This window comes from Campylobacter sp. RM12640 (genome assembly GCF_020137595.1).
In the GTDB taxonomy this organism is placed as follows: domain Bacteria; phylum Campylobacterota; class Campylobacteria; order Campylobacterales; family Campylobacteraceae; genus Campylobacter_E.
The window spans coordinates 1-115,343 of the sequence record NZ_JACGAU010000002.1; the positions used below are offsets into that span (position 1 = coordinate 1).

The 115,343-nt window shown below is 27.3% G+C and carries 104 protein-coding genes, 1 tRNA gene and 1 pseudogene (1 of these 106 running past the window's edge); 49 read left to right on the forward strand and 57 right to left on the reverse strand.

Features of this window, described 5'->3' with window-relative positions; genetic code table 11:
- From AVBRAN12640_RS00840 to AVBRAN12640_RS00855, 4 genes are all read right to left on the reverse strand, one after another.
- The coding region (locus tag AVBRAN12640_RS00840; RefSeq protein WP_336612944.1) for a hypothetical protein at positions 1 to 391 on the reverse strand (391 nt) is incomplete at its 3' end.
- Between the two features lie 203 nt (positions 392 to 594).
- Positions 595 to 1,449, reverse strand: a complete 855-nt coding sequence (locus AVBRAN12640_RS00845) for a hypothetical protein (protein WP_336608715.1) — start codon at positions 1,447 to 1,449, stop codon at positions 595 to 597.
- A 349-nt stretch (positions 1,450 to 1,798) separates the two neighbouring features.
- Positions 1,799 to 3,727, reverse strand: coding sequence for an ABC transporter permease (locus AVBRAN12640_RS00850; protein WP_336608716.1), 1,929 nt, complete (start codon positions 3,725 to 3,727; stop codon positions 1,799 to 1,801).
- Positions 3,702 to 4,814: an efflux RND transporter periplasmic adaptor subunit gene (locus tag AVBRAN12640_RS00855; protein ID WP_239802718.1), complete on the reverse strand. Its 1,113-nt coding sequence runs from the start codon at positions 4,812 to 4,814 to the stop codon at positions 3,702 to 3,704. Before AVBRAN12640_RS00855 ends, AVBRAN12640_RS00850 begins: the two co-directional genes overlap by 26 nt.
- A 70-nt stretch (positions 4,815 to 4,884) precedes the next feature.
- Here AVBRAN12640_RS00855 and fliL point away from each other — a divergent pair, with 70 nt between their 5' ends.
- From fliL to AVBRAN12640_RS00880, 5 genes are read left to right on the forward strand one after another with little or no spacing between them, the layout of a single operon-like run.
- Positions 4,885 to 5,403, forward strand: a complete 519-nt coding sequence (fliL, locus tag AVBRAN12640_RS00860) for a flagellar basal body-associated protein FliL (RefSeq protein WP_214116740.1) — start codon at positions 4,885 to 4,887, stop codon at positions 5,401 to 5,403.
- Complete coding sequence (gene acpS, locus AVBRAN12640_RS00865; RefSeq protein WP_214116738.1) at positions 5,403 to 5,753, forward strand: holo-ACP synthase; 351 nt, start codon at positions 5,403 to 5,405, stop codon at positions 5,751 to 5,753. The genes fliL and acpS overlap by 1 nt, the downstream gene beginning before the upstream one ends.
- Before the next feature lies 1 nt (position 5,754).
- On the forward strand, positions 5,755 to 7,029 hold the full coding sequence (locus tag AVBRAN12640_RS00870) for an MFS transporter (protein ID WP_250325857.1): 1,275 nt from the start codon (positions 5,755 to 5,757) through the stop codon (positions 7,027 to 7,029).
- Positions 7,017 to 7,568 (forward strand): CheB methylesterase domain-containing protein, encoded by a 552-nt coding sequence (locus tag AVBRAN12640_RS00875; RefSeq protein WP_214116734.1) that lies wholly within the window; start codon positions 7,017 to 7,019, stop codon positions 7,566 to 7,568. Before AVBRAN12640_RS00870 ends, AVBRAN12640_RS00875 begins: the two co-directional genes overlap by 13 nt.
- A 5-nt stretch (positions 7,569 to 7,573) precedes the next feature.
- Positions 7,574 to 8,407, forward strand: coding sequence for a CheR family methyltransferase (locus tag AVBRAN12640_RS00880; protein ID WP_214116732.1), 834 nt, complete (start codon positions 7,574 to 7,576; stop codon positions 8,405 to 8,407).
- A 19-nt stretch (positions 8,408 to 8,426) separates the two neighbouring features.
- Here the strand turns inward: AVBRAN12640_RS00880 and AVBRAN12640_RS00885 are convergent, their stop codons facing one another.
- Together AVBRAN12640_RS00885 and mnmG are read right to left on the reverse strand one after the other, a co-directional pair.
- A complete protein-coding gene (locus AVBRAN12640_RS00885) occupies positions 8,427 to 10,457 on the reverse strand; it encodes a CHASE2 domain-containing protein (protein WP_336608717.1) in 2,031 nt (676 codons plus the stop codon).
- The gene (gene mnmG, locus AVBRAN12640_RS00890; protein ID WP_214116728.1) at positions 10,454 to 12,310 is read right to left on the reverse strand and encodes a tRNA uridine-5-carboxymethylaminomethyl(34) synthesis enzyme MnmG; all 1,857 of its coding nucleotides are present in this window, start codon (positions 12,308 to 12,310) and stop codon (positions 10,454 to 10,456) included. The genes AVBRAN12640_RS00885 and mnmG overlap by 4 nt, the downstream gene beginning before the upstream one ends.
- Positions 12,311 to 12,359: 49 nt before the next feature.
- Here mnmG and AVBRAN12640_RS00895 point away from each other — a divergent pair, with 49 nt between their 5' ends.
- Both AVBRAN12640_RS00895 and AVBRAN12640_RS00900 read left to right on the forward strand, forming a co-directional pair.
- A complete protein-coding gene (locus tag AVBRAN12640_RS00895) occupies positions 12,360 to 12,971 on the forward strand; it encodes a riboflavin synthase (protein WP_214116726.1) in 612 nt (203 codons plus the stop codon).
- Positions 12,972 to 12,979: 8 nt separating this feature from the next.
- A complete protein-coding gene (locus AVBRAN12640_RS00900) occupies positions 12,980 to 13,168 on the forward strand; it encodes a hypothetical protein (RefSeq protein ID WP_214120047.1) in 189 nt (62 codons plus the stop codon).
- 35 nt (positions 13,169 to 13,203) lie between these two features.
- Here the strand turns inward: AVBRAN12640_RS00900 and AVBRAN12640_RS00905 are convergent, their stop codons facing one another.
- From AVBRAN12640_RS00905 to selA, 3 genes are all read right to left on the reverse strand, one after another.
- Positions 13,204 to 14,211 carry a sensor histidine kinase gene (locus AVBRAN12640_RS00905; protein ID WP_336608718.1) on the reverse strand — a complete coding sequence of 336 codons (1,008 nt, stop codon included), beginning with the start codon at positions 14,209 to 14,211 and terminating at the stop codon, positions 13,204 to 13,206.
- Between the two features lie 175 nt (positions 14,212 to 14,386).
- A complete protein-coding gene (gene bcp / locus AVBRAN12640_RS00910) occupies positions 14,387 to 14,824 on the reverse strand; it encodes a thioredoxin-dependent thiol peroxidase (protein WP_214116710.1) in 438 nt (145 codons plus the stop codon).
- A gap of 2 nt (positions 14,825 to 14,826) precedes the next feature.
- Positions 14,827 to 16,113 carry an L-seryl-tRNA(Sec) selenium transferase gene (gene selA, locus AVBRAN12640_RS00915; RefSeq protein WP_336608719.1) on the reverse strand — a complete coding sequence of 429 codons (1,287 nt, stop codon included), beginning with the start codon at positions 16,111 to 16,113 and terminating at the stop codon, positions 14,827 to 14,829.
- A gap of 48 nt (positions 16,114 to 16,161) precedes the next feature.
- Between selA and AVBRAN12640_RS00920 the strand changes: the two genes are divergently transcribed.
- The 3 genes from AVBRAN12640_RS00920 to AVBRAN12640_RS00930 are packed head-to-tail and all read left to right on the forward strand — an operon-like array spanning position 16,162 to position 18,922.
- Entirely contained in the window at positions 16,162 to 17,772 is a 1,611-nt protein-coding gene (locus tag AVBRAN12640_RS00920; RefSeq protein WP_336608720.1) for a 4Fe-4S binding protein, read from the forward strand.
- A 1-nt stretch (position 17,773) separates the two neighbouring features.
- Positions 17,774 to 18,457: a hypothetical protein gene (locus AVBRAN12640_RS00925; RefSeq protein WP_336608721.1), complete on the forward strand. Its 684-nt coding sequence runs from the start codon at positions 17,774 to 17,776 to the stop codon at positions 18,455 to 18,457.
- An 18-nt stretch (positions 18,458 to 18,475) separates the two neighbouring features.
- The gene (locus AVBRAN12640_RS00930) at positions 18,476 to 18,922 is read left to right on the forward strand and encodes a low molecular weight protein-tyrosine-phosphatase (RefSeq protein ID WP_214120053.1); all 447 of its coding nucleotides are present in this window, start codon (positions 18,476 to 18,478) and stop codon (positions 18,920 to 18,922) included.
- A 14-nt stretch (positions 18,923 to 18,936) separates the two neighbouring features.
- Here AVBRAN12640_RS00930 and AVBRAN12640_RS00935 read toward each other — a convergent pair whose 3' ends face one another.
- From AVBRAN12640_RS00935 to trpS, 3 genes are read right to left on the reverse strand one after another with little or no spacing between them, the layout of a single operon-like run.
- Positions 18,937 to 21,189, reverse strand: a complete 2,253-nt coding sequence (locus tag AVBRAN12640_RS00935; protein ID WP_214120054.1) for a tetratricopeptide repeat protein — start codon at positions 21,187 to 21,189, stop codon at positions 18,937 to 18,939.
- 8 nt (positions 21,190 to 21,197) lie between these two features.
- Positions 21,198 to 22,445: a serine--tRNA ligase gene (serS, locus tag AVBRAN12640_RS00940; RefSeq protein ID WP_214149743.1), complete on the reverse strand. Its 1,248-nt coding sequence runs from the start codon at positions 22,443 to 22,445 to the stop codon at positions 21,198 to 21,200.
- A gap of 9 nt (positions 22,446 to 22,454) precedes the next feature.
- Positions 22,455 to 23,423 carry a tryptophan--tRNA ligase gene (gene trpS, locus AVBRAN12640_RS00945; RefSeq protein ID WP_214116695.1) on the reverse strand — a complete coding sequence of 323 codons (969 nt, stop codon included), beginning with the start codon at positions 23,421 to 23,423 and terminating at the stop codon, positions 22,455 to 22,457.
- Positions 23,424 to 23,498: 75 nt separating this feature from the next.
- Between trpS and AVBRAN12640_RS00950 the strand changes: the two genes are divergently transcribed.
- From AVBRAN12640_RS00950 to AVBRAN12640_RS01010, 13 genes are all read left to right on the forward strand, one after another.
- Positions 23,499 to 24,428, forward strand: a complete 930-nt coding sequence (locus AVBRAN12640_RS00950) for an NAD(P)-binding domain-containing protein (RefSeq protein WP_214116693.1) — start codon at positions 23,499 to 23,501, stop codon at positions 24,426 to 24,428.
- A 2-nt stretch (positions 24,429 to 24,430) separates the two neighbouring features.
- Positions 24,431 to 26,569 carry a hypothetical protein gene (locus AVBRAN12640_RS00955; RefSeq protein ID WP_336608722.1) on the forward strand — a complete coding sequence of 713 codons (2,139 nt, stop codon included), beginning with the start codon at positions 24,431 to 24,433 and terminating at the stop codon, positions 26,567 to 26,569.
- The gene (locus tag AVBRAN12640_RS00960) at positions 26,566 to 27,249 is read left to right on the forward strand and encodes a tRNA1(Val) (adenine(37)-N6)-methyltransferase (RefSeq protein ID WP_214120057.1); all 684 of its coding nucleotides are present in this window, start codon (positions 26,566 to 26,568) and stop codon (positions 27,247 to 27,249) included. Before AVBRAN12640_RS00955 ends, AVBRAN12640_RS00960 begins: the two co-directional genes overlap by 4 nt.
- Entirely contained in the window at positions 27,236 to 27,601 is a 366-nt protein-coding gene (locus tag AVBRAN12640_RS00965; protein WP_214116687.1) for a YkgJ family cysteine cluster protein, read from the forward strand. The genes AVBRAN12640_RS00960 and AVBRAN12640_RS00965 overlap by 14 nt, the downstream gene beginning before the upstream one ends.
- On the forward strand, positions 27,583 to 28,965 hold the full coding sequence (locus AVBRAN12640_RS00970; RefSeq protein WP_239802726.1) for a hypothetical protein: 1,383 nt from the start codon (positions 27,583 to 27,585) through the stop codon (positions 28,963 to 28,965). The genes AVBRAN12640_RS00965 and AVBRAN12640_RS00970 overlap by 19 nt, the downstream gene beginning before the upstream one ends.
- Positions 28,953 to 29,423, forward strand: coding sequence for a hypothetical protein (locus AVBRAN12640_RS00975; RefSeq protein WP_214116683.1), 471 nt, complete (start codon positions 28,953 to 28,955; stop codon positions 29,421 to 29,423). Before AVBRAN12640_RS00970 ends, AVBRAN12640_RS00975 begins: the two co-directional genes overlap by 13 nt.
- On the forward strand, positions 29,395 to 29,865 hold the full coding sequence (locus AVBRAN12640_RS00980) for an HIT family protein (protein WP_239802728.1): 471 nt from the start codon (positions 29,395 to 29,397) through the stop codon (positions 29,863 to 29,865). The genes AVBRAN12640_RS00975 and AVBRAN12640_RS00980 overlap by 29 nt, the downstream gene beginning before the upstream one ends.
- Positions 29,852 to 30,832: a tRNA 2-selenouridine(34) synthase MnmH gene (gene mnmH, locus AVBRAN12640_RS00985; protein WP_336608723.1), complete on the forward strand. Its 981-nt coding sequence runs from the start codon at positions 29,852 to 29,854 to the stop codon at positions 30,830 to 30,832. The genes AVBRAN12640_RS00980 and mnmH overlap by 14 nt, the downstream gene beginning before the upstream one ends.
- 22 nt (positions 30,833 to 30,854) lie before the next feature.
- Positions 30,855 to 32,096: a DUF262 domain-containing protein gene (locus AVBRAN12640_RS00990; RefSeq protein ID WP_336608724.1), complete on the forward strand. Its 1,242-nt coding sequence runs from the start codon at positions 30,855 to 30,857 to the stop codon at positions 32,094 to 32,096.
- Positions 32,086 to 33,597, forward strand: a complete 1,512-nt coding sequence (locus tag AVBRAN12640_RS00995) for a DUF262 domain-containing protein (RefSeq protein ID WP_336608725.1) — start codon at positions 32,086 to 32,088, stop codon at positions 33,595 to 33,597. The genes AVBRAN12640_RS00990 and AVBRAN12640_RS00995 overlap by 11 nt, the downstream gene beginning before the upstream one ends.
- Positions 33,598 to 33,705: 108 nt before the next feature.
- Positions 33,706 to 37,887 carry a DNA polymerase III subunit alpha gene (gene dnaE / locus AVBRAN12640_RS01000; protein ID WP_442862251.1) on the forward strand — a complete coding sequence of 1,394 codons (4,182 nt, stop codon included), beginning with the start codon at positions 33,706 to 33,708 and terminating at the stop codon, positions 37,885 to 37,887.
- A 503-nt stretch (positions 37,888 to 38,390) separates the two neighbouring features.
- A complete protein-coding gene (locus AVBRAN12640_RS01005; protein ID WP_214120032.1) occupies positions 38,391 to 39,158 on the forward strand; it encodes a tetratricopeptide repeat protein in 768 nt (255 codons plus the stop codon).
- A gap of 409 nt (positions 39,159 to 39,567) precedes the next feature.
- Entirely contained in the window at positions 39,568 to 40,536 is a 969-nt protein-coding gene (locus AVBRAN12640_RS01010; RefSeq protein ID WP_336608726.1) for an NADP-dependent oxidoreductase, read from the forward strand.
- A gap of 67 nt (positions 40,537 to 40,603) precedes the next feature.
- Here the strand turns inward: AVBRAN12640_RS01010 and AVBRAN12640_RS01015 are convergent, their stop codons facing one another.
- From AVBRAN12640_RS01015 to AVBRAN12640_RS01085, 15 genes are all read right to left on the reverse strand, one after another.
- Positions 40,604 to 40,816: a hypothetical protein gene (locus AVBRAN12640_RS01015; protein ID WP_214116664.1), complete on the reverse strand. Its 213-nt coding sequence runs from the start codon at positions 40,814 to 40,816 to the stop codon at positions 40,604 to 40,606.
- Positions 40,806 to 41,828, reverse strand: a complete 1,023-nt coding sequence (locus AVBRAN12640_RS01020) for a DHH family phosphoesterase (RefSeq protein ID WP_214116662.1) — start codon at positions 41,826 to 41,828, stop codon at positions 40,806 to 40,808. The genes AVBRAN12640_RS01015 and AVBRAN12640_RS01020 overlap by 11 nt, the downstream gene beginning before the upstream one ends.
- A gap of 11 nt (positions 41,829 to 41,839) precedes the next feature.
- The gene (gene flhA / locus AVBRAN12640_RS01025; RefSeq protein WP_214116660.1) at positions 41,840 to 44,017 is read right to left on the reverse strand and encodes a flagellar biosynthesis protein FlhA; all 2,178 of its coding nucleotides are present in this window, start codon (positions 44,015 to 44,017) and stop codon (positions 41,840 to 41,842) included.
- Entirely contained in the window at positions 44,017 to 44,415 is a 399-nt protein-coding gene (locus AVBRAN12640_RS01030; RefSeq protein ID WP_214116657.1) for an Rrf2 family transcriptional regulator, read from the reverse strand. The genes flhA and AVBRAN12640_RS01030 overlap by 1 nt, the downstream gene beginning before the upstream one ends.
- Before the next feature lie 158 nt (positions 44,416 to 44,573).
- Complete coding sequence (gene carB / locus AVBRAN12640_RS01035) at positions 44,574 to 47,738, reverse strand: carbamoyl-phosphate synthase large subunit (RefSeq protein WP_214116655.1); 3,165 nt, start codon at positions 47,736 to 47,738, stop codon at positions 44,574 to 44,576.
- Position 47,739: 1 nt separating this feature from the next.
- A complete protein-coding gene (locus tag AVBRAN12640_RS01040) occupies positions 47,740 to 49,002 on the reverse strand; it encodes a dihydroorotase (RefSeq protein ID WP_214149730.1) in 1,263 nt (420 codons plus the stop codon).
- 1 nt (position 49,003) lies between these two features.
- A complete protein-coding gene (locus AVBRAN12640_RS01045; protein WP_214120028.1) occupies positions 49,004 to 49,879 on the reverse strand; it encodes an aspartate carbamoyltransferase catalytic subunit in 876 nt (291 codons plus the stop codon).
- A 178-nt stretch (positions 49,880 to 50,057) separates the two neighbouring features.
- The gene (locus AVBRAN12640_RS01050; RefSeq protein WP_214116649.1) at positions 50,058 to 52,136 is read right to left on the reverse strand and encodes an RNA degradosome polyphosphate kinase; all 2,079 of its coding nucleotides are present in this window, start codon (positions 52,134 to 52,136) and stop codon (positions 50,058 to 50,060) included.
- 9 nt (positions 52,137 to 52,145) lie between these two features.
- On the reverse strand, positions 52,146 to 53,150 hold the full coding sequence (gene mnmA, locus AVBRAN12640_RS01055; RefSeq protein WP_336608475.1) for a tRNA 2-thiouridine(34) synthase MnmA: 1,005 nt from the start codon (positions 53,148 to 53,150) through the stop codon (positions 52,146 to 52,148).
- The gene (mqnF, locus tag AVBRAN12640_RS01060) at positions 53,147 to 54,328 is read right to left on the reverse strand and encodes an aminofutalosine deaminase family hydrolase (protein WP_336607912.1); all 1,182 of its coding nucleotides are present in this window, start codon (positions 54,326 to 54,328) and stop codon (positions 53,147 to 53,149) included. Before mqnF ends, mnmA begins: the two co-directional genes overlap by 4 nt.
- A gap of 130 nt (positions 54,329 to 54,458) precedes the next feature.
- Positions 54,459 to 55,121 (reverse strand): Type 1 glutamine amidotransferase-like domain-containing protein, encoded by a 663-nt coding sequence (locus AVBRAN12640_RS01065; RefSeq protein ID WP_214116644.1) that lies wholly within the window; start codon positions 55,119 to 55,121, stop codon positions 54,459 to 54,461.
- A 12-nt stretch (positions 55,122 to 55,133) separates the two neighbouring features.
- A complete protein-coding gene (locus AVBRAN12640_RS01070) occupies positions 55,134 to 56,420 on the reverse strand; it encodes a porin family protein (RefSeq protein WP_336608476.1) in 1,287 nt (428 codons plus the stop codon).
- Complete coding sequence (locus AVBRAN12640_RS01075) at positions 56,417 to 57,310, reverse strand: FecR family protein (RefSeq protein WP_239802741.1); 894 nt, start codon at positions 57,308 to 57,310, stop codon at positions 56,417 to 56,419. The genes AVBRAN12640_RS01070 and AVBRAN12640_RS01075 overlap by 4 nt, the downstream gene beginning before the upstream one ends.
- 14 nt (positions 57,311 to 57,324) lie before the next feature.
- The gene (locus AVBRAN12640_RS01080) at positions 57,325 to 57,891 is read right to left on the reverse strand and encodes a FecR family protein (protein ID WP_214116637.1); all 567 of its coding nucleotides are present in this window, start codon (positions 57,889 to 57,891) and stop codon (positions 57,325 to 57,327) included.
- A 169-nt stretch (positions 57,892 to 58,060) separates the two neighbouring features.
- Positions 58,061 to 61,588: an autotransporter outer membrane beta-barrel domain-containing protein gene (locus tag AVBRAN12640_RS01085; protein ID WP_336608477.1), complete on the reverse strand. Its 3,528-nt coding sequence runs from the start codon at positions 61,586 to 61,588 to the stop codon at positions 58,061 to 58,063.
- Between the two features lie 90 nt (positions 61,589 to 61,678).
- Here AVBRAN12640_RS01085 and lpxB point away from each other — a divergent pair, with 90 nt between their 5' ends.
- The 12 genes from lpxB to AVBRAN12640_RS01145 all read left to right on the forward strand — a co-directional run bounded on the left by lpxB (position 61,679) and on the right by AVBRAN12640_RS01145 (position 73,047).
- Positions 61,679 to 62,734, forward strand: coding sequence for a lipid-A-disaccharide synthase (lpxB, locus tag AVBRAN12640_RS01090; RefSeq protein ID WP_336608478.1), 1,056 nt, complete (start codon positions 61,679 to 61,681; stop codon positions 62,732 to 62,734).
- A 4-nt stretch (positions 62,735 to 62,738) separates the two neighbouring features.
- Positions 62,739 to 63,218 carry a transcription elongation factor GreA gene (gene greA / locus AVBRAN12640_RS01095; protein ID WP_239802743.1) on the forward strand — a complete coding sequence of 160 codons (480 nt, stop codon included), beginning with the start codon at positions 62,739 to 62,741 and terminating at the stop codon, positions 63,216 to 63,218.
- On the forward strand, positions 63,218 to 63,946 hold the full coding sequence (locus AVBRAN12640_RS01100) for a UDP-2,3-diacylglucosamine diphosphatase (protein ID WP_336608479.1): 729 nt from the start codon (positions 63,218 to 63,220) through the stop codon (positions 63,944 to 63,946). The genes greA and AVBRAN12640_RS01100 overlap by 1 nt, the downstream gene beginning before the upstream one ends.
- A gap of 2 nt (positions 63,947 to 63,948) precedes the next feature.
- A complete protein-coding gene (locus tag AVBRAN12640_RS01105; protein WP_214120312.1) occupies positions 63,949 to 64,893 on the forward strand; it encodes a chemotaxis protein in 945 nt (314 codons plus the stop codon).
- Between the two features lie 11 nt (positions 64,894 to 64,904).
- On the forward strand, positions 64,905 to 67,277 hold the full coding sequence (locus AVBRAN12640_RS01110) for a chemotaxis protein CheW (RefSeq protein WP_214150503.1): 2,373 nt from the start codon (positions 64,905 to 64,907) through the stop codon (positions 67,275 to 67,277).
- A gap of 4 nt (positions 67,278 to 67,281) precedes the next feature.
- The gene (locus AVBRAN12640_RS01115) at positions 67,282 to 67,782 is read left to right on the forward strand and encodes a chemotaxis protein CheW (RefSeq protein WP_214116625.1); all 501 of its coding nucleotides are present in this window, start codon (positions 67,282 to 67,284) and stop codon (positions 67,780 to 67,782) included.
- Complete coding sequence (locus tag AVBRAN12640_RS01120) at positions 67,782 to 68,747, forward strand: transaldolase (protein WP_336608480.1); 966 nt, start codon at positions 67,782 to 67,784, stop codon at positions 68,745 to 68,747. The genes AVBRAN12640_RS01115 and AVBRAN12640_RS01120 overlap by 1 nt, the downstream gene beginning before the upstream one ends.
- Before the next feature lie 9 nt (positions 68,748 to 68,756).
- Positions 68,757 to 69,941 carry a type IV pilus twitching motility protein PilT gene (locus AVBRAN12640_RS01125; protein WP_214116621.1) on the forward strand — a complete coding sequence of 395 codons (1,185 nt, stop codon included), beginning with the start codon at positions 68,757 to 68,759 and terminating at the stop codon, positions 69,939 to 69,941.
- A gap of 59 nt (positions 69,942 to 70,000) precedes the next feature.
- Entirely contained in the window at positions 70,001 to 70,537 is a 537-nt protein-coding gene (locus AVBRAN12640_RS01130; protein WP_336608481.1) for a 50S ribosomal protein L25/general stress protein Ctc, read from the forward strand.
- On the forward strand, positions 70,534 to 71,070 hold the full coding sequence (gene pth / locus AVBRAN12640_RS01135) for an aminoacyl-tRNA hydrolase (protein WP_336608482.1): 537 nt from the start codon (positions 70,534 to 70,536) through the stop codon (positions 71,068 to 71,070). The genes AVBRAN12640_RS01130 and pth overlap by 4 nt, the downstream gene beginning before the upstream one ends.
- A 535-nt stretch (positions 71,071 to 71,605) precedes the next feature.
- Entirely contained in the window at positions 71,606 to 72,589 is a 984-nt protein-coding gene (locus AVBRAN12640_RS01140; RefSeq protein ID WP_336606890.1) for a DUF2156 domain-containing protein, read from the forward strand.
- Positions 72,586 to 73,047: a GNAT family N-acetyltransferase gene (locus AVBRAN12640_RS01145; RefSeq protein WP_336608483.1), complete on the forward strand. Its 462-nt coding sequence runs from the start codon at positions 72,586 to 72,588 to the stop codon at positions 73,045 to 73,047. Before AVBRAN12640_RS01140 ends, AVBRAN12640_RS01145 begins: the two co-directional genes overlap by 4 nt.
- Here the strand turns inward: AVBRAN12640_RS01145 and AVBRAN12640_RS01150 are convergent.
- The 5 genes from AVBRAN12640_RS01150 to AVBRAN12640_RS01170 all read right to left on the reverse strand — a co-directional run bounded on the left by AVBRAN12640_RS01150 (position 73,037) and on the right by AVBRAN12640_RS01170 (position 78,012).
- Positions 73,037 to 74,266, reverse strand: a complete 1,230-nt coding sequence (locus AVBRAN12640_RS01150) for a glutamate-5-semialdehyde dehydrogenase (RefSeq protein ID WP_336608484.1) — start codon at positions 74,264 to 74,266, stop codon at positions 73,037 to 73,039. The genes AVBRAN12640_RS01145 and AVBRAN12640_RS01150 overlap by 11 nt on opposite strands.
- Before the next feature lie 2 nt (positions 74,267 to 74,268).
- Positions 74,269 to 75,069 carry a glutamate 5-kinase gene (gene proB, locus AVBRAN12640_RS01155; protein ID WP_214116606.1) on the reverse strand — a complete coding sequence of 267 codons (801 nt, stop codon included), beginning with the start codon at positions 75,067 to 75,069 and terminating at the stop codon, positions 74,269 to 74,271.
- A 129-nt stretch (positions 75,070 to 75,198) separates the two neighbouring features.
- A complete protein-coding gene (locus AVBRAN12640_RS01160; RefSeq protein WP_214150424.1) occupies positions 75,199 to 75,855 on the reverse strand; it encodes a LutC/YkgG family protein in 657 nt (218 codons plus the stop codon).
- A complete protein-coding gene (locus AVBRAN12640_RS01165; RefSeq protein ID WP_336608485.1) occupies positions 75,848 to 77,278 on the reverse strand; it encodes a LutB/LldF family L-lactate oxidation iron-sulfur protein in 1,431 nt (476 codons plus the stop codon). Before AVBRAN12640_RS01165 ends, AVBRAN12640_RS01160 begins: the two co-directional genes overlap by 8 nt.
- On the reverse strand, positions 77,275 to 78,012 hold the full coding sequence (locus AVBRAN12640_RS01170) for a (Fe-S)-binding protein (RefSeq protein WP_214116599.1): 738 nt from the start codon (positions 78,010 to 78,012) through the stop codon (positions 77,275 to 77,277). The genes AVBRAN12640_RS01165 and AVBRAN12640_RS01170 overlap by 4 nt, the downstream gene beginning before the upstream one ends.
- A 63-nt stretch (positions 78,013 to 78,075) precedes the next feature.
- On the opposite strand from AVBRAN12640_RS01170, the gene AVBRAN12640_RS01175 reads away from it, so the two are divergent.
- Genes AVBRAN12640_RS01175 through AVBRAN12640_RS01190 form a run of 4 tightly spaced genes read left to right on the forward strand, consistent with a single transcriptional unit; the run spans position 78,076 to position 81,650 of the window.
- On the forward strand, positions 78,076 to 78,585 hold the full coding sequence (locus tag AVBRAN12640_RS01175) for a rhomboid family intramembrane serine protease (protein ID WP_214116597.1): 510 nt from the start codon (positions 78,076 to 78,078) through the stop codon (positions 78,583 to 78,585).
- A gap of 1 nt (position 78,586) precedes the next feature.
- Entirely contained in the window at positions 78,587 to 79,324 is a 738-nt protein-coding gene (locus AVBRAN12640_RS01180; RefSeq protein WP_336608486.1) for a hypothetical protein, read from the forward strand.
- Positions 79,325 to 79,333: 9 nt separating this feature from the next.
- Positions 79,334 to 80,377: an NAD(P)-dependent alcohol dehydrogenase gene (locus AVBRAN12640_RS01185; protein ID WP_336608487.1), complete on the forward strand. Its 1,044-nt coding sequence runs from the start codon at positions 79,334 to 79,336 to the stop codon at positions 80,375 to 80,377.
- The gene (locus AVBRAN12640_RS01190; protein ID WP_336608488.1) at positions 80,370 to 81,650 is read left to right on the forward strand and encodes an MFS transporter; all 1,281 of its coding nucleotides are present in this window, start codon (positions 80,370 to 80,372) and stop codon (positions 81,648 to 81,650) included. The genes AVBRAN12640_RS01185 and AVBRAN12640_RS01190 overlap by 8 nt, the downstream gene beginning before the upstream one ends.
- 344 nt (positions 81,651 to 81,994) lie before the next feature.
- Here the strand turns inward: AVBRAN12640_RS01190 and ftsZ are convergent, their stop codons facing one another.
- The 4 genes from ftsZ to AVBRAN12640_RS01210 all read right to left on the reverse strand — a co-directional run bounded on the left by ftsZ (position 81,995) and on the right by AVBRAN12640_RS01210 (position 86,638).
- Entirely contained in the window at positions 81,995 to 83,179 is a 1,185-nt protein-coding gene (ftsZ, locus tag AVBRAN12640_RS01195) for a cell division protein FtsZ (protein ID WP_214116589.1), read from the reverse strand.
- Between the two features lie 3 nt (positions 83,180 to 83,182).
- Positions 83,183 to 84,601: a cell division protein FtsA gene (gene ftsA, locus AVBRAN12640_RS01200; protein WP_214116587.1), complete on the reverse strand. Its 1,419-nt coding sequence runs from the start codon at positions 84,599 to 84,601 to the stop codon at positions 83,183 to 83,185.
- Positions 84,598 to 86,073: a peptidylprolyl isomerase gene (locus AVBRAN12640_RS01205; protein ID WP_336608489.1), complete on the reverse strand. Its 1,476-nt coding sequence runs from the start codon at positions 86,071 to 86,073 to the stop codon at positions 84,598 to 84,600. The genes ftsA and AVBRAN12640_RS01205 overlap by 4 nt, the downstream gene beginning before the upstream one ends.
- A gap of 67 nt (positions 86,074 to 86,140) precedes the next feature.
- Positions 86,141 to 86,638, reverse strand: coding sequence for a hypothetical protein (locus tag AVBRAN12640_RS01210; RefSeq protein ID WP_214116582.1), 498 nt, complete (start codon positions 86,636 to 86,638; stop codon positions 86,141 to 86,143).
- Between the two features lie 64 nt (positions 86,639 to 86,702).
- Between AVBRAN12640_RS01210 and rsmH the strand changes: the two genes are divergently transcribed.
- From rsmH to AVBRAN12640_RS01225, 3 genes are read left to right on the forward strand one after another with little or no spacing between them, the layout of a single operon-like run.
- A complete protein-coding gene (rsmH, locus tag AVBRAN12640_RS01215; RefSeq protein WP_214120139.1) occupies positions 86,703 to 87,608 on the forward strand; it encodes a 16S rRNA (cytosine(1402)-N(4))-methyltransferase RsmH in 906 nt (301 codons plus the stop codon).
- A complete protein-coding gene (locus tag AVBRAN12640_RS01220; protein WP_214116578.1) occupies positions 87,608 to 87,910 on the forward strand; it encodes a hypothetical protein in 303 nt (100 codons plus the stop codon). The genes rsmH and AVBRAN12640_RS01220 overlap by 1 nt, the downstream gene beginning before the upstream one ends.
- Complete coding sequence (locus AVBRAN12640_RS01225) at positions 87,897 to 89,861, forward strand: FUSC family protein (RefSeq protein WP_214116576.1); 1,965 nt, start codon at positions 87,897 to 87,899, stop codon at positions 89,859 to 89,861. Before AVBRAN12640_RS01220 ends, AVBRAN12640_RS01225 begins: the two co-directional genes overlap by 14 nt.
- 2 nt (positions 89,862 to 89,863) lie before the next feature.
- Here the strand turns inward: AVBRAN12640_RS01225 and AVBRAN12640_RS01230 are convergent, their stop codons facing one another.
- From AVBRAN12640_RS01230 to AVBRAN12640_RS01275, 10 genes are read right to left on the reverse strand one after another with little or no spacing between them, the layout of a single operon-like run.
- Positions 89,864 to 90,211, reverse strand: a complete 348-nt coding sequence (locus AVBRAN12640_RS01230) for a hydrogenase maturation nickel metallochaperone HypA/HybF (RefSeq protein ID WP_214116574.1) — start codon at positions 90,209 to 90,211, stop codon at positions 89,864 to 89,866.
- On the reverse strand, positions 90,211 to 91,209 hold the full coding sequence (gene hypE / locus AVBRAN12640_RS01235) for a hydrogenase expression/formation protein HypE (RefSeq protein ID WP_336608490.1): 999 nt from the start codon (positions 91,207 to 91,209) through the stop codon (positions 90,211 to 90,213). Before hypE ends, AVBRAN12640_RS01230 begins: the two co-directional genes overlap by 1 nt.
- 10 nt (positions 91,210 to 91,219) lie before the next feature.
- Entirely contained in the window at positions 91,220 to 91,648 is a 429-nt protein-coding gene (locus AVBRAN12640_RS01240; RefSeq protein ID WP_214150038.1) for a hypothetical protein, read from the reverse strand.
- Complete coding sequence (locus AVBRAN12640_RS01245) at positions 91,645 to 92,580, reverse strand: prepilin-type N-terminal cleavage/methylation domain-containing protein (RefSeq protein ID WP_336606883.1); 936 nt, start codon at positions 92,578 to 92,580, stop codon at positions 91,645 to 91,647. Before AVBRAN12640_RS01245 ends, AVBRAN12640_RS01240 begins: the two co-directional genes overlap by 4 nt.
- 8 nt (positions 92,581 to 92,588) lie before the next feature.
- Positions 92,589 to 93,344, reverse strand: a complete 756-nt coding sequence (locus AVBRAN12640_RS01250; RefSeq protein ID WP_336608491.1) for a type II secretion system protein — start codon at positions 93,342 to 93,344, stop codon at positions 92,589 to 92,591.
- Positions 93,341 to 94,417 carry a 3-phosphoserine/phosphohydroxythreonine transaminase gene (gene serC / locus AVBRAN12640_RS01255; protein WP_214116563.1) on the reverse strand — a complete coding sequence of 359 codons (1,077 nt, stop codon included), beginning with the start codon at positions 94,415 to 94,417 and terminating at the stop codon, positions 93,341 to 93,343. The genes AVBRAN12640_RS01250 and serC overlap by 4 nt, the downstream gene beginning before the upstream one ends.
- A gap of 2 nt (positions 94,418 to 94,419) precedes the next feature.
- On the reverse strand, positions 94,420 to 95,949 hold the full coding sequence (gene xseA / locus AVBRAN12640_RS01260) for an exodeoxyribonuclease VII large subunit (RefSeq protein WP_336608492.1): 1,530 nt from the start codon (positions 95,947 to 95,949) through the stop codon (positions 94,420 to 94,422).
- Positions 95,936 to 96,637, reverse strand: a complete 702-nt coding sequence (gene ubiE / locus AVBRAN12640_RS01265) for a bifunctional demethylmenaquinone methyltransferase/2-methoxy-6-polyprenyl-1,4-benzoquinol methylase UbiE (RefSeq protein ID WP_214116559.1) — start codon at positions 96,635 to 96,637, stop codon at positions 95,936 to 95,938. The genes xseA and ubiE overlap by 14 nt, the downstream gene beginning before the upstream one ends.
- A 2-nt stretch (positions 96,638 to 96,639) precedes the next feature.
- Complete coding sequence (locus AVBRAN12640_RS01270; protein WP_214116557.1) at positions 96,640 to 97,443, reverse strand: hypothetical protein; 804 nt, start codon at positions 97,441 to 97,443, stop codon at positions 96,640 to 96,642.
- Positions 97,444 to 97,476: 33 nt separating this feature from the next.
- A complete protein-coding gene (locus AVBRAN12640_RS01275) occupies positions 97,477 to 97,887 on the reverse strand; it encodes a Fur family transcriptional regulator (protein WP_214116554.1) in 411 nt (136 codons plus the stop codon).
- A gap of 163 nt (positions 97,888 to 98,050) precedes the next feature.
- Between AVBRAN12640_RS01275 and AVBRAN12640_RS01280 the strand changes: the two are divergent.
- Positions 98,051 to 98,248, forward strand: a pseudogene (locus tag AVBRAN12640_RS01280) (Rdx family protein); the annotation flags it as partial.
- Between the two features lie 28 nt (positions 98,249 to 98,276).
- Here the strand turns inward: AVBRAN12640_RS01280 and AVBRAN12640_RS01285 are convergent.
- The gene (locus AVBRAN12640_RS01285; RefSeq protein WP_214116552.1) at positions 98,277 to 99,392 is read right to left on the reverse strand and encodes an FtsW/RodA/SpoVE family cell cycle protein; all 1,116 of its coding nucleotides are present in this window, start codon (positions 99,390 to 99,392) and stop codon (positions 98,277 to 98,279) included.
- Between the two features lie 52 nt (positions 99,393 to 99,444).
- Between AVBRAN12640_RS01285 and AVBRAN12640_RS01290 the strand changes: the two genes are divergently transcribed.
- From AVBRAN12640_RS01290 to AVBRAN12640_RS01315, 6 genes are all read left to right on the forward strand, one after another.
- On the forward strand, positions 99,445 to 100,434 hold the full coding sequence (locus AVBRAN12640_RS01290; RefSeq protein WP_336608493.1) for an RluA family pseudouridine synthase: 990 nt from the start codon (positions 99,445 to 99,447) through the stop codon (positions 100,432 to 100,434).
- 62 nt (positions 100,435 to 100,496) lie between these two features.
- A complete protein-coding gene (locus AVBRAN12640_RS01295) occupies positions 100,497 to 101,696 on the forward strand; it encodes a fibronectin type III domain-containing protein (RefSeq protein ID WP_214120131.1) in 1,200 nt (399 codons plus the stop codon).
- Positions 101,696 to 102,829 carry a tRNA (guanosine(46)-N7)-methyltransferase TrmB gene (gene trmB, locus AVBRAN12640_RS01300; RefSeq protein ID WP_336608494.1) on the forward strand — a complete coding sequence of 378 codons (1,134 nt, stop codon included), beginning with the start codon at positions 101,696 to 101,698 and terminating at the stop codon, positions 102,827 to 102,829. Before AVBRAN12640_RS01295 ends, trmB begins: the two co-directional genes overlap by 1 nt.
- A complete protein-coding gene (locus AVBRAN12640_RS01305) occupies positions 102,826 to 103,503 on the forward strand; it encodes a cell division ATP-binding protein FtsE (protein ID WP_214120129.1) in 678 nt (225 codons plus the stop codon). Before trmB ends, AVBRAN12640_RS01305 begins: the two co-directional genes overlap by 4 nt.
- A complete protein-coding gene (locus AVBRAN12640_RS01310) occupies positions 103,490 to 104,296 on the forward strand; it encodes an ABC transporter permease (RefSeq protein ID WP_214116540.1) in 807 nt (268 codons plus the stop codon). Before AVBRAN12640_RS01305 ends, AVBRAN12640_RS01310 begins: the two co-directional genes overlap by 14 nt.
- On the forward strand, positions 104,293 to 105,447 hold the full coding sequence (locus tag AVBRAN12640_RS01315) for a murein hydrolase activator EnvC family protein (RefSeq protein WP_214116538.1): 1,155 nt from the start codon (positions 104,293 to 104,295) through the stop codon (positions 105,445 to 105,447). The genes AVBRAN12640_RS01310 and AVBRAN12640_RS01315 overlap by 4 nt, the downstream gene beginning before the upstream one ends.
- 7 nt (positions 105,448 to 105,454) lie before the next feature.
- Here the strand turns inward: AVBRAN12640_RS01315 and AVBRAN12640_RS01320 are convergent, their stop codons facing one another.
- From AVBRAN12640_RS01320 to AVBRAN12640_RS01365, 10 genes are all read right to left on the reverse strand, one after another.
- Complete coding sequence (locus AVBRAN12640_RS01320; RefSeq protein ID WP_336608495.1) at positions 105,455 to 106,768, reverse strand: POT-type proton-dependent oligopeptide transporter; 1,314 nt, start codon at positions 106,766 to 106,768, stop codon at positions 105,455 to 105,457.
- 64 nt (positions 106,769 to 106,832) lie between these two features.
- Positions 106,833 to 106,909, reverse strand: a tRNA-Ile gene (locus AVBRAN12640_RS01325).
- A gap of 153 nt (positions 106,910 to 107,062) precedes the next feature.
- Positions 107,063 to 108,175 (reverse strand): alanine dehydrogenase, encoded by a 1,113-nt coding sequence (ald, locus tag AVBRAN12640_RS01330; RefSeq protein WP_214116534.1) that lies wholly within the window; start codon positions 108,173 to 108,175, stop codon positions 107,063 to 107,065.
- A 98-nt stretch (positions 108,176 to 108,273) separates the two neighbouring features.
- Complete coding sequence (locus AVBRAN12640_RS01335) at positions 108,274 to 108,846, reverse strand: manganese efflux pump MntP (protein ID WP_336608496.1); 573 nt, start codon at positions 108,844 to 108,846, stop codon at positions 108,274 to 108,276.
- Positions 108,824 to 111,427, reverse strand: coding sequence for a DNA gyrase subunit A (gyrA, locus tag AVBRAN12640_RS01340; RefSeq protein ID WP_336607905.1), 2,604 nt, complete (start codon positions 111,425 to 111,427; stop codon positions 108,824 to 108,826). The genes AVBRAN12640_RS01335 and gyrA overlap by 23 nt, the downstream gene beginning before the upstream one ends.
- Positions 111,428 to 111,465: 38 nt before the next feature.
- Positions 111,466 to 112,029 carry a ComF family protein gene (locus AVBRAN12640_RS01345; protein ID WP_214150330.1) on the reverse strand — a complete coding sequence of 188 codons (564 nt, stop codon included), beginning with the start codon at positions 112,027 to 112,029 and terminating at the stop codon, positions 111,466 to 111,468.
- Positions 112,030 to 112,036: 7 nt separating this feature from the next.
- The gene (locus AVBRAN12640_RS01350) at positions 112,037 to 112,336 is read right to left on the reverse strand and encodes a thiamine-binding protein (RefSeq protein WP_214116528.1); all 300 of its coding nucleotides are present in this window, start codon (positions 112,334 to 112,336) and stop codon (positions 112,037 to 112,039) included.
- A 10-nt stretch (positions 112,337 to 112,346) separates the two neighbouring features.
- Positions 112,347 to 112,994: a nitroreductase family protein gene (locus tag AVBRAN12640_RS01355; RefSeq protein ID WP_336606874.1), complete on the reverse strand. Its 648-nt coding sequence runs from the start codon at positions 112,992 to 112,994 to the stop codon at positions 112,347 to 112,349.
- Positions 112,984 to 113,580 carry a LysE family transporter gene (locus AVBRAN12640_RS01360; protein WP_336608497.1) on the reverse strand — a complete coding sequence of 199 codons (597 nt, stop codon included), beginning with the start codon at positions 113,578 to 113,580 and terminating at the stop codon, positions 112,984 to 112,986. Before AVBRAN12640_RS01360 ends, AVBRAN12640_RS01355 begins: the two co-directional genes overlap by 11 nt.
- Positions 113,573 to 115,343: the 3' portion of a polyribonucleotide nucleotidyltransferase gene (locus AVBRAN12640_RS01365; protein ID WP_214120586.1), read on the reverse strand. The gene runs 323 nt beyond the window's last position; the window shows 1,771 of its 2,094 coding nt (coding positions 324-2,094); its start codon lies off the right edge, out of view; its stop codon occupies positions 113,573 to 113,575. Before AVBRAN12640_RS01365 ends, AVBRAN12640_RS01360 begins: the two co-directional genes overlap by 8 nt.

A 115,343-nucleotide genomic window follows, 5' to 3' on the forward strand; every position in this document is an offset into this window, starting at 1 on the left:
TGAATAATATTCCGTGAAAAGCAATCATTAAAAATGAGAAAAAATAAAAGATAACTTTAATAAATTTTTGATTTTGTTTCATTATAAATTTATAGATTAGTATAATAGGAAAACACAATATAAAAGGAAAAATTATTTGAAAAATCAATGTATTTAGAGCAAAATCAGGATTATTGCTTTTAGCACTTAAAACCAAATAAAAAAATAAAATATATAAAGCTGTTATAAATCTAGGATAGAGCTTTAATCCTATAAAAAATGTAAGGGCAAAAAGCATAGGATAGGTAAGGAATGGCACATAAATTATAGGAATTAAAATACTAATAATCCCACCAGCTAAATCATGTAAATTATCTAAAAAATATGTTAGATATATTAAAAACTCATTCATATCTTACCTTTAAAAATAAAGTTTAGTATAGCAAATACACATTCATCAAATTTAAAAATAATTATTAATATATGTTGCTTTTCGTAATAAATAATATTAAAAAATATTTTTTAATTTAATTTCAAATCCCTAATTCAAATTCTTTTAAAATATAGATAACAAAAGTTTAATTAATATAATCATCAAAATCTCTTTTGTTAAAATCAAACATTTACTCTCCTTTGACTTAAAATCTTTTCAATTTTCTTACGCTGTTTTGCTATGTATTTTTCGCCTAATGGTTGTGCTTCTTCTCTATGCTCTATTTCGTAAGCTCCTTTGCTTATTGCAGAATGTTTTAATCTATATTCAGTGTATAAAAAATAAACCGATAAATCATCAACAAAAGGCAATGAAACTAGCTTGGTTTTAGTTTGATATATTGTGTAAGTTTTTAAGTTTTTACCATTTAAGAAAAATAATATTAAATAACTTGATAAAATATTTAATATTGCAAAAAACATAACTATAGGAAAGAAAATTATTCTAGCTACCCTATAATCTAATCTATAATTTAAGCTTTTATTTTCTATTTCTTTAGTATTGTAAGTATCTTTATCAAATATATGAGAATACGCTAAAGCAGGTCGCTTAGATTGCAATCTAAAAACTATATCGCTTTTATTTATCGTTTCGCTTACTTTTTTATAACTTTTAGCAATATCAAAAAGACCTTCTTTATCTACTGTATATGTTTCAAAATATATCTTTTCATTATCTACGCTAATATAAAAATCATTATTTTTAACAAATCTAAGTCTTTTAATATGATTAGTCTTTATGAATAAAAAAATAAAAAATATACCGATAATTATTGTAGCTTCGCCTCTTCCTCTTAATCTAATCTCAGTCATTTCTGTGTGAGAAGCTTCTGGTAGTTTATCTAACTTGTAAGCTATAAAACAAATTGTGCAAATTAATAATAAAAAAGTAACAATGTCATTAAATAACCTAATAAGCTCTAAGCTATATAAATAATCGTTTTTTATTTTATAATCTTTTAAATTGTCTATATTCAAATTAATCCTTTGTTTTTAATAAGATTAATTATATGAAATAAAAATAAAAATCCATAAAATTATTAATATATGTTACTTTTTATAATAAATAATATTAAAAAATATTTTTTATTTAATTTCAAATTCCTAAATTAAATTCTTTTAAAACTATAAAAACTAAAAATTTATAATAAGGCTAATTAGTGGTGTGAAATATTTTAGAATTTAAATTAGGATTTTAATATATTAATTTAGTCCTTAAATTTTATAAATTCCTAAAATTATTTAAAACTACACATTCATTAGTTGCTTATGATTTTATATAAAATAAAAAGGAAAAACTTTATTAATTTAAGTTTTTCCAAATTAATCAATCATCAGTTAAAGCAACTGCAGGGATTAGCTTACTAGCTTGTTTAGCAGGAAAATATCCAAAAAATAAACCAACTAAAGTGCTACTTAAAAACCCTAACATAATAGCATCAAAATCAACTATCATTTTAATAGGAGCGTCAAGTAAATTAATACCATAAACAAGCATTAAAGCAATCATTACACCAATACTAGCAGCCACGCTACAAAGCACAACCGATTCAATCAAAAACCCCGTGCTAATATAAGATGGACTTGCCCCGATTGCAAGTTTTACCCCTATTTCTTTCGTTCGCTCTTTTACAACGACAAGCATAATATTCATAACGCCAATTCCACCAACAATCATAGCAATAAACGCAATGCCAAAAATCATTAAACTAAGTGTATTTGTAGTGCTTTCTATACTTTTTTTAATAGCGTCTTGATTAAAGGTCAAAATTGAATTAGCACCCTTTTTAATCTCTAAAATCTGTTTAATACTATTATCAGCTAATTCACTATTTACATCATCTTTAAGCAATACGACAATACGCCTAATATGTTTATTACCATCAAATTTATTGCTAATTGTGCTATTTGGAACATAAACTCTAATATCAAAACCATCTCGCTCATTTTTATCTTTTTTAAGAACTCCAATTACTCTTAATGGCTGACCTTTTAGATATATTATTTTATTTAATGGACTTTCTATTTTAAATAAAGTTTTAGCTAAATTCTCACTAATTACACATACATTCTTAGCGTCTTGTTCTTCTTGCTCGGTAAAAAATCTACCTTCTTTCATCTCCTTAGCACTAATTTGTAAAAAATTCGCAAAAACTCCTGTAGCATCAGTATCTACTTCGTTTTTTAAATAAGTAATATAAGCACCACTTAAACCACTCTCAACCCCAACTTCTTTTACAAAATCAAGCCTTTTAATAAGCTCTAAATCTTGGTATGTTAAATCCTTAATCCTACCTGCATTTCTATCTCCAAATCTTGAGCCTTTATGAACTATAATTGTATTTGTCCCAAGTGATTTTATCTCTTCTAAAATATCAGCTTTCCCACCATTTCCTAAAGCTATCGTTGAAATTACTGAAGCAGTAGCGATTATAAGCCCTAGCATAGTAAGAAATGACCTTAATTTATTTGTGATTAGATTATTTAATGCAAGTTTTACATTTTGAGAAAAAAAGCTAAAACTAGCTATAAATCTATCTTTAAATTTAGCTTTATTTAAATTATCTTCATTTAAATTGCTTGTTTTAAATTCTTTAACATTTTCATCACTAATGATAACTCCATCTTTCATTTTGATAATTCTAGTTGCGTATTTACATAAACTCTCATCGTGAGTTACTAGAATGACCCCAACTCCGTTTTCATTTAGCTCTTTTAGAATTTGCATAAGCTTTATTCCATTTGCACTATCAAGCGCTCCTGTTGGCTCATCTGCTAATATAAAATTTGCATCATTTATAAGTGCTCTTGCCACACTTACACGCTGTTGCTGACCACCACTTAAATGTGCTGCTTTTTTATGAGTATGTTCGCTAAGTTCTAATTTTTCTAATAATTTTTTAGCTTTTTGAATACTAGTTTGTTTGTTTTTCTTAGCATATAAAGCTCCCATTATTACATTTTCTAATACACTTTGTAAGGGCATTAAATTGTATCTTTGAAATATAAAACCTAAATTATCTCTTCTAAAGGCTGATTTTTCTTCACTATTTAAAGAATACAAATTCTTATCATAAAATATATATTCTCCGCTACTTGGCTCATCAATTAAGCCTATCATATTAAGCAAGGTGCTTTTTCCTGAACCACTTTTGCCTAATAATATTACAAACTCGCCTTTTTTTATCTCAATATTTATATCTTTTAATACTTGAGTTGAGCCGTAAAATTTATTTAGATTGCTTATCTTTATCATTAGTTATTACCACTTCATCATCATCATTTAAGCCACTTGTAATTTCTATATTAAAATTATCGCTCTTACCTAAGGTTATATATGCTTTTTTATAGCCTATCTCGCTATTATCTTTAATATTTACAAAATAGCCTTGATTGTCTTTATTAATATAATTAATAGGTAAAGTTAAAGCATTTACTACCTTATCAATTTCTATGGTATTTTGAACATCTATTCCTATTTTTAATTCAGGGTTATTATTTACAAAATATCTAGCATAATAATAAACAGCCCCACTTGAAGTAGCATTATCAATAACACTAACATCAGCACTATCAATACTATTTATACTAGCTTCTTTAGTGCTAGCCCCATCACTTAATGGAGTATATGTGATTTTTTGCCCTACTTTTAATAAGCTAACATCATTTTGTGCTATTTGCATTCTAACTTCCATCTCATCTAAATTAGCTAATTTAATTAGTGTTGGTGAGCTTTGCTTTGAGTTAATTGTCTGACCTAAACTAGCATAAACACCTATTACACTACCATCAATAGGGGCTTTTACTATTGTTTCATCTAAACTTTCTTGCATAGTAGAAATATTTGCATTTGTTTGAATTATTTGAGCTTTTATTGAGCTAAGTTTTGCTTTTGCGTTGTAATAATTAGTTTTTGCGTTTAAATAATTTTCTTTAGAGCTAGCACCCTTACTTAATAACTTTTCTTGAGTTTGAAGTTTTACATATAATTCGTTTAAATATACTCTAGCTGCTTCTTCTTCATCATTTAAACTAATTAATTTACTTTTTTCTATAGCCAAATCATTCTTAGCTTTTTCATCATCTAAAATAGCAATAATATCGCCTTTTTTAAGCTTATCTCCTAGCTTTACACGAAATTCTTTAATTTCTCCATTTGCTAAAGTTGCAACATTTACCAAAGAAGGAGAATAAGCCTTGCCTACTGCTTCAACATTAATTGATAAATCCATTCTTTTTGGTTTAATAATTCTAAAATTATTATTAGTTTCATCGTTGCTAAAATATGCAAAACTAAATATGCCTATAATTATTACTATCAAAATAGCTAGTATTTTTTTCATTTTATCCCTTCTTTAATTTATTTTTGCTAAAATCTCAATTTTTAAAATATTTATCAAAAAAGGTTAATAAATGGCAGAAAACGAAGAAGTTGTAGCACCAAAATCAAAAGGTTCTAGTTTGGTTTTAATTTTAGTAACCGTTTTATTACTTGTTGTATTAATCATAGGCGGTTTAGTTATATTTTTATTAATGGGAAGTGGCGATGAAGAAAAGGCTGATGAAAGTGTAAAAACCGAGCAAGTTGAGAAAAAACCTGCTAAGAAAAAGAACGAAATGTCAGCTGATGTTGGTGTTATTTATCCATTAGATGGCTTTACCGTGAATTTAGTAAGTGATAGTGGGACTAAATATTTAAAATGCAAAATTGAATTAGAGCAAAATATAGAAACACTAACACCAGAACTTGATAAAAAAATACCTATTATTAAAGATAAAATAATAGAAACTCTAAGCTCAAAAAGTGTAGAAGAAATAAGCACAGGAAAAGGCAAAGAAAGATTAAAAGAAGAAATTATCAATAAAATTAATGAAGTATTAAATGATGGCTTTATCAAAAATATTTATTTTACTGATTTTGTGATTACTTGATGATTGGTTGTGATATTGTTGAGATTGCTAGAGTTGAGAAAATTCTAGCTAAATCTCAAATTAAATTCTTAAAAAAAATCCTTACCGAAAACGAATTAAAAACTCTAAGTTCTAATTCAAATTCTATTGCAGGTTATTACGCAGCAAAAGAAGCAGCTAGCAAAGCTTTAGGCTGTGGAATTAGTAAAGATTGCTCTTTTATGGATATAGAAATTATAAAAAATAATCAAAATAGACCTAGTATTTTATTTAGTGAAAAAATTTTTAATAAATTTGGAGTAAAATCAGCTCATCTTAGTATTAGCCACGATGCAGGGATTGCAATGGCTGTTGTTATGCTGGAGAAATAAATTGAAAAATTATCTTGAATTATTAAAATATAGTAAGACTTTTAAAATTCTCATCTTAGTTCAATTCATAACTTATTTTGGGGCTTGGTTTTCACAAATTGGTGTTTATACTATGCTAATTGAATTTGATTTTAGCAAGTTTAGTTGGAATATTTTAGGCTCTGAAATAAATCACGAAAGTATGAAAAAATGGGCTATATCTTTTTCTGCTGTATTTGCATTTTTGCCTACTATTTTAATGGCACCAATTAGTGGAATTATAATTGATAGTTTTAAGTCTAAAAAACTTTTATTATTATCAATTATCATTGAATTGTTTTCAGTATTTTTACTAATTTTTATAAAAGACGCTAGTTATATTTTTATACTATTTTTACTAATTTTTATAAGACTTGCGGTTGCAAGTTTATATTTTCAAACTGAAATGAGTTTATTGCCACATATTTTTGATAAAGACAGATTAAAGCTAGCAAATGAGTTATTTTCAGTAGTTTGGGCTATTTCATACACTACAGGAATGGCAGTTGCTGGTATGTTTATACATTATTTTGGGGTTTATAATGCCTTTTTGCTTGATTGCTTTTTATTTTTAATTGGAATTACATTATTATTTTTTATAAAAATAGAAGTAAAAAATGAAAAATTTTATTTCAAAAATATCACAAAAATGGCTAAAGAAGGTTTGTTTTATTTACTAGGAAATAAAAAAATATTACATTTAATATTATTACACGCCTTTATAGGATTTACAGCTTATGATGCTTTGATTAATTTTTTAGCTGGATATGATTATTTAAATAAAGTATATTTTCTAAAAGAAATTCTAAGCACAGGTTTAATAATAGGACTTAGTAATGCAATTAGAGCTTTATCTTTAGTAGTTGGACCTTTAATTTTAAGTAAAGTCGTAAATCACAAAAGATTATTTTATTTTTTTATTTTACAAGGCTTAGGGATTATTACTTGGGCTTTACTTCAATTTAATTTCTGGGTATCTTTTATAGGTTTAATATTTGCTGGATTTTTTACTAGCACGATATGGTCTTATACTTATACAGCAATTCAAAACAATTGCGATAAAGAATATTATGGCAGAGTGATTGCTTATGTTGATATGATTTATATGAGCTTTTCATTAGCAATTACTTTACTAACTGGTTGGTTATTTGATAATAAAGTTGGCACTTTTTATATTACAATATTAATTGGAAGTTGCTTTATAATAGGTGCTTTTTATTGGTTATTTTATATAAGGAATTATGGATGCGAAAAGTAATTTTAATAGGTGCTAGCACAGGTGGTCCTAGTCAGATTAAGTATTTAATTCAAGATTTAAAACTTGTAAATACAACAATAGTTATTGCTCAACATATGCAAGCAAATTTTTTACCAAGTTACGCACATCAACTTGATAAAGAATGTTTAAGTGATGTTGCGTTATTAGAAAATACTTGCTTTTTAGATGATAAAAAAATATATATTTGTCAATACAATACGGAGTTATTTTCAAATCTAAGGGCTAATTTTAATAATGGAGTTTTTCCATTTTGTCCTAATGTAGATTTATTGTTTAATAGTGCTTCAAAACTTACAAAAGATTATGAAATACTAGCAATATTATTAACAGGGATTGGAGATGATGGTGCTAAAGGCTTATTTGAACTATACAAAAAAGGTGCTAAGTGTATAGGCGAGAGTGAAAAATCTTGCATAGTTTATGGAATGCCAAAAAGAGCTTATGAATTAAACAATAATCTTTTACAACTTGACATTGAAGATATAAAAAAAGAAATTGTAAATTTCATTCAAAGGTAGGTTTTATGTTTAGTTTTTTATCAAATAAAAAAGATATAGAAAATCAACAAAAAGAAGAGTTTAAATTCCACGATGATAATTATGAGTTTGATATGCTTTTATTGAAAATTAGGCAAGTTTGTGGAATTGATTTAGAAGTTAAAAAAACAACGATAAGACCAAAATTAATCAAATTTTGCACTAATAATAATTTAAGCTCTTTTTCTCAATTAACTAATAAAATGGATTTAAACCTTCCTATTAGACAAGAATTATTTGACTTAATAACGGTTTGTGAAACTTATTTTTATAGAGAACTAAAACAACTTAATGAATTAATTTATATCTTAAGAGCAGAACCTAGCAAAAGAAGAATTTTATGCGCTCCAAGTTCAAGTGGAGAAGAAGTATATTCAATACTAATGCTAGCAAATGAAGCAGGGATTACTAATCTTTCAATCTTAGGAATAGATATAAATGCTGAAATTATTCAAAAAGCAAGAGCTAGAAGATATTCAAAACGCTCATTATATAATCTAAATGATAATCTAATCAAAAAATACTTTGACCAAGACAATGATGAATATGTGATAAAAAGCCAATATTTTTCTAATGCTAAGTTTGAAGTTGTGAATGTATTTGATAAGAAATTTTTAGAATTAGGTAAATTTGATGTGATACTTTCAAGAAATATGATGATTTATTTTAATGAAGAATACAAATACCGCTTGGTTGATAATTTTGTCAAAAATCTCAATGATGGCGGAATGTTTTTTGCAGGACACGCTGATTTAGTTCCAAGTCATAATGAATTAAAAAAAGTATATGCAAATACTTGTACTTACTATGTAAAAGAATAATTAGAAATTAAATTCCTAATTATTCACGCCATAAAGTTAATTTCTCTCCTTTAAAGCCACTGCATTTATATAATTTAGTAGTTTCATCTTTACCTTTTAGCTTTAATTCATCAACTAATTCTAATTCATATATACTAGCGTCTTTTAAGGCTGCTAAAGTGTTATGAGAGATTAAGATATTTGCCTTATAGTTTTTACAAGAGCTTTCTACCCTACTTGCGGTATTTACTCCATCTCCTATGCAAGTATAATCACTTCTTGAAAGGCTTCCCATCTCCCCTACAATACATTCACCTGTGTTAATTCCTATACCTATATTTATATAAGGAAGTCCTTTTTTGCCCCAATCTTCGTTTAAAAGTTTTAAAGCTTTTATTTGCTCAATTGCAGCTTGTAAAGCACAATCAGCGTGATTTTCTAAATCATTTGGAGCATTAAAATACGCCATAACAGCATCACCTATATATTTATCAACCGTTCCATTGTATTTAAAAATAATATCACTCATAGGGGTCATATATTTATTTAAGAAATTAACCAAATCAGAAGCATCCATATTCTCACTAATCGTAGTAAAATCTCTAATATCACTAAAAAATACTGATATTTCTCTTTTGCTTGTGCTAAATACATTGCTATCTGTATTAATTAATTGCTCTGCTACTCTTTTTGAAACCTTTTTTTCTAGCTTAGCTTTTATAAATTCTTTTTGTCTGCTTTCTAAAAAGAAGTTAATTAATATCCCAATTACTCCCATAATAGCTAAAACCAAAATAAGTTCAAATGTATGAAGTAAATACTTCTTGCTAATTATAAAATAATAATGCCCTAAAATAATAGTTGCTAAAAGTATTAAATGCCATAAAACTTGTAAAATTATACTTTTAAAATACATAAAAGAAACACTAAGAGCAATTATTAGTAGTAAAGAAATTAAAAGTATTTCAGATGAATATTTTGGGGTTGTTAGGTATTCATCATTTAATAAATTATCTATCGCATTTGCGTGGATTTCAACACCTGGTAAGTTTTCATCTAATGGATTGCTTCTAATATCATTAAGCCCTACAACACTAGTTCCAATTAAAACTATTTTATCTTTAAAGAACTCTTTACTAATAGTCCCATCTAAAACATCAATAGCGCTAATATAATCATAATGCGGAGATTTTCCTTTAAAATATAAACCAAGCAATGCGTGAGCATTCACTACAAAGCTATCCTTATCTCCTAATACTAAATGTATATCTTTAAAATTATCCCCAATTGCTTTAATATCATCAATTCCTAGATATTTTGCATACATTGCAAGACTAAGACTTGGTAAGAGTTGTTTAAACTCACCATCATCATAATAAATCATCATAAAGGCATTTCTGATTACATTATCTAAATGTGAATATGAATTAACAAATCCATTTGCATAAGCATTATCACTTAATTCTTCTATACTTGCTGTAATATTTTTACCATGTTCAAGCAATGAATAATCAATATTATCTTCAGCTATGCTTTGATTACTTAATGGAGCTAATTTTTTTTCCGTATCGTTTATATAAGAGCCTAAGTTTATAGCATAGGCTAAAATACTATTTGTCTTTGAAAGTGCCATAGCAAAAGCTTTATCAGTATCTTGAGTGCGTTGGCAAAAATGATATTTTGGAATGTTTAAAGAATTAAACTCCATATCATTCATCTTTTTAGTAATTTCTCCACGCTTATCGCTTTCTGCAAAATAAATATCAAATCCTACCACACTAGCAGAATTTAATTTATACACCAAACAAGCAAGAATATCTCTATCCCAAGGCCATTGCCCAAGACTAGCTAAGCTTTTTTCATCAATATCAACTATAGCAATTCTACTATCACCTTTAATATTATGATTAAAATAAGCATTAATTCTAAAAAACATATCGTGAGTTAAATTATCTAGCCTTGTGATGATACCTACTTCTTTTATAGTTATAAAAAATGAAAAAACAATCATTAAAATTGATAAAACTATAAAAGAATAAAATTTCTTAAACTTACTTAAATGTCTAATCAATTCTTAGCCTTTAATTTAATATAAATTTGAAGAATATCAATTGCAGCTGGAGTAATTCCACTAATTCTACTTGCATCAAACAAATTATCAGGCTTATTTTTTTCAAGTTTTTCTACGACTTCATTACTAAGCCCACTAATTCCACGATAAGTAAAATCATTTGGAATTTTAATCTTAATCAAATTCGCTTGATTTTGAATACTTTCATCTTGTAATTTTACATAATGATAATATTTTGCATCAAGTAAAATTTCATCTAAAACAAAATCATTTAAATTAGCCAAACTTGGTGCTAAAGAAAGCATTTTTTCCTTTGTTATAGTGCTACGAGCTATGATTTTTTGAAGAGTTGTTGGTTGAGAAATCGGCTCTTCATTAATACTTGCTAATAATTCATTAAAAGAATTTGAAGGAACAACCCTGCTTTCACATAAAAACTCTAAACCTTTTTTAATATCATTTATTTGATTTTCATAGTATTTAAAGCTATTTTCATCTCTTAAACCACACTCATAAGCGTATTTATTAAGCCTTGTGATTGCATTGCTTTCACGAAGTAATAATCTAAACTCAGCCCTACTTGTAAACATTCTATAAGGCTCTTTTGTGCCTTTCGTAACTAAATCATCAATTAAAACACCAATATATCCTTCATCACGGCGTAACACAAGCCCATCTTTATTATCAATTGCCAAACTTGCATTTATAGCTGCCATAAGCCCTTGAGCTGCTGCTTCTTCATAACCAGTTGTCCCATTTACTTGACCTGCTAGATAGAAGTTTTTAATAATTTTACTTTCTAAAGTATGAAACAAATCAAGTGGGTCAAAATAATCATATTCTATTGCATAGCCGTGTCTTGTGATTTTAGCATTTTCAAAGCCTTTAACCGAGCGTATCATTGAATGTTGAACTTCAAATGGTAAAGAAGTTGAAAAACCATTTATATAATATTCTGTAGCTTCTTTTGTCTGTGGCTCAATAAATAAATGATGACTTTCTTTATCTGCAAAACGATTGATTTTATCTTCTATACTAGGACAATATCTAGGGCCAACTCCTTTAATTTGTCCTGTAAACATAGGAGCTTTATCAAAATTTGAACGGATAATATCATGAGTTGTTGTATTTGTATGCGCTATATAGCAAGGAAGTTGCGGCAATGTATGAGAAGTAAATTCTAAGCTAAATCCTTTAGTATTTAAATCACTTTCTTGAGTTTCTAATACGCTAAAATCAATACTACTTGCTGCAATTCTAGGACAAGTTCCAGTTTTAAGTCTTCCACGATTAAGCCCTAAAGCAGCTAAATTATCGCCTAACTCACTAGCACTAAGCTCTCCTACACGACCACTTTTTATCTTGCTTAAACCTACATGAATTAAACCATTTAAAAATGTCCCACTGCATAAAATTATTTTCTTAGCTTCATAAGTTTTATTAAGCTCGGTTTTTACTCCATAAGCTTCATTATCTTTTACTAAAAGCTCTGTAACCATTTCTTGAGAAATGTCTAAATTAGGCATATTTAATAATATATTTTTAGCATTTTTATTGTATTCATCCATATCTATTTGAGCTCTAGTTCCACGAACAGCTGCACCTTTGCTCTCATTTAAAGTCTTGTAATTAATCGCACTTAAATCAGTAATCTTTGGCATAATTCCGCCAAGTGCGGCTATTTCTTTTACTAAATGCCCTTTTGCAAGTCCGCCTATTGCAGGATTGCAAGAAGTTGCTCCAATTCTATCGTTTAAAATCGTAAGAAGTAGTGTTTTTTTACCCATTTTAGCACTTGCGTGTGCTGCTTCAACACCAGCATGACCAGCACCAATTACTATAATATCATACATCATTAATCCTTTTTTTTATAATACACTAAGCTTATTGTAAAGGATAAAAATGTTTAATGGTTTAATAAGAGAATGTGGCTTTATAAAAAACTATTCAAATAATGAATTAAGATTAATTTCAAAACTAAAACCAAACATAGGAGATAGCGTAGCAACTAATGGAGCTTGTCTTAGTGTGATAAAAACTCATAATGACGGCTTTAGTCTAAATCTTAGTAGTGAAACTCAAAAAATAATCAAACCTTTTAAAGTAGGTGAAAAAGTGCATACTGAATTAGCAATGCAAGTAGGAGATAGGATTGATGGGCATATTTTAAGTGGGCATATTGATGGGCTCGGTAAAATCATTAAGATAAATAAGCTTGCTAGTGGGATAGATTTTTATATAAGTCTTGATGAAAAATTAATGCCTTTTGTGTGTAATAAAGGTAGCATTGCAATTGATGGAGTAAGCCTTACTATCAATGAAGTTTTAAACAATTCTATAAGACTTACAATAATTGATATTACTTTAAAAGATACTTTATTTAATTCGTATAAAATCAATGATTTAGTAAATGTAGAAACTGATATTTTGGCAAGATATGTTCATAGAATGCTAAATTATAAAAATAACTCACTTACTTGGGATGATATTGATAGAATTAGTGCTATTTATTAGGAGTTTTTATGAATGAAGAAATTATGTTAAGAGCTTTAGTGCAAAAAGCACAAGAGATGGATGATGAGTATTTGGCAAATGAAAAATTAGTAAAAATGCTTATTAAAAAACAAGTATCATTTGATAATTACGATAAAATAAACGAGTTTTTAAACTTTATAAAAGACGCTAAAACAAACGCTCAAAAAAGCAAATAAAAAAATAATTAAGATATTTAATAATAAATGAATTATTAAATATCTAATTTAAATTCCATGCAAAAGCTCTTAGGCTCGTTGCAATAGTATATGTTTGCATTGTGAGCGTTGCAGATTTGTTTGCATAATGCTAAGCCTAAGCCATTGCCTTTTAGCTTAGTTGTATTGAATGCTTCAAAAAGATTAGTAAGATTTGCTATCTTTTCGCCACTATCAAAAACACTAATTTTATATATATTATTTATAATTTCTCCTTTGACTTTGATAGTGCCATTTTCTTCACAAGCATCAATTGCGTTATAGATTAAATTACTTAAAACTAAGCTTATTAAAGACTTATCAGCACTAATTGTAAATGGAGCAAAAGTGCATTCGCTTAGAATTATCTCATCACTATTATTATAGGTATTAAAGACATTTTGGCATTCGTTTTCAAATTCTTGCAAATTGAACTCATATTTATTTAGCTTAAACCCACGAGTAAAAAGCAAAGTGCTCTCAATTATTCTCTCAACCCTTTTAATCGCATCTTGCATTTGCATTACAATATGTTTATTTTTAAGCTCAACTTTACTAAAAAGCACCCCTGCTAAAAGCGAAACCGAGCCTATTGGATTTCTAATCTCGTGAGCTAAATTAGCCGCTACTTGACCCATAGAAACAAGCCTTTCATCTCGCTTTTCTTTAGTAATATTTGTAGCCATTATTAGGTGCTTATCAGCGTATTTTATAGATTTGATTTGATAAAAATTGTTTAAAAATTCTAATTCATAATGCTCTTTATTAAGGTCAATTTGCCTAAATAATTCATCACTTGCTAATTTATTTTTCACTACTAGATTTTGATTTTCATCCAAAACCCAAATAGCACTTGGTAAAATCTCAATGATTTCATTTATCATTAGCATTAAACTATCATAAGAAGTCTTTAAAGCCTTGTATTCATTCTCTACCACATAAGTTTGCTCAATTAACGCCTTTAGCCCATCAGCAAAACTCTGCTTATCTGATAAATCTAAGCTATCTAAAATATTTTTATTCATAAATATCCTTTAAATTTTTAATTATCTTAGCAGTTTTTATAAAAACAAAAAAATTTAAAATTAGAATTTATATATTATTTCACATTGTAGAATATATTTAAAAAGAGAAAATAATAGCAATTATGGAAAAATAAATTATATTTTTTTGATTTTAGCCATTAAGGCTAAAATCTAATTATTCTCCTAATAAATCCTTATTAAGTCTTGCGGCAAAACCTGTTGCTTTATGATTTTTGTATTCTTTAATGATTTCGCCGTTTTCATCTAGGATAAAGCACGAGCGAATAAGCCCTTCGTATTCTTTACCATAATTTTTCTTAATCCCCCAAGCACCAAATAGCTTAGCCACTTCTTTCAATTCATCGCTTAATAAAATCTGATTTAAGCCGTATTCAGCTTTAAATTTCGCTAGTTTTTCACACTTATCAGGGCTAATTCCAATCAGCACATATCCTGCATTAAGCAATTTATCAAAACTCTCACTTAATTCACAATTTTGCTTAGTACAACCTGGAGTGTAAGCTTTTGGATAAAAAAACACTATCACCTTTTTACCGCGAAAATCACTTAGATTAATCGCTACTTCATCTTGATTTAATAAAGTAAATTCCATATTTAATCCTTTAAAACTTCTTTTATAATATTTGCTAAGCATTCTAATTGATTAGGTAAAACGCTCCTTAAATCAATTATTATGCTATCTTTATCATAATTAGCCACTACGCCTTTATTTAAAAGTTCGTTTATCTTGCTTTTATTAGCCTTAATTTTTAAAGCATAGCCGCTTAGTAATTTTTCAGGCATTGAGCCACCCCCTACTAGGCTTTTGCTCTCTACGATTTCGCCAAAATTTATTAGCTCTTGCAAGGTTTTTGCTTTGTTTAAGACTTGAGATTTTGTATCATTTAATAAAGCTAGGCTTGGTAGATTTGCATAGTCTTTATTTAAATAATTTTTAACAGCTTTTGTAAGTATTAATAAGCTAGTTTTATTTAGCCTAAACATTCTTAAAAGCTGATTTTTGCGTAATTTTTCAATTAGTTCTTTTTTACCTAAAATAATTCCTGCTTGAGTGCTAGAAAACAATTTATCCCCACTAAATGAAACCAAGCTAATACCTTTAGATATTAGGCTTTTTACACTAGGTTCATCCCTTAAACTATCATTTATTAAATCCACATAGCCACTACCTAAATCATAATAAAATATTTTTTCATTTTTACAAGCTAAATCATTTAGGCTAATCGCATCTACTTCTTGACTAAATCCACCGATATAAAAGTTTGATTTATGAGTTTTTAAAATCATTTTTGCATTGTTTAATTCAGCTTCATAATCGCTCATCTTAGTCTTATTAGTAGTTCCTACTTCAATAAGCCTTGCTCCACTTTCACGCATCACATCGCTTACTCTAAATCCCCCACCAATTTCTACTAACTCGGCTCTACTTGTAATTACACCTTCGTTTTTGCCTAAAGTATTTAATACTAAAAATACAGCAGCAGCGTTGTTATTTACCACAAGTGCATCTTCGCAACCAAAAAGCATTTTTAAATAAAATATGAGATTTTCATCTCTTTTACCCCTTGCATTGCTTTCTAAATCAAATTCTAAATTAATATTATTAGTATGAAAAGCCTTTAATTCATCATAATCACTCTCGCTCATTAAAGCACGACCAAGATTTGTATGAAGCACCACACCAGTAGCATTTATCAATGCTCTTGGCTCTTTTAATAGCCTTTTATTAATTCTTTCATTAAGCTCTTTGAGTATCATCTCGTAACTTTGCTCTTTATTAGTAGCTCTTAGTTCATTTATTAATTCTTTAGCCAAAAAGCTAACTAAAAAACTGGGTTTATCATTAAAGGCATTAATTAATTTTGATATTTGTGGTAGCATTTTAAAATCCTTAAATATTTTTTAAAATACTAGCAAGGAAAGGTAAAAATGAAAGAATTTGCATATTTAAAAAAGGCTGATTTTATAGATGATTTAGGCAAAAATATAGCCGTTATAAATAGCCCTACTAGTGAGAAATTTCTAATAGCAAATGATAAGGCTTTAAATGCTTTAATCTATGCTCCTGAAATTGATTTTTATATAAAAAACTCAAGTGCTTTTAATAATGAAAAATTAGAAAAATTATATGAAGCAAGAGCTATTAATTATGATTATTCAAGTGAGATTAATTTATATGCGAATATTGATAAAAGAATTTGCATATTATTTGATGATAAAGATTTAAAAAATAAATTAATAGATAATGGTTATAAGGCTGTTTGTGTTAGTGAATTTGAGTTTGTTTATGGTGGGATTGGCTCACTTGTAGTAGTTACTAAAGAAGGCGAATTAGATTGTGATTTAGCTATTTCACAAACAAAACTAAACAATCACGCAGTATTAATAAATCATGAAAATATATTGCAAGATTTAAATTCTTTAACGGGTAAAATTAGCTTTACAAGAAAGATTGAGTTTAATTCAAGTTTATGCCAATTAGATGGGCGTAGGAGTGAGCATTGTGGTTGGTGCGTTGAGACCTGTCCTAGCGTGGCTTTAAGCACTGATGATAAAAAAATCATAATAAGCGAAATTGATTGTATTAATTGCGCAAAATGCGTAAGCGTATGTCCTACTAATGCACTTGAGTTTTGTGAGTTTAATAAAGATTGCATAAAAGAAATTAGCAAAATCTATGAAAACGAGCAAATAATAATAACTCAAAATTATGATAATGATTTTAATATAAAGCATTTTTTACCATTTAATATACCTTTTGATTTATTAGATGAATTAATACTTTTACATTTAATAAATACAACCTGTAAAAGCATTGCTATAGTTGGAGATATTAGCGAATTTTTAGCCGAAAAAATCAACTTAGTAAATGATATTTGCAAGGCAATCACAGGAAAAATAGCCATATATGTAAATGCAAATTTAGATGAAATTCCAAATGAATTGATAAAAGAATTTAAATCAAGCGAAAGTAATTTTAGACTAAATAAAAGAGAGCTTTTTGGCTTAAAAATCTCTTCTATGTTAAATAATTTAGATAAAGGCGTAATCACTGCTAAAAATTATGCAAAAATTAGCATAAATGAAAGCACTTGCACCCTTTGTGCTTCTTGTGCTGGGGCTTGTAATACGAACGCAATTTTAGCCGATAGTAAAGAAAACGCTATTAAATTTAACGCATCATTATGCACAAGTTGTGGATATTGCATAAATTCTTGTGCTGAAAAAGATACTATTTTTATACAAAATGATATTTTAGAACTAAATCCGATTAGCTTTACTCATAAAACTTTAGCTAAAGATGAATTATTTGCTTGTATTGAGTGTGGTAAAGAATTTGCTACTAAAAAATCAATTGATAAAATAGCTGGTATTTTAGGGGCTGCTTTTAGCTCTGATGTTACGAAAAAATACTCGCTTTATTGCTGTGCTGATTGTAAGGCTAAGATAATGATGCTAAAACAAGCTCAAGTTTTTGATGATACAAATAGTTTTTTTGCACCACTTGAAGAAAAATTAAATAAATTTTTGAAAGGTTAAAATGAACGAAGAATTAAATATAACTAGGTCATATTTTTACGAATTTTGTGCTAGAGCAATTAGCTTTATGAATAATGATGATTTTAATACTTTAAGAGAACAAGCTAAGTTTTTTTATGATAATTTAGATGATTTAAAAGATGATTTTAAAGTAATTTTAGATACTAATTATGCAGCTTATAAAGATGAGCAAAATGCTGTTTTTTATGATTTTTCTTATGTAAATGTGCCTACTGATGCTAGTTTTTATGATGAAGGGCGTGATAATGGCAAAATGAGAATAATTGCAACAGGAATTTTAAAAAGAGCTAATTTAATCAAAAACGCAAATCTTAGCGATAATGAAGATAGTATGAATTTTTTATTTTATCTAGGTAGTGTTTTATGCAAAAATAATGATGAATTATGTCAGGAACTATTTTCAAGAATTATTAATGAAGTTGTAGATGAGTTTTGTGAAAAACTACAAACTCATAAAAACTCAAAAATATTTACTCATATTGCAAATATCATATCTTATTTAATACAAATTGAAAGGGCATTTTATAGTGTAAATGCACCTGCTAAAAAAGAATCGGTTGCAGATAAAGCATTGCAAAGAATACCTTATGAACCAAGACTTCCAACCGAGTTTTCAAAAATCAATATGAGTGAGCTAACTAGCTTTAAAGAAAATATAGAATAAGTTTTATAAAGGAATAAAATGAAGATAATGTTTGTATGTTTAGGCAATATTTGTCGCTCTCCTATGGCTGAGTTTATTATGAAAGACTTATGCAAAAATAAAGAATTTAAAATAACAAGTTCAGGAACAGCAGGCTATCACGATGGAGAAGATATGCATATAGGCACGAAAAAACTTTTAAAAAATAAAAATATTGAATGTGATAATTTTGTATCAAAAAAACTCACAAAAAAATTATGCCAAGAATATGATTTAATCCTTACTATGGACGAGAGTAATTATAAAGATGTTTTAAATAATTTTTATGAGTTTAAAGACAAAGTAAAACCAATATGTTCTTATTGTGATTTAGGATATAAAAATGTGCCTGACCCTTGGTATACAAATAATTTTGATGAAGTTTATATGATTTTAAATAATGCTTGCAAAAATATCCTAAAAGAAATTGAAAATAATAAGATTTAGCTAAAAACTAAATCTTATCTAAATATCTGAAATGTAAAAAACTCTGATTTGTATTCATCATTCATTTTCTCATATTGTGATATAGCTGATTCATAATTTTTTGCTTCGTGATAAAGTAAAGCTAAAGCCAATCTTGATTCAAGATTGCTTGGATTTTTTACACGAGATAGTTCAAGTAAGGCTATAGCTGAATTATTATGCCCTGCTCCAATAGCTGCAACACTAGCTAAAAATAAAATATCAGAATCTTCAATATGATAATCATCAATCAAACTATTATAAATTGCAAAACTCTCTTCAAATTCATTAGCATAAATATCTATATAAGCAAGTGCTTTTAAAGCTCCTATGTCTTCATTAGTTTTTAAATATTGCTTTAATTTTTCTCTTTCTTGTTGTAAAAGACCTGAAATCTGCATTAATTTTACATAGTTATACCCTACTATTTTAGCACCACCAAATAATGAGCGATAATCTAATTTTTTGTTAAGAAAATACATTTGAACATCTTTAGCATAGGCTTTTACATCTTTTTTATTGTTTTTTAAAGAAAAATATAAAATATTTGCGATTATGTCATTATCACTTAAGTCTATTAAAACTTTTGATTTATCTATCATCTTGTCATAATCATTTTGCATATAAAATCCAAGAATTTCTAAACTAATATTGCTAATATTATTTGTATTAGTTTGGTTCAAAAAACCTTGCATATTTACATAATCTTTTTTCTTAATTGAAAGCAATGCTAAATAATAATTTCTATCTTTTTCATCTTCAACATAATTTAAATTATATTGTAAATCTTGCTCTAATTTCGTAGTATCATCATATAACAAATCCGAACAAAATAAAGCATAAATTCCTGCTCTTAAATCCTTAGGGTCTAAATGATAACTAGCTAAAAAGTGTTTTTTTGCTAAATCATATTTGCCTAAGAGTGCATATGCTAAACCTAAATCATATTGCAAAATACTATGCTGTGGATAAAGCTTTACTAATTCTTCTAATAACTCACTAGCACTCTTTATATCATAACTAAAAGCATAATTTAAAGCTTTTGTAATTTGTATATTTATCTTTGATAAAGTTTGACTATTTTTAAGATAATTTGAGCTTTTATCTAAATCATCTAAGTAAATATTAACATTTGCCTTATTTATCATTTTAGTCGCACTTGTCGCATCAAATACTTTAAAAGGCGAAAAATAAAATATCAAATCATATTTTTGTTGCTTTGAATCTATAAAGGTTTTTTCATAAGTATGTTGAGCGTAATTTATATCAAATATCCTATCATCTATGGTTGTTTTGACATTATAGCTTGACTTAAGCCACTCTAAATCATTTTTTTCTAATTCTTTTAAAAACCTTGAAGCTTCTTGATATTCTGCTAATTTTATATCAACTAAAGCTAAAGCTAATTTTGTCTCTTTTGGTTTTATTCTTTTTTCAAGTGCATTTTTTAAATAAAATCTTGCTTTGTTATATTCAGCATTTCTTGCATAAAGTAATCCTAAAGATAAATTTTTATCATAAGAATCTTGTAAATTAATCTCTCTTATAGAATCAGAACTTTTATTAAATGAGCTTAATATTTTTGCTCTTAAATATCTTGCGTCGTTTTGATAAAGTGGATGGATTTGTTTATTTAATGCTTGTAAAGCTTCAGGATAAAATCCTTTATAAAAATTCACTAAACCCAAGTAATAATAATAAAGGCTTGAGTTTTTTTCATTACTTAAATAAGAATATGCTAAATCTATATAATATTTAAATTCTTTATCTTTTTGTAATTTTAAAGCACAAACAGCAGCATTTAAAGCAGCCACCGTGTTATTTTCATTATTTTCCAAAGCCTTTTGAAAACTCTCTAAAGCTCCTTTATAGTTTGCTTGTTTCATTCTTGAAACTCCTAAATTATAATGCGAAAAACTCTCATTATATTTAGCTATATTTTCATATATTTTTAAAGCTTCACTTTTGTTTCCACTCTCATATAAAGCATTGGCTTTTGCCACCATTAAATCTAATTTTTGGCTTTTAAATTGTTGAATGCTTATTTTTGGTTCTATTAGCTCATTTTGCTCAACTTTAATTTCTTTTGACTTATCTTGAGTAAAAATTAAAAAAAGTAAAACTACTAATAAAATAATAATAAGTAAAGAAAGTCCAGCAATTAAAATTATACTTTTTTTGCTGAACTTACTTTGTTTTACTGGAAGAGTATTTCCTTCTTCAATAACAATTACTTGTTCTTCTGCCATACTTTATCTTACATATATTTTTGTAATACTTCAGGTATTGCTATTGTGCCATCTTCTCTTTGATAATTTTCCATAATAGCTACTAAAGTCCTACCTACTGCAAGGCTTGAACCATTTAGTGTATGAGCTAATTTGTTTTTACCATTTTCATCTTTATATCTTATTTTTGCGCGTCTTGCTTGAAAATCATAGCAATTACTAACAGAGCTAATTTCACGATATTTATTTTGTGCTGGTAGCCACACTTCTAAATCAACGGTTTTTCCTGCACTAAAGCCCAAATCCCCACTACAAAGCATTAAATGTCTATGAGCTAAACCTAAGCTTGTTAATAAATCACTTGCACAACTAAGCATATCTTCAAATACTTTATCGCTATCTTCTTGAGTGCTAATGCTTACAAGTTCAACTTTTCCGAATTGGTGTTGGCGGATAATTCCTTTTGTATCACGCCCTGCACTTCCTGCTTCTTTTCTAAAACAAGGTGAATAGCAAGTCATTTTGATAGGCAATTCATTTAAAGCTATAATTTCATCATTATATAGATTTGTTACACTAACTTCACTTGTAGGGATTAAATATAATTCTTCGCCATCAATTTTGAATAAATCATCTTTAAATTTAGGTAATTGTCCTGTGCCAAACATAGTATTAGCATTTACAATATAAGGAGTATTTACAAACTCAAATCCTCTTGAGCGGTTAAAATCTATCATATAATTATATAATGCTCTTTCAAGTCTTGCACCTTCACCGCGTAAAGCTACAAAACGACTTTTAGCAACTTTTACACCACGCTCAAAATCAAGCCAACCAAGTGCTACACCTAAATCGTGATGGTCTTTTGGAGTGAAATTAAATGTTGGTGGAGTTAATACCTTTTTAATCTCTACATTTTCTTCTTCATCATTTCCAATAGGCACACAATCAGCTATTAAATTTGGAATACAAGCTGCAATTTCATTTAATTTAGCTTCACTTATGCTTACTTTTTCGTTTAATTCAGCTATTTTTTTCTTATTTTCATCTAAAGACTTTTTAAGCTCACTTATATCTTCTCCTGATTTTGCTTTAAGTCCCATTTCTTTTGAGAATTTGTTTTGAAAACTTTGAGCGTTTTCTAATTCTATTTTTAACGCTTTTGTATCATTATAGCTATCTAATAAACTTTTTAAAACTCCATCATCTACTTTTTTTGCTTTTAATTTTTGATTAAAAACTTCATAATTTTCTTCAATTTTTCTTAAATCTATCATAATTTCTCCTTATAAACTTAAAGCTTTATAAACTTGTTGCATTTTATTTTGCGCTAATATACTAGCTTTTTTTGCACCATCGTTTAATATATCAGCAATTTCTTTACCTTGCAATAATCTTTCATACTCACTTCTAGCCTTGTCAAAATACTCCCAAATAACATCACATAAATACAATTTAAAATGCCCGTATCCTTCTCCACCTTTTTCATATCTTGCACGAAGACTTGCTAAATCATTTTCATCTAAAAATAATTCAGCAATTTTATATATATTACAATTTTTCCAATCCTTAGGCTCTTCAATAGGAGTGCTATCGCTTACTATTTTATTTACTTGTTTTTTAAGTTGTTTATAGCTTGTGAAAATATCAATAGTATTACCATAACTTTTACTCATTTTAGCACCATCTGTGCCTACTATTGTTTGAGTATTTTCATCAACTAATGCTTCAGGGATAGTAAATACATTTCCAAATTCATTATTAAATTTAATTGCAATATCTCTTGTGATTTCTAGGTGTTGAATTTGGTCTTTTCCAACAGGAACTAATGGTGCATCAAACAATAAAATATCAGCCGCCATTAAAACAGGATATGAAAATAAGCCGTGATTTGCACTAAGACCTTTTGCTATTTTATCCTTATATGAATGTGCTCTTTCAAGTAATCCCATAGGAGTAAATTGCGATAGTATCCAATAAAGTTCTAAGACTTCTTTAACATCACTTTGTAAATAAAATATACTTTTATTTGGATTTAATCCTAAAGCTAAAAATGCAGCTGCTGCTTTATTAATATTATCTTTAAAATTACTAGCTGTTTTTTTATCCTTTAAAATACTTGTCATAGCGTGATAATTTGCAATAAACATTATCATTTCATTATCATTTTGTCTTTTCATCATTGGAGCTATTGCTCCAAAATAATTGCCTATATGCAAATCCCCACTTGGCTGAAGTCCTGTAAAAATTCTCATTTGTTCTCCATATCTTTACTTGTAATTTAAAATTTATGCTTAATATAGAGCAAAAAAATTAATAAAGGAGCTTAAATGCTATATGATTTAGTAGTAATAGGTGCAGGTCCAGCAGGAATTGCAAGTGCTTATGAAGCACATAAAAATGGTTTAAAAAATGTTTTATTAATAGAAAAAGCAGCAGAGAATTGTCAAACTTTTAGAACTTATTATAAAGATGGAAAAAGAGTTGATAAAGTTTATAATAAAATTGATATTCCAAACTTAGGAAATATACCTTTTGAAGATGGAACAAAAGAAAGCTCATTAGAATTATTTACAAGCCTTTGTGATGGTTCTTTTGAAGTAATGTTTTCAAATGAAGTTGAGAAAATCAAGCAAGTTGATGGAAATTTAGTTGTATATTCAAGTAAAGGCGAATTTAAAACAAAAAATGCAGTAATTTCAATCGGTAGAATGGGAAAACCAAATAAACCAAGTTATAAACTACCTTCAAAATTAAGTAAAGTTATCAATTTTAACGCAAACGATGCTAAAGAAAATGAAAAAATCTTAGTAGTTGGTGGTGGTAATAGTGCTGTTGAATACGCTGTTGATTTAAGCAAAAAAGCAAATGTTACATTATGCTATAGAAGAGCTGAATTTAGTAGAATTAATGAAATAAATCATAAAAATGTATATGAAGCAAAACTTACTTTAAAATTAGCAACTGATATTAGCGAAGTAAATGAAGTAGATAACAAACCTGAAGTTACTTATACTAATGGTGAAAAAGAGATTTTTGATAGGATAATTTATGGAATTGGTGGCTCTACTCCAGTTGATTTTCTAACAAATAGTGGAATAGAAATTGATGATAAAGGCGTTCCTACTTTTGATACTAATATGCAAAGTAATGTTAAAAATATTTTCGTAGCAGGAGATATTGCTAGTAAAAATGGAGAAAGCATAATAACTGCTTTAAATCACGCTAAAAAAATTGCTGATTATATTATTAAGGGTTAAGCTTGGCTAAGAAGAATTTAACACTATATAGCTTAGGTGCTTGTGCTGTTATTTTAGGTGGAATTTATTTTGTAATTCCATCTAAAGACACAAAAACAAACCAAACACCAATAAAACCACAAGTAAAAATAGAGCAAAAACAACAAACAAAACAAGTGCAATTGCCAAAACTTGAAGAACAAAACTATAAGATATTAAATGATAGAATTGTAAAGCTTACAAAGCAAATAGAAAGCTTAAAAAATAGCAATACCAAAGCCAATGAAATAGAAAATCTATATCAAGAAATTGAAAAATTAAAAATACAAAACGAACAATTAGAAACCAAGAATAATGAATTAGTTCATCGTTTAAATAACGAAAGTTTATTAGTAAATGAAAATAGCAAAAACTCATATCAGCAAATGATAGATAAGCTAAATGAAGATTTAGCAAATTATAAAAGCGAAAATGATAGTTTAAAATTAAGCTTAAATGATAAAGAAAACGCTGTTAAAAATCTAAATTCTTTACTAGGAACTCTTAGTAATCAAAAACAAATGGACGAATTTGAACACGATAATTTAGCAAGAAAATTGCAAGATGAATTAGATAAAGCAAATGCAAAAATCATAGCAAATCAAAAAAATTACACAGATGTGGTTAAAGAAAATGATATTTTAAAACAAAGAGTAAAAAATCTAGGGAATTTAGAAAGTGTAAATGCTGAATTAAGTAAAGTAAATAATGAACTTAACTTAAAAAATCTTGAATTAAGTAAAGAAATAAAAGCAGCAAGCAAGTTAAATGATGAATTAAAAAGCAATAATAATTCTGATTTTGTAAAGCTTAATTTGGATAATAAAAATCTCCAAGCAAAATTAGATGATGCTAAAACTTCAATATTAAAACTAAATCAAGTTAAAAATGATTTGGAACAAAAATTAGATAATTTGAAAAATATTGAAAAACAAAGAGATGAATTAAAAAATGAAGTTTTTCAAGCAAAACTAGAACTTGAAAAATCTAAAAACGAACAAACTAAAGTGATTAAGGATTTAAGTGATAAAAGCCAAAATTCACTTGATAATCTTACAAAAGAGCTAAATAAAGTTAATGAATCTAATGCTAAATTACAAGATAAAAATACAAAAAATGAAATAGCATTAAAAGATATGCAACTAAAAAATAAAGAACTAGAATTAGACTCAAAGAAAAAAGAAAAAGATTTAAGTGAAACAATAGCAAAACTTCAAAAAATTGATGAGCAATTAAAAGCAAGTAGTGCAAATAATATGGATTTAAAAACAAAATTAGATAATTTACAAAAAGAAAAAATAGAATTAACCACGCAATTAAATAAAATTAATAATGAGTTTTTAAACTATAAAAACGATAGCTTAAGTAATAAACAAAACGATGTTAAAGACTTAAATAATAAACTTTACGAAAGTTCAAAAGCTTATGATGAGCTAAATGTAAAATATATTGCTTTAAAAGAAGAATATGCAGCTAAAGAACTAGATAATAATAAAGCAAAACAAGAAAACAAAACACTTTTAGATGAAATTGAACAACTAAAATTAACTATTAGTAAGGATACAAATTCTGAAAGAGTTTTAGCCTTAGAAGAAGAAAAAGATAAGCTATTAAAACAACTAAATGAAATAAATATCAAAACTTTAAATAACTATAATCAAGAAAATAGCGAACTAATAGCAAAAAAAGAAAAAATTCAAGAATTAGAAAAAAAACTTGAATTAGCTCAAAAAGGAAGTTCGTTAAATACAAATAGTTTAAAACTACAAGATACTTTTGTTTGTGATGATATAAAATCAGGAGTAATTGGACTTAGTAAAACTTGCTCGCTTAAACTTGATAAATTCTTAGCAAAATATAATCAAAATTATTTATATGAGATAACTCCTATAATTGATGATAGTGGCTTTAAGAGTTTAAGTGCTATTGATGGAGTTCATATGGCTAGCAAAGAAGTGCAAAGATTAACTCGCTTAGCTAATTTTGGATTATCAAAAGATAGAACAAAAAGTGCTGCAAGTTATATAAAATCAAAAATTCCTAATGCACTAATTAGCTCAAGTTTAGAGCCTGAATACTCAAAAGATAATAAAAAAGGCTTTATTTTAAGAGTTTATAAATGATAATTTATCAATATAAAAACGGCTATCGCTACAATAGTGATAGCATAATTTTATATGATTTTATAAATAAAGATAAGCTTAAAGGAATAGGACTTGATATTGGTGCTGGAAGTGGAATTTTAAGCCTATTATTAAGCGAAAATAAAAATATAAAAATAGATGCAATTGATATTCAAGAAGAAAATGTAAAACTATGCAAAAAAAATTATGAAAAAAATAATCTTGATTATAAAGTAATTTTAGGTGATATTAAAGATTATAAAGTTTATAATTATTATGATTTTATAATCTCTAATCCACCATTTTATTCTAAAATGCAAGCACAAAATAAGCATTTAAATATTTCAAGACATATTGATTTTTTGCCACTTGAAATATTGTTAAAAAGTGCTGATAAATTATTAAAACCGAAAGGTTTTTTATATTTTTGTTATGATGCTAAAAAAATTGATTTAATATTTGAAACCTTAAAAAATACGAATTTAAAATGCGAAATAATAAGATTTATTCACACAAAAGCCGAAAAACCATCAAATTTAGTATTAATTAAAGCAAGAAAATTAAGCAAAAGCGATGTGCTGATTTTACCACCTTTAATATGTAACGATAGCAATGGCACAACAAAAGAATTTAATTCAATTTATCAAAATATCAAGGTTCAAAGTTATGATTTACAATAAAGATTACTCATATTCATTTGATGAGAGTAAATGTAGTGAGTGTGGCGGTAAGTGTTGCACGGGTGAGAGTGGTTATATATTTTTAACTAGCGATGAAATTATCCAACTAGCTAAGATAAAAAATACAACTTTTAATGATTTTGTTAATAAATATTGCATTAAAGTAGGCGTTAGGTTTAGCCTAATTGAAAAGCCATACAATAATGGCTTTGCTTGTATATTTTTTGATGAAATTAATAAAAATTGTGGAGTATATGAAGCAAGACCTATGCAATGTAGAACATTTCCGTTTTGGGAATATTTTAAAAATAACCTAAAGGAGCTTAAAAAAGAATGTATTGGGGTAAATTAATACTAATCTTATTAGCTAGTATTACTTTTGCTGATAGTATTGATGATTTGCGTTTAAATGCAATGTTAAACGAAAATAATAATGCTAAATTATCTAGCGAATCATATTTAAAATTATATGATGAAACAAAATTAAAAGCTTATTTAGAAAATGGAATAAAACAAGGTTTTATTGCTAATTTAAATATGGATAAAGCAGTAAATACTTTAAGAGATATTGATAAAGATAATAATTTAATCAAAAAACTAGACATTGTTAAATTAGTAGAACAAAAAAATTATAAACAAGCAAAAAAAGAATATTATAAATTCATATCAAAAAACGAAGATTTTACACTAGCTAATGCTATGAGTAAGGAGCTGTTTAATCAAGGATTAAAAAAAGAAGCCTTACAAATATCTAAAGATTATTATAAAAAATATAGCAATTTATACTCATTATATTTATATATTGAAATGCTTATGGCTAACGAAAAATATAAAGATGTAGTAAAACTAACAGAAGAATTTAATAAAACCGCAGAAGAAAATAATAAAGTAGATACAGAATTAGCTCCTTTTTTATTAATGCGTTTAAATGCTTTAAAAGCTCTTAATATGTGGGAGAAAACGATTAGATTAGACCCTAAAGGCTATTCAGAACAAATATTAAAATTATTTAAAGAAAAAGATTATAAAAATATCAAAGAATATACTAAATTAGTGCCTATAAATCCTGATTATTCATTGTTTTTATTGTATAGATTAGAAGCGCTTTATGAACTTAATAATTCTTCAGATATTAATGAGATTTTTAGCTTAGGAATGAAGCTTTATGAATTTACAAATAATAAAGATATTTTATACACAATAACTAAGAAATTACTGGAATTTAACAAGAAAAAAGAACTTTATGAAATAGCTAATTTGGATGATGAATTAGCTTATAAGGTATATTTTAATTTAAAAGAATATAAAAAACTTAGTGAATTTTTATATCAAAAAGCAATTAAAGAAAATAATAATAGTTATTTAATAGAATCATATATATACGAAATGCTAGATAATCCTAAAGAATTTGATTATTTCAAATTAGATGAATTAGTAGCTAAAGGTGGCGTTGCTCCTAATATGCTAAATATATATGCTTATACAATAATTGATGAAAAAATTGATATTGCAAAAGGTATAAAACTAATACAAAAAGCTTTAGAACAAGAACCTGATAATGCTTATTTTCTTGATACTTTAGCTTGGGGATATTATTTAATAAATGATTGCAAAAACGCACAAGAAACTATGCAAAAAGTATTACAAAACGAAGATGTTTTAAATGAAGATGAAATAAAACTGCATAATCAAAGGATAAATAAATGCAAGAATTAAGCAAAGAAATTCTAATAAAAAGCCTTGGATTTAATCTGTTTTATCCAAGAGATTTAAGTGAATTTAAAAATGAAATAATTAAATTTAGCTATGACTTAAATGATTTAAATGATGCTTTTATTACCAGTGATTTTGATGAGCTAGGTTATGCTAGGCGTTATGTTAAAAAGCATTTATTTTATTATTCAAAAAACTTAAGCGAAGATGAATTAATCAAAGCTAGTATTTACGGAGCTGATGGGATTGTTTTGGATAAAATTGCTAATAATGATTTATTAAATCTTGCAAAAAATTGTGGTTTTAGCTTAGGATTTTTAGCTAAAAATAATATAGATTTATTTAAAGCTACCATAAAACAATTTGATATTTTTATTGCTAACGATAAATTATTAAAAAATGTTCCAAATACTAAATATAAAGGAATTCTTAATGCAACACCTAAAAGCACCTTGGCGTGATAAATATTTTAAAGAAGATAGAAGTTTATGTCCTTTTTGCGAAGATAGTGAAGTGCTAGTTTATGAAGATGAGTTATGTAGGGTTTTAATGAATAAATACCCTTATTCTCCAGGACATATTCTAATAACTCCTAGAAAGCATGTTGAGTTTTTAAACGATTTAGATGAGATAACTTGGCTTAGAATGGCAAAAATAGCTAGATTTGCTGAAAATATTATGAGAACAACCTTGCACGCACAAGGAGTAAATATCGGACTTAATTTAGGCGATGCAGCTGGTGCTGGTATAGCAAAACACTTGCATTTACATGTCTTACCAAGATGGCATAAGGATACTAATTTTATAACCACTATTTGTGATACTAGAGTTATAGGGACTAGCCTAGATGAATTATATTTAAAGATAAAAGAGAGCTTTAAAAACTACAATGCAGCTAATTAGTGCTAAAGAATTTTTAAATATTAATAAAAATATTTTAATAGACGCAAGAAGTCCAAATGAATACAAAAAAGCACATTTAAAAAAAGCCTTAAACTTTTTTGCTTTAAATAACGAAGAGCATAAATTAGTAGGGACAAAATATGCTACTAATAAATTTAACGCAAAATTATTAGGAGCTAGTTTTATTTGTAAAAACACAAGCATTCATCTTAAAAAAATACAAAATATAGCAAATCCACATAAAGATGAAATATATATTTATTGTGCTAGAGGCGGTCAGCGAAGTGGCGCGATAGGTCATATTTTAAGTGAGATTGGATTTAAAGTCTATAAATGCGAAGGTGGTTTTAAAGAACTTAGAAACGAGATGATTTCGTATCTTAATAGCTATCAAAATCCTAATTTTGTAAGCCTAGCAGGAAATACAGCTTGCGGTAAAACAAGGCTTTTAAAATTACTTGATAATAAAATAGATTTAGAAAAATTAGCCCATCATTTCGGCTCAACTTTTGGCTCTCGTGGGTTTTTACAACCTAGCCAACAACAATTTGATATAAATCTAATAAATGAATTAAAAGCATTAAAAGATGCAAAAGTATTCATAGAAGCAGAGAGCAAAAACATAGGAAATATAACTTTATTTAATAATTTTTACGAGCAAATGAATAGCGGTATTAAGGTGTTTTGCGAAGCTAGTTTGGATATTAGAGTGCAAAATTGTGTGAATGATTATCAAAACATTAGCTCGGAGTTTTTTTATTTTTGTCTTGAGAGATTAAAGCCTTATTTAGGAAATGCCTTAGTTTATGAGCTAAGCACTGCTTATAATAATAAGGATTTAAAAAGTGTAGCAAAAATACTTTTAGTCAATTATTATGATAAGGTCTATAAAAAACCTAAGGAATTTGATTTATTATTAAATCTTGATGATTTAGAAAAAGCTAAAAATGAGTTAATGAAATTGTAATTTTATAATCTAAAGGATTTTTATGGATAATGTAAGCTCAAGCATATTAACTTTTGATAAATTAACCGAACTAAATCTTAGCATACCTGATTATCAACGCCCTTATGTATGGGAATTAAAACAAACAAAAATGCTTTTAAAAGATATTGAAAGTAACAAAAATATAACATTGCTAGGCTCTATCGTTTTATACAAAACTAACAAAGTAACAGAAGATAATAAACCAATTTATGAAATAATAGACGGACAACAAAGACTAACCACTATAAAGCTTATTTTGATAGCTTTAGGTAAAGATAATGAGAGTTTTTTAAAAAACGCTAAATATTATCATCAAATATCGCATATAAATATAAAGAAAAATTACGATTTTTTAAAAGAATATCTAAAAAATAAAACAAATTTTTACGAAAAGTTAGAAAAGATTAATTTTATTTATATTAGCACGAATGATATAAAAAGAGCTTTTGTGTTTTTTGATAATATCAATACTAAGGGCAAAAAGCTAGAAAATTACGACCTAATCAAGGCTTTTTGGGTTATAAATTCTCAAAGTGATTTGATAAATTACTATGTGAAAAAATATAATGAATTTATTGAAGATGGTAAAAGTAATAAAATATATGAAAGTAACGAAGTGGTTAAAAACTATTTTCAATTTTTCTTAGAAAATTTAGCAATGATTAGAAAATTTGATGATGAGCATAAATTTGATTTTTATTATTATTCTTGGGCTATTGATATTATTGATGAATATTGCAAAATTACACCTTTTAGCACAGGTTTAAATCTAAACAATATAAATGCAAGTTTTGCTAATGGAATTAGCTTTTTTTCTTGGGTTAAAAAACATTATGAAAATAAAGATGTGATAGCTAAAAGTAGCTTTTTAAATAAACTTGTTAAAAGCAATTATCCAAAAAGCAAATATTATGATTATTCTTATATATACACACAATTTGCACTTATTGTATATCTTGATAAATTTCTTAATGGAGATTTTGATAGGGTGGTAAGAATGATTGTAAGGATAATGTATTATAAGGTTATTACAGGTGGAAGGACTGATTATATTTCGCTTGTTGCAGACCTTAGAAGAATTACTAAAATGGTAATAAACTCAAATTGTGAAAATGATTTTATAAGAAGATTGGATAATTTAATAAGCTTAGAAGAATATCAAATTAGTTCATTTCAAAGGCTTGAATTTTTAGAAGATGAGTTTAGAAAATACAATATTTTAGGAGCAAGTAATGCAAAGTAAGATAATAAGCCTAAATAAAATTAATAAAAGCATTGTAATACCGATTTATCAAAGGTTATATGAATGGGATAAAGAGCAAATAAGAATACTTTTAGATGATATTTTAAATGCAAACGAAGAATATTTCATAGGTACAATTACAACTAGCTTAAGAAATAATGAATTAATAATAATTGATGGGCAACAAAGGCTTAGCACTATATTTTTCTTATGTGCTTATATGTGCTATGAAAATAACAAAATGCAAAAAGCTGAAGGGGAATTTGCAAATGCTTTTAATTTTGCGTATTTAGAAAATGAATGTAGATTTAAAATGCCTTTAAGAGAAGATATAACAGATGCTATTTGGGATTATGATTTTAATAATTTAGGCGAGAATATAGATAATGCTTTTGATACTTTTGAAGAGTATTTTAAAGACAATGATAAGTCAAAATTAAACGAAAACCTTTTTAAAAATATAAAAATTAATTTAGTAATTTTAGATGATAATTTAGGCGAATATTTTTTAACCATGAATAGCAATTTAATTCAATTAAATCCAAGTGATATTTTAAAGTCATATTTACTAAATCTCTTAAAAGATGATGATAAATATTTTTATTATTCAAATATTTTAAACGAATGTATGCAAATGGATAAAATAGCTGATTTTAATACCAAATACGAAGCTCTTAGCATAGGTAGGATTTTAGACTTGGATATAAAAGAATGTAAAGCAAAAGAGTTTAAAAGCATTGTTGATTATCCTACATTTGTTTTGCATATTTTTAGGATTTTATTTGGAGATGAAATTAAAATTGATAAAACAAAATTCTTAGAAAATACTTGGAATAAATTAGAACATTCTAAAGAAAATGCTATAAAAATAATAAATGCTTTAAAAGAATATAGAATTATTTTTGATAGAAGAAGTGTTAGAAAAACTCACGAAGATTATAAGCTTTTAGGAGATTTAAAGGATACTAAGCTTGAAGTATTTTTAAATTATTTAAGAGTAGCTAGAAATCCTAGTGAATATTTAGAAACTTTACTAACTTGTAAAAGTGATGAAGATTTATTTAAAGAGCTAAAAAACCTAGATGATAATCTAGCAAAAAACGACAATCTTGATGATTTAAATTATAATCATCCAAATATTGTTTATTGGTTACAACGCTATGAATACTATCTAATGCAAGATGTTGATTTTAAAAATAACTATAAAAATTACATTGCAAATTACCGCTTTAGAGATATTAATTCAGTTGAGCATATTTACCCACAAAGCAAAAGCAAAATTGATGACTTAGGCAATTTAGCCGTAATAAGTGATAGTGAAAACTCACAATTTAGCGATAAAGATTTTAATAAAAAGAAAAATATTTTTCAAAATTTCATAAATGAAAAAATAATAATTAGTCTAAAATTATTAGAAGTCTATTCTAAAAATAGCTGGGATTTAGAAGAAATTAATGCCTATCATAAAAAAATGCTAGATATTTTAAATAATTCCTTTTAATCTAAATACAAAATTATTTTAAATTCCATAAAAATATTAAGAATTTAAAATAGATTTTGTGTTTAAAAAGTCTTTAGATAAAACGACTAAAATAGCCCTAAAGGATAAATTATGGATTTTACACATTTACATTTACATACAGAATATTCGCTTTTAGATGGCGCAAATAAAATTGATGAGTTAGCAAAAAGATTAAAAGAGTTAAATTTTAAATCTTGTGCAATAACTGATCACGGGGTTATGTTTGGAGCAATTCATTTTTATAAAAGTATGAAAAAGCACGGAATTAAGCCTATTATTGGATTTGAAGGCTATTTGCACGATGATGATGATTTAAGCAGCACTGCAACCAATCGCCGTTGGCATATATGTTTATTTGCTAAAAATCAAAAAGGCTATGAAAACCTTATGTATCTTACTTCAAGAGCTCATATAGATGGTTTTTATTATCGCCCTAGAATTAATAAAAAATTATTAAAAGAATATAGCGAAGGTATAATCTGTAGCTCTGCTTGTCTTGCAGGTGAGATTAATTGGCATTTAAATGATAAAGAAGTTCGTCGCAATGGAAAAACAAATGCTGATATGGGTGCTAAAGGCTATGAAGGTGCAAAAGCAGCCGCACTTTGGTATAAAGAAGTTTTTGGAGATGATTTTTATCTTGAAATTATGAGAATGGGTATAAATTCTCAATTAAATATAGATACAAATATACTTAAATTAGGAAGAGAATTAGGTATAAAAGTAATAGCTACAAACGATTCGCATTATACTTATAAAGATAGAGCTCAAGCTCAAAATATCTTTATGGCAATTAGCACAGGAGATATTGTAGGGGTTGATCCTGAAAGTGATGAAGCCAAAAAAGACAATGGCTTAAGACACACAATGAGTGAAATCTATGTAAAAAGCGCTGAAGAAATGCACGAATTATTTCTTGACGTGCCTGAAGTTGTGCAAAATACTCAAGAAATAGTTGATAAATGTGAAGAATTAAAATTAACAGTAGAGAAGCCAACTCCACCAAATTTTAAATTCGCTCTTGAATACGCTGAAAAAATCGGCTTAGAATTGCCTAGTCAAGATATGTTTAGCTTTAGCAATGATGATGTATTGTTTGAAAGGCTTTGCTGGGACGGGCTTAATAAGCGTTTAGTATATATTGATGAGAGCAAACACGAAACCTATAAAGAGCGTTTAAGAACTGAAATAAATATTATTAAAAATATGCAGTTTAGTGGTTATATGCTAATCGTTCATGATTTTATAAAAGCTGCTAAGGATATGGGTATTCCTGTTGGACCTGGTAGGGGCTCTGCTGCAGGTTCATTGGTATCGTTTTGTTTAGAAATAACTGATTTAGACCCACTTCCTTATAATCTACTTTTTGAGCGTTTTTTAAATCCTGATCGTGTATCTATGCCTGATATTGATGTGGATTTTTGTCAAAATAGGCGTGAAGAAGTAATTGATTATGTTGTAAAAAAATATGGTCGCTATAACGTAGCTCAAGTAATTACCTTTGGCAAATTACTTGCAAAAGGTGTTATTCGTGATGTTGCAAGGGTTTGTGATTTACGCATAAAAGATGCTGATACTTTAGCAAAATTAGTCCCTGATGAGCTAAAAATCACTCTAAAAGATGCTTACGAAAAAAACCCTGATATTAAGGCTTTCATTGAAGATTTAGACAATCGTGCAGAGTATAAAAATATAGTTTGCCACCCTGATGATGTAAGGGGCAAAAGCAAAATTGGAACTAGAGTTTGGGAGTATTCATTAGCACTTGAAGGACTTAATAGAAACGCAGGAATGCACGCTGCTGGAGTGGTAATTTCAAACGAAGAATTATGGAAAAAAACCCCATTATTTAAACAACCAAAATCAGACGCATTAGTAACTCAATATATGAAAGATTATCTTGAAGATGTTGATTTGATTAAGTTTGACTTCTTAGGACTTAAAACTTTAACCGTTATTGATAATGCTATAAAACTCATTAAAAAACGCCATAATATAGATATAGACTGGAACAAAATTGATGTAAATGATAAAGGCGTTTATGATTTAATTCAAACAGGAAATACTCTTGGGATTTTCCAAATAGAAAGCTCGGGAATGCAGGATTTAAATGCTAGGCTTAAGCCAACTTGCTTTGAAGACTTAATCGCTGTTTTAGCACTTTATCGCCCAGGGCCACTTGATAGTGGAATGGTTGATGATTTTATAGATATTAAGCACGGAAGAAAACCAGCTGTATATGCTTTCCCTGAATTAAAGCCTATTTTAGAGCCAACTTATGGAGTTATTGTATATCAAGAGCAAGTTATGCAAGTAGTTCAAACCATTGGTGGATTTAGCTTAGGTGGAGCTGATTTGGTTCGTCGTGCTATGGGTAAGAAAAAGCTTGAAGAAATGGTAAAATTAAAAGGAGAATACCTAGAAGGTGCTATAAAACAAGGCTTTGATGAGAAAAAGGCTGATGATTTATGGGAGCTTATCTTAAAATTTGCTGAATACGGCTTTAACAAATCTCACTCAGCAGCCTATGCTCTAGTAGCCTTTCAGACTGCTTATCTTAAAAAATATTATGAAACAGAATTTATGGCAGCACTACTAACTAGCGAAGAAGGAAAAGTTGAAAAAATTGAAAAATATAAAGATGAGCTAGATAGATTAGGAATAGAGCTTTTACCACCTAATATAAACGATGGTACAAGGGAATTTAACGTTACTATAAAAGATGGAAAAGCTGCTATTGTCTATGGGCTTGGCTCAATTAAGAGCTTTGGAATTCCTAGTGCTGAAGGACTTGCAAAAGCTAGAGCAGATAAGCCATTTAGCGATATGAAAGACTTTATTGCAAGGGCTGATGCTGCTTATATGAATAAAAAAGGCTTAGAAGCTTTAGCTAAGACGGGTTGTTTTGAATGTATTGGGATTAATAGAAAAAGTGCTTTAAATGCAATTGATTATATTATTAATGAGTTTAAAGCAAAAAAAGAGCATGATAAAAGATTGCAAGAGAGTTTATTCTCTCAATTTGAAACAGAATATCATAGTAGTATTGATATTACAAACCAAGAAGAATTTAGCGTAGCAGAATTAGCCGAGTTTGATAAAGAATATTTAGGAATATATCTTGGCTCACACCCGCTAGATGAGTTTAAAAAAGAAATTAAATCAATTGAGCATTATAAAAGTAGTGATTTTGAGAATTTAGATGATGGGGAATATCAAGCATTTTGCTTAGGAATTATTGAAGAAGTTGATTTTAAACAAAGCAAAAGCGGTAAAAGCTATGCAAATATTAAAGCACTTGATTATTATTCAAATTTTAATATTTTATGTTTTAACCCTGATTTAATAGATGTTTTAGCATCAAAATATAAAGCAATGAACCTAGCAGCTCAAGATATAAAAACCAAAAAATCTCTTTACGCATTTATTTTAAATCTTAAAAGAGATAATGCAAAAAATACTTTATTTTTAAATAATTTAATAGAAGTAAATGCTAGTGAAATAGGTGTAAATACTGATGATAAAAATGCTCTTGGATATGAAGTGTTTAGCAAAAAGGGTGGTAAGAAAATTAAGGGCGATATTAAAAGATTTTCTCATCTAACTCAAAATATTGAATACTTAAAAAGTAGCGATTTTAACAAGGCTGATTATGGAGATTACAATGCTTTTTGCTTAGGAATAGTAACTGAAGCAGAATTTAAAGTAAGCAAAAAAAATAAAGCCTTTGCTAAGCTTAAAGTGGTTGATGAAGGTGGAGAATTTGATATTTTATGCTTTAATGATGAAGTGTATAAAAAGCTAGAAAATGAGTTTTTTAGTAAAGAAAAAGAAGAGAATTTATATGGATTTGAAGTTAGTTTAAGAGCTGATGAGAATGGAGTTGGGGTATTTATTGATGATTTTTTCTTAATTACTAACGAGCTTATAAAAGAGCCAAGTGAGAATAAAAACTCATTAGGTTATGTGGTATTTGAAAAAAGAATAGCAAAACCAAGAAGGCAATATTCTAAAGAAAATAAAGAAGAATTCACGCAAAACCCAAAAGCCTTTGAAGGAGAATTCATACAAATTGATTTATTAAATATCAGTGCAGAGATTTTGCAAGAAATCACAAGATTGATTAAAGAAAATTTAAGTCAAAATGTAAGTGCAAAAGAAATAGTTTTAGAATTTTTAGATGATTCTTGCGTGAATAAATATTCAAGAAGATTTGGTTTAAATAATGAAGCTATAGAGAAAATAAAGGAATTATCAAAAATTAGCTAAAAAATTGATATTTAAATTCTAGTGGATAAAGAATTTATAAAATAAATTATAAGACTTTATCCACTAAATAATCTTTTATTTTATAACTAACTTAGATAAAAGTAAAAGAATTTAAAACATAGATTTTTAATAAGTCCTTATTAAGTATAAAATACTAGTTAAGTAACATAAAATAAGTTGTATAAAAATTTTAAAAAAGCTTTAGAATTAGGTGTTTGCTAGTATTTTTTAAAGTTAGATAAGACTTAAAGCTTTCAAAACTAAAATAGATTTTTCTTACAGGGTTTAAACTGATTAGCTAAGTGTAAGCTCTCATAAAGCAAACCAATTAGCTAAAATAAGTGTGCTTAAAACCTTTGCTTGTTATGATTTTTATAAATAGAACAATACACAAAAATACCTAAAAGAATACGAAAATCAAATTCTAAACGAAATAATAAATGCTTAAAATAATAATTTAAAATGACAAATTAGTATAATTTACTTCCAAAAAAGGAGATAAATTGAAAAAGTTATTGTGTTTTATACTTTTAAGCATTTGCATTATCGGTTGTTCTAAAACAAATATGCTAGAAAAAATCAAATGCGATCAAGATGATTACATTGCTTGCGTTCTCTTAGGTTCTAATTATAAAGATAATTATGGTTATCAAAAGGCTGCACAACTAGCTACAAAAGCTTGTAATGATGAAGATTTTGAAGCTTGCTATCATTTAGGAGTTTTATATGAAAACGCACAAGGAGTAGAGCAAGATTATACTAAAGCATTTAATCTTTATAAAAAATCTTGCGAAGGTGGGTTTATTTATAGTTGTAATAATTTAGCTGGTTTATATGTTAGCGGAAATGGCACAAAACAAGACTATGCAAAAGCAGTAAAGCTTTATACTAAAACTTGTAGTGATGAGTATGCTGTTAGCTGTTATAATTTGGGATTTTTATATAATGTTGGAGTGGGTGTAAAGCAAGATTATACAAAAGCAATTCAATTTTATACAAAAGCTTGCGATAAAAACTATGCGAGTGCTTGTAGTAATTTAGGAACTTTATACCAAAAAGGTGAAGGTGAAAAACAAGATTTTGTTAAGGCTGTAATATTCTATCATAAAGCTTGTGAGAAAAATAATGCAATAGGTTGTATCAATTTAGGGTTTATGTATTTTAAAGGACAAGGTATAAAGCAAGATACTCAAATAGCTAAACATTTTTTCAATAAAGCTTGTGATTTAGGCAACAATATAGGTTGTGAGAATGCTATGCAACTTAAATAAATAGATTTAATTATTTTTAACTAAAAAATCTATATAAAAATAGTGATTTAATGTAATTGCTATATATAAATTTAACTAAGTAAGAATATTTTTGCTTAGTTAAAAATAAAATTAGCTTTATAAAAAGTGTATTAAAAACACAAAAACATTTTTATTTGTAACGAGCATAAATAAATCAATTTTATTTTATGAAAAGCTTGGGTTTTGCATAGAACAAAAATAAGAGATTAAAAACCTTTTTTTCAAACGAAAATGCCTAGATAATGCTACAAGATATAAATAGGATTAAAGAAGAGTTTTCGTTTCTAGCAAATCTAAAGGCTATGACACTCAAGAATTTGTAATGCAAGATTTTAATGGCTATGTATATATAATTGCACAAAAAAATAATTAAATTTAAAGGAAAATTATGAAAGCAGCAGTTTTAAATAATTTTAAAAGTGATTTAGAAATAAAAAAAATTTATATTCCAAAAATAACAGATGATGAAGTTTTAATTAAAGTAACTTATGCAGCCGTAAATCCACTAGATAATCTTATAAAAGATGGTGCACTAAATATAATAACTCCTTATAAATTACCACTAATTTTAGGTAATGAATTAGTAGGAGTTATAACTAGCATAGGTAAAAATGTAAAAGAATTTAAAGTTGGGGATAGAGTTTATGCAATGTGTGAAAAAGCATTTGCTGAATATGTAGCGATAAATCATAAGTATATAGCAAAAGTGCCTGAATATTTAAAAGATGATGAAGCAGCTTGCGTGCCACTAGCCTCTTTAACATTTTTACAAGCTATTAAATTAATGAATGCTAAAAATGAAAACTCAATATTTATTTCTGGAGCTAGTGGGAGTTTTGGAAATCTTGCTTTGCCACTTGCAAAAGAGTTTAAAATATATGCTAGCGGAAATGCTAATTTTAAGCAAAAAGCCTTAGAATTAGGCGTTTGCGAGTATTTTACAAAAAGCGATGATTATACAAAAATTAAAGTAGATTTTGTAATAGATTGCATTGGTGGAAATGAAACTTTTAAGCAGTTTAAAATCCTAAATAAAGGTGGAAAGCTAGTATCTTTAAAGGGTATGCCTGATATGAAATTTGCTAAAAGCTTGAAGCTTTCAAAACTAAAGCAGATTTTATTTTATTTTGCAGGACTTAAGCTAAACAATGCCGCTAAAAAAGTAGGCTGTGAGTATCATTTTATGTTTGTTAATAAAAACGGCGAAGAGCTTAATCAAATATCTTCTATGCTAGATAATATAAAATACCGCCCATCAGTCGGTGAGATTTTTAGCCTAAATGATATAAACCAAGCTTTAAAAAGTGTAAAAAATAACAATAAAATCGGTAAGGTTTTGATTAATTTAAATAATTAGAATGCTTACAAAATATCTTTCTAATTTAAATTCTAAGAATTTAAATTAGACTAATTATATTTATATTTTAGTTAAAAAACTCAGGGTGTTTGTCTTTTAATAAAGCCATAGTTTCTAAAATAAGCTCAAAATCATCTTCACTCTTAGCCTCATCAATTAGCTCAAGATAAGTAAATGCAGCCTTTTCTAGGCAGTTTTTCTTAACTCCTGCATAATACAAAGCAGCTTTGTGCATTAGAGCAATCTCATACATTAAATCTTCAATTTCTTCATTTTTCATTAAATTTCTCCAAATAAGTTTTAGTTTGTTCGTAAATCTTAGAATATACACTACTATCTTTATAACTTGTAAATATCCCGCCACTAGCATTTGCGTGACCGCCACCATTAAAAGCCGTTTTTGCAAATAAGCTAACATCAATTTTATTATTAGCCCTAAGGGAGATTTTCTTGCCAGGATTAATTTCTAAAAAGAAATCATATTCAGGATTTTTTACTAAAAAATCATTCCCTATAACGCTAACATTTCCTATATCATAGACTAATAAGCCTTTTTTGTCTTTATAATAAATCGTATAATCTTGCTTATTTTCGCTTAAAATCCTTACTAAATAATCGCTTATTAAATTACACAAAGTATCGTTTTTGTCATTTTTAAAAAACTCTTTTTTAATACTATGAGTTGCATCTTCTAAAGCAATATTTGGATTTTCAAGATGAAAATATTCTCTAGCTTTGTTTAATAAAAAGAACATATAAGCGTGATTTTGCTTAGCAAACATAGTTCTATTTATCTCCTTACTACTAGCAATTATTTGCATTAATATTTTGCCTAATTCAAAATATTTGCTATCACTTAGCCAAATATCAATGCTATTTATAATATCTACCATTAGGCTTAGTTCTTTATTTTCTCCAAAAATTTTACTAAAAAAATCATAAGTAATCTTAGTAGCACACCTTGAGCTATCTAAAAAATACCAAGGATATTTTTCCATACAAGCTTTGCCTGTTTGATGATGGTCAAGCAATAATAATTTTGCGTGATTTAGCCTTGCAACCCTAGAAGTAAATTCTTCGCAAACACTTTCAATAGGATTTACATCAGTTATTAAAATAAGAGCAAATTCATCAGGATTTGCTTCTACTTTTATCATAATTTCTTCAAATTTTTCTTCAATTTCTTTGCCATAATTAGAATTATAAAATTCACAATCCTTAAAATAATTAGCTACCACATATTGGCAACCATATCCATCTAAATCAGTGTGGCTTAGGTGATATATTTTCATTATTTTCCTTTCTAAATTGCTGCATCAACATTACCTATATTATCAAAATCAGCGTTATTTGCAATCTCGCTATAAGCAAGAACAACAACTTGTTTTAATCCAAATCTTTCACAAATCTCTTTTATCTTTCTTCTAAGACTAGGTTCTACTAATAATATAAAAGTATTTGAATGCATATTATAATGCTCTTTTACTTTATCGCTAATTGCTGTATATAAAGCGTGGGTTTGCTCTGTATTTATTGCTAGGGTTGTTGTGCCGTTTTTATTAGTTACTAGCATTTCCAATAAACGCCTATTCACTTGCATTGATAGTGCATAAAATTGTAGTTTGTTATTATCATCTAAATACATATTAGTAATTACTCTATTAAGACTAGCTCTTACATGATCTGTTATTGTATCAATATCTTGAGTATAAGGCACTAAATCAGATATTGTTTCTAATATACTTATCATATCTTTTATTGGAATTTGCTCTTTTAATAATTCTTTTAATACCTTTTGTATAAGACCTATTGAAGTGATTTTCAATACTTCTTCAACCAACACACTTTGAGTAAGCTTTAATCTATCTAATAAAGAATTTACTTCTTGCCTTGTTAAAAGCTCGGCTGCGTGTTCTTTAACCAATTCACTTAAATGCGTGCTAATTACTGCACCAGGATGAACTACTACATAACCACTCATTGTAGCTTTATTTTTTTCACTTGGGTCAATCCAAATAGCTTTTGAACCAAAAGCAGGTTCTATTACTTCTATTCCTTCTATTTCATCAGTTTCATCAAAACCATTATCAATTGCTAAAAATTTATCAGGATATATAATATTTTTTGCAATTGAAATTCCTTTAATTCTAAAATCATATTCATTAGGGTCTAACTGAATATTATCAATTATTCTAATATCTTGCATTAAAAAACCTAGATTTTTAGCTATTGTTTGACGCATTGTTGGAATTCTATCTATTAAATCACTTTCAGCAACTTTTACTAAAGAATATCCGATTTGTAATTCAAGCATTTCAAGATTTAAGCTTTCTTCGTTTTTCTTTTTACGCTCTGCTGCAATTTCAGCTTCACTTTTTCTAGGTGGTGTTGTGCTTTGAGCTGGTGCTGCTCCACTTGTGTTTGGTTGTTGAGCTGCTCCTTTTTGCTTTGGTTTAGGACTTAATAAATCTTCATCTTTAGTCTTCATAAGTAAAAAGCCAAGCCCACCAAATACAAAAGCCATAAAACCTAGTGAAATAGTAGGAAGACCAGGAACTAAAGCAAATACGAACAAAATAAACCCAACTATAAATAAAGTTTTATAATCTCCAAATAATTGCTCTAAAGATTTTTCAGCAAATGGTTTTTCTTCTTTGCTTGCACGAGTAATAATTATAGCTGTTGCTGTTGAAGTGATTAATCCTGGGATTTGAGATACAAGTCCATCTCCTATAGTTAAAATAGTATAACTAGAAGCAGCAGCATTTAATTCTAAATCGTGCTGAAACATACCTATTAAAAGTCCGCCAACTATATTAATAATAGTGATGATTATACCTGCAACTGCATCACCTTTAATAAATTTAGAAGAACCATCCATAGCTCCATAAAAGTTCGCTTCGCCTATTATTTCTTGACGCCTTTCTCTAGCTTGCTCTTCAGTAATAAGCCCTGCATTTAAATCAGCATCAATTGCCATTTGTTTTCCTGGCATTGCATCTAGCGTAAATCTAGCTTGAACTTCACTAACACGAGTTGAACCCTTTGTAACAACCATAAAATTAATTAATACTAAGATACAAAATACAACAACCCCTATTACATAATTTCCGCCTACAACAAATTCTCCAAAACTAGCAATTATATCACTAACCGCAGCAGGACCTTCATGCCCTTTGCTTAAAATCATTCTAGTGGTTGCGATATTAAGGCTTAGTCTAAAAAGAGTAATTATTAAAATTAATGTTGGAAAAGTAGTCAAATCAGTCGGTTTTGGAATATACATAGCTATTAAAATCATCAAAACCGATATAGCAATACTAAGTGCTAAGCAAAAATCAAGTATTCCAGATGGTAAAGGAACGATAATAATTGCTAAAATAGCAACTATTAAACCTACCATAGAAAGACTTTTAAATTTTACAAGTGGCTCTAAATAAGGAGCTACTAGGCTTAGCATAGTATTTTTTTGTTTTGCCATTATTTTAAAATCTGCTCTAAGGTAATATCAGTTAAAAAAGAATTTATTTTATCTTGTAAGTTGGTAATTATAGGATATATTTTACAAGTATCGTGCCTATTACTAGGACACTTATCATCTCCTGTGCATTCAAAAACTAAAGGCTCTTTTTTTTCAGCAGATATTATGACATCTTTTATATTTATTAAATTTGGTTCTTTTGCTAGAATAAAACCACCATTAATACCTTTATAAGATTTTAAAATATGCGCTCTTGCTAAATTTTGTAATATTTTTGCTAAAAAGCTTCTTGGTATATTTAATTCACTTGCTAAAGTATCTACATCTATTGGACTTTTATGTTTTGCAATGTAAATTAAACTAATTAAAGCATATTCACTAGCTCTTGTAAATAACATTGTTTTCCTTAAAATATTTTTATTTAAATCTTAACTTTTTTTATTTAATACATAGACTAAGCAATAATCATTCTTGATTAGGAGTTTAAAAAATATTTATTTTATACTAAAATTAAAAAGGAATTTAAACTCAAAAAATGAGTTTAAATTCTTAAAAATTATAAAGAATACACGCTTAATGATATTTCTTCTAAAGCCTTTAAATAAGCTTTTGCAATATCAAGATTCGTAAAACTTGCAACCTTACTCTCACTTGCTGCGCGTCTTATTTTAAATCCATCACTAAGGCTATTTTTTGCATCTCTTGGGGTATTAATTACCAATGTAATTTCTCCATTAACAATTTTTGAAATTATGTCATCTTCATCGCCTAATTTATTAACACTAATTGCATTAATTCCGTGATTATTAAAATAAATTGCTGTATTTTTAGTAGCTAAGATTTTATAACCTAAGTTCATAAATCCACGAGCAAGCTCAAGTGAATCAGCCTTATTTTTATCATCAATACTAAATAATACTCCGCCAAATTCTTCTATCCTAACGCCACTTGCAACAAGACCTTTATAAAGTGCTTTGTTTGCACTTGTGCTAGTTCCCATAACTTCTCCAGTGCTTTTCATCTCAGGCCCTAAAACTGTATCCACTAAAGATAATTTTGAGAAGCTAAATACAGGAACTTTTACATAATACATTCCTTGTATTTCTTCAAATTCTTTAGTAATTCCTTGCTCTTTTAAACTTATTCCTAAAGCAGCTTTTAAAGCTATATTTGCTAGGTTTTTATTAATTACTTTACTTAAAAACGGCAATGTTCTTGAAGCTCTTGGATTTACTTCTAATACATAAAGTTTATTTTCAAAATATACAAATTGTATATTTAAAAGTCCTTTGATTTTTAAAGCAAGTGCAAGTTTTTTAGTGTAATTAATAATTTCTTCTTTTACCTCATCACTTATACTAACGCTAGGAGTTATTGCTGTGCTATCTCCACTATGCACACCTGCTCTTTCAATATGCTCTAAAATACTTGGTATATAAACATTTTCTCCATCACAAATAGCATCTACTTCAAGCTCTTTTCCACATAAATATTTATCAATTAATATAGGTTTATCAAGGCTTACTTCTGTTGCTTCTTGCATATATTTTTTAAGTTCTTCATCGTTAAATACAACTTGCATAGCTCTACCACCTAAAACAAACGATGGACGAACTAATACAGGATAGCCTATTAAATTAGCATTTTTGATAGCTTCATCAACACTAATTGCAGTAATTCCTTTAGGTTGATTTAAGCCTAAATCACTCATTAATTTTTCAAATAATTTTCTATCTTCAGCAGTATTTATGCTATCTAAACTTGTGCCTAAAATCTTAACTCCATTTGCTTCTAAAAACTCAGCTAAATTAATAGCAGTTTGACCACCAAAACTAACAATTACTCCTAAAGGTTTTTCAATATTAATAATTTCTAAAACTTCTTCATTGCTTAAAGGCTCAAAATAAAGCTTATTAGCTACGCTATAATCAGTTGATAATGTTTCAGGATTGTTATTAATTATTATTGCTTCATAGCCCATTTCTTTAATAGCCCAAATAGCATGCACGCTAGAATAATCAAACTCAATTCCTTGACCAATTCTAATAGGACCACTTCCTAAAACTATTATTTTTTGCTTATTGCTAATTTCATTTGTGTCTTTAAATTCTTTATTATAAGTTGAATAAAAACTTGGAATTAGATTTTTATAATCCATCGGCTGAACGCATTTATAAATAGGTCTTATATTATTTTTAGCTCTTAGTTCATACACTTCTTTTTGCTTGCATTCCCAACGATGTGCGATAATTTTATCAGCTAGTCCTATTTGCTTAGCTTTTGTAAGTGCTTGAATATCAAATTTTTTCTCTTTTAATTCGTGTTCTGTATCAATGATTTGCTTAAATGTGTCTATAAATAATCTTTGCATTTTAGTAAGATTCATAATCTCATCAACACTAATTCCACGCCTTAAAGCTTCTCCTATGAAAAATATTCTTTCATCTCCAGCTTTAATTAAACGCTTTTTGATTTTTTCATCTGTGTATGTTTCGCCGTTTTTAAGACCTAGATGACAAATTCCATATTCAAGTGATTTAATAGCTTTTAAAATACTTTCAGCTAGGCTAGTTCCTAAGCCCATTACTTCACCCGTTGCTTTCATTTGAGTGCCTAAATAACGATTAGCATCTTTAAACTTATCAAATGCAAATCTAGGAGCTTTAGTAACTATATAATCAAGATTTGGTTTATACTCAAGATAGCTTAAGCCACTTGCTTCATTTTTAATCTCATCTAAAGTTTTGCCTATTGCGATTTTTGCTGCGATTTTTGCTATAGGAAATGAAGTTGCTTTACTAGCTAAAGCACTTGAGCGTGAAACTCTAGGATTTACTTCAATAATAAAATATTCTTTTGTAATTGGGTTTAAAGCTATTTGAACATTACAACCACCTTCAATTTTTAATGCTCTTATTAATTTAATAGCAACATCTATCATTTGTTGTTTGATTTTTGGCTCAAGTGTTTGAGTTGGTGCAACAACCAATGAATCACCTGTATGAATTCCAACAGGGTCAATATTTTCCATATCGCAAATTAATATAGCATTATCAGCTCTATCTCTTATAACTTCATATTCAAGTTCTATAAATCCTGCTATTGATTTTTCAATTAAACATTGTCTAGTAGGAGAATAAATTAAGCCTTCGCTAGCTATTTTTTTAAGTTCAGCTTCATTTTCACAAATTCCGCCGCCAGTTCCACCCATAGTAAATGCTGGACGAACAACAACAGGATAACCACATTCATTAGCAAAAGAAATTGCACTCTTTGTATTATTTACAATAACACTTGGTGGAACAGGTTCATTTAATTCATTCATTAATGCTCTAAATAATTCTCTATCTTCAGCCTTATTAATAGTATCTAAGCTAGAACCTAATACTTTTATATTATATTCTTTTAAAATCCCTGCTTTATCTAATTCTATTGCCATATTTAAAGCAACTTGTCCGCCTAAGGTAGCCAAGATTGCATCAGGGCGAGTTTTTTTAATAACCTTTGTTACAAATTCTAAAGTAATTGGCTCTATATAAATCTCATCAGCAATATTTTTATCAGTCATAATAGTAGCTGGGTTTGAATTGATTAATATTACATATTTACCTTCTTCTTTAAGTGATAAACAAGCTTGAGTTCCTGCATAATCAAACTCTGCTGCTTGACCAATTATAATAGGACCACTTCCTATAACTAAAATTTTATTTACATCTTGCATTTTATTCTCCTTTAAAAATAATTTTTCCATCACAAATTGTAAGCTCTACTTTTGAGCTTAATACACTTCCTAAATAAGGCGTATTCTTGCCTAAACTAACGATTTCATCTTCTTTTAATTCCCAAGTTTTATCTAAATCAATTACCACAATATCAGCTATCGAACCAACTTTAAGCTCCCCTGCATTTTCTAAATTAAATATTTTTTTAGGATTAGTGCTAAAAGCGTTTAGAATTGTCTCAAGTTTTACTAAATTAGTTTTTACTAATTTTGTATAAAGCAATGAAAACGCAAACTCACTTCCTATAATTCCAAAATAAGCCTTATTAAATCCACCTTGCTTTTCGTCTTTTGAATGTGGTGCATGATCTGTTGCTATTACTTCAATTATGCCTTCATTTAAAGCATTTATTAAATAATCTCTATCAGCTTTGCTTCTTAAAGGTGGATTCATCTTCCACATTCCATTATCTTCTTTAATATCTTCATCACAAGAAATTAAATGATGTGGAGTTACTTCACAACTTATATTTACTCCAAGTTTTTTGCCAAACTCAACCATCGCAACACTTTCTTTAGCGCTTATATGACATACATGATAATTTGAATTGCATTCTTTACAAAGTAGCATATCTCTTGCAACTTGCACGCTCTCGCTTGAACTTGAAATTCCTTTAATTCCTAATTTTTTAGACTGAACTCCATCGTGCATATGACCGCCTTCAACTAGGTCTAAATCTTCGCAATGTGCAATTACATATTTATTTAATTTCGCACATTCTTTCATTGCGTCTTTCATAATTTTTGCATTTGCAACACCTCTTCCATCATCGCTAAACGCAAAAACAAAAGGAGCTAATTGGCTAAAATTAACTAAGCTTTGACCTTTTTCTTCCATAGTAATAGCTCCATAAGGAAGAACTTTCATACAAGAATCTTTTTGAATTAAATCTAATTCAAGTTTTAAATTCTCTAAAGTATCAGGCACAGGTTTTAGATTTGGCATAGCACAAGCTGTAGTAATTCCACCTTTTGCATTCGCCATTGAGCCTGTTTTTATGCTCTCTTTGTGTGAATATCCTGGCTCTCTTAAATGCTGATGAATATCAACAAAACCCGCACTAACAAGCTTACCTTTAACATCAATTATTTCTCCACTATAATCAATATTAGGAGCTATTTTTACTATTTTTTTACCTTCAATTAAAATATCAGTTTTAACAAATTTATTATCTATAAATGCATTACAATTTTTAAGAAGCATTTTAAATCCTTTCATACACATAATCAAGTATTGCCATTCTAGCAAATACACCATTACTCATTTGGGTAAAAATCTTTGATTTTTCACATTCAACCAAACAACTATCAATCTCTACTCCACGATTAATTGGGGCTGGGTGCATTATGATTGCATCATTTTTTAATCTTTTATAATTATTAGTTGTAAGTGCAAAAGATTTTCTATATTTTTCTAAATCTAATTCGTTTTTATCGTGTCTTTCGTGTTGAATGCGTAAAAGCATACAAACATCAACCTCATCTATAATTTCATCTAATTTATAGTATTCATTATAAGAATTATCTTGATAAATAGGAGGTGCAGCTAAAAATACTTTAGCTCCAAGTCTTTCAAGCGCATCTTTGTTTGATTTTGCTACACGAGAATTTTTTATATCTCCAACTATTGCTATTTTTAAACCATTAAAAGTATTAAAATGCTCATAAATCGTTACTAAATCAAGCAAACATTGAGATGGGTGTGCTCCACTTCCATCACCTGCATTAACCACTTTAGCATTAAGTCCTACTAAATCATCAAAATAATTATTTTGTTTATGTCTAATTACTAAAACGCTAGTTCCAAGACTTTCAAAAGTCTTACAAGTATCATATAAACTCTCGCCTTTATTTACACTTGAACTACTAGCAGAAAAATTAAGCACTCTAAAGCCAAGCTTAAGCTCAGCAACTTCAAAACTTGTCCTTGTTCTTGTAGAATCTTCAAAAAATAAATTAGCTATGATTTGATTTTCATAATTTTTAAAAAAGCCATCGTGTTGTTTGTAATACAAAGCTTTTTTTATAAGCGTATAAAAATCATCATTGCTAAGATTTTTAGTTGTTAAATAATCACGCATTGTCCTTCTCCCACGAGAGTAAGGCCTAACCGCCATTAGAAAACAATTTTAAATAAAGGGGATTGTATAAGTGAAGTTCAAAAAAATCTGTCAATAATAATATATTAAACTTAAAATAAAATTAATTTTTATAAATTTTAGTAAAAATATATTTTAGGAATTTAAATTCCTAAAATATTTAATTCTCTCTAAAGAATTTTTGTGCCATTTGGTTTGCTTTTGCTTTATCACGACCTTTTTTAAAGCTTTTATAAATTCCACTTACATAGTTTTCAAAAGTTTCTTGAGAATCAAGAGCCTTTTCATCTTTTTCTATCTTGGTATAAATTCCATTCTCATCAAGCGTGTAAGCTAATTGATTATCACTTAATTGAAGTCTTAAAATCTCTGCTAATTTAGCGTGCAAACTCTCATTTAATATAGGTGTCATTAGTTCAAGCCTACGCTCAAGATTTCTTGGCATCATATCAGCACTGCTTATATAATATTGTGGAGTTGCGTGTTTAAAATAAAAAATCCTAGCGTGTTCAAGATATTTTCCAACTATACTTCTTACTCTTATATTTTCGCTAAAGCCTTTAAGATTTGGTTTAAGACAACAAATCCCACGAACTATTAAATCAATGCTTACACCTTTGTTTGACGCTTCATAAAGTGCTTTTATAATGTCTTCATCAACAAGCGAGTTCATCTTCATTATAATTTCACCCTTTTTACCTGCTAGGCTTTCAGTTTTTATCATTTTTAAAATCTGCTCTTTTATCTGAAACGGGCTCATTGATAGAGTTTTTAAGCGTTTATTTTTGCAATAGCCTGTAAGTATGTTAAAAAACGCTGTAATATCAGTATTTGCTATATCAAAATTAGATGTAAAAAAGCTAATATCAGTATATACTTTAGCAGTAGCGGCGTTATAATTACCCGTGCCTAAATGTGCGTAGAATTTAAGCGTGCCATCGTCTAATTGGCGAATTACTTGAGTAATTTTTGCATGCACTTTAAACCCTGCTATTCCATATACTACATGAGCTCCTGCGTTTTCTAATTCTTTTGCCCAATAAAGGTTATTTTCTTCATCAAAACGAGCCTTTAATTCAACCATAACCGTAACTTGCTTTCCATCATTAGCTGCGTCCATTAAAGCCTTAATAATTTGCGAGTTTTTTTCTAAACGATATAGGGTCATTCTAATTGATATTACTTTTGAATCCTTGCTAGCTTCTTTTATAAAACTTGCAACTGGGTCAAAACTCTCATAAGGCTGGTAGCATAAAATATCTTGCTTATCAATTACTTCAAATATACTTACATTCTCATCAAATGGTGGCAAAATCTTAGGCACATAAGAAGCATTACATAAATGACTTAATTGCTTATTATTTACAATTTGTAGCATTGATGATAGGGCTAATGGGGTTTTGTATTCGTAAATATCTTTATTAAATACTTTTAAATGTATGCTTAAAAAGTTTTTAATCTCTTCACTAGCACCGCTTTCAATTTGAATTCTAACATAAGCACCTTTTCTTCTAAGTTTTAAGCCTTGCTCAAGTAGCATCATAAAATCATCTGCTTCTTCTTCCTCAATTATAATATCAGCATTCCTAGTTACTCTAAAAGCTGCACTTTCTACCATAGTAAAACCTGGGAAAATATCTTCTAAATGCTCTTTTACCACGCTTTCAATAGGAACGAAAAGCCCCCTATCAGCTTCAAAAAATCTAGGCAATACTCTAGGAATTCTAACCATAGCGAATTTATCGTGCTTTTCATCTTCGCTTTTTAACTTAACAGCTAGTGAGAAAGATAGATTATTAAGTGGTGGAAATGGGTGCGTTGAATCTACTGCAATAGGAACAATTACTGGCATTATGGTGCTAAAGAAATATTCTTTAGCTTTGCCTTTTTGATTTCTTGTTAAATCATTATAAGTTTTAAGCTCCACACCCACTTTTGCTAATTCGCTCATTATAGAAAAATAATTTTGTTCTAAAGTGTCTTTTTCTGCGTGTAAATATTCACGAATAGCGTTTAATTGCTCTAATGGTGGTAGTTCATTTTGTGGCACTACTCCTGCTGCAAAAAGTTGCTTAAGTCCAGCAACTCTAATCATATAAAACTCATCTAAATTCGTGCAATATATACTAATAAATCTTAATTTTTCTAATAAGGGTATTTTTTTATTGCACTGATCAAGCACCCTTGAATTAAACTTAAGCCACGATAATTCTCTATTAAAAACCAATTCCTTCTTCATTAATTATCCTTAATTTATAAAACCACTTGCTACTACTAAATCACCTTGATAAAATACTGCTAATTGTCCTTTTGCTAAAGCATATACACTTTCTTCTAATAAAACCCTTTTTTCATTTTTTAGCAATTTACAAGGCACTTCTTTAGTGTTATATCTGATTTTTACCTTGCAATCAATCTCATCAAAATCACAAAAAGCATTTACATTTTTTAATTGAAATTCTTTTACAAATAATTCTTCTTTTGAACCTACTATTATTACATTTTCTTTCGCATCAATTTCTAATACATAATGTGGAGTTAATGCACCTTTTACACTAAAACCACGCCTTTTACCGATAGTATAGTGCATATAGCCTTCGTGCTCTCCTACAACTTCACCCTTAGTATTTTTTACTAAGCCTTTTTGATTAACTTTTACATAATCTTTTAAAATATCGGTGTAATTTGTGGTTACAAAACATATTTCAGAGCTTTCTTTTTGTTCGCTGATTGATTTTAACATAGGGATTTTTAGTGCTTGTTCTTTTATATCTTTTTTAAATTTATCCCCTAGTGGAAAAAGCACATCATTTAAGCTTTCTTTATTTACATTTGCTAGAAAATATGTTTGGTCTTTGCTTAAATCTACGGCTTTTTTAAGCATATTGTTTTCTATTTGAGCATAATGTCCTGTCGCTAATTTTGCATTTTTGCTTTTAGCATAGTCTAATAATGCTCCTAGTTTTATTTTTTGATTGCATAAAGCACAAGGATTTGGAGTAAGTCCATCTTCATAAGTCTTAATAAATGGATTAAAAACTGCTTTGCTAAATTCATCAGTAAAATCAATAATATCATAAGAAATTCCTAAAAAATCAGCCACTCTTTGTCCATTTTCTATATTTTTTTCGTGATAGTTTAAACGATTGTGTAATTTCATATAAACACCACTTACATTAAAACCTTTTTCTTTAAGCATAAGAGCTGTATAAGAGCTATCAACCCCACCACTCATTGCTAAAACTACATTCATATAATTTCCTTTCCATCTAAATACATATTTTTTATTTTATTCGTTCTTAAAATTATTTGAGCTAATACATTATCCTTATCATAGCCAAAATCATCTAGTAAGATAAAATCTGCCTTAGCACCATTACTTAAAGGCTTTAAGCCATTTAAAAATAAATGAGAATTATCAAAACAAGCCGCCTTATAAATTATGTAAGCTAATTCGTTTAATTCAAATTCATTATGAGTAAATATAAAAGCTCTTAGCTCATCAAACATATTTAAACTATTATTTGAGCTAAGCCCATCTGTGCCTATGCTAAGATTTAAATCATTTGCTAAAAGATTTTTAAGCTTAATTGCACGAGAGCCTAAAAATCTATTTGATTTAGGACAAGTCGTAATTATATGATGAGATTTAAAAATACTAAAATCATCAACATAATTACAATGAGTAAAAATAGCTCTTAAATCATCAAATCCACTTAAAAAATCCTTAGTAATTAAACTAGGATTAAATCTAGCTAAATAATTGCTTAAAGCGTTACTTTTGCCTTGCAAATACTCCTTTTCATAAGCACTTTCTAAAAAATGTGTGCTGATTAATAAATCATTTTTCTTAGCAAAATTAAGTGCGTATTCATAAGTCTTATCGCAAATTGAATAAGGACTATGCAATGATATATGATTATTAAGGTTTGAAAATCTTGAAAATCTCTCTTCAAAACTCTTAATATTGTTTTTTAAAGTTTCATCATTAGCACCTAAAATCTCGTGAAAAATAATGCTTTTTATCTTGCTATTTGATAGGATTTCTAGGTTTGCTCCAAAACTTGAAATTTCGCCTAGATACCCTACCCCGCTTTGCATTAGAATTTCAATTTGTCTATTAATTTCTTTACTTAATAAATCTTTATTTATCGCTTCACGATTTTTGATAATGCTCTCAAGCCATTTTGCAAAATCTCCATAATAAAGCTTAGATAGACAAAACTCTAAATGTGAATGCAAATTGCACAATACTGGGCTTAAAATATATTCGCTTTTATCAATTATTTGAGCGTTTTTGTATTCACTTAAAGCCTTGTTAAAATCACATATTTTAATAATCTCTTCATCAAATACTAAAGCTTTATTAGTTTGTAAAAATTCATCTTGGCTAAAGTCTAAAATAGCCTTAGTTTTCATAATTTTAATCATTTTTTTCCTTTATGAAATATTACGAAACTTTTTTTAATAAATGTTGTTAAAAATATTAAATCGGATAATAAAAATCCTTTTTAGATAAAATTTAATCCATAATTTAAATTCTTTTGATTAAAAATATGTATTAAAGCTTGATAAAATCACCAATTTTAAAGTATTGCTCATAATATTCAGATAATTTTAAAACCCCTTCATTACCCATTACTAAGGCACTATCATTATGAATTTTAAGGGCAGAACCATATGGCAGAGCAAAAACAGAAGAATTTTGATTTAGCTTAAAATATTCATAAAGCTTCATTGAATATTCCCTATCTTGAGGGATATATTCAGTGATTATTTGGTATTTTAAAATACCTAAAGCTTGCAAATTACTAGGATATAATATAGGTAAATCATTACAAGTTTTAATATCTTCTGATAATACACTAGCCCCAGCACCCCAACCAGCATAGGTTATAGAATTTTCTATTTTATCTTTTAAAATATCTAATAAATTTAGCTTTTGTAATCTATGTAAAAGAACAAATAAATTACCACCACTTACTAATATCCCATCGCTATCGTTTAATATATTAATAGGGTCATTGTGTATAGAAACTATTTTTGAGTTTATTTTATTTTTAAGAGTTTTTTCGTATTCATCAAATCCATCAATTACTTGAGCATAAGGAACTAGAGCTATTTGTTTAGTTTTAGCAAAAAAATCATTTAATATACTAGCACACCAATCAAAAGAATCTAAGTTTTTATATCTATCGCTGCTTAATAATAAAATATTTCTCATACTATTTTCCTTTTAAAACTCATATCTATAATTAATCATACTTGTATAATTTAAACTATCATAAAAATTATGATTTGAATTTTGCTTATCATAAATCAAAGCGAAACTCAAAGATTGATTATAATCTAATTTATAATCAAAAATACTAGAAATAACTATTTCATTATCTTTTCTTTTTGAATAATAAGATGAATCAACCTTTTTATAAATTGTATGATTATAACCAAAACTTGGCTTAAAACTAACTTTATTTAATATAGGAATAATAGCCCCGATTTTTATACCATAATTTTTAAAATCAGAATTAGCACTAAAACTATCTTTTGCATTTTCTAAATCATAATTTAAATTAAAATAATAAATATTATCATTATATGCAAAAACATTATTAAGACCTAAAGAATGATGAATAAAATTAGAATCTTTATCCATACTATCAGCAAATATTCCTTTAGATAAATCATAAGAAATTAAATATAAATAATTATCATTTACATTATTTTCATAATTAATACCCATATTTAAGCTATGCAAAAACGCAGCTCTTCTAAGTAATACAAAATCATAACTAGCATTTAGAGTAATTTTGTGATTATCCCTTACATAGCTTGGATTAATTGCTAATGTTAATACATTTAAATCAGGATAATTTTCGCTTTTATTTTTTAAATATTTTTTATTATTTAAACTCGCATAAAGCTCTGCAAAATAATTATTTCCTAAATCTAAATTATAAGCACCATCTATATTAAAATTAAAACTTAAAGAACCACTTGCTTTTTCATTTTTAAAATTTCTAATCTTCTCACCAACAAAATCAGTGAAATTATCATTGCCATAAAGCGGGTTTGTATCATAAGCAAAACCCAAATTAAGTCCTATAAAATAAGGCTTAGCAACTTCTTTTGTCAAATTATCTAAATTATTTAGCATATTATTAATTCTAACTTTTTGAGTAGAACTTAAATCCAAATTATTTAGCATATAATTTAATTCATCTCTCATAAGCTCTGGATTATTATTTTCATAATACAAATTAGCTATTGAAAATCTAGCTTCAATATTGTTTTCATTAATAATTAAAACCCTATCGTAAGCTGCAATTGCTTCTTTTGTATCTTTTAATTTTTCAGCACTTTTTGCCAAAATTAGGTTAAGTTTTTCATCACTACAATCAATCTCACATTGAGCTTTAGCTAATTCTAAAGCTTTTTTATAATTTTTCTTATTAAACTCATCTATATAATTAGCAAAAGCAAGAGAGCTTATTAAAAATGATAAAATAATCTTTTTTATCATTTTTGAACTCCGTAAGTAGAATTTCTTTGCCTATTGTTTTGATAGTCTTTACCATTTAAATATCCCTTATTTGCATAATTTATTTTATTTTGTATGCAATAAGTATTGCCATTACATATTTTAATAATATCTTTAGATATTGAATTAGTATCTAAATCCCTTATTCTTTCATTATTGTATTTATAATTATTTTTATAATCTTGATAATTTTTATTTTGATAATATTCTTGTTTTGCTTTTATCATTTCTTCTTTAGAATTTAAAAACTCATTAAAACTTTCGCTATTTTTATAAGATTGTTTAGTATTTACTTGACTTTCTTTACCTGTATTAATAGTTTCAAATTCCTTAGGCACTATCTTTTCAATCTTAATAACCTTATCATTATCAAATCTTAATTGATTTCCTGCTTGAACTAAAGAAGTTTTATTTCCTACTTTAACATCTATTGCACCTTCTAAACAACCTACTTTATCAACCTTTCCAAGACTTCCAACAAACACGGTTCCTCTAATTCCAATCGTTGCTGTTTTTGCTTGAAATTCAAAATTCTTTCTAGCTATTTTTGAAATATTTCCTGATATTACTTTAAAATGTCCGTTATTTACTTCAAGACTTACTTTTGATTTTTTACCATCAATTACATAATCTTTAATATTTAAAGTTGTATTTTTACCTAGCGTAACTATTGTATTATCTATGAATTTAATTTGTAATTTTGCATTATTTTTTGTGATTATTTTGTCATTTTCTTCTAAAATATCATTTGTTTTTGCAATTCTTTCTTTGTTGTCACTTAAAATTACAACATCTCCTCTTAATGTAACTATTTTTCCAATATTTGCGAAAAGTGAGCTTGCTAAAAACACAATTAAAGCTATTTTGTTCATATTTTCTCCTATTTTTATAATTTGATTACATTAAAACTACTTGGTTTTAATTTTTCTAATTTGATAATTCCTAAATTTTTATAGTGTAATCTCTCTCCTTTTTTTAAATTATATTTTTTACCGCCTACTCCAACTTCAATTTCTCCTGAAATACAATTAACAAAACCATTATTAACATCTCCACTAAATCTAGTTCCACGAATGCCAATGGTCGCTGTATTTGCTTGGAAAGTAAAGTTTTGTCTAGCTAGCTTAGAAATCTCTCCACTTACTAAATCGTAGCTTCCTTTTTTAGCTTTCAAATTCACTTTAGAATTTGCTCCATTAATTAAATATTTATTGATTTGTAAAGTTGAGTTTTTACCTAAAGTAAGAGTAGTATTATCTATAAATTTTATTTGAACTTTTGCATTATTTTTAGTAAGAATAATATCGTTTTCTAATAGCTCATAATTTTTATGATTTACATTAATTGTTGATTGATTTCTTAAAACCTCAACATCTCCTACATAATTTACAATACTTCCAACATTAGCAACTAATGAAATTGAAAAAAACACCAATAAAAGCAAAATACGCATAATAAGTCCTTTTTTAAGATTTAATCAGTGATTTTATGATATTAACTTTAATTATAAATTAAAAATATATTAAATAAAAAATATAATCAAAAGTAAATTTTATTTATAAAATAATAAATTTATAAATAATTCACCACAATAATTTTTATATTATTGTGATGAAAGAAGATTAGAAGTTATATCTATATACTAGGTTAAAGCTATAATCTATGTTTAGATTACCACCGAATGTTTTTTCAAATTCTAAGCCTATATTTGAACGATTATTTAGCTTATAAGAGCTTGATAAATTAACAAATACTCTTGAATCTCTTTTACCATTATTAATACTTATAGTATCTAAATCTTTTATAGTTTTCTTAGAATTATTTACCAAATCGCTAGCAAGTCCAACGCCTGCTCTAAGTGATAAATCATTTTTATTAAAACCTGTAAAAATAGCTGTTTTTAAATTAAGTGGGATAAAAGAATCTGATTGTAAATATAATTTTTTATCACTGCTTGTTAATTCTTGCTTACTTACATAACCTGTTATTAATTCAATTTGTGGTTCTAAATAAAAATTATTAAAATCTTTTCTATATCCAATCTCAGCACTAGCTAAAAAAGTATAAGAATTATTTGGTTTTAAAGAATTTGTAACTTCGTTTTGATTTTTAACATATAAATTAAAATCATTTTTATAATTTATATATTTTGCTATTACATCAAAATACAATCCATTATCATATATAGTGCTAGAGTATGCTCCAAAACCATAACCTTTTATACTGCCATCTAAATTATCACTTAAACTATATTTACTAGCATTAAAAATAAGCCCTGTGTAATTTACATAATTATTGCCTTGATTTAATTTATCAGCACCTAATTGCATTTCATAAAACTTAGTCTTGTTTGCGTGTTCGTAAGAGCTTTGACCTGTATAAGCTCTAAACCAAATTCCAGCATTTGCATCTGTGTTATTTCTTAATTCTCCCATTCTTTTTTGCAAGTTATTCCATTCTAATACATAGCTAAAAAATACTTGATTTAACGAACTATCAATCATTTGTGTAACTTCTTTATTTTCTTGAACGAAGAAATAATCTTTAACACTAGGCTTATTTAAATCATCGTTAGGTTTAGGTTCTGGTTTAGGTTCTGGCTTTGTTTCTGGCACAATAGGAGTTGTATTTTCAATATCTTCTTTATTTACTTTTACTAAATACCAATTAGCTTTGCCATTTTCATTAACAAACTCAACATTAGGTGTATAAATACTGATATTTTCTTTATAATCAAGTGCTTTTAAATAATCATTATTAATAGTATTATTAGTATTTACAAGACTTGCTAATAAAAACTTATTAGCATTAGCTAAATCAGGTTTAATCATAAAAGTATTTTGCCCACCTAGTGTGCTTATACTTGATATTAGAGTATTGTTTAAACTAAACATAAAATTAGTCTTGCTAGCATTTAAATTAGCTACATTTATATTTGCATCAATATTTGCATTATTTAGCTTTAAAGTAGAATTATTATCTTCTGTGATTATAGAACCACTAAAATTAGAATTATTCATAATGCTAAGAGTTGAATTATTTTTTAATTTCACATTTGCAGTCACTTCAATATCTTTTGCAATTGAATTAAATTCATTAGCAAAAGAAGTAAATACTAAAGAGCTATTTATATGATTTGCATCGTATTTATCAAGATAAATCAAATTCTCTCCTATGCTAAGATTTGATTTATCTAAAGTAATATTATCTGATGTTAAATTGCTATGTTTTAATATTTTAAAGGTTGAATTACTTAGATTTATATTATTTATTTTGCTTGTTCTATTTTCGTATTCATCTTGAGTATTTGTATTAGGAGCAGTATTTACACCTAAAGAATTAGCTAAAGATTGATTTAGAAAATAAGAATGCTCTAAAGGATGACCTTGTAATATTGTAGTTCCACCATTTACACTTAATTCATCAGCTTTTATTTCTCCATCAAATACAAAAGTCTTAGAATTATTCAGTTTTAAATTAATATTATCGCTAATTTGTCCATGATAAATACCTATATCATTAGTGTTATTTATACTTAGAGTTGATTTTTTAGAATTTGAATTAATAATCTTAGTTCTAAAATCATTTGCTTGAATTTTATCAAAACTTAAATCAACTCCATTTAAATCCAAATATCCACCATTAAAAACTAAATTAGCATTATTAATTTGATTTGCATTAGTTATTTTTAGCCCTGCATTGTTTAGAAGATAAATTGAACTAAACGCTTTATTGCTTGTATTTAAAATCGTTAGCCCTTCGCCACTTCTTAATCCACCTGCACTTTCTTTGCTAATTTCTAGCGTTCCTTTTCCCATTTTATGCAAATTATCATTAGCTGCTGTTTTTGCATTAAATTTAAGTGTCTTACCATCATCTATCACAACTCCACCCAATAAAACTTCTTCGCCATTTAAAGTAGAATTATCTTTAAAATAAAACACACTTGAGCCAAAATTTTCATTCTTATCTAAAGCAATACTTGCAGCTTTACTAAATACTAAATCTTTATTATTAGCACCATATTTATCTTTTATATTTTGATTAATTGTATTTGAATTGTAAGAATTACCACTTAAAGTAGCAGTAAAATCATTCTTAAAATCATTAATTATAAAACTATTTATAAGAGCATATTTTGTATAAGAGCAAGTTGTATTATCATCACCACAATCACTTCTACTAACTACTCCTACCACTAACCATTCTTTTTTCAAGTTATCCCATACATAAATAGCACTTCCACTATCTCCTGGAGCTGAAGTATTTGAAAAATCAAGCCTTACATCTTTATAATAATCCTTTGCACTTAAATGCAAATATCCTGTTTCTATTTTGCTTTTATCTTCATCTACATATAAAATTCCACCGGTTAAAAACTCTGAAGGATTAGCTACTTTTTTAGGAAAAATATTTGTATTAATATTACCAATTTTTTGAATTCCACTACCAGTTCTTGCATATACGCTAAATCTTTCTGGATTATTTAAAATTTCACCTTTTCCTATATTATTATCATCTTTTTCACCGCTTGTTTTAATATATTCTTTATAAGCATCAATATCCCACTTACTAGAACTATTTTTATTAAAATACTTATCTTGATAAATTACGGTTTGGTCGTTTTTTAAATTTTCACTAACATTTGTGTTTTTAAAATAAAATTCTTTATCAATTAGCTTTGCACTTTCATTGATATTTAATTTACTCATTTTAATTACAGCAAAATCTTTTAAGTCATCAACTTGAACTAATTCACTACAAGAGTTATTCCATTTAAGATAATCTTTAAAATTTGTATCACTTGCTACTACTTTTGATTTTACTAAGCCAAATTCATATTCTTTATCTTTTTGTATTAAATCTTTTCTATATGTAGGACTAATCATATGAGCTGCAGTGATTGCAAAAGAGCCACCTATATTAGTAAGTTCACCCATCAAATCTCCTGTAGTATTTGCTGCATTAAAACTTGGCATAGGAACTTTAAAATCAATAGTTTTTCCATAAATATCTGTAACTTCTATATTATTACCTACTTTAAATTTACCTTTATTATTTCCAAAATCTAAATAATCTTGATAAGCAAAATTAGGATTTACAACACCTGCAAATAAATTAACACTAAGTAAAATGGCACTATATTTCATAGTGGCTCCTTATATTAAAATTATGTTTTATAATAATATCAATATACTTTAAATTCTCTTTAAAGAATAATTTTTATTAAAGGAAAAAATATGAAATTATTAAGCATAGCTTTAGAAAATTCTGCAAATTCTCATCTAAAACATATATTAAAAAAATTAGATAATATAGAATTATACGGGATTTATGATATTAATTTAACAAATGAAATTCCTATTTTAAATTCTAATAATTATTGTGATTTTACAGAATTTAATGCTATGGGTTTTGTGCAGATTTTGCCACTTATTTTAAAAGCAAAAAAAGCTATAAAAGATTTGGTTCAAATAGCACTTAATGACAAAATTGAAAAGATTTTATTAATTGATTCTCCTGCTTTTAATATACCATTTGCAAAAGCCTTAAGAAAAGCAGGTTTTAAAGGCAAAATTATTTATTTTATCTTGCCACAAGTTTGGGCTTGGAAAAAAGGTAGGATTAAGGTAGTTGAGAGTTTATGTGATGAATTAGTTGGGATTTTACCTTTTGAAAATCAGTATTTTAAAAAATCTCATTATTTTGGAAATCCAAGTAATGAAGCATTGAAAGATTATTTTAAAGAAAACTCAAATTCTAAAAAATTAATAGCCTTTTTACCAGGTTCAAGAAAAAGCGAAATCAAATCTTTAATGCCGATTTTTAGGAATTTAAAACAAGATTTTAAAGACTATGAATGCGTAGTTTGTGTGCCAAATTTTTTAAAAGATAGATTAGATTTATATGAAGATTTAAGCGGCTTTACTATCTCATATGATACTAAGGCTACTTTAAAAGAATGCGAGTTTGCTTATATTTGCAGCGGGACTGCAAGTCTTGAAGCAGGGCTAATCGGAAATGCTTTTTGTTTATGTTATAAGGCTAAAATGATTGATTATTTCATAGCAAAAACTTTAGTAAAAATCAAATTTATTGGACTTTGTAATATTATTTTTGATAAGCTTAATTTGGGCGAATTTCATAAAGAATTCATTCAAAATTTAGATAAGACAGAGTTATTAAAAGCATTTGAAAATGCGAATAAAGATGAATTTTTAGAAAAATCAAAAAAATTAAGAGAATTAACTAAAGGTGAAATAGCAAATAATTTAGCAAAATTAATCAAGGAGTAATAATATGGAAATGATGACACAAAAAGGATATGAAAAATTATTTAAAGAATTAGAGCATTTAAAGGTAGTTGAGCGTCCTAATGTGGTAAAAGAAATTGATATTGCAAGGTCTCACGGAGATTTAAAAGAAAATGCTGAATATCACGCAGCAAGAGAAAAACAAAGCTTTTTAGAAGGCAAAATCGCAGAACTTAGCGAAATTTTAGCAAATGCTAAGATAGTAAATCCAGCAGAATTTAATCACGATAAAGTAAGATTTGGTAGCACCGTTTTGATAATGGATTTAAATACAGAAGAAGAAAAAACATTTAGCATAGTAGGAAATAGTGAAAGCGATTTAGATAAAGGCTATATCAGTATAAACTCACCTATAGCAAAAGCTATGATAGGTAAAGTTGAAGGCGATGAGTTTAATGTAGTATTACCTAAAGGTAAAGCTAGTTATGAAATACTTGAAATTTATTATAAAGAGCTTGATATTTAATGCTTGTATTAAAAGAAGGAGCAGTTTTTATAGCCGATGTGCATTATGATAGCACTAGGCTTGATTTTGTAGATTTTATAGATTTTTTAAAAAAGACTAATCCACCACAAGTAATACTTCTAGGAGATATTTTTAATCTTTTAATAGGTGGAATTTCAAGTTGTAAAAACGATAATTTAGATATTATAAAAGCATTAGATGATTTAGCTTTAAAAATAGAAATTATTTATTTTGAAGGAAATCATGATTTTAATTTAACTAATCTTTTTAAAAATGTAAAAATAATTAAAAATCAACCAATTTTAGCAACTTATAATAATAAGATTTTTGCTATATCTCACGGAGATATATTCTTACCAATCATCACTCAAATAGTTTTAAGATTTTTAAGATTTAGCTTTGTAATTTTTATATTAAATTTATTAAATATTTTAAGTTTTGATAAAATTTATCAAAAGATTTGCAATCAACAAAAGGTAAAAAAGCTATATAAAAAATTAGATTTTTTTAAAAAATTAATGGAATTTAGAATTAAAAAATATAAAAGTTTTTTTATAAAAAAAGGCGTAAATATTGATTATATAATAGAAGGGCACTTTCATCAAGGAGATGAGTATTGCTTAGAAAATATAAAATACAAGAATTTAGAAGCTTTTGCAAATGACCGAAGTTTTTTTATACTAGAATATGGCTTTATAAAAAAATATAACTTACCCAGAAAGGAGTAAATATGGCAGAAGATAAAGTCTTAAAGGCTGATTCTAATGAAATGGAACTTGTAGATTTTCGTATCTATAAACAAGGACAACATAAAGTCTATGAAGGAATTTATGGAGTTAATGTTGCTAAAGTTAAAGAAATCATAAAAATACCTGCACTTACAGAATTACCAGGTGTTCCTGAATATATTGAGGGAGTATTTGATTTAAGAGGAGTTGTAATTCCTGTAATAAATTTAGCTAAATGGATGAATATAATTGAGCCAAAAGATATGGTATTAAAACCTAGAATTATTATTGCTGAATTTTCAAATATTATGATAGGTTTTATAGTTCATGAAGCAAAAAGAATTAGAAGAATTAATGCAAGTGATATTAGAGGTTCTGATTTTTCAACAAATACAGGCGGATTTGATAAAAGTCAAATAACAGGAATTGCTAAGATTGAAAATGATGAAGTTTTATTAATCTTAGACCTTGAAAGAATTGTTGAAGAGCTTGGAATTTACTCTCCAAAAATTGATATAGAAGAAAAAGAAATCAAAAAAATGACAGGAACAGCAGTTGTATTAGATGATAGCTCAACTGCTAGAAAATTAGTTCGCGATGCACTTGATAAAATGGGCTTTAAAGTAATTGAAGCAAAAGATGGTGTAGATGGACTTAATAAAATGAATGAACTTTATGAAGCATACAAAGGCGATATTGCTAATCAAGTAAAAGTTATTATTAGTGATGTTGAAATGCCACAAATGGACGGATTTCACTTCGCTTCAAGAGTTAGAGAAGATATTAGATTTAAAGGTATTCCAATTATCTTCAACTCATCTTTAAGCAACGAATTTTCAACTCTTAAGAGTAAAGATGTAGGTGGAGATGCCTTTTTAACCAAATTTGATGCTAATGTATTTTACAAAGAAGTATCAAGAGTAATTGAATCATATATTAAAAAGTAAGGAGCGTAGATATGGAAGATATGCAAGAGATATTAGAAGACTTCTTAGTAGAAGCTTTTGAATTAATTGAACAAATAGATCACGATTTAGTTGAGCTTGAGAGTAATCCTGAAGATTTAGAATTGCTAAACCGCATTTTCCGTGTTGCTCACACTGTTAAAGGAAGTTCAAGCTTTTTAAACTTTGATGTTTTAACAAAACTAACTCATCATATGGAAGATGTTTTAAACAAAGCTCGTCACGGAGAATTGCTAATAACTCCTGATATTATGGATGTTGTGCTTGAATCAATTGATATGATGAAAGACTTATTACATTGTATTAAAGATAATGGCAATGATACAGCAATAAATATGGATATTAGCTCAATTTGTAGCCGTCTAACTGCAATTAGCGAAGGTAAAATTTTAAGCGAAGTTAAGGCTGAGCCAAAAAGTTTAGATGAGAAAATTGAAGAATTAATTGAAAAAGATTCAAATAGTAATGAAGAAGAAGTAGATGTAAATTCTTTAAGTGCTGATGAAGTAGAAGCTGAAATTGAAAGATTATTAAAACAAAGAAAAGCTGAAGATAAAGCAAGAAGAGAAGAGAAAAAACAACAAGAAGCAGTGGTAGAAACTAAAAAAGTTGAAAAAGTAGTTGAAACACCTGTTGAAAAACCAGTAGAAAAAATCTCTGAAAGAGCTAGTGAAAAACAAGATACAAAAGAAGCTAGAAATGCAAAACAAGCACCTGTAGCTGCTGATAAAGGCAATTCATCAAATATGGAGCAAACTATTAGGGTTGAAGTAAAAAGACTTGATAACCTAATGAACTTAATAGGCGAACTTGTATTGGGTAAAAATAGACTTTTAAAAATCTATGATGATGTTGAAGAAAGATATGAAGGCGAAAAATTCATAGAAGAATTAAATCAAGTTGTAAATCAATTAAGCGTAGTAACAACTGATATTCAACTAGCTGTAATGAAAACAAGAATGCAACCAATTGCAAAAGTATTTAACAAATTCCCAAGGGTTGTTAGAGATTTAAGCCGTGATTTAGGAAAACAAATTGAGCTTGAACTTGAAGGTGAAGAAACAGAACTTGATAAATCAATCGTAGAAGAAATAGGCGATCCTATTATGCATATGATTAGAAATTCTTGTGATCACGGAGTTGAATCAGCAGAAGATAGAATTGCAGCAGGCAAACCAGAAAGAGGAACGGTTCAGCTAAAAGCATACAATGAAGGAAATCACATAGTAATTGAAATAGCTGATGATGGTAAAGGACTTAATGCTGAAGTATTAAAAACTAAAGGTATTGAAAAAGGAATTATTAGCGAAAGAGAAGCTGATAATATGAGCGATAAAGAGGCTTATGGTCTTATATTTAAACCAGGATTTTCAACTGCTAAACAAGTAACAAATGTAAGTGGTCGTGGTGTTGGAATGGATGTTGTTAAAACAAACATTGATAAGCTAAATGGTATTATTGAAGTGGATAGCGAATTAGGAAAAGGAACGGTTATAAAACTAAAAATCCCATTAACACTAGCTATCATTCAATCACTACTTGTAAAAACTCAAGAAGAATTCTATGCAATTCCACTTGCTAGTGTTCTTGAAACGGTAAGAGTTGCTATTGATGATATTTATACAATTGAAGGTAAAAATGTTTTAAGACTTAGAGATGAAGTTTTATCACTTGTAAGACTTAGTGATTTATTTGGAGTAAAACAAGTACTTGAAAATAGCGAACAAGCTTATGTAGTTGTTGTTGGTGCAGCAGCTTCTAAACTTGGAATTATAGTAGATACTTTAATAGGTCAAGAAGAAGTTGTAATTAAATCTATGGGATATTATTTACAAAATATCACAGGAATTGCAGGCTCAACCATTCGTGGAGATGGTAATGTTACATTAATAGTTGATGTTGGTGCAATGATGGATATGGCAAAAGATGTTAAAGTAGATATTAAAGCTAATAACGACACAGGTTCAAAAGTTTCAAAAGATAAGCCAAGTGATTATGTAGTTTTAGCGGTTGATGATTCTCAAATTGATAGAGGAATTATGAAAAAAGCATTAGAGCCGCTTGGAATTAAAGTAATTGAAGCAAGCAATGGTGTAGAAGCTTTAAATATAATTAAAAGTGGAGAGCATTCAATAGATGGAATGCTAATTGATATTGAAATGCCAAGAATGGATGGTTACACACTAGCAGCAGAAATTAGAAAATATGCAAAATATAGAAATCTACCACTAATTGCTGTTACAAGTAGAACTAGCAAGAGTGATAGACTAAGAGGCGTAGAAGTAGGAATGACTGAGTATATTACAAAGCCTTATTCTTATGAATATTTAGAAAATGTAGTAAGAAAGAATTTAAAATTAGGATAATGTAATGGAAAGATTAAATCAAGTTTTAAATAGACAACAAGAACAAGTTAAAGGTGCTTCTGGTAGAGATGTAAAAGAAGAACAAATTAGACAATTAGTAGGATTTATGATTGATGAAGAAGAGTATGCAATTCCAATTCTAAGCATACAAGAAATCATAAAGCCTATTGAATACACTAGAGTTCCTAGCGTTCCTGATTATGTATTAGGAGTATTCAATATGCGTGGTAATGTAATTCCATTAATTGACCTTGCAAAGCGTTTTGGCTTGGGTAGTTCAAAACATACTCAACATACAAGATATATAGTTTTAAAAGGTGAAGAAGGAAATATCGGTTTTGTTATTGATAAATTAACAGAAGCTATCAAAATTAAAGAAAGCAATATTGACCAACCACCTGAAACTTTACTTAAAGAAAAAGGTATGATTGATGGAATTGGCAAACAAGAAAATAGTATTTTAACTATATTAAAAGTTGAAGCTTTAATGAAAAGGGATTTTTAATGAGTGGATATAGCATTTGGTGTGATTTTATTGAAAATAGTTTTTTAGATAATGAATTTTTACAAATGCTAGCTAGTGGCACTATAAATGGTGCTACTAGTAATCCTAGTATATTTAAAAATGCAATTACTACTTCAGTATATTATAAAGAAAGAATTAAGCAATTAAATATAAAAAATAAAGAAGAATTATTTTTAACTCTAGCCTTAGAAGATATTAAAAAAGCAGCTATTAAAATGAGCCATTTATATGCAAAAGATAGCAATAATGGTTTTATTAGTTTTGAAATAAATCCACTAAATAGCAATAATGCAGGTCTTAGTATTGCAGAAGGTTTAAAGATTGCTAATTTAATAAATATGCCAAATTTAATGATAAAAGTGCCGGCAACTAATGCAGGATATGAAGTTATGAATACATTGGCAAGTTATGGAATTAGCATAAATGCTACGCTGATTTTTTCTTACGAACAAGCAAAAAAATGTAATGACGCAATAGCACAAGGTATGAAAAAGTATAAAGCAAAAAATCCTAATAGAATAATTAATAAAGGTGTAGTTAGTATTTTTGTAAGCAGAGTTGATAGCTTATTAAATAATAGATTTAGCGTTAAAAACCAAATAGGAATTCAAAACGCAATTTATTCAGCATCTAAAGTTGGTAGTGAAAATATAAGAGCTTTATTTGCAAGTACAGGAACAAAAAGTAATGATTTAAGTAAAGATTATTATTTAAAAGAACTAGAATTTAATAACACTATAAATACAGCTCCAATTAATGCTATAAATGCCTATAAACCTAGTAAAACTATAAAGAATTTAAATCAAGAAATAATTTCAAATTCAAAAGATTTTATATTCTCAACTATAAACGAAATTGAGTATAATGCCGCTTGCAAAAAACTTTTAGAAGATGGATTAATCCAATTTGAAAAAGCATATATAGATATTTTAGAAAGTCTTTAAAGGTTATTAATGGAAATAGATTTAGAAAATATTCGTTGGGAATTAAGAGATAATTTAGATGGTTGGTTAAATACCTTAATTGAAGTTGGTGGAAGTGATTTACACCTTAGCTCAAACCTAAATCCAAAAGGTAGAGTAAATGGAGAAATTAGCGAAATAGCACCTGATATTATATCAAGAGAAGATATGTTAGATTTATGTAAAGCCCTAACAAGAGGAGATTTTACAAGATTTGTAGATAATAAAAATATAGACTTTTCTTATGAGCCTAAAAATAAAGATAAATTTAAATATAAAGGTTCTTTTCGTGTGAATTTGTTTTTTACAATGAATGGACCTAGTGCTGTTTTTAGAACAATCCCTGATACTATGCCAAGTTTTGAAGCATTAAAACTGCCAGAAGTTATTAAAGATATAACAACAACAGAAACAAGGGGATTAATATTAGTTACAGGACCAACTGGTAGTGGTAAAACGACTACACTTGCTTCAATCATTGAATATATTAATCAAAACTACCATAGACATATTATCACTATTGAAGACCCAATTGAATTTAAATATAAACCTGCAAAATCAATAGTAAATCAAAGAGCTATAGGACAAGATGCTTTAAGTTTTCAAGATGCACTAAGAGCAGCTTTAAGGGAAGACCCTGATATTATTCTAGTAGGTGAGATGAGAGATTTAGAAACCATTGAAGTAGCAATGCACGCAGCAGAAACAGGACACTTAGTTTTAAGCACACTTCACACAATTAATGCACAAGAAACATTAAATAGGGTTTTAGGAATGTTCCCTAAAGAAGAGCAAAACAGAATTAGAAGTTCATTTTCTGGAGTATTAAAGGCTGTTATTTCTCAAAGATTATGTAAAACCACAGATGGAAAAAGAACAGCTGCTATTGAAGTTTTAAGAGGAAATGAGCGTATAAAAAGACTTATTTTAGAAGGTAGAGAAAACTCAATAGGTGATGTATTAAAAGAAGGCACAATGAAAATGCAAAGTTTTGACCAACATTTGCTAATGCTATATAAATCAGGAAGAATTACAGAAGAAGAAGCGTATGATAAAGCAAGTAATGCAAATGACTTGAAAGTATTAATTGATGGTTATAAATTTGGAGAAGCTAAAAAATCATCATCTAATGTAAGCACTGGTTTTCAATTTAAACTTGCTTCTCAAGAAGAATAATATTTTTATTAAACTTTTTATAGTATTATTTACACTTATTTTTTTTGAAAGGACATTTTATGTTAGAAGGACAAATTAGACAGAGTATTGGTAGAAAGTCAGCTAAAGCTGCTAGACAAGATGGTATGCTAATTGCTAATATCTATGGCAAAGGCGTTGAAAATATCCATGCGGTATTTAAAACAAACGAATTTATTAAAGAAGTTCGTAAAAAAGACGGATTAATTTTCCCTGTTAGTGTTGATGGTAAAACTTATGAAGTTGTAATTGTTGATTATCAACACCATCCAGTAACTAGCGAAATTAAGCACGTTGATTTAAAAATAGCACTAAAAGGTGTTGAGAGCTTTTATATGGTTCCAGTAAAAGTTGTAGGAACTGCAAAAGGTCTTAAAAATAAAGGTGTATTAATTCAATCAAAACGCCGCTTAAAAGTAAAATGTAAAGCAGAAAATTTACCTAATAACTTTACATTAGATGTAACTGATTTAGATGTTGGTGATGCTTTATTAGTAAGAGATATTAAAGTTGCTGATAATGTAAAAATTATTGACGCTGGTCGTGTAGCTGTTGTTGGAGTTGAAAAAGCTAGATGATTTTAGTAGTAGGCTTAGGAAATCCTGGCGAGAAATATGCAAATACTCGCCACAACCTAGGCTTTATGTTAATTGATAAATTACTTAGCTCTTCTTACACTAAACAAAGTTTAAACTGCAATGGAGAACTTTATAAAAAACAAAATATATTACTACTCAAACCACTAACCTACATGAATAATTCAGGGGAAAGTGTAAAGAAGGTTGTAGATTTTTATAAACCAGAAAGAATAATTGTATGCCACGATGAAATGGATATAAATTTTTCTAAGCTAAAAATTAAAAAAGGTGGTAGTTCTGGTGGTCATAATGGATTAAAATCCATAGATAACTTTATAGGTAATGATTATGAAAGAATTAGATTAGGAATTGGAAAACCTGATTTAAAATATGAAGTTATTAATTATGTTCTTGACAATTTTAATGAAAATGAAAAAAAAGAATTAGAAAACTTCTTAAATTATTCAAAAGACGCTTTAGAATATCTTTTGGACAATGATATATTAAAAACTCAAAATAAATTTCATAATTAAACACTTTCAAATAATTAATAAAATTATTATTCTTAAATAATTAATAATACAAATATGTATTTAAATAGCCTAATATTTTAGTTATTGTAGTTTTGCCAAACTCATAAATAAATTACAATTTATAATAATCGTGGTATAGACTTAAAATAAATCATACTTAAAGCCTATTTTAAAATATTTATTTAAAAACAAAATTTTTCAAAATAAGATAAATTAAATTACAAATATAAAATTATTTATCAATTAATTCCATTGAAAAAATACTCATTAAATATTTATAAATGTTTAAAAAGTTAATTTTATGAATTTAAAAATATACTTATATGATTAAATCACAACAAGAGAATTTATAAAAAACTTAACATATTCAAAATCTACATATATTTCTAAAAATATAAAAGTAAAAAATTAACAAATTCTCTAATTTGAACTATTTATAAAACACTTAGAAAATAATTAATTTAGCTAATTGATTATATCTAATAAGTTACTTTAATAACCTATAATCGCGACATTTTTTTAAAAAAGGATTAAAGTGGCAGAGATAAAACTACAAGGACATACACTAAAATCATTTGACTTAAAAACAAAACCAATTATGCAAGAATACTTAAAGGATTTTGATGTTAATGTCAGTGATTATTCATTTTGTGCGAACTATATTTGGCTTTCTAAAGCTAGTGGATTTTATTCAATAATCAATAATACATTTTGCTTATTTGTTATGAATGGTGGAGAATTATCTATGTTATTACCACCACTAGGAAAACCTCAAGATTGTTATGATAGCATACCAGAATGCTTTAAGATTATGAATGAAAACAATACTTCTACATATTACTCTAAAATTGAATATGTTTGTGATAACTTCTTAGAAGGATTTATTACCCATACAAATGAAGGTGAAGTTATGTTTAGCTCACTAGATAATTATATAATAGAAAAAAAATTAGCAGATTATATATATGTAAGCGATGATTTAATAGAGCTTAGGGGTAATGCTTATCACACTAAAAGAACCGAAATTAATAAATTTAAAAGAGTATATCCAAATTATTTTTTACAGACATTAGATTGTAAAAAACATAGCGATGATATAAAAATGCTTTTTGATAAATGGGTAAGCGATAGGATTAAATATGTTCCAAAAGCAGAAGTAGATGCGTTTTTAGATGGAATTTATCAAGAAAGATTAGCGATTAAAAAATGCTTACAAGATTACGAGACATTAGGACTAGATGGCTTAGTAATTTATATTGATGATGAATTAAAAGGCTTTACAATAGGCGAAAAAATATGTAGTGATACAGCAAGTGTATTGATTGAAAAAACTGATTTTGAAACTTTAGGTTGTGCTCAATTTATATTTAGAGAGTTTTCAAAAGTTTTAAAAGAAAAATATGATTGTAAATACATAAATGTAGGAGATGATATGGGCTTTGAAAACCTAAAAAAAGTTAAAATGTCGTATCGTCCAGAAAAAATCATACCAAAATACACAATATATCAAAAACTATGATTATAAAAGCTACTAAAACTCATTTAAAAGACCTTTTGCTAATTGAAGAAGAATGTTTTAAAAATGATTGTTTTAAGTTAAGTAAAAATAATTTCTTATATCACATAAAAAAAGAAAATATATTTATTTTTTTATGTGATAAAAAAGTAGCTGGATATATTATGAAGCTTACTTATAAAAATAGTATTAGAATATATTCTTTAGCGATAAAAGATGAATTTAAGGGTTTAAAAATAGGCACAAAATTATGCGAAGAACTAATTAATAATGCTAAAGTATTAAATAAAGAAAAGATATTTTTAGAAGTAAGAGTAAGCAATATAAATGCTATTAATTTATACAAAAAACTTCAATTTAAAGAAGAAAAAATCTTAAAAAATTATTATAGCAATGAAGATGGTATTAAAATGACGCTTATATTAAAGCCTAAAAATTTAGGCTTTAAGTTTATTTTCTAATATGAGCATTTCCTATGATTTGATATTTTGTAGTTGTTAATTCATTTAATCCCATAGGACCTCTTGCGTGAAGTTTTTGAGTGCTTATTCCTATTTCAGCCGCATAGCCAAATTCCGCACCATCGCTAAATCTAGTGCTAGCATTTACATATAAAACTGCTGAATCAATCTCATCTAAGAACTTATTAATATTAGTATAATCTTGAGAGATTATCGCTTCTGAATGATTTGTGCTGTATTTTTGAATGTGAAGTATAGCTTCATTAATATCATCTACGATTTTAATAGCTAGTATTAAATCTTCAAATTCTTCTTCCCAATCACTATCATTTGCCTTTTTATAATTTTTTAAAAATTTCTCACACTTAGCACAAACCCTAAGCTCTACATTAGGCATTTTGCTTTCTAATAAAGGCAAAATTTCGCTAGCTATATTTTTATTAATGAGTAAAGTCTCTACACTATTACATACCCCTGGTCTTTGCGTTTTAGCATTATTTATAATATTTATAGCATCATCTATTTTCGCATTATAATCAACATAAATATGGCAATTCCCTACTCCTGTTTGAATACAAGGAATTAGACTATTATTTTTAATTTCATTAATCAAACTAGCACTACCCCTTGGAATTACAACATCTATATAATCATTCGCCCTTAAAAGCTCTTTTACTAAATCCCTGTTAGTATCACTTACAATCTGAACGAAATTCTCATCTAAATCAAATCTTTTTAATACCTTTTGAAAAATTGAAACTAAAAATAAATTAGTATTTAAAGCTTCCTTTCCACCCCTTAAAATCACTACATTAGAACTCTTAAAACATAGTGCAAAAGCATCTACGCAAACATTAGGACGAGATTCAAAAATAATAGCAACTACTCCTAAAGGCACCTTAATTTGCTGCATTTTTAGACCATTTTCTAGAGTCTTTCCAAATACCACCCTACCCACTACATCATCAAGTAAAGCGACATTTCTTAAAGTGTTTATCATATTATTTATTCTATTTTCATTAAGTCTTAACCTATCTACAAAAGCACTTTTTAGATTTGAATTATCATTAATATCTTTAAGGTTTGCTTTTAATAAACCATCAATATTTGCAAGTATTTCATCAGCACAAGAATTTAAAACTTCTTTTTTAATACTTGAATTAAGCTTAGCTAATTTAGTCTTTGCATTTTTTGCATTCTTACATAAAATATCAATCATTTTTACTCCTTATCAAAAATAGTTCCTATATCAGCACCACTAATTAACTCGCTAATATTCATAGGATTAGAGCCATTTAAAATAGCCATTCTTACACCATTTTTAGCACAATTACTTGCAGCTTGTAATTTTGTCTTCATACCACCTATACTAAACTCACTACCTTTATCTCCGCCCATTTGCATAATCTCATCTGTGATTTTTTCTACATAAGAAATTCTTTTTGCATTAGGATTGTTCTTAGGATTTGCTGTATAAAATGCGTCTATATCACTTAAAATTATTAGCAAATCAGCCTTGATTAGACAAGCAACACTAGCTGAAAGGCTATCATTATCACTAAATTCAATCTCATAAGTTGAAATAGTATCATTAGCATTAATTATCGGGATAATTTCGTATTTTAATAAAGTATTTAAAGTATTTTCAGTATTTTGTTTTCTTTGCTCTATTTCAAAATCATCTTTAGTTAGTAAAACTTGTGCTACAAATGAACTAAAATTAGCAAATGCGTTTTGATAAATATGCATAAGCTCTGCTTGACCTATTGCTGCTGCTGCTTGTTTTTCCATAGTAATTGTAGGTCTTTGCTTAAAGCCAAGTTTTTTTGAACCAACCCCAATCGCACCTGAAGTAACCAATACAACTTCTTTTCCTTGATTTTTCAAATCAGCTAAAACCCAAGCTAACTTATTAATTAATCCTAAGTTTAAATTACCATTTTCATAAGTTAGAGTTGATGTGCCAACTTTGATTACAATTCTTTTGCTATCTTTTAAATTAATTTTTAAATTCTCATTCATATTTTCCCCTTATTTAGAAGAATATTAAATACTTTAAATTAATGCTTAAATATAAAAATTACAAATGAGAATTTAAAATGATTAGAATATAAAATAATAATATTTTACCCCTAATATTAGGGGTAAATTTTAGTAAAATATTATATGAACTTTTTGACTTCCATGAACTCCAAAAACGGTTACAAGCTCAATATCAGATGTTCTACTAGGACCTGCAATGTATAAAATATTAGTAGGTAAAATCTCATTTTCAGCCTTTATTCTAGCAAGACCACTAGCAAGTGAAGGCTCAATTTTTGTTTTATCAAGTAGCATAATGCAAAGCATTGGAGCAAGGCTTAGCATTCTTGGTTGATTTGCACTTGATTTTACACAAGCAACCCCGTGAGAACTAATAGCAAATTCTACATCAATCACTGAAAAATCACTATGAAAAACTTCACTTCTTAATTCTTCTACGCTTTTATCAAAACAAACTTTTTTACTTGCATTTATTTTTTCTACATCAGCACTTAGGCTTTTTGGATAAATTAAAGATGAATATCCATAAGAGCTTGTGATTTTGTTTATTTCATCATAAACATTATCTAAGCCACTAACTTCATGAACTTCAAATTTGTTTTCACTCATTTTAGTTTTAGTTTCTTCTAAAGGATTATCGCTTTGTTTTATATGCACACTTGGGTCTATACTTTTATCATTTAACTCGTGTCTTACACCACATTCAATTGCGTTTAAAATCTGATTTCTTGAGCGATTGCTTATCTCTTCAATTCTCTTATTCATAAGAAACTCCTTCTAAGTTTTCTAATTCTTTATAAATATTTCCTTTAAGTTCAGGTAAGTCTTTATAAGTAGCCCAATTTTTAAGCACAGGTAGGCTTGTTCCTAGACTTTGTAATAGCCAGTTAAACTTACTTGCGTTACCAATAGCAACTCTCCACATTTTTGGACTTGTAGCAATATCAGCAAACTTAGCAAATCCATAGCTTTCCATTGCACTATGCTCTAATTCATTTGCACCTAGTGGAGCATTGTCCCCAGCTTCACCTATCTTATCACGGCGTAATTTTCTAATCATACTATCAAGTGAGATTTTTACAGGGCAAACTTCAGAGCAACGACCACATAAAGAACATAAACTTAAAATATCTCCATGCTCTTTCATACCGAATAATTGCGGAGATATAACTTCTCCAATTGGACCAGGATAAACAGCATCATAACTATGACCGCCGATTTTATCATATACAGGACAAAAGTTCATACAAGCACCACATCTAATGCAGCGTAATGCTTCATAATAATCTTCGTTACTTAAAATATTTGTTCTATGGTTGTTAAATAATATTATATGCACTTCTTTAGGACCATCTAGCTCATCAGCTTTTCTAGGGCCTGTAATAATATTGTTATACGCAGGGATAAATTGTCCTGTAGCAGATGGAGTTAATAATGTATCAGTTGTAGCTGCATCAGTAAAACTCTCTACTATTTTTTCAATTCCACAAATTGCTACATGAATAGTTGGAGCAGTTGTACACATTCTACCATTGCCTTCGTTTTCAATCAGCCAAATAGCACCTTCGCTTGAAATTGCAAAATTTACCCCGCTAATTCCCATCTCTAAACCTTCAAATTCATTTCTTAGATGAGTTCTAGCAATTGCATTTAATTTTTCAGGCTCACTTTCTTTATCTACGCCTAATTTTTCGCTAAATAATTCTCCTATTTCATAACGATTTTTATGAATTGCAGGAACAACTATATGAACAGGAGTTTCATTACCTAATTGTAAAATCAGCTCTCCTAAATCAGTTTCAATTGCATTCAAGCCTTTGTGTTCTAAATAGTGATTTAAGCCTATTTCTTCACTAGCCATTGATTTGCCTTTTAAGACTTTACTGATTTTCTTTTCCATCATTAGCTCATAAATTATCTCACAAGCATCTTCTTTAGTATTTGCAAAATGCACTTTCATTCCATTTTTTGTAGCATTTTTTTCAAATTCTAATACCCTATCTTTTAAGGTATATAAAGCATTATTTTTAGCTTTTTGTGCTTTTGTTCTAAGCCCTTGCCAATCTTGAAATTTTGCATTTATTAGGTTTTTTCTTCTATCTTGTAAGGCGTGCATTGCAGAGCTTACATTTTCTCTCATTTGTTTATCAGCTAATTTAGTTTTAATTAATTCACTATGATTTTTCATATCTTTTCTCCTTGCATTCTAGCAGCTAAAAAGTCATATAAATGATAAGTTTTGATATCAAGACCCATTTTTGCAATAGTTCCACGAATGTTTAATAAACACCCACCATCAGCTGAAATTATAACCTTTGCTCCACTTTCAACTATATCATTTACTTTTGCAGTTGCCATAGCGTTTGAGATTTCAGGCTCTTTTACACTAAAAGTCCCACCAAATCCGCAACATTCTTCTTCATATTTAAGCTCAACTAATTCAACATTTTTAAGACTTCTTAATAAATTTTTAGAAGCTTCAATGCTTTTTTGCACTCTTAAAGCGTGGCAATTGCTATGCCAAGTAACCTTAATAGGCTCTCCTTTATCTTCTATCTTAAATCCGATTTGTTCTAAATATTGACTAAGTTCTATTACTTTTGAGCTAAATTTTTTAATTTTTTCATAATTTGCGTCATCTTTAAAAAGTTCAACATAATCATGGCTCATCATACCACCGCAACTTCCACTAGGAATTACTACTGGCAAATCTTCACTAAATAATTCGGCATTATATAAAGCTACTTTTTTAGTATCTTTAAAATATCCTGTGTTATAACTTGGCTGACCGCAACAGGTTTGATCTTTTTTAAAAATCACTTCAACTCCAGCACTTCTTAAAAGCTTAATAGAGTTTAAAATAGTATTCTGCATAGCAGCACTTGCTAGACAGGTCGCATAAAAATATACTTTTTTTTGCATTTTTAACCCTTTTTAATAAAATGATAATTTATTATATAACTTTAAAAATATTAAAGGGTTAAAATGGTTTTTTATGCGATTATTTTTTTAAATGTGTTGATTTATTTACTTGAATTTTTATTTGGTAAATCTGTATTTATAAATAACTTTGCACTTTATTATGGAAGTGATTTTTATACATTTTTTACCTACTCGTTTTTGCACGGAGATTTTGAGCATATTTTTATGAATATGGTAATGCTTTTTATGCTATCTCAAATTCTTAGATTTTTAAATATCAAACACTTACTAATTGTATATTTTGTAGGTGCAATTATTTCATCTTTGGGGTATTATTATTTAATGATAAATATGGGATATTATAATTTCATTTTACTTGGAGCTAGTGGAGCTATTAGTGCTTTGATGGGTTATGCTGCAATTATTTTAAGACAAAATGGATTTTTAATAGCTATTGTAGTAACTAGTATAATTTCTGCTGTGATTTTTCAAAATATTGCTTGGCAGGCTCATATTTTTGGTGCTATTTTTGGCATAATCTATGCTTATGGAATTTATTTTTTAAGGAGATAGAATGAAAAATTTTTTAAAAGGTTTTAGCTTATGCTTTAGTTTATTTATATTCTTTATATTAGGATTAATATCTACTAAAATTTATGAGTATTTAATAAATAAAGATGAAATTGTTATTGAGCAAATAATAGAAGTAGAAAAAAGATTAAATTATGATTCTTATATTTCAAATCCAAAATTTACTATGACAAAACAACTTAGTGTAAAAGAAAATCTAAATGAAAATGAAAAGAATGAAATAGAAGAATTGTTCTCTAAGGTATTAGAAAGAGTAAAAGAAAGTAATTTATGTGAAGGTGGAAGCTATATATTGCAACCTAATATAGCCTATCAAGATGGAATGAATATTCCAAATGGTTATAAATTTGATTCTGCTTTAAGATGCGAGTTTAAAAAAGAAGAATATCAAAACTATAAGAATTTATTAAAAGATATAGATAACATACTAGCTAATAATGAGTATATTACAATTAATTCTCCTGCCTTAAATCTATCAGTTAGTAAAGAAGAAATAAGCATAATAAAACAAGAATTGTATGATGAAATATTTAAAAAAGCTATAGGTATAAAAGATAAATATTCTAATCTTACAAATAAAATTTGTGAAATAAAATCAATAAAACATTATGAATTAGCACAAAATCAAATATTAGGTGCTGATTATAAATACGATGATACACCAATAGAAAAAGATAGTGATTTTAAATTAAACGCTACTTTAGAATTAACTTGCAAATAAGGAAAAAATATGAGTGAAATTATAACTAAAGGCTTTGCAGCTTATGATGAAAGTGCTAATTTTAAGCCAATTACTTTTAAAAGAAGTGCTTTAAGAGATGATGAGATATTGATTAAAACTATGTATTGTGGGATTTGCCATAGCGATATTCACGCTGCTAAAAACGAATGGAAAGCTACAAAATATCCTATAGTTCCAGGTCATGAAATAGTTGGCTTAGTAGTTGAAATCGGTAAAAATGTAAAAGAATTTGAAATAGGAAATTACGCGGGAATTGGTTGTTTGATTAATTCTTGTGGTGAATGTGATGCTTGTTTAAACTCAAATGAGCAATTTTGTCAAAAAGGTGCTGTTTGGACTTATAATAGTGTTGATTATTTTAATAATTCAGAAATTACTAAAGGCGGATATTCAAATTATATAAAAGTTCATAAAAACTATGCAATTAAAGTTCCTAATAATGCTCCACTAAAACTAATTGCTCCACTTTTTTGTGCAGGAATTACTACTTATTCTCCACTTAAATTCTCTAAAGTTAGTAAAGGTATGGATGTAGCAATCGCAGGATTTGGGGGCTTGGGTGTAATGGCTTTTAAATACGCAAAAGCAATGGGTGCAAATGTTAGTGTAATAGCTAGAAACGATACTAAAAAAGAAGCAGCTATTAAACTTGGAGCAAGTAATTATTATAATGATATTAATAAGGTTGATAAAAAATTTGATGTAATAATTAGCACAATTCCAAGTAAATACGATGTCTTAGCATATGCAAGAGCTTTAAAATACGGCGGAGAAATGGCAATCGTTGGCTTACCACCAATAAACGAGCAAGTATCAATTAGTCTAAATGCCTTAATTAGAGTAAGTCATAAGAAAATTTATGGCTCATTAATAGGTGGCATTAAAGAAACTAAAGAAATGCTTGAATTTTCATTAAAACACTCAATTTATCCAGAAGTTAAAATCATAAAACCTGATGAAATCAATAAAGCTTATGATGACTTATTGAATAATTCAAATTCTTTTAGATATGTAATTGATTTTAATGAATAAAAATCTAATTTTAAGCCTAATATCTTTAGGCTTAATATCATTTTTAAGCGTATTAATTGAAACTTCTTTAAATGTAACTTTTGCTTATTTAATACAAACTTTTAATATTGATATTAATAAAGCTTCTTTACTTACTTCTATGTTTTTACTAGCAATCACACTTACAATGCCACTAAGCTCATATTTAGTAAATCAAATTAATACTAAAAAACTTTTTATTTTTACTAATTTATTATTTTTAATAAGCCTAATAATTTGCTCAAGCGCAGGTGAGTTTTATATTTTAGTTTTTGCTAGATTTTTACAAGGAATTGCTGCAGGTATTGCTCTACCACTTATGTTTAATATGGTAATTTTTAAAGCTAGTGAAAAATACTTCGGATTTTTGATGGGATTTTGTATATTTTTAGTAGCGACTGCACCTGGTTTTGGGCCAATTTATGGTGGATTTATTATGAAATATTTTCAGTTTAAAGATATTTTTATATTTTTAATACCTTTTTTGGTTTTTGCCTTTGTTTTAGGAATTAAAAATATTCCAAATCTTGAAACAAAATATAAATTAGACTTAAAAGAATATATATTAATTGTATTGCTAGTGATTAGTGTTGCTATAAGTATTAAATATATTTATATTTTATTTTTTAGTATTTTAATTATTTTTATGCTAAATAAAAGCAAAATTATTGCAAGTGCTAAGAATTTGCAATTTTTCTCATCTACTTTAATTGTATTTTTAATGCAGTTTTTTGCTTTAAGCTACTCATTAATACTACCGAATTATTTAATTATGAATAAAAATTATGATAATTTTGAAGCTAGTAAAGTAATGCTTTTAGGCTCATTAATTGCTGCTATTTTATCTCCAATAAGCGGATATTTAAGCGATAAATTTGGCTCTTTTAAATTAAGTTTGCTAGGTATTTTTATCATAATAATTGCAAATATTTTATTATTAAATATTGAAGAAAAAACCTTATTAAATCTTTCAATATGTTATTTAATTTATGCTTTCGCACAAGGCTTATCTATGAGTGCTTTAATTTCTTACTCTATAAAAATTTCTAAAGATAAAACAAATGCAAATAATTATATAAATACTTTTCAACAAAGTTTTGGAAGCTATGCTGTGATGATAATATCTATAATTTTTAATAATAATTACGAAATTGGCTTTTTAAATTCTATAAAATTAATACTATTTTTAGCATTTTTACAATTAATCTTAATTTATTTTGCTTTTAGAAAAAAAAATCTAGCAATGGGTTTTTAATCATTGCTAGATTTTTTATTATATAAACTTATGTAAAGAATGTAAGTGATATAAAATAAGTTGAAAGCTTTATGTGCTCGTTATTTAAGCTTGATTTTTGTAAAATGTAAGTGCTTTACAAAGTGTATAAAATAAGAGTTTTTGCTTTACATTTCATAAAATGCTTTTAAAAAACCTTTACAACATACTTTACAAAATCTTTATAAAAGCCCATTAAATCGACTTTAAAATACTTTTAAAATCTTTTTAAATAAATATATGCAAAAAATATTGCGGGGACATTTGGGGGATATTTTGTCCCCCATAAATAAAATTGTAGCAACATTTTAAGCCAATTTTTTATATTAATCTTGACCATTTCTAACGAATGCAGGTTCGTTAAAATCTCTAGTTTTATAATCTACTTTTATTGTTCCACCACTTACTTTTTGCATTTCAGGTTGAACTATTTTATAGCTTAACTCTTCTTCACGCTTTTTGCTCTCTTGCTCAATTTTAGCTTTTTGTGCTCTTGTTTCATCAAAACCTGTAGCTATAATAGTAACTTCAACAGCATCAGCTGGCAAGCTAGTATCTAATACATGTCCGCAGAATACATTTAAATCTTCGTTACTAGAATTTGAAATCTCTTCCATTGTCTCAACAAGTTGGAAGAAAGGAATATTTTCACCATAGCTAAAAAATACTATCATAGCCTTAGCATCTTGTAGGTTAGTTGTATAATTTTCTAATAATGGAGAATCAATTGCATTTGCATACGCTTCTTTAATAGCATTTTCACCTTCAGCTCTTCCCATTCCCATAAGTGCTGTTCCACGATGGCTCATAACAGAAGTAACATCTGCAAAATCTATATTAGTATCAGCTTCAATTAATAACATTTTAATTATGCCGGTTACAGCATTTACTAAAACATCATTAGCAAATTTGTTAGCTTCTCTAGTATTTAAAGTTTTTGGAACTACTAATTTTAACTTATCATTTTGGATTAATATAACGCAATCGCTTTCTTTTTTTAGCTCTTCTAATCCTTTTTCAGCAGCTTTAATTCTAGCTTTTTCATAGCTAAATGGGAATGTAGCAACAGAAACAACAAGTATGCCTAAAGATTTTGCAATTTTAGCAATTACTGGACCTGCACCAGTGCCAGTTCCACCACCTAGACCTTCGGCGATAAATAATAATTCTGTTCCTGCTAAGCGTTCTTTAATTTCATCTTCAACTTCTTCAGCTGAAATTCTACCTATTTCAGGATTTGCACCAGCTCCACGACCATTTGTCTTCTTTGGTCCTAATTGTATTTTAATGTTTGCTTTTGACCTATTTATATCTTGAATATCAGTATTTGCAATCATAATATCTACATTAGAAATATCAACTTTTAAAGAACTAGCACAAGTTTCTACAATATGATTTATCATATTTCCACCTGCTCCACCAACACCAATTACTTTTATCTTAACGCCGCAATCCATTTCACTCTCCATTACTTTAAAATCTATATTATCACCTAAAATATCAAAATCCATTTCTTAAAATATCCTTTCTATATAAGCACAAACTTTCTTCCAAGATTTAGCAAAAACGCCTTCAGATTTTTCTTCATTAGAACTAATCTTTAATGACTCTAATACTTCATCTTTGTCATTTTTTTCAATCTTAAGCAATTTTTGTTCCTTAACATCTATATTTGTGTAATAAGAAGTATTGTTTTTAGTTTCTATTTCTTTATCTACCGAAAAATCTATGATTTTTTCTAATTCTGTGGTTTTTTGTCTAGTTAATAAAACACCACTAGAATTAAGCTCGTATTTAGTATGAAAACCACAAGAATACATACATAGGCCTAATAAACATGTATATTCAGGCATAGTAAAAATCTCATTATCCCCATAAAATACGCTATTTTTTTCTATAACGGTTCTTACGGCTTTATTGTTAAATTTAGGAGTTGCTCTTTCAGCCATATTGTCTATTTTGAAACAACCTCCAGTTAAAACTACTCTTGAGAAAAATTTCTCATAAGGACTATCATCTATGCTAGCATATATACATTCAAGCATTTCTGTAAGTCTCATATTTACACACTTTGAAACTGATTCAACAGATACTCTATCAAGAGTTTGAGAACCGGTTTTGTAATATTCTACATGAGTGCTATTTTCTTCATCTTTAAATAAAGAAAATTGTAATTTAATTTTATCTGCAACCTCATTGCTAGCGGTAAGATATTTAGCAATATCGCTTGTAATATGCCAAGAACCAAAAGGAAAATAATACATCCATATAATTGAATTATAAGCATATATTGCAATATCACATACTTGCGAACCACAATCAATGATAGCAACACCATTTTCTCTTTCATCGTTATTTAAACAATAAATTGAATTAGCATATATAGAAGATACTAAAACATAGTTTTTTATATCAGCATTTGATAATATTTGCTTTATATTTTCATAATCATTTTTATTCATAGTAATAATATTAGCTTCCAACCTAAAGCTTGAAGCCATCATACCAAGTGGATCTTCAATATTATCAGTATTATTCGCTCTAAATCTATAAGGTAGTATATGAATTGGAATTTGATCGCTATGAATATCTGCAGATGTTCTAGCAGCATTAATTGCTTTTTCTATATCCTTAATCGTAATTGCCGAGCCATTAGCATCTAGCCTTATATCAGCATATCCAGTTACAGAATTTGTATAAGCTCCACTAACAGAAACAGCAATTTTATCTATATTAATACTTAAATTTTCCTTAACCTTATTTACTGCTTTTTTAATGGAATTACTTGCGTCATTAATGCTTGTAATTTTTCCAGATTTAATTCCGTAAGTTTGTGTATTGGCAACACTAACTACTTTGATACCTTCCCCATCAAAACTAACAATAGCTACTTTTATTAAACTAGAACCAAGATCAATAGCTAAAATATTCAAAATTCACTACCTTTATAATAATTTTTAATTTCATAACGCTTATCTAATTCTTTTATTAAATCATCAAGCATAAGAGTAAAATTAATATTTTTCAACTCATTACTTAAATCAGTATTATTCTTTTCACTTGTATTATCAACTAATTTTTGAGAAAGTATTTCATATACTAATACTTTATCATTTAAAAGCACATAAGATTTTTTAGTATTTTTCAAAAATAACTCGCTCACAAATGTAAAAAATTCTGTATCTGTTAAATCGGTATTATTTTTAGAAACTTTAGATATAAAACCTATATTTTTGCCATTAATTTTATCTTTTTTTAATTCTTCTTCGCCTGTATTTGACAATAATTCTTTAAATTTTAATTCTCTTAAATCTTCTTCTACCATCATTTTAGCTTTTTCAAATTCTAAAGCAGTTGGCTGATTTATTTTATCAAGTCTTACTATGTAATATTTATTATCCATAATAAAAGGCTTACTCATTTCACCTACTTTTAAATCTTTATTTTGTAAAACTAATTCAGAATAAGCATTTTGATTTGTAGTTGATTGGAATTTAATTTCATTATTTTTTAACTTAATGTAATCAAGTTTAGCTTCTTTTTCTAACAAACTTAAAGCAAAATCTATCTTAACATCATTTATTGCTAGTTCATATTCTTTAATTTTGCCTTCTTCATCTTTATAATTAAATTTATTATTTTCCCAATAAGCTTTCATATCACTTTCAATTAAATTGTCTAAATTAGGATTTAATGTATATACAGAATAATCATATGATAGTTCAGTTTTATATTCATCTTTATGTTCTTGCCAATAAGACTTTAATTCATCTTCGCTTAATTTGATTTTATCTTCTTCTTTAGACAAATCTATAATTTTTAAATTTATCTCATCTTGCATATTTAAACTAGCATTTGCGATTTCTAATTCTTCTTTATTTGCTGGAACTGCTAGTAATTTTAATAATTTAGAAATTTCTAATTTATTTTTAATTTGATTAGCAAAATCTGCTTCACTCATTCTTAAATTTTTTAAATATGTTAAATATTTACTTTTATCAAATGTTTTATCTTCTTCACTTTTATTAAATAACTCATAGCTAGCTATTGTTTTTACAACTTCTTCTTCACTAGCATAAAATCCCAAATCATAAGCATAATTTAATAATAATTTTTCTCTTATTAATTCCACTAATGCTTGTTTATCCAGTCCTAATTTTAACGCTTGTTCTTCTGTTAATTCACCATTAGATAATTGATTTTGAATATAAAATAATTCGCTATATTTATCATTAAATTCTTTATGTGTTACGCCTAAATTTCCTACTTTTGCTACATATTTGCTTCTTGAACTATTTAAATCTACACTACCCCAACCAACAGTTCCTGCACCAACAAATGCTATAACGCTAATCCAAATTGTAACAACTAAATATTTTTTATGACGCTGCATCCAAGTAATCATTATTTATCCTAATTTCAAGTGTTTTTAAAGAAAAATCCTATCTTATAAGCATTAACAAAGATTTAATTTATAAAGAAATTTTAGCCTGCAAATCTATATCAAAAATTTTAGAAAATAAACCATTAAAATCTCTATCAAAAATCAATAATCCAAAATTCTTTATCATTAAAAAATTAGATTTATTTTTTCTTAATTTATCTATTAAAACATTCATATCTTGCAAAATTAATTCATTTTCTATAAAAATATTTTGATTTTGATATTTCAAACTTGAACCATTGCATATTTTCATTATATCTTTAGTGCAAACTACGGCTATCACTTTAGCTTGTGAAAAAGAATTATATATTTTTGAATGTAATTTTACATATTTACAAGCATCATATTGTTTATAATTTTCATTTAATAATAATTTAATAAAGAATGAATTATCATCATTAAATATTGTATTTTTGTTTATTAAAAACGCATTATCTTCAAATCTTGAAGATATAGAACCATTAAGTCCATATATAAAGTCTTTTTCATACATTATTTTTGCGTATTTTTTGATTTCAGCAAACATTATTATATCCTTGTTAAAAAGTTTTATTTATTATATATATAATATTAAATTACAAGGTAAGCATTTGCAAATTCATATTCCCGTTTTAAAAGATGAAGTAGTTAAATTATTTAAAGATTTAGATAATGGTTATTATCTTGACGCGACTTTGGGCTATGCAGGACACGCTAGTGCTATATTAAAAAATAATAATAAACTAAATCTAATAGCGTGTGACCAAGATATAGAAGCCATCAATTATTCTAAAGAAAAATTAAAAGAATTTAATGTAGATATTCAAATTTATAAAACAAATTATGAAAATATATTTTCTTTCATTAATAACAAAAATGAAATTAAAGGTGTATTAGCAGATATTGGAGTATCTAGTTTGCAATTAGATAAAGATGATAGGGGTTTTTCTTTTGATTCTAATGAATTAGATATGAGAATGGATAAAAATAAAGATTTTGATGCAAAAACTCTAATTAATACCTATACTAGCAAGCAACTAAGTGAAATTTTTAAAAATTACGCAGAATTACCAGAAAAACTAGCTTCTGATATAGCTTCAAATATTATCAAAAATAGACCTATTAACTCTTGCAAAGAACTTAGTAGAATAATAGGAAATGCAAAGTTAAATAATCGTAGTGTAAGCCTAAAAACTTTAATATTTCAAGCAATTAGAATTGAAGTAAATGATGAATTAGGAGTGCTTAAAAGATTTTTAGAGCAACTGAAAGAATTTAAAAATTGTCTAATTTGTATAATTACTTTTCATTCTTTAGAAGATAAAATAGTAAAAGACACTTTTAAAAAATGGGCAAATAATTGCATTTGTGATGAATTTGCAATTAGATGTGAATGTGGTAATAACCATTCCTTAGGAAAAATTATTACTAAAAAACCAATTGAACCTAGCAAAGAAGAAATAAAATATAATTCTAGGTCAAGTTGTGCAAAACTTAGAGCATTTTATTTAAAATAATGAAAAACATAAGAACAAGTACAGAAGAAAAAGAAGAATTACTAATAAATAAATACCAAGATTATTCTATTTTAGGTTTTAACAAAAGGCTAATATTATTATTTTTTATAATAATGATTATATCAATTAGCTTAGTTTGGGTTAGACTTCAACTCTATGAATCAAGTAAAGTTTATGCTCAATTAAAAGATAAAAGAGAAGTATTAAGCGAAGAAAATAAAGAGCTTAAAAGAAAAATAGAAGCTTTACAATTTAAAAATAAAATTACAAATTATTTTGAAGTGCAATATGGAACTAAATAAACAATATTTTATTAATTCGTATCAAAAATTAAAAGTGTATTTTCATAAATACGACCCTAGTAATTTTTCATTACTATACGCTATGAAAGCTTGCGTTGGACTTGCTATTTGCTTAATCATAAGCTATTTTACAATTCACGAAAACTATACTATTTTTAGTGTTTTATCTTGTGTTTTTATATTTTATATGAACAATCTTAATTCGGTAGGAACTAAGAAAATATTATATTTGCTAGCTTTTACTTTTTTTGGTTGTTTTTTTGCTCTAGTAGTTCCTTATTTAATCAAACTTGATTTTTTTATGGCAATTCCTAGTTTTATTTGGATTTTCGCTGTTATTTTTGCAGGTGCAATTTCACAAGACGCACTAAAAGTTGGCATATATGCAACCTTACTTGTTATGGCTATGTTAATTAGTGCTAGTCTAAATAATTTTGATTCTTTAGAAGTATTTTATGCGACATTAATTGGCTCTTGCGTAGCAACTATTTTTAGAACTTTTGCATTTTATACTTATGGTGGATTTACTAGAAGAAGTTTTATAATGCTTTTAAATGATTTGATTTATATGAGCGAAAATATGACAAATAGCAAATATGAAATGTGGCAAAATTTATTCGTAACAAGGATAAATGAATTTAAAAGACTTTTTGAAAGTAAATCAGTAAATATAAAAGACTCAAGCCTTATAAGACACCAAGAAATGGCTATGTTTTATTTGCTAAAGTGTGAAGAAATAGCACTTGCTTTATTTTCACTAAGGACATTTTTTAAACAAAATTCAAAAAACGCTCATATAAAAAATATTCAAAATGAAATTATTTTTAATCTTGAAGAATTAAAAAAGATATTTAAAGATGAAAAAGTCAATCTCAAATCATTTTGTCTTGATAGATTAAAACAATTAAATACCTTACCAATATTATGCACCTTAGTAGAGGTTCTTTATTACAAGCTTGAATTATTTAAACAAGGTGGAGCAAAACAATTAACCTTAAAACCAAAAGATAAAAAAATCACAATTAAAACTATTTTAGAAAAGTTTCATTTTGATAATAAGTATTTTAAATTCTCAATAAAAGTTGCATTAGCAACTTCGTTTTCGTTATTTTTAGCATTATTTTTCAAAATTGACCACGGAATTTGGATAGCGATGGGTGTTTTTACAATGTTTAAAGAAACCATCAATTCAACTACAATTAATAATAAAGAAACCATTTATGCAGCACTCATAGGCTTTGCATTAGGACTTTTAATTATTTTTTCAATACATTCAAAATTAATTTTTGTAGTGCTATTTTTATCATATTTTGCTTGTATATATTTTAAGCATTTTCCATATTTTATAGCAACTATTTTTATTATGCTAAATCTTGCTATTTTATTTGCGAGTTTAGGACTTGATTATGAAAGATTACTTGTATATAGATTAATTGATTTTATTGTAGCGTTTTTTATAGTTTATACCTTTTCGTATCTTTGGCCTAGCAAAAGCGAAGATGATATAAAACCTACTTTAAAAGACGCAATAAATAATCTTAAAAACTTCTTAAGTGCTGTTATTAAAAAAGAAGATTATTTAAATTATGAAAATAAAATTTTATTAAATATTAAAAGCCTTAAAAACCTTTTATACGAAAGCAGAAACAAACATAATAAAATTGAACAAATTAGGCTACTAGAAGCAGTTTTGGAAATGAATAACTTATGTATATCATTAAATGAGTATTTATATTCAAAATATAATAAAATCCAATTAAAAGAACAATCAGATATTGGAATTTTAATCACTAGATTTAAAATGATGGAAAATATAAGCAATGACTTGCCTTATTATTTTTATGATGAAATAGATGATAAAATTCTAACAAACGATGAGAGAATTAAGTATTTTATAAACCAAATCTCAAAACGCCAAGATATAGTATATAAATACCTAATTGATAACTAAAATTACTCTAATTCAACTTGCTCTAATAATAATTCATCGCCACTTTTAATCTCAACATTATTGCTAGAGCAATTTTTACAACAAAACTCATTTTTATTTTGAATAAAACTACAATTACAATCTTTACAAAAAAGTTCAAGTTCTTTTAAAACTACTTCTAATTTAGCATTGAAATAGCTTGAATTATTATCGCTAGTAAAAGCATTGAAAGCTTCTTTAAAATAATGCTCTTCAACCCCACTAAGCCTACCTATACTAACTCTTACTCTAGTAATTTTTGTAGCTTTATTATTGATTCTAATTCTTTCACACTCATCTAAAAGATTATTAACAATTGCCATTTCATGCATTAGCAAATCCTTGGCAATAATTCGCCTTTTGGCATTTGTAAAATCCTACTTCCACCATAGCTATTATTAAGCTTTACTGATGGGCTTTTTGACTTATGCACTACACCTATTATATTTGCAAAATCATTGTATTTTTTTAATTCTTTTAATACATTTTGTGCATCTTCTTTAGAACAAATACAAACAAATGTTCCTTCATTAGCTAATTCTAAAGCATCAAATCCTAATAATTCACAAAGCCCTAAAACCCCATCACTTATACCAATATCACTTTCATTGATTATAAATTCCAAGCCACTTGATTTTGCTAATTCATTTAACACGCTAGATAAACCACCACGAGTAGCGTCTCTTAGACATTTTATATCGTATTTTAAAATATCTCTTACTTCACTATATAAACATTTTGCATCACTCATAATATCGTAGTTAAAACCAAATCTAGCAGCCATTACACAAGCTCCATGCCTTCCTAAATCACCACTTACTATAATAGCGTCGCCTTCTTTTATATTTTTTGTGCTAATTTTATTATTATTAATAAATCCATTTGCATCGCCTATACAAGTTGTATTTATATATATCTTATCAGCCTTACCCTTAGGAACTACCTTCAAATCCCCGCACTTAATTCCTACTTCAAATTCTTTTGCAGTATTTGATAAATCATTTAATATTTTTGCTAAATCATCAAGTAAAAAACCTTCTTCTAAAATAAGACCTAAAGTAAGATATTTAGGCTTTGCTCCCATCATCAAAACATCATTTATAGAACCACAAGCTGCGATTTTACCTATATTTGCACCATTAATAAAAATTGGATCAAGCACAAAAGAATCAGTTGAAAAAGCGATTTTAGAAAAACCATCACACACAGCAGCATCTTCGCTAAGTCCTTGAGAATTATCAGCATGAATATGTTTTAAAATAAAATTATTTAAAAACTCATTCATCTCATCTCCGCCACCACCATAGCTTAATAAAACTTGCTTTTGCATAATATTTCCTTTAATTTCCTATTGTGTAATCTCTTACTAATCTAATTTTTGCTACTTTTGATAAAGCTTCTCCTGTCTCAACACTAATTCTTGCTAAAACGGTGTTTTTATCAAATTTTAACGCCTTAGAACTATCAACTTTTGTATATTCTATTGTGATTAAATATTTTCTATCACTATTACTAGGGTAATAGTAATTCTCGGTTATTTTTGCGTTTGACATAATACCTGAATTAACTATAGGATCGCCTGATTCAAACCATCTACTTAATGCCTTTGCTCTAGCCCCGTCCATTATAAGTTCAACTTGCTCTTTAAGATAAGCTCTAGCTGCAAATGATACGGTGCTTTTTGATGATTGTAGGGTTAAAACTCCAACAACGCTTACTAAAATAATAAATATAATAGCAGTTATCATACTAAAACCTGATTTTTTCATATTATTACCCCACTTTTGCAAACTTTAAGGCTTGTCTTTTTAGTAATAAAACTACCTGGCAAATCATTTACTTCTAAGCATAATTTAATTTTAGTAACGCCATTATTATTGCTAATAATAAAATCACTAACATTATTTACAAGTGTTACTTTATCAATGGTATTTGTTGCGAAATTTGGTTTTTTATCTTTAAAATCATAACTATAATATTTTAATTCACCATCTTCAAACTTAATACCTTCAATCTTATCAACTAATACATATACATTACTAATTGTAAAAATCTTATCACTTAGTTTTAGTTCAATTTTTGCATAATCTTCTTTCTTACCACTACCAACATTTCTTTCAGCTATTTCTAAATCATACAAATCTTTTTCCATAAAAGAAGTTGAAGTTGCTATATTATCCCCTAAAAAATATACACCTAACTTATCTCCTAAAGAATACGAATTAATAATTTTAGTATTAATACCTTTTTGCTTATGAGAAAAACAATTAAAATAATTTGTTCCATCATAGCAACTTGCTTTATCATTTACAGCTGCATGAACAACACTTTTAGTTTCATTAAGTCCGTCCCATTTATTATGCTTTTTATCAATAATAGCAATCCTAGCCCATTCAAAAATCTTAAAATCATTCTTTAAAGAATCATCTTCAATATTAAAAACAAACTTACAATCAGTTACAGAATTTACACATTCAGAATTTTCAGCTTTTTTAAGTCTAAAGCTATTTTTAATGGCATTGTTTAGGTGTGTTGTTAAAAAGTCCATAGTAGCTTGAGATTTAAGCTCAAGTTCATTTAATGCTCTAACTCTTTGTTCGTTATCGTAAGAAAATTTAATAATCTCTATTCCAAGCCCTGCAATTATTCCTAAAATAACAATAACAACAATTAATTCTATTATCGTAAAAGCCTTTTTCATCTACTTCCTTATAAACTTAAATAATTTTTTAATTTTGCTTCATTAGTGCTATCCCAAGTGGTATCACTAGTCTTCATTGCATATTGACTATAAATACTATCTAATCTTCCAAATTTATTAAAAAATACATCAAATGATACAACAGGATTGTCAGTCCCATCTAAAATCTGCATTTGACCTACATACATTGTGCTAGTCCCGCCTATATCTCCACATATACTATTTGTTGATATAGCACAATCAGTAGGGGTTTTAAAACCAAATTTATAAGATGAATCTACTCTTAAAGATTCGCCTTTTTTTGTACGATCGTCTATTAAATACTGACCATATACATAATTTATATTTTGACCTAAAACATTAGAAAAGCTTACATTTTTTTGATTATTTATAGAAATATTATTGATATTTGCAACTGCTTTTACTAATGGATTAACATATGGAGTAGCATAATATCTTGAATTAATATTAATTTGATTTAGCTCATCAACTTTATAAGTTATCTTACCTTGTAAAGCAGGAGTTAATATATATTGAGATAATAAGCTATTGATTTTGTATTCATCATAAGCTATATTAGAATTATCATAAGGTAGATTTCTAATAAGTCCATAAAGTTCTTTTACTACATAAAAATATTCTTGTTTATAACCTACCTCATCGCCTTCTAAACTAGCATTAACTATTTTTGGAATAGCTGCTAAGCTAATTCCAATTACAACCATAGAAAATATAAGCTCAATTAATGAAAAGCCTTTTTTCATCCACGAACCCTTTCGTATTCTTTCATATATTCGCCTAAAATTTTAACTTTTTCTAAACTAGCACTATTGTAAATACTAGCTCTTAATCCGCCAAGTTTTTTATGACCTTTTAAACCTAGCATATTGTGTTCTTTAGCAGCTTTACTCCAAAATTCTAAGTCTAATTCATCATTTCCTGTAGTAAAGCAAACATTCATAACTGATCTATCATCATTATTTACATAAGCTTTGTAAAAATTACTATTATCAATAATATCATAAAGATATTTAGCTTTTATTTCATTTTCTTGATTAATTGCATCAAGTCCGCCTTTAGCTTTAATCCATTTCATAATTTTTGCATATACATAAATAGCAAATGTAGGCGGAGTATTAAATAAAGAATTATTATCTGCATAAGTGTTGTAATTAAACATTTTAGGCATAGTTTTATTTTTACTGCGTTCTAATAAGTCTTTTCTAATAATTAAACATGCAAATCCTGCTATACCAGCATTTTTTTGAACTCCACCATATAAAACACCTATATTTGAAAAATCTAATTTCTTAGAAAAAAAGTCCGAACTAGCATCAACAATCAAAGGAGAATTTGAAATAGGAAGTTGCTTATATTGAGTTCCATGCACCGTGTTGTTTGAACAAATATAAGTATAAGAACTATCATTATTTAAAGCAATTTTTGGAATATAATTATATTTACTATCTTTTGAACTAGCTACGATTTTTGCATTTACTCCAGCTAAGATAGCTTCTTCGCAAGCTTTTTGCGTCCATACATCAGTATCAATGTATTCACAAGGCTTATTATCTAGGCTAAAATTCATAGCTAATAAGCTAAATTGCATAGTAGCACCACCTTGAACGAAAATTACTTCATAATCATCATTTATTCCATAAAGCTCTTTTGCATCTTTAATAGCGTCATTGTGCATTTGCTCATAATAACTTGAGCGATGACTAATTTCCATAATAGAAAAGCCGTTATTTTTATAACTTAATAATTCTTCTTGAATTTCTTTTAAAACCTCTAATGGTAATTCAGATGGTCCTGCACTAAAATTGTATTGTCTCATTTTTACTCCTTTATAATCTTTGCTATTTTTACACAATCAATTGATTTTAGCGTGATTTCATCACCTTCTTTTAAAGCACTAAGTTTTATGCCTTTATTATCTTTCATAACTCTAGCATACTCTTTAATGCTTTCTAAGAATGATTGATGAGTGCTTAAAATCTTTTGATAATTGTTTATTTTTACATATTTTTCTTTAAATTTAGGTTTAAAGCTGTTATTTAATAGTATTTTTTGATTTTCTAGTTTGTCTTTTGCTAGTTTTATTTTAAAATCAATGATGTTTTTACTCTTTATAAAATCATTTAAAGATTGATTTTTATTTAAAATAGCCTTATTAAATGATTGCTTTGCTAGTTTTTCATATTGATTTAGGCTAAATTGCATACTTGAAATATTGCTTTTAAGCTTTGTAATATTTATCTTATTTTCATAAACATTATAAAGCTTTTCTTTATTTTCTAAGGCTTTATGAAAATTATTATTTAAAATAGTTTTTTGATTATTTAAAATTAGCTCATTTTGTTTTAAAATATTTTTTAGCTTATTTTGAAATAAAGTCTTTTTATTTAAAAGATTATTTTTATATGAATTAAATTTAAAATTAACTTCTTTTTTAGAAAATTTACTTGCTAAATATAAATAATTTTGCTCTTTTTTATCCAAATGTTTTTTAATAGTTGAATTAAAATAATTTTGTAAATTATCTAAATCTAGCATTCTATCAAACTTATTATAAACCAAGCTTTGCATAGCCGCAGTTGGGGTTGCATAATACTTACTAGCTGCTAAATCGCTTAAGTGAGTATCTATTTCGTGTCCTAAACCTGTAATTATTGGGATTTTAGATGCTACGATTTGTCTTACTAAAGCTTCATCATTAAAGCAAAATAAATCTTCTTTACTACCACCGCCACGAGCTATTAATATAATATCAAAATCAAATTCATTAGCCTTTTTAATACACTCAATTACTCTTTTACTAGCATTTTCTCCTTGCATTAAACTATCAAAAAACACTAATTTTATTAAATAAGCTTCGTTGTTTTCATAAACTCTTAAAATATCTTTAGCAGCAGCTGAATTAATAGCTGTAATTACTGCAATTTTTTTAATATTTTTTGGAATTTGTTTTTTATAAATATCTAAAAACAAACCTTCATCTTTTAATTTCTTATAAAGTTCATTAAAAGCTGCTTGTAATTTACCCAATCCATCGGCTAATTCATAATCAGTGCAGTTTAATTGATACTTTCCACTAGCAGGATATATGGTAAGTTTTCCAATGGCTATTATTTTATTGCCTACTATTAAATTAGCCTTACCTTTGTTATAGCTTAAAAACATAGTGCAATCAAGGCTTGATAACTCATCTTTAATAGTAAAATACCAATGCCCTGAAGTATGATTTGTAATCTTGCTAACTTCTCCTTGAATTGCAATATTTAAAAAAGTGCTTTCTAAATTATTTTTAGCAAGATTATTGATTTCGCTTACACTAAAATATGTTTTTTCTAGTTTATTTGCTAACATTTTTACTCGCTATAAACAATGAACTAACTCCAAAACTATAAGTTTTGAAAAGTTTTAAATCAAAATTATGCTCTTTTAATTTATCTTTAAATTCATCATTTGAGTAAAAATCATCAATAGAATTAGGTAAATATTCATAAGCTGCTTTGTTTTTGCTTAAAATTCCACCTATTATAGGTAATATTTTTTTTAGATAAAAATCACGGAAAAATCCTATTATACCGCCCTTTTCTCTTTTAAAAAACTCTAATACCAAAAGCGTTCCATTAGGCTTTAGCACTCTTTTAAATTCTTCTAATGCTTCATCTTTTTCAACCACATTTCTAAAACCATAACTAATAGTAATTAAATCTACGCTTTCATTATCTAATGGTAAATTATTTGCATAGCCTAATTTAAAATCAATTTCTAAATGACGCTTTTTAGCCACTTCTAGCATTCCACTGCTTGGGTCAATCCCTACAACCTTTGCATTTGGAATTTTACTTAGCAAAACACACATATCGCCTGTCCCACAAGCAATATCAGCTATATTTAAATTAGAATTTAAATTAAGAAAATCTTTAACCTTACTAATCGCATCAAATCTCCATTTTGCATCGATACCAAAACTTAAAACCTTATTAGCTTTATCATAGCTTGGAGCTATTTCATTAAACATTTCTACTATTTTTTCTTGTTTTTGCATATTTATCCTAAATAATAAGTTCTAGCTATTTTACTAATTTTTCTAGCTATTTTTTTAACGCTTTTATTTTTTGCTAATTTTTCTTGAAAATCTAATTTTTTATGAGTTTTAAAAAAGCTTAAAAATTCAAGCAATATTATTAATTTTTCGCAACTTTCATTAAATCTTAATACTTTTATAGCTTCTTTTCTTAAAACTTTTGAAAAGATTTTTACAAAATTAACCTTAGCACAATTTGTGGTATAAAAATTATTTTCATCTAAAATAATACAAGATAAATTATCATAAAAATTATCATTTTTATTGATAGTTTTTATTATATTTTCTTCGTAAATAAAAGAGAATAAATTAAGAATTTCTTTTATTATCTCTTGCTTAGAATTAATACTCAAATAAAACAAATATATCCTTAAAGCAAGTCCTATGCTAATGCTTAAATCCCTTGATTTAAGCCCATAAGTTAAAAATATTTTTAATCTTTCATATTCACTAAAACTAAGTCCATCTTGAGAATTTTCATCAAATAAAGTGCAGATATAAAAATTATTAAATTGTTCTATCATCTTGCCTTGAGTGATGGCTCTTTTGTATTTTAAACTTTTGCTTTTTACTTCATTTAAGCTAAGCTCACTCGTATGATATTCTATGTCAGCTCTTGATAAATTAGCTTTTAAAAAATGTAAATTGCTATCAATTATATCAAGTTTATAAAGACTATTTTCAAATAAACAAAAACTATCTTTAAGCTTTTTAAACTCTAAATTACTCTCTAAGGTAAAAAAGAGAAAGTGTTTTAAAATACTCACCTAAACTCCTTTTTTATCTTATTTTAACTTATATTATTTGCAATTTGAACAAGTAGCCAAAAACGCTGTAATTTTAATACTTTCTATAGGATTATCTAACTTAGTTTGTAAAGTTTGTTGATATTTATCAAGTCCAGCCTTAACTTTATCTAAATCAAAAACACTTTTACAATTATTACAAACCAAATGAATATGTTCGTATTCATATATATCGTATTTTGATTTATCATTAGGGATTGAAATCTCAACTACTAAACCCTCATCAATCATAGTGCTAAGATTTTTATAAACAGTAGCAAGTGAAATTGCAGGATATTCAACCTTTATTTGCTCGTATAATTCATCAATACTAGGGTGTTCGTGTTTTGATAAAACTTTTAAAATGCTTATTCTTTGCGGAGTTGCTTTTAGCTTTCTATCCTTTAAAATCTCTAAAAACTTCATATTTACCTTTACCAAATAATATTTTTTATTAAATGCGAAAGAATACTATAAATAACTTAATATTTCTAGTCATTAATTAAGTTATTTTAAATTTGTAATATTTTTGTAAGGAGAAAAAATGAAAGCGAAAATCATTTATTGTAATGCTTGAAAATATGAACCACAAGCTGCAAGGGTTGCAGATGAATTAATTGGTGAATTTCAAGGAATAGAAGTAGAATTTGAAATAGGAAATAAAGGCGATTTTATAGTTATTTGTGATAATGAGAAAATATATTCAAAAAATGAATTAATAGGTTGTGATAGCAAAAGATTTCCACATATTAATGAGATTAATTCACTTATTAAAGCCTATAGATAATTAAAGAATTTAATTTTAAATTCTTTAATTACAAATCAATTCTTACTAATTTATAATCAGGGTCAAACCTAAATGATAATAAATTTTCATATATTCCAAAAAGTATCATAAAGGTTACAAAAGAGCTTCCACCATAGCTAAAAAACGGCAGTGGCACTCCAACAACAGGAGCAAACCCTATAGTCATAGATACATTAACCCCAACATAAATAAATATTAATATGGATAGAGCTGATGTGAAAGTTTTAGCAAAATAATCTTTTTTAAGCTTTTTATTAAAGCTTAGCAAATGTAAAATCAGTAATAAATATAATCCTAAAAGCAAGCAAGCACCTAAAAATCCGTATCTTTCAATAGTATATGCAAAAATAAAATCACTCGTGCTAATTGGTAAGAATTTAAAATGAGTTTGAGTAGCATCATCTTTGCTTTTACCATTTATTCCACCACTTCCTATTGCTATCATACTTTGTCTTACTTGATAGCTTGGTTTTTCACTTAAAAAATCGGTAATTCTTTTCTTTTGGTAATCATTTAAATTATCATAGACAATAGGAGCTATTGGCATACAAATTCCAAGCAATAATGCCCCTGTTAAAATAATTTTGTGATGAATGCCCACTAAAAATAATGTAACATAGCCAACTATTAAAATAATTAAAGCAGAACCTAAGTCAGGCTCACTTTTAATAAGAACAAAAGGTAAAATTATATAAAAACTAATTTTGCAAAAATCTTTAAATCTATATCCATCATCAGGTGGAGGATTGTGTCTAATTAAATAAGCAAGCATTAATAAAAATGCAGGTTTAAAAATCTCACTAGGCTGAATCGTAAATCTTGTAAAAGGAATTTCAAGCCATCTAGTAGCTCCTAATTTAGTAGCACCTAAAACATCAACTAATAATAATAAACCTATACAAAACCAGTAAAAAAAAGGAATAAGCCATTCAATTTTTTTAATTGGTAATAAAAAAAATATAAAAAAAGCAAAAAACCCTACAATCACATATATAATTTGTTTATGCGCTAAAACTTCATTCGCCTCATTCATTAATAAAAATGAAAAAATTATTATTGGAAATACGAGCAATGGCAATATAAAATCAAAGTGGGTTAAAATTTTACCATCTAGTTTTATCAATTTACAACCTTTTGCTAAATTTGTTTATGAATATGATTTAAAAAGGTTAATATTGAGTAAGATTGTAGCAAGTGAAATTGAAAGAATTGATATATATTTAGCTAAAGTTTTAGGACAAAGTCGCTCACAAATTTCTAATCTAATAAAAAATCAAAATGTATTAGTAAATAATAAAGTAATTAAAAGCTCATATAAACTAAATACAAATGATAAAATAGAGATTAATTACCCTGATATAAAAGATATAAATATTAAATATGAAGCTAATTTTGATGTAGAAATTCTGTATGAAGATGAGTATATGCTAGTAGTAAATAAGCCAAATAATGTAGCAACTCACGGCTGCTCTTCTTTAAAAGAAGCATCATTAGTAGAATGGCTACTTGAGAGAAATTATAAACTAGCTGATATTAACGGCAAAATAAGAGCAGGAATAGTGCATAGACTTGATAAAGATACTAGCGGAGTTATGCTAGTAGCTAAAAGCAATGAAGCATATTTTAGCTTAGCAAATCAGATTAAAAATAGAGAAGTAAATAGAATTTATCTAGCAGTTACAAACCACACAATAAATCAAAATCATATAGAAAAATATATAAAAAGAAATGAGAATAATAGATTAAAAATGCAATCTTTAAGTAAAGATGAATGTATTAAAAAATACGGCTTAAATGAAGATAGATGGGGCAAATGGGCTAGAACTCATTTTATAAATCTTGCAAATACAAATGATAAAGCTTTAATTTCAGCAAAATTAGAAAGTGGTAGAACTCATCAAATAAGAACCCATCTAGCAAGTGTAAATAGATATATTTTAGGAGATAGTATTTATGCTGATGAGAGCAGTAAAAATAAAGCAAATAGATTAATGCTACATTCATTTTATATAAATTACACCCACCCAATAACAAATAATTTTATGGAATTTTATTCAAGTAATTGTTTGAGTTTTAATGAAGCTATTAAAGATTTTAAAGATATAAAACTTGACTTAAATCTAGCTCATAATTTATTAAATCAATTTAGTAATAATTTGGAATAGGATATGCTTATAAATCATTATTCATACTTAGTATAATTAAATCTTTACACGAAAGGCAAAATATGAAGAAAATTATTAAAATAAGTTTATTTACAGCTTTTATTATAGGTTTTAATGCGTGCTCTAGCACAACAAGTCTTAGTGAAATTGCTCCGATTGATAATCTTACTATGGTAAATAATATAAGAACTCTTCAAGGTATGAGAGAAATAGGATTTGAGTGGGACCCTATATATGATCAAAATATAGATGGTTATAAGATTTATAGAAAAGAGCTAAATGATGAAAATGCAAAAGACAAACTAATCGCTACTATAAATGATAGATATGCAACTCATTATTCTGATAATAATTTAAATCCTGATACTAGCTATGCTTATACTTTCGTAACTTTTAATAAAGAAGGTAATTCAAAATTATCTACTATAAATGTAAAAACTATAGGAAAAATTGAACCAGTTACATTCATTCAAGCAATAGCAGGACTTCCTAATAAAATCAAAATAATTTGGAGACCGCATACTGATTCAAGGGTTGTAAAATATAATATTTATAAACAAGACGCTAATTCTGATAAGTGGTATAAAGTAGCAACTATTAATAATCGCTTAAGTGCTGAATATTTAGACGAAGTTAAAGCAAATCTATACGCTAAATACAAAGTAACTGCACTAACTTATAACGGAGTTGAAAGTGATGCTAGTGCTGAAGTTGAAGCAATTAGTAAAGTTTTACCACCACAAATTGTAAATATCAATGTAACTACAAACCTACCTAAAAAAATAATTCTTACTTGGGACGCTCCTAAATATGAAGACTTTTCTCATTATAAAATATATTATTCAAAAGCATCTTTATTACCATTTTTTGAGCTAGCTACAACTACAGAAAATAGCTATGAAGATAATATAGGAGATGATGGAGTAAGCAGATATTATTATGTAACTATGATAGATAAAGACGGACTTGAGAGTGCAAAAACTGGCGTAAATGTAGTTGGAATGAGCCTTGATAAACCTAAAACTCCTGCTCTTACAGGATTTGAATTACAAAATGAAAATACACTAAAAATAAAATGGATTAGCACGGATAATCGTATAAGAACCTATAAACTTATTAAAAATTCAACAGAAGTTGCAAACGGAATACAAAATGATTATTATGTAGATACTACATATGTGCCTGGAGATGTTTATCAAATAATTGGCGTTGATGAATTTGGAATAGAATCAAAACCTAGTTCAAAATTGAGTGTTAAATAATGCCAAATTTTAAAGCAAAATATATAAAGAATTTAACCTTGCCAATTAGTGTTGGAGAGGTTGAATTTAAATTTAAAACAAAAACACAATTAGGCAAAACTTTAGTTTATACTAGTATTAATAATTCTAGTTTTTTTATAGAACTTAACGAAAAAAATAACGAATTTGTAGTAAAAATTGATAAATTAACAAAAATTACCGACTTAGCCTTAATGCAAAAAGCCTTAGAAGCATTTGAAAAAACATTTTGTGATGAAATCATATCAAAAGCATATCATTATAATAAATTTAAAGAATTAGCAAGTAATGTCATATCATCTCCTAAGGACTTTAAAGAATTAATTAATTCATTAAATAATGCTTATTTAGAGATAGGTTTTGGTTCAGGAAGACATTTGCTATATCAAGCAAAAAATAATCCTCAAAATACTTATATTGGAATAGAAATTCATAAACCTAGTCTTATTCAAGTAAGTAAATTAGCTAAAGATTTAAATAATATATATTTATTAGATTTTGATGCAAGAATAGCTATAAAAGAATTAAATAATAGTTGTTTAAATGGAATATATTTACATTTTCCTGTGCCTTGGGACGATGCTCCTTATAGAAGAGTTGTATCAAATGAATTTAAAAACGAGTGCGAAAGAGTATTAAAAGAAAATGGATTTTTTGAATTAAGAAGCGATAGTTTAATGTATGCAGAATATACAAAAAATATTTTTTCTGATTTAGACTATGATTATTTTAAAAATAAAGACGCAAGGATAATAAGCAAATACGAAAGCCGTTGGCTTAAGATGAATAAAGATATATATGATTTTGTTTGCTATGTGAGAAATAAAAAGAATTTAAATCAAGAAATCATAAATCAAAAAATTAATTTCAAAATTGATTTTAATAAGCTTAATTTTATAAAACATATTGATGAAGATTTTTTCTTAAAAATATCAAGAATTTATGAATGTGATAATGCAAAAATCATTCAAATAGCTTATGGAGGATTTGACACACCAAGTAGCTCTTATTTATTATGTAAAGAAAATGAAGAATTTGAGTTTTTGTTTCACGACTTTTGCCCAAATACTTTAAATTTAAAAGCAATTATTAAATTAAAAGAGTTTTTACAATGAAAAGCAATGCTACTTTAATAAATGCCAATAATTTAACTCTAGCCTACAATAATGAAATAGTATTGCATAATATAAATTTTAGTGCTAATGAAGGTGATTTTATATTTATCACCGGTAAAAGTGGTAGCGGGAAAACAACATTGCTTAAAAGTTTTTTTGGAGAATTTAGCGAATTTAGTGGGGATTTGCATGTTTTGTTTAAAAATATGGGAAATATTAGCAATGCTGAATTGTTAAAACTTAGAAGAAAATTAGGAATAATTTTTCAAGATTACAAGCTAATTAACGAGCTAAATGTAAGCGATAATATAGCATTACCTTTAAAAATAGCTGGCGTTAAAAATGAACAAATCAGCAAGCATGTAGATGTATTATTAAAATACACAAAACTTCAGCATAAAGCTAAAAAAATGCCTTTAGAATTAAGTGGCGGAGAGCAGCAAAGAATAGCCCTTGCAAGAGCAATTATACACAATCCTAAAATAATAATATGTGATGAGCCAACAGGAAATCTTGATATTCATTCAGCCGATATTATTTGGCAATTACTAAATGCTGCTAGAAACACATTCAATGCTTGCATTATCGCAGTAACTCATCAAATTCCACCTAGAATTGATTTTAATTATAGGCATTTAAATATAGAAAATGGGGTTTTGAATGAATTTATTTAAAACACATATTAGTTTTATTTTTCCACTTTTTATTATATGTTTTTGTTTTCAATTTGCCTTTTTTATTGATGAATTAATAAAAGATTATGAAACCAAATTAAATAAAGATTACAGCGTAGTATTAGTAAGCGAGCTTGAAATTCAAGCAGTTGATTTAGCTAATATTGAGTATTTTTCAAGTATTAATGAATTAGACCCTAGTGAAATTCTTAATAAATTAAAAAAAGATATAACAAATGCTAATTTAAATACCTTAAAATCAAAACTACCGAAATTTTATAATATTAGCTTTACTAAATTTATTAATGAAAACGAAATAAATCAAATCAAAAAACAACTATTAAAAATACCGAATGTTTTAAAAGTAGAAACATTCTCAAAAACACACATTAAAATATATAAATTATTAAATATTATAAAACTAATCTCTTATATATGTTTAATTTGCATAAGCATATTATCTATTGCTTTATTTATAAAACAAATAAAAATTTTTAAATATGAGCACGAAAATAGAATTTATATTCTTAATTTATTTGGGGCAAATTTCTTCCAAAGAGCTGCACCAATGCTTAAGATTGTATTTGTAGATAATATAATTTGTTTTGCTTTATTATTTGCGTTTTTTATTAATTTTAATAATATCTCTTATATAAAAGAATTTTTAGCAAAACTTGATATAGATTTACCGCAAATTGATTTTTTACCTAGCTTAATTGAAGTAAGCTCTTATTCTTTACTAGCTTCATTGCTATGTATAATGATTGTAATGTTTAAGGTAAAAAGACAATGAAAAAACTTCTAATAGTTTTGTTTAGCTTAAGTTTATTTGCAAATCAAATAGAAAACAACACAAAAAAACTAGAGCAAACTCAAAATGAAAAAGAACAAATATCAAAAAAATTAGAAGATTTGGCAAGTGAAATAATTGAAGGGGAACAAAAATTAAAAGAAATAAATGAAAAAGTTAAAAAAACTTCAAATATAACAGCAGAATTACAAGAACTTGTAAATGCTCAAAATGGAGAATTAAATACATTTATCACACAAAATAAAGAGCTAATGAAAGATAAAGAGAAATTAGGTGCTAAATTAGTTGAAATAATTGCTAAGGATTTTTCGTATGATTTAATAGCACCAAAAGATTTAATTGATAGCTCAATGAGTATAGTTTCTATTGAAGTATTAAACACACTTTCTGAAGTTTTGAATAATGAGCTTTATAAAATTTCAAAAGATTATGCAAGAACGCAACAACAAATTGATTATAAGCAAAAAAAAATTAGTGAAATGAATGTAAATATTGATAATTATAAAAAACAAGCAAAAGAATTAAGCGAACTTAAAAAACGCCAAGAGAATTTAATTTCTAAACAAAAACAAGATGAAAAAATATATAAACAACGCCTAACAAATTTACAAAAACAACAAGATGAAATTAGAGCAACTTTGGCTAAATTAAAAATCATAGAAAATGAAAAATCAAATAAAAAATCAAGTCAAACTACACAAGTAAAACATTCTGATACCTTAAGTTATGATGGAAAAGTAGCAAAATATACAGGAGCAAAAACTATAGCACCTTTGGTTGATTTTAGTGTAAAACAAAAATTTGGAGATTACATAGACCCTATATATAAATTAAAAATATTTAATGAAAATGTAGTGCTACGCTCAAATACGCCTGATGCCAATGTAAGAGTAGTATTTGATGGAAAAGTAGTTTTTGCAAATGATACTGCAGTCCTTGATAAGGTTGTAATTGTTGAACACGCAAATGGAATTCACACAATATACGCTCACTTATCAAAATTTAGCAAACTTGCAAAGGTTGGAGAAGTATTAAAAAAAGGAAACATTGTTGGAAAAGTTGAAAGGGATTTAACTTTTGAAGTTACACAAAAAAACTACCACATAAATCCGTTAGAACTAATCAACAATTAAATTATAGTTATACTTTTAAGTATTTATACGCAAATAACATTAGTAATGCTAAAAATAATACAAAAAATCCTTGCATACTAAAATACAATTCATAACTAATATTATCAATATATTTTACGATAATTCCTTCAATTCCTTGTGCGGCACCAGAACATAAAAACCAAATTCCCATAGTGCTTGAATTAAATCCACTTGGAGTTAATTTTGATACTATGCTAAGTCCTAAAACCCCTATACTTGTTTGAGAAATACCCAACATAAAATAAGTAATTAATATATATATTGGATTAATAAAATCATCTTTACTAAGCATTCCTAAAACAATAAATGAACTAGCAGCAATAATCATAGCAGCTGGTATAATTAATGCTTCATTAATTGAGCTTTTTTTACTTATAAAACTTAAAAGCACACTTGTAAAAATGCTAACTAAAAACATAAAAGCTAAATACCAACTAGCTGGAATTTGATAATTTAAAATACTAAAAGAAACCTTACTTTTAATTAAAATATTTAAAGTATTAAAGCTTTGAAAAATCAACATATAAAAAAACACAGCAGCTATTAAATAAAAAGCTAATTTTTTAAAATTATTTTTTGTTGGTATTTTTCTATAAATAAAAATATAAAAAATTATTAAAATTAAAATTGAAAAAATACTTATAATTTTACTAACCACCAAAAGTTCTTGAGTAGCTAAGAATGCAATAAATAAAAATATCAAAATAAGCATAGCTATATTATTTTTAAAAAAATCATATTTTATAGGTTCGCTAGATATATATTTTGAATTATAAAAAAATACTAAAATAGCACAAAATACACTAAAAAATGATATGAAAAATGCTAAATTATAAGAATGTAGTATTAAAAGACCAGCACTAATTTGCCCCAAAAAACATCCTATATTTACAAAAATATAGAACATACTAAATACATACTCGCTATCATTAGGATAACTTTTAGATAACAAACTTGTAATATTTGACTTGATTAATACACTACCAAAAATAATGCAAAAAAGAGATATATTTAAAAAATCAAAAGTTAAACATAAATACCCTAAAGTAAGAAAAATAATTCCTAAAATTACACATCTTTTTGCACCTAAGCAAAAATCACTTAAATATGCTCCAAATATACCAAAAGCATAAATAGCAGCACCCAAACTTGCACTTATTGCACTAGCTTCACCTTTAGAAAAAGAAAATGTATCCATTAAATAAAATACAAAAATACCTAAAAAGCCTAAAAAGGCAAATCTTTCTAGGGCTTCTATGTAACATATTGGTAATAGTGGTTTTAACTTATTTTTTGACATCGTTTTCTCCTAAAGAAAATCTTGAAGCCTAAGAAAGATTTAATTCTATTAAATTTAAAGGAGGTGGTGGATTTACCAGGACTCGAACCTGGGACCAACCGGTTATGAGCCGGTTGCTCTAACCAACTGAGCTATAAATCCTCCGTGATTAAAAGCTGTTATTATATATTTAAAAACTTAAAAATTACTTAAACAATAAAATTTTTATCTTTTTTATAGGCTTTTATTGAATATTACAAAATAACCCATAAAAACCTATAGGCATTTATAAAAAAATATAAATGCCTAATCATATTACATAGCAATAAAATTCTTAGGATTAAAATACTCAAGATTAAAGGCATTTGCCACACCTTCGTGAGTGCAGTGTCCTTTATGTGTATTTAAACCATATCTTAAACTTTCAAAACAAGTTATAGCACCAATTACTCCAAGGTTTGCTATTTTAATTCCATAAGGAGTTGTAGCGTTTAATAGTGCTAAAGTAGCTGTTTTTGCAACTGCTCCTGGCATATTACCAACTGCATAATGAATTATTCCATCAACTTCATAAATAGGGTTTGTATGAGTTGTTGCACGGCTTGTCTCAAAACAACCGCCTTGATCAATTGCAACATCAACTATAACAGCACCTTTTTTCATATGTTTTAAATGTTTTCTAGATAATAATTTAGGAGTTTTTGCTCCTGGAACTAAAGCTGCTCCAATTACTACATCAGCATCTTTTATACTATCTAATATATTTGAAATATTACTATATAAAGTAGTAATCTTACCATTAAATACATGGTCAATATAATCTAGTCTATTAGCATCACGACCTAAAATCACAACTTCAGCTCCCATACCAAAAGCAAGTTGAGCAGCATTAAGCCCTACCATACCACTACCTAAAATTACAACTTTTCCTTTTTTAACACCAGTTAGACCACTAAGCAGCATTCCATTACCACCATAAGTTTTTTCCAAATACTTACAACCTTGAATTACCGCTAAACGACCAGCAATAGCACTCATAGGAGCTAAACAAGGAAGATTTTTACCTTCTTGAATTGTCTCATAAGCAAATGCTGATATTTCTTTATCTATTAACATTTTTGTAAGTTTTTCATCTGCTGCTAAATGTAAATATGTATATAAAATCTGTCCTTTTTTAAAATACTTATATTCACTTTCAATTGGTTCTTTTACTTTGATAATCATTCCAGCTTTTTCAAAAATTTCTTCTTTAGTTAAAATCTTTGCTCCAGCTTTTATATATTCTTCATCACTTATATCAATACCAGCACCGGCTTTACTTTCTACTAAAACTTCATGTCCATGATTTATATATTCAATAACATCTAAAGGCGTTAAGCCAACTCTATATTCTTGGTCTTTAATTTCTTTTAAACAACCTATAATCATTTATACTCCTTTTGTGATAAAGGAGTATGATATAAAAAAAATAAAAACTTCAAAAGATTTTTTTGAAAAAATTATAAAAAGTGTTACGAATTTACAAGTTATATGTTTTCTAACATATGAACTATTACAATTTTAAACGCCAAAAATAAAAGTAGCAAGCTTCCTATTGGTTGTAAAATTTTTTTATTAACTTTCATTTTACTTATAAACAAACTAGAAAAACACATAAAAAATGTAATTAAAGCTATTAATAAAGAAGAAATAAATAAATTATATTCCAAAGAAAATATCATAAGTCCTGCACCTAGTGCATCAATACTAGTCGCTATGCTAAGCAAAAATAATGAACCATAACTTATATTAATATTCTCATTTTCATTATCTAAAAATTCTTTAAATAATTTATAAGCTAAAAATGCAAAAACTACAAAAATCAAATAGTGATCAATTGCTTGAATTAACTTCATATACCTTACATTTAATAAATAAGTTACATAATATCCTAAAATAGGCATTAAAACTTGAAAACAAGCAGATAATGCACTAAAAACCAATAACTTTTTTAAAGATTGTTTTTGTAGCACTAAGCAAATACTTAATGCTACAAAAAATGCGTCAATTGCTAAAGAGAAAGCTAAAATAACAATATCAATTATCATCAAATAAGCCATTCTCTTCTTCTAAATTTTCTTCTTCGTCTTCTTCCTTAGGGCATTTTGCAATGCTTACAACCTCATCGCTACCAACATTTACAACAATTACTCCACTTGTATTTCTACCAGCTTTTCTAATGCTTTGCATATCAGTTCTAATCATCTTGCCACTACTTGTAAGTGCCATTAAATCCATAGTATCATCAACAATTACAATGCCTACTAAATCTTTTGTCTTTTGAGTAAGTTTCATACAAATTACGCCCTTACCACCACGACTTTGTAAGCGATATTCTCCTGCATCAGTTCTTTTTGCGATACCTTTTTGGCTAACACTTAAAATTTCTTGCTCATTACTTTCAATAACCACTGCACCTATTACATAATCTTGCTCTTCTTTAAAGCGAATAGCAGTTACCCCACGAGCTACACGACCAATTTGACGAACTTTTGTAAGTGGGAATTTAATACACATACCCTTTTTAGTAGCTACAAAAATCATAGTTCCACTAACTTGCTCTTCTTGGTTTTCTTGGTTTTCATCTAAAGAATTTTCTTCTTCAACAATTTGAATATTATCATCTTCAATATTTTCACTATTTTCATCAACCAAATCAATATTTTCACTATCATCATTTTGTGCTATTAAAACACTTACTAATTCATCGTTTTCATCAAGATTAATAGCTCTTACACCAACTGAACGGATATTACTATATTCACTTAAATTCGTGCGTTTAATAAGACCATTTTTAGTAAAGAATGCAAGTGATTTTGTCTTAGCAAAATCAGTTGTTGGAATTATTGCCATAATTTTTTCATCTGGTAAAAGATTGATTAGATTTACAACAGCTTTTCCTTTAGCAGTTCTGCTACCTTCAGGAATTTTATAAACTTTCAACCAATATAGTTGTCCTTTATTAGTAACAAACATTAGCGTATCGTGAGAATTTGCAGTAAAGAAACTCTCTATAAAATCATCATCATAAGTAGTAACTGCGACTTTACCTTTACCACCACGCTTTTGTTTTTCATATGATTTTGTAGGAACTCTTTTGATATATCCACGATGAGTAATTGTAATTACCATTGGCTCATTTGGTATTAAATCTTCTACATCAATTTCATCATAATCATCTACTATTTCAGTAATTCTTGGAACTTTAAATTTATTTTTAATTTCTAATAATTCATCGTGAATTATTTCTTCTATTTTTTCTTCACTTTTTAAGATTGCATTTAGTTCTTCAATTTTTGCTAAAAGTTCTCTTAATTCATCTTCTAATTTATCTCTTTCAAGTCCTGTAAGACGGCTAAGTCTCATTTCTAAAATAGCATTAGCTTGTAATTCAGTTAAGCTAAATTTTTCTACTAAAGCATCTCTTGCACTTGCAGTATCTGCACTTGATTTAATTAATGCAATTACTTCATCTATATTATCTAGTGCAATTTTAAGACCTTCTAAGATATGCGCTCTTGCTTTTGCTTTTTCAAGTTCAAAAATAGTTCTTCTAATAATTACGGTTTTTCTATGATTTAAGAATAAATCTAATAGCTCAATTAAAGAAAATACCTTAGGTTCTTTATTGTGAATTGCTAACATTATCACACCAAATGTTGTCTCCATTGTGGTGCTTTTAAATAAATTATTTAGCACAATTTCACTCATAGCATCACGCTTAAGCTCAATTACAAGGCGAATTCCATCTCTATCACTCTCATCTCTTGTCTCGCTTATACCTTCTATTTGCTTTTCTTTTACAAGCTCTGCAATTTGCTCGTGAAGTCTTGCTTTATTTACTTGATAAGGCAACTCATCAATTACTATTAGCTCTTTATTTCCTTTTTGTTCTATATGAGTTTTTGCTCTTACTTTAATTCTACCACGACCTGTTTTATAAGCTTCTATAATGCCTTTTTTACCAAAAATTATCCCACCAGTTGGAAAATCAGGACCTTTTATAAACTGCATTATTTCTTCTAAACTAGCGTTTTTATTCTCAAGTAAATATAAAAGTCCATCTACTAATTCATCTAAACTATGTGGCGGAATATTAGTTGCCATACCAACAGCAATACCACTTGAGCCGTTTAATAATAAATTAGGCACTCTTGAAGGTAAAACATCAGGCTCACTCATACTATCATCATAGTTTGGAACAAAATCAACGGTGTCTTTATCTAAATCTTTTAACAATTCTTCAGCCAAAATTGTCATTCTAGCTTCAGTATAACGCATAGCTGCAGCACCATCTCCATCAACTGAACCAAAGTTTCCTTGACCATCAATACTTGGGTATCTCATTGAAAAGCTTTGTGCCATTCTTACTAAAGCATCATAAACAGCAGTATCTCCGTGCGGATGGTATTTACCGATTACATCACCCACTATACGAGCTGATTTTTTATAAGCACTTTTTGAACCTACTCCTAAATCATTCATTGCATAAAGAATTCTTCTATGAACCGGCTTTAATCCATCTCTTGCATCAGGTAAGGCACGGCCTATAATTACTGACATAGAATAATCAAGATAGCTTGTTTTTATACTATCTTCAATATCTACAATAGTAATTTCACTATTATCAAATAAATTCATTGTTTTCCTTTAAGTAAAGATTTTTTTATACTAGCAAACTAAACTTTCGCATCGGCTAATACGACTGCAAAAAGAACCTTAATTTTAGCTTTTTTAAGCACTGAATTCGCTTGTTTTAAAGACTCGCCTGAAGTGATAATATCATCTACTAAAATTACAGGTAAATCCAAGGTCTTTTGCAATTCATATTTTCTTTTATTTTTCTTTCTAAACGAAAGACTTTTACCTTTATAAATAATCTTATTTTTTGCTTTAATTGCGTTATATAATGGAATAATATTTTTTGATTTCATATTTTTAATAAGTATTGCTGTATGAGAATACCCGCTAGAGCAATCATCATCTAAGCCTATAGCATAAGCTAATTCATTATCAAAATGAAATCTTTTATAAGAATAAGATGCGAGTTTATTTAATATAAAATATCCACTAATAAAATGCTTGTGATTTAATAATTTTTTAATTTTAGAATATTTATAAAAGCTAATTACTTCTAAACCATCATCTAAAATTCTTCTTTTACATTCAAGTAATTTAAATTCTTTTTCACAAGTTTTACAAAAAATCTTAAATGTAGGCTTAGAGCAATTATAACATAGCATAAAGATTTTATTCTTTATCTTTTAGACGCTTTTTAACCGATTTTACCTTATATTTTAGATTATCATTTCTACTTTTGTGAATGTCAAATTTGGCTACTAAATAAACTCTATCTTTATTAATTAATTTATTTGCTTTATTTAAAATTTTTAAAGCACTTTTTAAATCATCAGTTTCTACGCTAGTTCCCATTGCACCTAATTTGTGTTTTATATTTTTCTTTCTTAAATACTCAATAATTGGTGCTATTTCTTCACTTTTACTATCATCGCTCATAGAAAAAATACAAAAATCCATTGTAACACTCATTTTTTCTCCTTTAAATAAATTTAATTATTTCTTCGTTACTTGCTCTTGTAGTTTTAAAATTATTTACATTGTCGCTACTTTTTTTACCTATTGCAATGCCACATATAATTTTGCCTTCAACCCCATTTTCTCTAATAGTATCGCAATATTCAGTAATACTACCTAAAACACAAGTGCTAAATCCTAAATATGTAGCCGCATTCAAAAAATTAGCTAGAAAAATACCGCAATCTAACAAAGAACCTTCGTTTAAACCATTATCAATATGTAAAATTGCTAGATTTTTAGCATTAAAGAATTTAAAATTCTTATGCCATTGCTCTAGCCTTTTTTCTTTCTCATCTCGCTTTATATTAAGTGCTTCATAAAGCCTAATTCCTGTCTGAAATCTTCTGCTCTTATAAGGTTCAAACCAAATATCAGGATATAATTTTATATCTTGACTTTTTAAATTATTTTTTACAGCATTTAATAAATCATCACTTAATTTAGCAAGGCTTTTACCACTAAAAAAGCTTAGTTTTGCTGGTTGCATATTTGTTGCACTAGGGCTTAATTTTGCAAGTTCTACTATATTAATTAATTCATCTTTACTTAATTCATAGTCAATAAAATCTCTACAAGAAAATCTATTATCCAAACATTCCTTAAAAGTCATAAAATCTCCTTAAAACAAGCATAATTGCAAAATATTCTAAAATAAAAGCAGAAATTATATTAATAATCTTTAGCACTTTTATACTAAATAAATTTGTATATTTATATACAAAAAACGACAGCGAAAATATCCAAATAAGTATGCTAACGCTAAGTCCTAAAAATAAATATATAGGATTTTGTTTAGTGCTTAGCATAGTTGCAACGCTAAGCCAAAATGTGATTACATAAGGATTTGCTAGATTTAGTAAAAATCCTTTAATAAAATTACTAAATATATTTGTATTTTCTAAATTCTTATGAAGATTTATATCTTTTACTGGCTTTAGCATTAAAAATGCTAAATAACTTAAAAATATAAAGCCAAAAATACTTAAAATATTTAAAAATAAATCGTTTTTAATAAATTCTAAAACGCTAAAGCTTAATAATGATAAATAAAGCAAATCAGCAACAAAAGCACCAAAACCTAAAGAAAAAGCATTCTTAAAAGATTTTAGTGCATAACTTAAAATTAGAATATTAACAGGACCAAAAGGAACGCAAACTCCAAGTCCTAATAATATCCCATCAAATAAATCATTCATCTGCTAAACTAAGTCCTACTTTTCCATCTTTAATTTCACTAACTATTACTTCTAGCGTTTCGCCCTCATTAAAGCTTTTACCCTTGATTTTATTAGAATGTAATAATCCATCAATGCCGTCTTGTAAGGTTACAAATACTCCAAAATTAGCTACTTTTTTAACAACGCCACTAAATCTAGTTCCTATTTCAAATTCTACTTTAGGAGCTTGTTTTTTGCCTTTAGATTTTGGTTTTAACACTTCATTTAATATATATTCTTTAGCTTCTTTTACTAATTTTCCACTAATTTTTACTTCATTTTTATCTCTATCTAAATCTATGCTAACACCAAATTTATCTATGATTTCTTTAATAGTTTTACCACCTTGACCAATAATTTCTGGAATATCATTAGCACTTACGCTAAATATTTCTAATTTAGGTAAAATTTCTTCATTAATAACAATCTTAGAATTTGCTTCTTCCATTAAATTAAGAATATGAATTCTTCCTTTTCTAGCAGCTTCTAAAGCTTGGGTTAATATTTCAGTGCTAACCCCACCTAATTTTATATCCATTTGCATAGCAGTTATTCCATCAACACTACCTGCTACTTTAAAATCCATATCCCCATCGTGATCTTCTAAGCCCATAATATCAGTTAATACAGCATATTCATTATCTTCAATTATAAGTCCCATAGCAACTCCAGCTACTAGTTTTTTACTAGGCACTGCTGCAGCACGAAGAGCTAATGAGCCACCACAAACACTAGCCATTGAGCTACTTCCATTACTTTCTAATATTTCTGAAACTATTCTAATAGTGTGAGCATAATCTTTACTAACTGAAGAACTTAAAGCTCTTTTTGCTAGATTTCCGTGTCCTAATTCTCTTCTTGAAGGTGCTTTTAAAGGACTTGCTTCGCCTACACAAAAACCAGGAAAATTATAATTAAACATAAATCTTTCATAGGTAGTTGATTTATTATTTAATAATTCAATTGCTTGAGCGTCATTGTCGCTACCTAAAGTACAAACCACTAATGCTTGAGTTTGACCCCTTGTAAATAAACAAGAGCCGTGCGCATTTGGTAAAATATTAGTCAATATACTAATAGGACGAACCTCATCTAAAGCTCTTCCATCAGCTCTTCTTCTTTCTTTTAAGATTTGTTTTCTTACTATGTGTTTTTTAATACGATTTAATTCATAATCAAGTTCAGCTTCACTCCAATTATTATTTATAAATTCTTCATCTAAAACAACTTTTTTTGCAATAGCTTTAAGCTCACTTGCTCTTTCGCTTTTAGCCATTTTATTAATTGCAAATTTTATATCTTCTAAATAGTTTTTTTCTAAATATTCATATACTGCTAGATTTTCACTATCAGCTTTATAGTTAAACTCATAAGATTTTTTATATTCTTTAAAAGTATTATAAAAATCATTACTTATATTTAAAATACTACCTTTTGCAAATTCTAAAGCTTGTAATAACTCGCTCTCACTCATCTCATTCATTGAATTATTAGTCTCATTTGCTTTCATTTCTATCATTAATAATTCATCTTTAAGACCACTTACAAACAAATCAAGACTTGAAAGTTCTAAAGAATTTAAATCAGGATTTAGAACAAAACCATTTTCATCCTTAGCAACCCTAACCCCAACTGCTGGATATACAATTTCAATATCACTTAAAAATAAAGCCGCACTTGCTGCATAAAGTGCAAGTGGCTGAATATCCACATTTTCTTCAACCGAAAGAAGCATAACAACG

Excerpts from the sequence above, each read along its gene's own strand:
- AVBRAN12640_RS01220 (WP_214116578.1), top strand. The coding sequence starts at position 87,608 with ATGAAAAACATAAGAACAAGTACAGAAGAAAAAGAAGAATTACTAATA.
- AVBRAN12640_RS01100 (WP_336608479.1), top strand. The coding sequence starts at position 63,218 with ATGCTTGTATTAAAAGAAGGAGCAGTTTTTATAGCCGATGTGCATTAT.
- AVBRAN12640_RS01075 (WP_239802741.1), bottom strand. The coding sequence starts at position 57,310 with ATGAACAAAATAGCTTTAATTGTGTTTTTAGCAAGCTCACTTTTCGCA.
- carB (WP_214116655.1), bottom strand. The coding sequence starts at position 47,738 with ATGCAAGATGTAAATAAAATTTTAGTTATAGGAAGTGGTCCTATTATA.
- AVBRAN12640_RS00990 (WP_336608724.1), top strand. The coding sequence starts at position 30,855 with ATGGATAATGTAAGCTCAAGCATATTAACTTTTGATAAATTAACCGAA.
- AVBRAN12640_RS01305 (WP_214120129.1), top strand. The coding sequence starts at position 102,826 with ATGAAAAGCAATGCTACTTTAATAAATGCCAATAATTTAACTCTAGCC.
- AVBRAN12640_RS01185 (WP_336608487.1), top strand. The coding sequence starts at position 79,334 with ATGAGTGAAATTATAACTAAAGGCTTTGCAGCTTATGATGAAAGTGCT.
- AVBRAN12640_RS01240 (WP_214150038.1), bottom strand. The coding sequence starts at position 91,648 with ATGAAAAAATCAGGTTTTAGTATGATAACTGCTATTATATTTATTATT.
- mnmH (WP_336608723.1), top strand. The coding sequence starts at position 29,852 with ATGCAGCTAATTAGTGCTAAAGAATTTTTAAATATTAATAAAAATATT.
- AVBRAN12640_RS01080 (WP_214116637.1), bottom strand. The coding sequence starts at position 57,891 with ATGCGTATTTTGCTTTTATTGGTGTTTTTTTCAATTTCATTAGTTGCT.
- pth (WP_336608482.1), top strand. The coding sequence starts at position 70,534 with ATGATTTTAGTAGTAGGCTTAGGAAATCCTGGCGAGAAATATGCAAAT.
- serS (WP_214149743.1), bottom strand. The coding sequence starts at position 22,445 with ATGATAGATTTAAGAAAAATTGAAGAAAATTATGAAGTTTTTAATCAA.
- serC (WP_214116563.1), bottom strand. The coding sequence starts at position 94,417 with ATGAGACAATACAATTTTAGTGCAGGACCATCTGAATTACCATTAGAG.
- mnmA (WP_336608475.1), bottom strand. The coding sequence starts at position 53,150 with ATGAATGTAGTTTTAGCAATGAGTGGTGGGGTTGATAGCTCTTATACA.
- AVBRAN12640_RS00895 (WP_214116726.1), top strand. The coding sequence starts at position 12,360 with ATGTTTAATGGTTTAATAAGAGAATGTGGCTTTATAAAAAACTATTCA.
- AVBRAN12640_RS00920 (WP_336608720.1), top strand. The coding sequence starts at position 16,162 with ATGAAAGAATTTGCATATTTAAAAAAGGCTGATTTTATAGATGATTTA.
- fliL (WP_214116740.1), top strand. The coding sequence starts at position 4,885 with ATGGCAGAAAACGAAGAAGTTGTAGCACCAAAATCAAAAGGTTCTAGT.
- AVBRAN12640_RS01015 (WP_214116664.1), bottom strand. The coding sequence starts at position 40,816 with ATGAAAAATGAAGAAATTGAAGATTTAATGTATGAGATTGCTCTAATG.
- AVBRAN12640_RS00850 (WP_336608716.1), bottom strand. The coding sequence starts at position 3,727 with ATGATAAAGATAAGCAATCTAAATAAATTTTACGGCTCAACTCAAGTA.
- trpS (WP_214116695.1), bottom strand. The coding sequence starts at position 23,423 with ATGAGAATTTTTACAGGACTTCAGCCAAGTGGGGATTTGCATATAGGC.
- AVBRAN12640_RS00875 (WP_214116734.1), top strand. The coding sequence starts at position 7,017 with ATGCGAAAAGTAATTTTAATAGGTGCTAGCACAGGTGGTCCTAGTCAG.
- AVBRAN12640_RS01310 (WP_214116540.1), top strand. The coding sequence starts at position 103,490 with ATGAATTTATTTAAAACACATATTAGTTTTATTTTTCCACTTTTTATT.
- AVBRAN12640_RS00950 (WP_214116693.1), top strand. The coding sequence starts at position 23,499 with ATGCTATATGATTTAGTAGTAATAGGTGCAGGTCCAGCAGGAATTGCA.
- ald (WP_214116534.1), bottom strand. The coding sequence starts at position 108,175 with ATGATTATAGGTTGTTTAAAAGAAATTAAAGACCAAGAATATAGAGTT.
- AVBRAN12640_RS01225 (WP_214116576.1), top strand. The coding sequence starts at position 87,897 with ATGGAACTAAATAAACAATATTTTATTAATTCGTATCAAAAATTAAAA.
- mnmG (WP_214116728.1), bottom strand. The coding sequence starts at position 12,310 with ATGTATGATATTATAGTAATTGGTGCTGGTCATGCTGGTGTTGAAGCA.
- AVBRAN12640_RS01275 (WP_214116554.1), bottom strand. The coding sequence starts at position 97,887 with ATGAAGTTTTTAGAGATTTTAAAGGATAGAAAGCTAAAAGCAACTCCG.
- AVBRAN12640_RS01335 (WP_336608496.1), bottom strand. The coding sequence starts at position 108,846 with ATGGCTTATTTGATGATAATTGATATTGTTATTTTAGCTTTCTCTTTA.
- AVBRAN12640_RS00975 (WP_214116683.1), top strand. The coding sequence starts at position 28,953 with ATGCAAGAATTAAGCAAAGAAATTCTAATAAAAAGCCTTGGATTTAAT.
- AVBRAN12640_RS01050 (WP_214116649.1), bottom strand. The coding sequence starts at position 52,136 with ATGAAGAAGGAATTGGTTTTTAATAGAGAATTATCGTGGCTTAAGTTT.
- hypE (WP_336608490.1), bottom strand. The coding sequence starts at position 91,209 with ATGCAAAAGCAAGTTTTATTAAGCTATGGTGGTGGCGGAGATGAGATG.
- AVBRAN12640_RS01110 (WP_214150503.1), top strand. The coding sequence starts at position 64,905 with ATGGAAGATATGCAAGAGATATTAGAAGACTTCTTAGTAGAAGCTTTT.
- AVBRAN12640_RS01130 (WP_336608481.1), top strand. The coding sequence starts at position 70,001 with ATGTTAGAAGGACAAATTAGACAGAGTATTGGTAGAAAGTCAGCTAAA.
- AVBRAN12640_RS01345 (WP_214150330.1), bottom strand. The coding sequence starts at position 112,029 with ATGCTATGTTATAATTGCTCTAAGCCTACATTTAAGATTTTTTGTAAA.
- AVBRAN12640_RS00960 (WP_214120057.1), top strand. The coding sequence starts at position 26,566 with ATGATAATTTATCAATATAAAAACGGCTATCGCTACAATAGTGATAGC.
- AVBRAN12640_RS00980 (WP_239802728.1), top strand. The coding sequence starts at position 29,395 with ATGCAACACCTAAAAGCACCTTGGCGTGATAAATATTTTAAAGAAGAT.
- AVBRAN12640_RS00930 (WP_214120053.1), top strand. The coding sequence starts at position 18,476 with ATGAAGATAATGTTTGTATGTTTAGGCAATATTTGTCGCTCTCCTATG.
- AVBRAN12640_RS00935 (WP_214120054.1), bottom strand. The coding sequence starts at position 21,189 with ATGGCAGAAGAACAAGTAATTGTTATTGAAGAAGGAAATACTCTTCCA.
- proB (WP_214116606.1), bottom strand. The coding sequence starts at position 75,069 with ATGAATGAGAATTTAAAAATTAATTTAAAAGATAGCAAAAGAATTGTA.
- AVBRAN12640_RS00995 (WP_336608725.1), top strand. The coding sequence starts at position 32,086 with ATGCAAAGTAAGATAATAAGCCTAAATAAAATTAATAAAAGCATTGTA.
- selA (WP_336608719.1), bottom strand. The coding sequence starts at position 16,113 with ATGCTACCACAAATATCAAAATTAATTAATGCCTTTAATGATAAACCC.
- AVBRAN12640_RS00965 (WP_214116687.1), top strand. The coding sequence starts at position 27,236 with ATGATTTACAATAAAGATTACTCATATTCATTTGATGAGAGTAAATGT.
- AVBRAN12640_RS01065 (WP_214116644.1), bottom strand. The coding sequence starts at position 55,121 with ATGAGAAATATTTTATTATTAAGCAGCGATAGATATAAAAACTTAGAT.
- AVBRAN12640_RS00970 (WP_239802726.1), top strand. The coding sequence starts at position 27,583 with ATGTATTGGGGTAAATTAATACTAATCTTATTAGCTAGTATTACTTTT.
- AVBRAN12640_RS01360 (WP_336608497.1), bottom strand. The coding sequence starts at position 113,580 with ATGAATGATTTATTTGATGGGATATTATTAGGACTTGGAGTTTGCGTT.
- AVBRAN12640_RS01315 (WP_214116538.1), top strand. The coding sequence starts at position 104,293 with ATGAAAAAACTTCTAATAGTTTTGTTTAGCTTAAGTTTATTTGCAAAT.
- AVBRAN12640_RS01145 (WP_336608483.1), top strand. The coding sequence starts at position 72,586 with ATGATTATAAAAGCTACTAAAACTCATTTAAAAGACCTTTTGCTAATT.
- AVBRAN12640_RS00905 (WP_336608718.1), bottom strand. The coding sequence starts at position 14,211 with ATGAATAAAAATATTTTAGATAGCTTAGATTTATCAGATAAGCAGAGT.
- AVBRAN12640_RS01355 (WP_336606874.1), bottom strand. The coding sequence starts at position 112,994 with ATGACTTTTAAGGAATGTTTGGATAATAGATTTTCTTGTAGAGATTTT.
- AVBRAN12640_RS01040 (WP_214149730.1), bottom strand. The coding sequence starts at position 49,002 with ATGCTTCTTAAAAATTGTAATGCATTTATAGATAATAAATTTGTTAAA.
- xseA (WP_336608492.1), bottom strand. The coding sequence starts at position 95,949 with ATGTTAGCAAATAAACTAGAAAAAACATATTTTAGTGTAAGCGAAATC.
- AVBRAN12640_RS01190 (WP_336608488.1), top strand. The coding sequence starts at position 80,370 with ATGAATAAAAATCTAATTTTAAGCCTAATATCTTTAGGCTTAATATCA.
- AVBRAN12640_RS01295 (WP_214120131.1), top strand. The coding sequence starts at position 100,497 with ATGAAGAAAATTATTAAAATAAGTTTATTTACAGCTTTTATTATAGGT.
- AVBRAN12640_RS00880 (WP_214116732.1), top strand. The coding sequence starts at position 7,574 with ATGTTTAGTTTTTTATCAAATAAAAAAGATATAGAAAATCAACAAAAA.
- ftsZ (WP_214116589.1), bottom strand. The coding sequence starts at position 83,179 with ATGGATTTTGATATTTTAGGTGATAATATAGATTTTAAAGTAATGGAG.
- greA (WP_239802743.1), top strand. The coding sequence starts at position 62,739 with ATGGAAATGATGACACAAAAAGGATATGAAAAATTATTTAAAGAATTA.
- AVBRAN12640_RS00855 (WP_239802718.1), bottom strand. The coding sequence starts at position 4,814 with ATGAAAAAAATACTAGCTATTTTGATAGTAATAATTATAGGCATATTT.
- AVBRAN12640_RS01085 (WP_336608477.1), bottom strand. The coding sequence starts at position 61,588 with ATGAAATATAGTGCCATTTTACTTAGTGTTAATTTATTTGCAGGTGTT.
- AVBRAN12640_RS01115 (WP_214116625.1), top strand. The coding sequence starts at position 67,282 with ATGGAAAGATTAAATCAAGTTTTAAATAGACAACAAGAACAAGTTAAA.
- AVBRAN12640_RS00900 (WP_214120047.1), top strand. The coding sequence starts at position 12,980 with ATGAATGAAGAAATTATGTTAAGAGCTTTAGTGCAAAAAGCACAAGAG.
- AVBRAN12640_RS01170 (WP_214116599.1), bottom strand. The coding sequence starts at position 78,012 with ATGCAAAAAAAAGTATATTTTTATGCGACCTGTCTAGCAAGTGCTGCT.
- AVBRAN12640_RS01230 (WP_214116574.1), bottom strand. The coding sequence starts at position 90,211 with ATGCATGAAATGGCAATTGTTAATAATCTTTTAGATGAGTGTGAAAGA.
- AVBRAN12640_RS01165 (WP_336608485.1), bottom strand. The coding sequence starts at position 77,278 with ATGAAAAATCATAGTGAATTAATTAAAACTAAATTAGCTGATAAACAA.
- AVBRAN12640_RS01250 (WP_336608491.1), bottom strand. The coding sequence starts at position 93,344 with ATGAAAAAAGGCTTTTCATTAATTGAGCTTATATTTTCTATGGTTGTA.
- AVBRAN12640_RS01030 (WP_214116657.1), bottom strand. The coding sequence starts at position 44,415 with ATGTTATTTACAAGAGCTAGTGAATATGCTTTAATTAGTTTAATTTAC.
- AVBRAN12640_RS01350 (WP_214116528.1), bottom strand. The coding sequence starts at position 112,336 with ATGAGTGTTACAATGGATTTTTGTATTTTTTCTATGAGCGATGATAGT.
- AVBRAN12640_RS01175 (WP_214116597.1), top strand. The coding sequence starts at position 78,076 with ATGGTTTTTTATGCGATTATTTTTTTAAATGTGTTGATTTATTTACTT.
- AVBRAN12640_RS01120 (WP_336608480.1), top strand. The coding sequence starts at position 67,782 with ATGAGTGGATATAGCATTTGGTGTGATTTTATTGAAAATAGTTTTTTA.
- AVBRAN12640_RS01245 (WP_336606883.1), bottom strand. The coding sequence starts at position 92,580 with ATGAAAAAGGCTTTTACGATAATAGAATTAATTGTTGTTATTGTTATT.
- AVBRAN12640_RS00925 (WP_336608721.1), top strand. The coding sequence starts at position 17,774 with ATGAACGAAGAATTAAATATAACTAGGTCATATTTTTACGAATTTTGT.
- AVBRAN12640_RS01070 (WP_336608476.1), bottom strand. The coding sequence starts at position 56,420 with ATGATAAAAAAGATTATTTTATCATTTTTAATAAGCTCTCTTGCTTTT.
- AVBRAN12640_RS01180 (WP_336608486.1), top strand. The coding sequence starts at position 78,587 with ATGAAAAATTTTTTAAAAGGTTTTAGCTTATGCTTTAGTTTATTTATA.
- AVBRAN12640_RS01105 (WP_214120312.1), top strand. The coding sequence starts at position 63,949 with ATGGCAGAAGATAAAGTCTTAAAGGCTGATTCTAATGAAATGGAACTT.
- AVBRAN12640_RS01020 (WP_214116662.1), bottom strand. The coding sequence starts at position 41,828 with ATGAAAATATATCACCTAAGCCACACTGATTTAGATGGATATGGTTGC.
- bcp (WP_214116710.1), bottom strand. The coding sequence starts at position 14,824 with ATGGAATTTACTTTATTAAATCAAGATGAAGTAGCGATTAATCTAAGT.
- ubiE (WP_214116559.1), bottom strand. The coding sequence starts at position 96,637 with ATGCAAAAACAAGAAAAAATAGTAGAAATGTTTAATGAAATAGCTCCA.
- AVBRAN12640_RS01160 (WP_214150424.1), bottom strand. The coding sequence starts at position 75,855 with ATGAATAAGAGAATTGAAGAGATAAGCAATCGCTCAAGAAATCAGATT.
- AVBRAN12640_RS01045 (WP_214120028.1), bottom strand. The coding sequence starts at position 49,879 with ATGCGTGATTATTTAACAACTAAAAATCTTAGCAATGATGATTTTTAT.
- lpxB (WP_336608478.1), top strand. The coding sequence starts at position 61,679 with ATGAAATTATTAAGCATAGCTTTAGAAAATTCTGCAAATTCTCATCTA.
- AVBRAN12640_RS01010 (WP_336608726.1), top strand. The coding sequence starts at position 39,568 with ATGAAAGCAGCAGTTTTAAATAATTTTAAAAGTGATTTAGAAATAAAA.
- acpS (WP_214116738.1), top strand. The coding sequence starts at position 5,403 with ATGATTGGTTGTGATATTGTTGAGATTGCTAGAGTTGAGAAAATTCTA.
- AVBRAN12640_RS01210 (WP_214116582.1), bottom strand. The coding sequence starts at position 86,638 with ATGTTTGCTGAAATCAAAAAATACGCAAAAATAATGTATGAAAAAGAC.
- flhA (WP_214116660.1), bottom strand. The coding sequence starts at position 44,017 with ATGGCAAAACAAAAAAATACTATGCTAAGCCTAGTAGCTCCTTATTTA.
- gyrA (WP_336607905.1), bottom strand. The coding sequence starts at position 111,427 with ATGAATTTATTTGATAATAGTGAAATTACTATTGTAGATATTGAAGAT.
- mqnF (WP_336607912.1), bottom strand. The coding sequence starts at position 54,328 with ATGATTAAAATTATGAAAACTAAGGCTATTTTAGACTTTAGCCAAGAT.
- AVBRAN12640_RS01150 (WP_336608484.1), bottom strand. The coding sequence starts at position 74,266 with ATGATTGATATTTTATGTAAGAATGCAAAAAATGCAAAGACTAAATTA.
- AVBRAN12640_RS01205 (WP_336608489.1), bottom strand. The coding sequence starts at position 86,073 with ATGATTACTTGGATGCAGCGTCATAAAAAATATTTAGTTGTTACAATT.
- AVBRAN12640_RS01320 (WP_336608495.1), bottom strand. The coding sequence starts at position 106,768 with ATGTCAAAAAATAAGTTAAAACCACTATTACCAATATGTTACATAGAA.
- trmB (WP_336608494.1), top strand. The coding sequence starts at position 101,696 with ATGCCAAATTTTAAAGCAAAATATATAAAGAATTTAACCTTGCCAATT.
- AVBRAN12640_RS01125 (WP_214116621.1), top strand. The coding sequence starts at position 68,757 with ATGGAAATAGATTTAGAAAATATTCGTTGGGAATTAAGAGATAATTTA.